We start from the raw sequence: 97,227 nt of genomic DNA on the forward strand, positions 1-97,227 counted from the left end.
GGGTCGGCGGTGAGCAGGCCGATGTCGGTGTAGACGCGCGCGGTGCCGGAATGGTAGTTGCCGGTGCCCAGGTGCGCGTAGCGGCGCAGCTTGCGGCCCTCGCGGCGCACCACCAGCAGCATCTTGGCGTGGGTCTTGTAGCCGACCACGCCGTAGACCACCTGCACGCCCGCCTCCTGCAGCCGGTCGGCCAGGCCGAGGTTGGCCTCCTCGTCGAAGCGCGCGCGCAGTTCCACCACCACGGTGACGTCCTTGCCGTTGCGCGCGGCCTGCACCAGGTGCTCGACGATGGGCGAGTCCTTGCCGGTCCGGTACAGGGTCTGCTTGATGGCCAGCACGTTCGGATCCTCGGCCGCCTGCTTGATCAGCTCCAGTACCGGCACGAAGGAGTCGAACGGATGGTGCAGCAGCATGTCGCCCTGCGCGACCAGGTCGAAGATCGCATCGCCGTGCTTGGGGACGCGCGGCTGGAACGGCGGGAACTTCAGGTCCGGGCGCTGTACCAGGTCGTAGACCTGGATCACGCGGTTGAGGTTGACCGGACCGTCGATGCGGTAGACCGCGTTCTCGGGCAGCTCGAAGTTCTGCAGCAGCGTGCGCACGATCGGCCTGGGGCAGTCGGCGGCGATCTCCAGGCGCATCGCGCGCAGGTAGCCGCGTCCCTGCAGCTCGTCGCGCAGCGCCAGCGCCAGGTTCTCCACCTCTTCCTCGTCGACGATCAGTTCGGAGTTGCGCGTGACCCGGAACTGGTAGGCGCCCTTGACCTCCATGCCGGGAAACAGCTCGTGCACGAACTCCGACAGCACCGACGAGAGGAAGACGAAGTCGTACTCGCCGCCGGAGATGCTCTCGGGCAGCTGGATGATGCGCGGCAACGAGCGCGGTGCACGCACGATCGCGAGGTTGCCGACGCGACCGAAGGCGTCGCGGCCCTTGAGCACGACGACGATGTTGAGCGACTTGTTGAGGATCTTCGGGAACGGATGCGCCGGGTCGAGGCCCAGCGGCGAGAGCACCGGCATGATCTCGTCGCGGAAATAGGCGCGCAGCCAGCGGCTCTGGCGCGCGGTCCACTGCGCGCGGCCCAGCACGCGCACGCCGCTGCCGGTGAGCGCCGGGCGCAGTACCGCGTTCCAGCAGCGGTACTGGGCCTCGACCAGCTCCGCCGCGCGGTCGTGGATGCGCCGGAGCACCGTGACCGGTGCGAGGCCGTCCGGTGGCGTGGGCACCGTGCCGAAGTCCTGTGCGTGGCGGACGGTGGCGGCACGGATCTCGAAGAACTCGTCGAGGTTGGTGCAGGAGATGCACAGGTAGCGCAGGCGCTCGAGCAGAGGTACGGCCTCGTCCAGCGCCTGCGCCAGCACGCGGAAGTTGAAGTCGAGCTGCGACAGTTCGCGATTGAAGTAGAGCGCCGGGTCGCGCAGGGGGTCGTCGCCGGGATCGCCGGCGTGCGTCTCGGGCGGGTGCGCGGCGTCGCGGGCGCCGTCGCCAGGTCTGGCGCGCTGGGTGCGCCTGGCGGGCCGGGGGGCGCCGTCGGTGGGTCGGTTCACGGGAGGGCTCCGGGATTGGCGCCTTCGCGCGGCTGCACGCGATCGGCGTCGAAATGGCAGGAGAAGATGCTGCCGCGTCCCACTTCGCTGGCGATCTCCAGGCGCGCGTGGTGCAGGTTCAGCACGTGCTTGACGATGGCCAGGCCCAGGCCGGTGCCGCCGGACTCGCGCGAGCGGCTGGTCGAGACGCGATAGAAGCGCTCGGTGATCCGCGGCAGGTGCGCGGCGGGAATGCCGTAGCCGCTGTCGCGCACCGACACGGCGGCGCCGCCGCCGTCGCGGTCCAGCCTGATCGCGATGCTGCCGCCGGCCGGCGTGTAGCGCACGGCGTTGCTCACCAGGTTGGAGAAGGCGCTGTGCAGTTCCTTGGTGGAGCCGATGAGGTCGACCCCCGCGGCGTCCTCCACCGTCACCAGGTGGCGGCCCTGGCTCAGCGCCTCGGCCTCGCGCCGAAGGGTGGACAGCATCGAGCCCATCGAGACCGTCTCGCTGTCGATCCCTTCCTGCGCCTCCAGCCGCGACAGCGTCAGCAGGTCTTCCACCAGTTGGGTCATGCGCTGCGACTGGAGCTGCATTTCGGCGAGCATCGGCGCCCACTCCGGATGCTCTTCCGGGTCGAGCATGTCGAGGTAGCCGTGGACCACGGTCAGGGGCGTGCGCAGCTCGTGGGAGACGTTGGCGACGAAATCGCGGCGCACCTGTTCCAGGCGCATCATCTTGGTGACGTCGCGCGCGACCACCAGCCACAGGGATTCGGAATAGGGAATCAGGCGCAGGTTGAGGCGGATGTCGGCGGATGTCGGCGAGGGCGCGTCGAGCAGCGGCTCGGCGTTGCGCCCGGACGCGAGCCAGTGCGAGATCCGCAGCGTGCGCAGCCGCTCGCCCATCGGCTGGCCGATGTCGTGCGGATAGCGCAGCCCGAGCAGTGCGGTCGCGGCCTCGTTGAACCACTGCACGCGCTGGCTGTTGCGTTCGACCACCACCACCGCGTCGGGCAGGGCCGCGGCGACCGCGCGATAGGCGCGCAGCATCGCGATCAGCCGGCGCTTGCGCGCGCGCATGGCCTCCTGGTTCGCACGCAGCTGGCGCTCGAGTTCGTTCCAGACGCCTTCACCGCTGGCGACCGGTTGCCGCTGGCGCGAGGTCAGCCGCGCCAGCACACGGCGCAGCCGCCAGTAATGCCAGGCGACCACCCCCAGCGCCGCCAGCATGAGCGCCGGCCAAACCTGGCCCAGCAGCAGGCCGAACGCCAGCGCAGCCGCCAGCACCAGCGCAAGCTGGCCGAGGGTGCGGGTCCACGCTGCGCGGGCACGGGGGGGCATGGATTGAAAGCCGTGATTGGTGATTGGTGATTCGTGACTGGGAAAAGCGATCGGAATCGCCAGGAAGTTGTCGATTTTGCCGCTTTTTCTATTTCCAATCACCAATCACGAATCACGGTCGTTCCCTCACACCGCAGCCGAGAAGCGGTAGCCGGAGCCGCGCACGGTCTGCACCATGCCGTCCAGGCCCGCTGGCTCGAGCGTCTTGCGCAGGCGGCGGATGTGCACGTCGACGGTGCGCTCCTCGACGTAGACGCTGCCGCCCCAGACGTGGTCGAGCAGTTGCGTGCGGCTGTAGACCCGTTCGGGATGGGTCATGAAAAAGTGCAGCAGCCGGTATTCGGTCGGGCCGATGCTGACGGGCTCGTCGCCGGCGAACACACGGTGGGCGGCGCCGTCGATCCGCAGCCGGCCGACGCTGACGCTGCCGTCCTCGTCGTCCTCGCGCGAACGGCGCATCACCGCGCGGATGCGCGCCAGCAGTTCGCGCGCGGAGAACGGCTTGACCACGTAGTCGTCGACCCCGGCCTCGAGTCCGCCGACGCGGTCGTTCTCCTCGCCGCGAGCGGTGAGCATGATGATCGGCACCTCGCGCGTCAGCGTCTCCTTGCGCCAGCGCCGGGCGAGTTCCAGCCCGCTGGTCCCCGGCAGCATCCAGTCGAGCAGGATCAGGTCGGGCACGCGGTCGGCGATCGCGGTCTGGGCTTCGCGGGCGTCGCCGGCGTGGGCGGGTTCGAAATCGCCCTTGCGCAGGGCGAAGGCCACCATTTCGCGGATCGCGGGTTCGTCGTCGACGATCAGGATGCGTTTCTGCACGGTGGGTCCTGCGGATCCGGCGGGATCGCCGATGCAGGCATTAGACGACAGTTTTGTGACCGAAATATGACCCGCCAGGGCCCGCGGACGCGACTTCAGCGGCGGCGCAGATCCGGATCGCGGATGCCCTGCCGGCGCAGTTCCAGCACCACTGGGGTGATCGCGGCGATGCGCGCATCGATCCGGGCGCGGGCGTAATAGTCCAGGTCGTCGCGCTTCTTCAGCGTGTTGAGCTGGACCAGAGCCTGCTCTTCGCGGCCGCCGAGGAAGGCGGCCTCGGCCCAGGCCTCGCCGGCCCGCACCGGGTCGCCGGCGATCTCGCTGGCGCGGGCGAAGGTACGCTGGAAGGCGGGATCGCCGCTGCTGGCGAACAGCAGCGGGCGCAGCACCTCCTGCGCGCGGCGACCGGCCTCCGGCGTGTTGCGGGCCACCAGTACGTCGGCGTAGCCGAGTGCGACCGAGGGATTGCGCGGCATCCGCTCCAGCAAGGCCTCGAATCGCCGGTCCGCGGCCTCGGCGCGCCCGGCACGCGCATCCGCCTCGGCCAGGCCGACACCCAGCCAGAGGTCGCCCGGATGGCGTTCGAGCAACCCGGCCATGTGGGTCGCCGCTTCCGCGCCGCGGCCGGCGCGCAGGTAGGCCACTGCCAGCCCGTAGCGCTGCGCATCGTCGAGCGGCCCGCTCCTGGCGATGCTGTCGTATTCGCGGATCGCGGCTTCGGGCGTGTTGGCGCTGAGTACCCGCAGGCGCTCGCGCGCCCAGCCGAATTCGCGGCTCTCGCCCGCGTCCAGGCCGCCGCCCAGGTCCAGGGTGGAGGGCAGCAGCGGGTTGTCGGTCAGGCGCAGCCCCTCGGGTACCGCCACCCCGTCGATCGTGACCCGCTGCGTCCGCGTCGCCTCGGGCGTCGATACGGTCCCCACGACGGTGCCGCCCGACAGACGTTCGGCGCGGTCCTTGGCTTCGCTGATGCGGGTGGTGGTGACCGGGTGGGTCCTCAGGTAGTCGGGTAGGCGCTCGCGCGCGCCGCCCTGGTTGGTGCGCGAGACCGCATGCATGCGCTCGAACATGCTGGCCATCGCCTCGGGCTGGTAGCCGCTGCGCGACAGCGTGCGGATGCCGATGCGATCGGCCTCGGATTCGTTGGAGCGCGTGTAGTTGATCTGACGCTGGGCCATCAGGCCCTGGGCGCTGGCCATCGCCGCCATCGCCGCGTCGTCGGAGGAATTGCCGCCGGCCGATTGCGCGATCGCGATCGCGCCCAGCATCGCCAGCAGGATCGGGATGCTGTCGCGCTGGGCGCGCTCCACGCTGCGCAGCACGTGCGCCTGGGTGACGTGGGCGACCTCGTGGCCGAGTACCGCGGCCACCTCGTCCTCCTGCTCGGCCGCCAGCACCAGCCCGGCGTTCATGCCGATGTAGCCGCCCAGGGTGGCGAAGGCGTTGATGCTGCGGTCCTTCATCATGAAGAAGGTGAAGCGTTGCTCCGGGTCGTCGCTGGCCGCGGCCAGGCGGTTGCCGGTGGCCTGCAGCCAGCCGTCGACCAGCGGATCCTCCAGCACGTAGCCGTAATGGCGCAGCTGCGCCAGCAGCATGCGTCCGTACTCGGCCTGTTGCGCCGGCCCGAGCACGGTGCCGGCGGACGAGCCGATGTCGGGCAGGCGGTTGTCCTGCGCCGGCGCGCAGACGCTGGCGACCAGCAGGACCAGCAGGGTGGTCAGCAGCAGGGTGGCGTGGCGGGCGGGGCGCAGGCGCATGGAGGATCTTCCGGAAAGTGGAGCAAGCATGCAGGGCCGTCCCACCGTACGAGTGAATCCGATGTTAATCGGCCGCAGCGTTTCGCCCGTGAGGGTGGAAAAGCTGCAGGGAGGGGGCCACCATTCGACCCCACACCGCAACCCGGGTTCCCCCAGCATGGGACAGGACGCCACGCCGCCTGCCGCGCAACCGCCGATCACGCTCTACACCAGCGCGATCTGCGGCTATTGCGTGGCCGCGAAAACCTTCCTTCGTAGCCGCGGGTTGAGCTGGGACGAGGTCCGCGTCGATCTCGACCCGGCCGAACGCGAAGCGATGGTCGCCCGCAGCCGCCGCAGCACCGTGCCGCAGATCTTCGTCGGCGACGTGCACGTGGGTGGCTACGACGACATGATGGCGTTGCACCGGGCGGGCAAGTTCGACGAACTGCTGCGCTAGGGCGCGGCCACGGTCGCGGGCGCCCGCTCCGCGGTGGCGGGCCGCCTGGCCCGGCGCTGCGTGGCTGGCGGACGGGAATGCGGCGAAGGCCGCAGGGGATTGCACGATGAGCCAGGAAATGAACGACCAGGAAGCCGACCGCGTCCGCGAGTTCACCGAATTCCGCCAGCGCATGAACCAGCGCATCCTGGCCGAGCCCAACCAGGTGGTGCGCCGCTTCTTCGCGCTCGACACCCAGACCTACCAGGCGGGCGCGCTGGACGTGAAGACCAAGGAACTGCTGGGACTGGTCGCCTCCCTGGTGCTGCGCTGCGACGACTGCATCAGCTACCACGTCGCCCAGTGCCGCGAGGCCGGAGTGAGCCGCGAGGAGTTCTTCGAGACCTTCTCCGTCGGCCTGGTGGTCGGCGGCAGCATCGTGATCCCGCATCTGCGCCGCGCGGTGGATTTCCTCGACCGGCTGGAGCAGGGCGGGGCCGAAGCTCCCGACGCGCACGCTGCGGACTAACCGGCCCGGCCGCGCACCCGCCGACTTTGGTCGGATTGGGGCCTGAACGCCGTTTCGGGCATAATTTCAGATTCAACCAATTACGGCGTCGCGCGCCCGCGCGGCGCCATTTCGCATGGAATTCCCCCACATGACCCAGACAATCACGGTCATCCGCGGCGATGGCATCGGCCCGGAGATCATGGACGCCACCCTGTACGTACTCGACGCGATGAACGTGGGGCTTCGGTACGAGGAGGCCGATGCGGGGCTGGTCGCGCTGGAGAAGCACGGCGAGCTGCTGCCGCAGGCGACCATGGATTCGATCCGCCGCAATGCGATCGCGCTCAAGAGCCCGCTGACCACGCCGGTGGGCGAGGGCTTCTCCTCGATCAACGTCGAATTGCGCAAGCGCTTCGACCTGTACGCCAACGTGCGTCCTGCGAAGTCGTTCCCGAACACGAAGTCGCGCTTCCCGTCCGGCGTGGACGTGATCACCGTGCGCGAGAACACCGAGGGGGCCTACATCGGCGAGGGCCAGACGATCACCGAGGACGGCGAAACCGCGACCCTGCTGCAGAAGATCACCCGCAAGGGATCCGAGCGCATCGTCCGCTACGCCTTCGAGCTGGCCCGCAACACCGGCCGCAGGAAGGTCACCGTGGTGCACAAGGCCAACATCCTCAAGACCACTTCTGGCCTGTTCCTGAAGGTGGCGCGCGAGGTCGCGGCGCAATACCCCGAGATCGAATGCAACGAGATGATCGTCGACAACACCTGCATGCAACTGGTGATGCGGCCGGAGCAGTTCGACATCATCGTCACCACCAACCTGTTCGGCGACATCATCTCCGACCTGTGCGCGGGACTGGTCGGCGGCCTGGGCCTGGCGCCCGGCGCCAACATCGGCAAGGACGCGGCGATCTTCGAGGCGGTGCACGGCACCGCGCCGGACATCGCCGGGCAGGGCAAGGCCAATCCGTGCGCACTGCTGCTGGGCGCGGCGCAACTGCTCGACCACATCGGCAAGCCCGACGACGCCACCCGCCTGCGCAAGGCGATCATCGCCACGCTCGAGGCGCAGGACAACCTGACGCCCGACCTCGGCGGCAGCGGCAACACCATGTCGTTCGCGAAGGCGATCGCCAGCCGGGTCTGATTGGCGGACCATCGTGGTCGTCGATGAAGGCGGGATGCCGCGGTTTCCCGTTCCAGGGGCGATGCGGTGGGGTCCCGGCGATCGGGATGCCGGGCATAGCGTCGACCGCCCCGATGCGCTTCGCCAACACGCTGCGTTCGATCCGCACGACGATCCTTCGGCGTGTATTCGCGAGGGTCGGCAGAACGAATCCGTCGGGCGTTCCGCTCGTGTCGTTCCGCCATTCCGGCCGCGGGCATGACGGGTCCCCTCCCGCGGCCCCACAATCGCCGCGTCCCCGTCCCGGCGCCGCCGCATGCCTCCCCGCTCCCGCGCATTCGCGCTGACCCCGCTGTTGCTGTTCCTGGTGATCTTCCTCGGAGCGGGCCTGTATTTCTCGGCGCAGGGCGAGGAGATGGGCTTCTACATGCTGCGCGCGCCGGTCGCGATCCTGCCGGCGGTCGCGCTGGCGATGTGGATCGCGCGGCGACGCCGGATCGCGGCGGTCGACACCCTGCTGCGCGGCATGGGCGATCCCGGCATCGTGCTGATGTGCCTGGTGTTCCTACTGGCCGGCGCGTTCGCGCAGGTGTCGCGCGCCATCGGCGCGGTCGACGCGATCGTGTCGATGGGGCTGGGCTCGCTGCCCGCGGCATTGCTGCTGCCGGGGTTGTTCCTGGTCGCCGGGCTGGTGTCGCTGGCGATCGGGACCTCCATGGGGACGATCGCGGCGGTGGTGCCGATCGCGGTGGGTGTCGGCGATGCCGCGGGTCTGGATCGGGCGCTGGTGGTCGGGGCGGTGGTCGGCGGCGCCATGTTCGGCGACAACCTGTCCGTGATTTCCGATACCACGATCGCCGCCACGCGCACCCAGGGCGCGCAGATGCGCGACAAGTTCCGCGAGAATTTCCGGATCGCGCTGCCCGCAGCGCTCGCCACCCTTGCGCTGCTGGCTTTCGCCGGGAGCGCGGCGCCGGTCGAGGCGGTGGAAGCGGCCTCACCGTGGCTGGCGTTGCCATACCTGCTGGTGCTGATTCTGGCGCTGGCGGGCCTCGACGTGCTGCTGGTGCTGGCACTGGGGCTGGTGCTGGCCGGCGGGTTCGGCCTGGTGCTCGGCGTCGACTACGACCTGGTCGGCTTCGCCGAGGATATCTGGACCGGTTTCGAGGGCATGACCGAGATCCTGCTGCTGTCGCTGCTGGTGGGCGGCCTCGGCGCGCTGATGAAGGCGGCCGGCGGGCTCGACTGGCTGTCGCAGGCGATCGCGCGTTTCGCCCGCGGGCACCGGGGCCGACGCACCGGCGAGTTCAGCATCGCCGCGCTCGCGGCGGCCACCGACGTGTGCACCGCCAACAACACGGTCGCGATCCTGGTCGGCGGCAGCGTCGCGAAGGACATCGCGCAGCGCCACGGCATCAGCCCGCGTCGCGCGGCGAGCGTGCTCGACATCTTCGCGTGCGTGCCGCAGGGCCTGCTGCCCTACGGCGCGCAGGTGCTGCTGGCCGCGTCGCTGGCGACGGTGTCGCCGTTCGCCCTGGTCGGCAGCGTCTGGTACTGCTGGCTGCTGGCGGCGGTGGCGATCGCTTTCATGGCGTGGCCGTCGCGGCGCGCGGTACTACCGGCGGATGGCGATCCCGTCGACCCCGCGACGCCGCGCACGAATTGACGCCGGCTCGTCGTCGAAACGAAGAAGGGCGCCAGCGGCGCCCTTCATTCTGCAGCGTCCCGGCAGACTTCAGTCGCGAGACTGCAGTTTCGCCAGCAGGCGCAGGAACTCGATGTACAGCCACACGAGCGTCACCATCAGCCCGAACGCGCCGTACCACTCCATGTACTTCGGCGCGCCGTGTTCGACTCCGCTCTCGATGAAGTCGAAGTCGAGCACCAGGTTCATCGCCGCGATCACGATCACGAACAGGCTGAAGCCGATGCCGACGATGCCGTTCTCGTGGATCATCGGGATGTCCTTGCCGAACATCCGCAGCACGATCGTGGCGAGGTAGACCAGGGCGATGCCACCGGTCGCCGCGACCACGCCGAGCCTGAAGTTCTCGGTGGCCCGGATCAGGCCGCTGCGATAGGCGAACAGCAGCGCGAACAGCGTGCCGAAGGTCAGCATCACCGCCTGCATCACGATGCCTTCGTAGAAGTGGTTGTACAACGCGGAGATGGCGCCGAGGAAGAAGCCCTCCACCAGCGCGTAGAGCGGCGCGGTGACCGGGGACCATTCCTTCTTGAACGCGGTGATGACGGCCAGCACCAGGCCGCCGATCGCGCCGCCCCAGACGTACACGGAAAAGCCCGGCGCCGGCGTGCCGTCCGGGCCGAGCGCCTGGTTCCAGGCGAACGCCGCGGTCAGCACCGTCAGCAGCAGCAGGAAGCCGGTCTTGTTGACCGTGCCGTTGAGGGTCATGACCTCGCCGTCGCGCGAGACGACCGCGCCGCTGCCGAGGTCGAGGAAGGTGGATTCTTTGAGTACCGGGTTGCCGCTGCGCATGGTTGCCCTGTTCCTTGGAAGTTGGAGCCCGGGTCCAGAATACACCACGGTCCGTGGCGGACCGGCGTGCGCCCTGCGCGCCGACGGGTCGCGTCGCGTTGACACCGGGAGACGCGCTCCGGACAATGTCGGGCCCCGCCGGTCGATCCGGCGCGGGTTCGGAACGACCGCCTGTCACCGGCCGGGGTATAGCGCAGTCTGGTAGCGCGCCTGCTTTGGGAGCAGGATGTCGGGGGTTCGAATCCCTCTACCCCGACCAATCCCTCCGTCCGGGACGGCTATCATGCGCGCAGGCGCCCGTAGCTCAACCGGATAGAGCACCGGCCTTCTAAGCCGGTGGTTGCAGGTTCGAGTCCTGCCGGGCGCGCCACGACGGCACCGGCTGGCGCGGCGGCAGGAGCGAGGACGCTGTCGTCGGATGCGTCGGATAGAAGGAAGTGCCGGCGGTCCAGCGGGGCGTCGGTGGGAGATCGGGGTCGCGCTCCGGTATCCTGTACAGGTTCCAGTGGTGGCTGTAGCTCAGTTGGTTAGAGTCCTGGATTGTGATTCCAGATGTCGGGGGTTCGAGTCCCCTCAGCCACCCCATTTTCCATGCCGGCCGTTTCCTTCCTGGTGGTTGCCGGATCGCGCACATTTGTTACAATGTGCGCCCGTTTTGCGGGCCGTTAGCTCAGTTGGTAGAGCAGTTGACTCTTAATCAATAGGTCCAAGGTTCGAATCCTTGACGGCCCACCAGTCCACGGATCGCCCGGCTTAGGCCGGGCGTTTTCGTTTCCGGGCGCGCGTCGCCGGATTCGAACCTGTGGGTTCGCCTGCTGCGCAGGCCCGGCCACGCGCAGCGCGCGTGGCGTTCGCCCGGGCGCGAACCGGTGGTTCGCAAGCGGCCCGGGCTCACCCTTGACGGCCCACCAGTCCACGGATCGCCCGACTTAGGCCGGGCGTTTTCGTTTCCGGGCTTCCGGCGTTAGCCCCGCTTTCCGGCAGCGGTGCAATTAAGATGTGCTTCGCGCGAAAGTGGCGGAATTGGTAGACGCCCTGGATTTAGGTTCCAGTGCCGCAAGGCGTGGGGGTTCGAGTCCCCCCTTTCGCACCAACCCGCTCGAACAGGTCGGCGACGCGACGAGTTCGAGAGCGTTGGCGAGCCGGGCTCCGCCCGGCGTGGTGCCCAGCCCGGACCCGCACCATCGCTTACCGTGGGCCGGTATGGGCACTGGCCCCGGCTGCAACCGGTGAGTCCTGCCATGCCCAAGGGGCCGATTTGCCCGGAGTCTGCCCCCGCTCTGGCGGCCAACCCCGGATTCGGCCAAAATATCCCGTTCCGCCGGCCGCGCCCGGCCTGCCCAGGCAGGCCCCGGAACGTCGCCGGCCCACCACCCGGATCATGAAGCGGCGGCGATGGCCGCGCGGCAGGAGTTGAGTCAATGCAAGTGTCGGTCGAATCCCTGGGCAGCCTCGAGCGCCGCCTGACGTTCCGCCTGCCGTCGGAACGGCTCGAAACCCAGGTCGGCGGCCGCCTGCGCGAGATCGCGAGGACCGCGCGGATCAAGGGCTTCCGCCCCGGCAAGGTGCCCACCAGGGTGATCGAGCAGCGCTACGGCCAGCAGGTCCGCGCCGAGGTCCTCGACGGCATGCTGCGCGAGGGCTTCGACGAGGCGATCCGCAGCAACGAACTGCGCCTGGCCGGCCAGCCGAAGATCGAGCCGAGCGAGGAGAAGGGCGAGGGCGAGCTGGCCTACGTCGCCACGTTCGAAGTCGTGCCGGACTTCGGCGACATCGACATGTCCAAGCTCAGCGTGGTGCGCCACACCGCGGAGGTCACCGAGGAAGACATCGACCGGATGATCGAGAACCTGCGCCAGCAGCGCCGCAGCTGGAGCGCGGTCACGCGCCCGGCGCAGGCGGGCGACGCGGTGGACGTCGAGACCTGGTCGCAGATCGACGGCGAGCGCGTGCCTGCCGAAGGCGTGGAGCGCGGCGCCACCGTGCTCGGTTCGGGCGGCATGTTCAAGGACATCGAGGACGCACTGGTCGGGATCGAGGCCGGGGGCGAGAAGACGCTCGAGGTCACGTTCCCGGCCGATTGGCGCGTGCCGGCGCTGGCCGGGCGCACCGCCCAGGTGCATGTGAAGGCCGAGCAGGTGTCCGAGCCGCAGCTGCCGGAAGTCGATGCGACGTTCATCCGCAGCTTCGGCGTCAAGAGCGGGCAGATGGACCAGTTCCGGGCCGACATCCGCACCAACCTCGAGCGCGAGCTCAAGGGCGCGCTGATGAACCGCCTCCGCCGCGAAGTGGGCGAACAGCTGGTGGCGGTGTATGCGCACGTCGAGCTGCCGCCGAAGCTGGTCGAGAACGAGGCGCGCGCCCTGCTTGCGCAGCAGGTCGAGCAGGCCCGTCGCAACGGGCGCAATCCCGGCGACGTGCCGGCCGACGCCCACCTGAATTTTCTCGACGCGGCCCGCAAGCGCGTGCTGGTCGGCCTGCTGGTGGGCGAGGTCGCCCGCCGCAACGAGCTGCGCCTCGACCCCAAGCGTCTGAACGAACACCTGCGCCTGATCGCCTCGACCTACGAGGAGCCGCAGCAGGTCATTGACTTGTACCGGAACGATCCCCAGTTGATGTCGGGACTGCAGAACCGGGTGATGGAGGAGCAGGTGATCGACTGGATCGCCGAGCGCGCCCAGCACACGCAGCAGTCGCTGAGCTTCCAGGAAGCGATCCTGCCGTAAGCCGGGCCCCGGCCCGCCTGACGACGCATCCCGACCTGGCGTCTTCCGCGCCGCCATCCGCGTAACATCACAAGTCTCGGCCGGGTGGAAACCCCGCCCCACGCCAACGGGAACGCACCCCATGATCCACACCGAAACCAGGGCCCTGAACCTCGTCCCGATGGTGGTCGAACAGACCAGTCGCGGAGAGCGCGCCTACGACATCTACTCGCGGCTGCTGAAGGAGCGGGTGATCTTCCTGGTCGGCGGCATCGACGACCACGTCGCCAACGTGATCGTGGCGCAGATGCTGTTCCTCGAGGCCGAGAACCCCGAGAAGGACATCAACCTGTACATCAACTCGCCGGGCGGCATCGTCACCGCCGGCATGGCGATCTACGACACCATGCAGTTCATCAAGCCGGACGTGAGCACGATCTGCGTCGGCCAGGCGGCCAGCATGGGCGCGCTGCTGCTCGCCGCGGGCTCGGCCGGCAAGCGCTATGCGCTGCCGAATTCGCGGGTGATGATCCACCAGCCGCTGGGCGGCTTCCAGGGCCAGGCGACCGACATCGACATCCACGCCCGCGAGATCCTGTCGATGAAGCAGCGGCTCAACGAGATCCTGGCCCACCATACCGGCCAGTCGATCGAGACCATCGCCAGCGACACCGAGCGCGACAACTTCAAGAGCGCCGAGGCCGCCCGCGAGTACGGGCTGGTCGACCAGGTCCTGGAGCGGCGCCCGGAAGAGTCGATCCAGCCCGCTTAAGTATTTGATTGAAAAAGCGAATGGCGTTCCGGCTGCGCAGGGCTTGCGCCGCCGAGCGCTGTGCTATTCTCGAACCGTGACCGCAGCAGCAAGACACATCCAGGCATGAGCGAAGACCGTCAGGGCCGTTCCGGCGACAGCAACAAGATCCTCTATTGCTCGTTCTGCGGGAAGAGCCAGCACGAGGTCAGGAAGCTGATCGCGGGTCCGAGCGTGTACATCTGCGACGAATGCGTCGAGCTGTGCAACGACATCATCCGCGAGGAGCTCGAGGAGAAGGCGCAGTCGGCGCGCAGCTCGCTGCCCAAGCCCAAGGAAATCCTCGAGGTGCTCGATCAGTACGTGATCGGGCAGACGCGCGCCAAGCGCACCCTGGCGGTGGCCGTCTACAACCACTACAAGCGCATCGAGAGCCGCAGCAAGAACGACGACGTCGAACTGGCGAAGTCGAACATCCTGCTGGTCGGCCCGACCGGCTCGGGCAAGACCCTGCTGGCCGAGACCCTGGCGCGCCTGCTCAACGTGCCGTTCACGATCGCCGACGCCACCACGCTGACCGAAGCCGGCTACGTGGGCGAGGACGTCGAGAACATCATCCAGAAGCTGCTGCAGAAGTGCGACTACGACGTCGAGAAGGCGCAGCAGGGCATCGTCTACATCGACGAGATCGACAAGATCTCGCGCAAGAGCGAGAACCCCTCGATCACCCGCGACGTCTCGGGCGAGGGCGTGCAGCAGGCGCTGCTCAAGCTGATCGAGGGCACCACCGCCAGCGTGCCGCCGCAGGGCGGGCGCAAGCATCCGCAGCAGGAATTCCTGCAGGTCGAGACCCGCAACATCCTGTTCATCGTCGGCGGCGCGTTCGCCGGGCTGGACAAGATCATCCAGCAGCGCAGCACCGATGCCAGCGGCATCGGCTTCGGCGCCAAGCTCAAGAGTTCCGAGCGCAAGACCGAGACCGGCAAGGTGCTGGCCCAGGTCGAGCCTGAGGACCTGATCAAGTTCGGTCTGATCCCCGAGTTCGTCGGCCGGCTGCCGGTGGTCGCCACGCTCGAGGAACTCGACGAGGCGGCGTTGGTGAAGATCCTCACCGAGCCGCGCAACGCGATCAGCAAGCAGTTCCGCAAGCTGTTCGAGATGGAGGGCGTGGAACTCGAGTTCCGCCCCGACGCGCTGAGCGCGATCGCCAAGAAGGCGATCAAGCGCAAGACCGGGGCGCGCGGCCTGCGCACGATCGTCGAGTCGGTGCTGCTCGACACGATGTACGAACTGCCGTCGCTGGAGAACGTCAGCAAGGTGGTCGTGGACGAATCGGTGATCGAACACAAGTCCGATCCCTACCTGATCTACCAGACCCCGCCGCCCGCGCAGAAGGTAGCCTCGGCCGAGTAGGGCGTGCTGGTATGCGGGGGCGCGACCGCCGCCCGTCCGATGCTTCGTCGCCTGAACGCATTGCCTGGCGCCGGGACACGAGCGCCGGCGCCGCGCGCTGCGCGGTCGGGTGTCCCTCCAGGCCTGCCCACGTGCCGGCCGTTCCATTCCGCATCCCTGCCTGGCGGCTGTCGACCGTCCGGCGGCGGGATGCTGCGTTCGTACCCTTGCGCTTGCATCGTCCGGCGCCGGGCCCCATAACGGAAGCGTCCTGCGCGGACCACTCCGCGCCTCGCCCCACCGCTTTCCATGGAACCCGCAATGACCGATCGACCCCGTAGCGAATCGCTCGAACTGCCCGTGCTGCCGCTGCGCGACGTGGTGGTGTTTCCGCACATGGTGATCCCGCTGTTCGTCGGGCGCGACAAGTCGATCCGCGCGCTCGACATCGCGATGGAAGGCGACAAGCGGATCCTGCTGGTGGCGCAGAAGTCGGCCGAGACCGACGATCCGGAAGCCGAGGACCTCTACCAGATCGGCACGCTCGCGCAGGTGCTGCAGTTGCTGAAGCTTCCCGACGGCACGATCAAGGTGCTGGTCGAGGGCGTTTCGCGCGTGACCGTCTCGCAGGTGCGCGAGGTCGACGGCACGCTGGCGGGCGTCGGCCATGTCGTGGAGCCGGCGGAGGGCCGCGAGCCGCGCGAAGTGGAGGCGATCGCGCGCTCGCTGGTCTCGCTGTTCGAGCAGTACGTCAAGACCAACCGCAAGCTGCCGCCGGAGCTCATGCAGACGCTCTCGGGCATCGACGAGCCCGGGCGCCTGGCCGACATCGTGTCCGCGCACCTTGGCGTCCGCCTGGCCGAGAAGCAGCGCCTGCTGGAGACGATCGATACCGCCGCGAGGCTGGAACTGCTGGTCGGGCTGGTCGACGGCGAGATCGACGTGCAGCAGATGGAGAAGCGCATCCGCGGCCGCGTGAAGTCGCAGATGGAGAAGTCGCAGCGCGAGTACTACCTCAACGAGCAGATGAAGGCGATCCAGAAGGAGCTGGGCGAGATCGACGAGGCGCCCAACGACCTCGAAGAGATCGCGCGCAAGATCGCCGAGGCCGGCATGCCCAAGCCGGTCGAGACCAAGGCCCGGAACGAGTTCAACAAGCTCAAGCAGATGTCGCCGATGTCGGCCGAGGCGGCGGTGGTGCGCAACTACCTCGACTGGCTGCTGGGCGTGCCGTGGAAGAAGCGCAGCAAGGTGCGCAAGGACCTCAGGGAGGCCCAGGACGTGCTCGATGCGGACCATTACGGGCTGGAGAAGGTCAAGGAGCGCATCCTCGAATACCTCGCCGTGCAGACCCGGGTGAAGCGGATGAAGGGTGCGATCCTGTGCCTGGTCGGCCCGCCCGGCGTGGGCAAGACCTCGCTCGGACAGTCGATCGCCAGGGCCACCAACCGCAAGTTCGTGCGCATGAGCCTGGGCGGCGTGCGCGACGAGGCCGAGATCCGAGGCCATCGCCGGACCTATGTCGGCTCGATGCCGGGGCGCATCGTGCAGAACCTCAACAAGACCGGCACCAGGAACCCGCTGTTCATGCTCGACGAGATCGACAAGATGTCGATGGACTTCCGCGGCGATCCGTCCTCGGCGCTGCTCGAGGTGCTGGACCCGGAGCAGAACAACGCCTTCAACGACCACTACCTCGAGGTCGACCTCGACCTGAGCGAGGTGATGTTCGTCGCCACCTCCAACTCGCTCAACATCCCCGGCCCGCTGCTCGACCGCATGGAAGTGATCCGCATCCCCGGCTACACCGAGGAGGAGAAGATCAGCATCGCCACGCGTTACCTGGTGCCCAAGCAGGTGAAGGCGAACGGGCTCAAGGACAACGAGCTGAAGATCGCCGCCGACGTGATCCAGGACATCGTGCGCTACTACACGCGTGAATCGGGGGTGCGCAACCTCGAGCGCGAGATCGCCAAGATCTGCCGCAAGGTGGTCAAGGAGGTCGCGCTGGCCGGCCCGCGCAAGGGCAAGGCCAAGGCGGTCGCGGTGTCGGCGAAGAACCTCGACAAGTATCTGGGGGTGCGCCGCTTCGACTTCGGTCGCGCCGAGCAGGACAACGAGATCGGCATGGTCACGGGCCTGGCCTGGACCGAGGTCGGTGGCGACCTGCTGCAGATCGAATCGACCCTGGTGCCGGGCAAGGGCAACCTGATCCTCACCGGCCAGCTCGGCGACGTGATGAAGGAGTCGGCGTCGGCGGCGCTGTCGGTGGTGCGCGCGCGCACCGAACGCCTCGGCATCGACGTCGACTTCCTGCAGAAGCAGGACGTGCATGTGCACGTGCCCGACGGTGCAACGCCGAAGGACGGACCGAGTGCCGGCATCGCGATGACCACGGCGCTGGTTTCGACCTTGACCAAGGTTCCGGTGCGCGCGGAAGTGGCGATGACCGGCGAGATCACCCTGCGCGGGCGCGTGACCGCGATCGGCGGCCTCAAGGAAAAGCTGCTCGCGGCGCTGCGCGGTGGCGTCACCACGGTGATCATCCCGGAAGAGAACCGCAAGGACCTCGCCGACATCCCCGCCAACGTCACCGAACACCTGAAGATCGTGCCGGTGAAGTGGATCGACGAGGTGCTCGACCTCGCGCTGGAGCGCCCGCTCACCACCGCCGCGGCGAAGGCGCCGACGCCGCGACCCGGGGCTTCCCGAGGGGCGATCGTGCGGCGCAGGAAGGACAAGGCGTCGCCGCGGCCCGACGTCAAGCACTGACCGGTTCACGCCGGGCTCACGAAACGCAATCGTGGGCGGCGGCACCCGGGAATTCGTCGCCACCGCTGTCGTATTCGGCCGCGGCTCCGCGTAAAATGCGACGGATTCGTGCATTCATCCTCAGACCGGGCGGCGTTGCGGGATTCCCCGTGGACAGGCCTGGTCCCCAGCAAGGCGGGCCGCGCGCCCGCACACGGAGAGTCCAACATGCCAGTGAACAAGAGTGAATTGATCGACCAGGTCGCCGACAAGGCGGGTCTGTCCAAGGCCGACGCGGGCCGCGCGCTCGACGCGATGATCGACGCGGTGACCGCGGCGCTCAAGCGCGGCGACGCCGTCAACCTGATCGGCTTCGGTTCGTTCTCGGTCAAGGCGCGCGCGGCCCGTACCGGCCTGAACCCGCGCACCAAGGAGCCGCTGCAGATCCCGGCGTCGAACAACCCGGTGTTCAAGGCTGGCAAGGCACTTAAGGATGCGGTAAACTGAGCGGCTCCTGAGTTCCCTAGCGGGTGCTTAGCTCAGCGGTAGAGCGTCTCCTTTACACGGAGAGGGTCGGGGGTTCGAAACCCTCAGCACCCACCATCAGGGGGGCGCTGGAACCGCGAACAGGTTTCAAGGCGCGGAGCGGTAGTTCAGTTGGTTAGAATGCTGGCCTGTCACGCCGGAGGTCGCGGGTTCGAGTCCCGTCCGCTCCGCCATCGATTACGAAGAACCCCGCAGCGATGCGGGGTTTTTTGTTGGATCGCTGCCTGCGCGGGTCGCTGCGGTTTCGGGCGCGATGTCCGGCACCGACCGGCGTGCCCGGCGCACAGGCGGGGATGCCGGCGGCCGCCGTGCCACGGCCGGCAGCGCGCCCGCCACCGCGTCGCGTCGGACGCCACGCGGCTGCACGGACAGCGGTTCGCCAGCCCGCCACCCGCCCGCCGGGCGAGGCCCGGCCGCACCCCGCGCCGGTTATCTCGCGCCCAGCGGCGGCCGTGCGGTTAAACTGTGCGGCTACGTCCCGAGCCGCCTTCCCCGATGCTGCAGACCCTTCGAGAAAAGATGACCGGCTGGATCGCGATCGTCGTCGTCGCGCTCCTCGCCATCCCGTTCGCCTTCTTCGGCATGGAGCAGTACCTGTTCCAGAGCGGGTCCAACTTTGCCGCGAAGGTGGAGGTGCAGCCATCGTGGTGGCGCTCCGCGCCCGACTGGTGGCTGGTGCGCAAGTTCGCATGGGAGTCCGCGGAAGTGACTCCGGAAGAGTTCCGCGACGCGTTCGAAGCCGAACGCCAGCGGCGCCGGCAACTGGAAGGCGAACGGTTCGACGCGCGCGCCTTCGAATCCCCGGACACCAAGCGCGAGGTGCTCGAGGCGCTGGTCGATCGCAAGGTGCTGCAGCTCGCCGCCAAGCGCGACGGCATGGTCGTCGGCGACACCCGGGTGCGCGAGGCGATCGACGGCATCCAGGCGTTCCAGGTGGACGGCGCGTTCGACCAGCAGCGCTATCTGCTGACGCTGCAGTCGCAGGGCTACACGCCGCAGGGATTCCAGGAAATGGTCCGCGACGACCTGCAGGCGTCGCTGCTCGGCGGCCAGGTCGCGCGCTCGGCGTTCACCACGCAGGGCGAGACCGAACGGATGATGCAACTGCTCGGCGAACGCCGCGACGTGTCGTTCGTGGTGTTGCCCGCGCCGGCACCGGACAGCGGCGCCGTCAGCGCCGGCGAAATCCAGGCCTGGTACGACGCCCATATTGGCGAGTACCGCGCGCCCGAGCGGGTCACGCTCGAATACGTGGAGATCGACGGCAATGCCCTGCCGGCGACGCCGGCGCCCGACGAGGCCGCCCTGCGCCAGCGCTACGAGCAGGAGAAGGCGCGTTTCGTCGAGCCGGAGCAACGGCTGGTTTCGCACATCCTGGTACCGGTCGAGGCGGGTGCGGACGAAGCCGCGCAGAAGGCTGCCGAGGCCAGGGCCCGGGAGATCGCGCAGCAGGCACGCGAACCCGGTGCGGATTTCGCGGCGCTGGCCAGGGCCAACCCCGGCGATCCCGGTTCCGCCGCCAACGGTGGCGACTTGGGGTGGATCCGCCAGGACGGCAGCATGGTCGAACCGTTCGAGAACGCGGTGTTCGCGGCGCAGGCGGACAGCATCAGCGATCCGGTCCGCAGCCCGTTCGGCTGGCACGTGATCCAACTGCGCGAGATCCGGAGCGGGCAGCAGGTGTCGTTCGACGAAGTCCGCGAGACCCTGGCGCAGGAACAGGCACAGGCGGACCGCGAGCGCGCGTTCAACGATCTGGTGGGCAGCTTCGTCGACGAGGTGTACCGCAACCCGACGGAACTGACGGCGGCGGCGAAGCAGGCCAATCTCGAGGTCCGCACTGCCGGCCCGATCGCGCGTGGCGAAGGCGAAGGCGCGATCGCCATGCCGGCGGTTCAGCGCGCCGCGTTCTCCGACAGTCTGGTGCAGGACGGGACGGTGAGCGACCCGATCGAGATCGCGCCGGACCGCAACGTGTTGATCCGCGTGACCCACCACGAGCCCGAACGCGCGCTCACGGTGAACGAGGCGCGCGAGCGGATCGTGGCCGCGATCCGCGCCGATCGTGCCCGCAAGCGGGTGGAGGCCGAAGCCGACGCGCTGGTGGAACAGCTCGCCGGTGGCGAGAGCCTGCAGGCGCTGACGGATGCGCGTTCGCTGCAGCGACAGAACATGCTCGGCGTCCCGCGCGGCGCGCCGGTGCCGGACGCCGCGGCGGCCGAAGCGTATTTCCGCGTACCGGTGCCGACCGAGGGCAAGGTGTCGCCGGGCAAGGCGGTGCTGCCCGACGGCAGCGTGGTGGTGTTCACGGTCGACAAGGTCACGCCGGGCGACGCCAGCGAGGCGGCGGAGGAGGAGCGCGACATGTTCCGGCAGCAGATGGCGGCGCTGGTGGGTCGCGAGGACGCCGATACCCTGCTGCGCGCGCTGCGCCGGCAGATGAAGGTCACCGTGGTGGAATCGAACCTGTAGTTCCGCCGGGGTTCCGGAAAGGAAAAAAAAAGCCCGGCGATCGCCGGGCTTTCTCTATGCGCGTGGCGCTCAGTCGATGGCTTACTCGCCCTCGTCCAGCCCGGTCATGCCGAGGATGTTGTAGCCGCCGTCGACGTAGGTGATCTCGCCGGTGATGCCGGAGGCGAGGTCCGAACACAGGAACGCCGCCGCATTGCCGACGTCCTCGATCGTCACCGTGCGGCGGATCGGCGAATTGGCCTCCACGTGTCCGAGGATCTTGCGGAAACCGCCGATCCCCGCCGCGGCCAGGGTCTTGATCGGCCCGGCCGAGATCGCGTTGACGCGGATGCCCTCCGGTCCGAGGTTGAGCGCGAGGTAGCGCACGCTGGCCTCGAGCGCGGCCTTGGCCACGCCCATGACGTTGTAGCTCTGCAACGCGCGTTCGGCGCCGAGGTAGCTCAGGGTCAGGATCGCCCCTTGGCGGCCCTGCATCAGCGGGCGCGCGCCCTTGGCCAGGGCCGACAGCGAATACGCCGAGATGTCGTGGGCCATCGCGAAGTTCTCGCGGGTCAGGCCATCGAGGAAGCCGCCGGCGATCGCCTCGCGCGGCGCGTAGGCGATGGCGTGCACGAGGATGTCGAAGCCGTCCGGCCAGTGCCCGGCGAGCGAGTCGAACAGCGCGGCGATCTGCGCGTCGTCGGTGACGTCCAGCGGATACGACGGCCCGCCACCGAGCCTGGCGGCGACGTCCTCCACGCGCGACTGCAGTTTTTCGTTCTGGTAGCTGAAGGCGAGCTCGGCGCCCTCGCGATGCATGGCCTCGGCGATGCCGTTGGCGATCGAGCGCTGGCTGGCGATGCCGGTGATGAATGCGCGCTTGCCTTGCAGGAAACCCATGGATGACTCGCGGTGTGGACCGGCCGCTATTCTGCCACGGCGGTCGCGGCGGCCCCCACGGCGGCGTCGATCGCCAGCACCGTGCCAGGGCGCAGCACGCTGCGGGCATCCAGTCCGTTGCGCGCGAGCAGCTCGCCCGGCGTGATGCCGTAACGGCCGGCGATGCGCCAGGCCGAATCGCCGCGGACGACGGTATGCGTGCGTGCCGGCGGTGGATCGACGTGGGCCGAGGCATCGGCCATGGCGTCGGGAAATTCTCCCGGGGCCGCGGCGCCGGGCGCGGGTGAAGCGATGGCCCGGGCGGAGGACGGACCGGCGGCGACCAGAGCCGTCGAGGACGCCGAGGGCAGCAGCACGCGCGGCTTGCCGCCGCCGCGCACGACCCTGCCGTCGCCGAACACCGGGTTCAGGCGACGCAGCTGCGCGACGTCGGCGCCGTGCTGGTCGGCGAGCGTGTCCAGGGTGGCGATGTGCGTGGGAACCTCGGCTGCGGTCAGCACCGGCACCGGGCGGTCCAGCGACGCCAGCCAGGCGTCGCGATCCTCGGCTTCCTCCAGGATGCACGACAGCGCGTGCAGCTTGCGCACATAGGCGTGCGTGATCGCGGGCATCGGCAACGTCGACGGGTCCGCATCGGCGGGACGCTGGCCGGCGCGCCGGAGCGCCCCCAGCAGCCGGTACTCGCCGGCGTTGTAGGCCATCACCGCCAGCCGCCAGTCGCCGGCGAACATGCCGTGCAGGGTCTTGAGGTAGCGCACCGCGGCGTCGGTGGAATCGATCGGCGACAGGCGCCCGTCGTAGCCCGGGCGCACGGCCACCTTGTGATTGCGCGCGGTCAGGGCGATGAACTGCCACAGACCGGCCGGACCCTGCGGTGAACGCGCACCGGGCTTGTAACCGCTCTCGACGAACGGGATCAACGCGAACTCGGTCGGCAGTTGGGCCTCGCGCAGGCGGTCGACCACGTAGCCGAACAACGGCAGCACGTCGCTGCGCGGGGAGGCCAGCTGGCCGGGTGCCTGGGCGAAATGCTGGCGCCAGCGGCTGCTCGCCCCGGGTTCACACACCGGGTCGGCGAGCCCCGCGCGGAAATCGCGGTAGATATCGAGGCCGCTGCGGGTGGTCGCGGCCAGAGCCGGCGGTGGTGCGGCGGCAGGCCCGGGCGGCGGCCCGTCCGCATCGACGAGAGTGCCCGCCACGGTCCCGGAAGCGGGGGGAGGGGCGGTGTCCGTCGTGGCGGGGGGGGCGTGGGTCGGGGCATCGTCGTCGGCCCGGGCCGGGCCGGCCAGCGCGCACAGCAGCGCCAGCCCGCCGGCGATCGCGCGCGCGCTCATGCGCGGAAGCCGTCCTTCCAGCGCCGCAGTTCGGCGAAGGCTTCGATCCGGTCGCCCGCGGCGGCGGGCAGGCGCGCGGCCACGGCCGCGCGCACCGCGGACGCGTCGATCCGCAGGAACGGGTTGCAGTCGCGCTCCTCGCCGAGGGTCGTGGGCAGGGTGGGGAGTCCTTGGTCGCGCATCGTGGTGGCCTGTGCATGGCGGCGCCGCAGCGTCGCGTTGTCGGGGTCGACCACGCGCGCGAAGGCGGCGTTGGCCAGCGTGTACTCATGCCCGCAGCAGACACGGGTCGCATCGGGCAGGGCGGCCAGCCGGTCGAGGGAGCCGAGCATGTCGCGGGGCGTACCTTCGAACAGGCGACCACAGCCGAGGCTGAACAGGGTATCGCCGCAGAACAAGAGGTCGTGCCCATGGAATGCGATGTGGCTCACGGTATGGCCCGGAACGGACAGCACCCGGAAGCGCCACGGGCCGGCCTCGACCAGATCGCCGTCCCCGACGCGATGGATCGGGGCCGGGAGCCGCGGGTCCGCCGGGCCGTAGACCGGGACCCCGGGCCACCTGTCGCGCAGAGCGCCGATCCCGCCGACATGGTCGTCGTGATGATGGGTCAGCAGGATCGCCAGCGGCGCGGCCGCCCCCTCGGCGGCGGCCAGTACCGGCGCGGCTTCACCGGGATCGACCGCCAGCCAACGGCCCTCGGCATCGGCCAGTCGCCAGATGTAGTTGTCCGTCAGCGCGGGTAGGGCGCTCAGTCGCATCTTCAGGGGCGTGCCCGGGCTGCCTATAGAATGGCGACCATGCCCCCCTCGCACCCGGCCCGTCAAACGGGCCCCGTCCTCCACGACTGGTTCCTGTCCGATGCCGGGCGGGCGGTGCTGGCGAGCGAGGAGGAAACGGTGGCGCACGCCCTGTCCGACCGCCCCGGCCTGCCGTGGCTGTGGTGCGGACCGGCGTCGCGCGCCGTCCCCGACGGCGGCGGACGAGGCGTGTCCCTGCAGCCCGACGGGAGCGGCCGATGGAGCGGCCCGATCGCCTGCGGCCTGCCGTTGCCGTTGCCGAGCGAGTCGTTCGGCGTGGTCGTGCTGCAGCACGTGGCGCGGCCTTCCGGCGAATACGGCCCGGCCCTGCTCCAGGAAGCCGAGCGCCTGCTGGTGCACGGCGGGCACCTGTGGTTGTTCGTGCTCAACCCGCTGGCGCCGTACCGCTGGCGATGGCGGGGCACCGGGGTCATCGCTTCGGAACCGTTGTCCTGGCGCCGGCGGCTGCGCAGCGCCGGCCTGGTGCCGGACGCGGTGTCGCAGGGACTGGGGCCGGTCTGGTCGGTGCAGGCGTCGGTGGGGTTGCAGCAGGGCGCCGGGCTGCGCGCGGCCTACCTGCTGCGCGCCGAGAAGCGGACGATGCCGCTGACCCCGGTGCGGCAGCGACGCGTGATGCAACTGCCCCAGGGCGCCTCGGCGGCATGAGCGGGGTCGGCATCCACACCGATGGCGCCTGCCTCGGCAACCCAGGTCCAGGCGGCTGGGCCGCCCTGCTGCGCTACGGCGAGCAGGAGCGCACCCTGGTCGGCGGCGAGCCGCTGACCACCAACAACCGCATGGAACTGATGGCGGCGATCGTCGCGCTCGAGACGCTGTCGCGCCCTTGCGAAGTGGTACTGCACACCGATTCGCAGTACGTGCGGCAGGGCATCACCGAATGGATGCCGAACTGGGTGCGGCGCAACTGGAAGACCGCCGGCGGCGACCCTGTGAAGAACCGCGACCTCTGGGAACGCCTCTACGCCGCCAGCCGGCGCCACGAGATCGACTGGCGCTGGGTGAAGGGGCATTCCGGCGATCCGGACAACGAGCGCGTCGACGTGCTGGCGCGCGACGAGGCGATCCGCCAGCGGGCCGGAGCGGTGGCTTGATCCGCCGTCAACCTTTGCCGGTGGCGGAGCGGCGCGGCGATCGGGCCGGACCAGGGTCCGCGCACTGAGCTCACGTTCCGAGCTTCGACTCCCGAATCCCGAATCCCGAATCCCGAATCCCGAATCCCGAATCCCCGCCCCTATGCGCCACATCATCCTCGACACCGAAACCACCGGCCTGGAATGGAAGAAGGGCAACCGCGTGGTCGAGATCGGCTGCGTGGAGCTGGTCGAACGCCGCCCTACCGGCCGCACCTTCCACAAGTACCTCAATCCCGAGCGCGAGTTCGAGCCGGGTGCGCAGGAGGTCACCGGCCTGACGCTGGAATTCCTCGCCGACAAGCCGAAATTCGCCGAGATCGCCGACGAGTTCCTCGCCTTCGTCGACGGCGCGGAGGTGGTGGCCCACAACGCCGCGTTCGACATGGGCTTCCTCGAACACGAGCTGTCGCGGCTGGGCGGCGGCTACGGCCGGCTGTGCGACCGGGTCACCGTGCAGGACTCGCTGGCGCTGGCGCGGCAGCGCTATCCGGGCCAGCGCAACTCGCTGGACGCGCTGTGCCGGCGGCTCGGCGTCGACAACTCGCACCGCCAGCTGCACGGCGCATTGCTCGACGCGCAACTGCTGGCCGAGGCCTGGCTGGCGCTCACCGCCGGCCAGGGCGAGATCGGCTTCGCCAGCAGCGAACCCTCGTCTTCGCCGCGCGCGGGCCAGGCGGCCGTCGCGCTTGCCGTGAGCGGGCCCCGTCCGTCGATCGTGGTGCCGGACGAAGACCTCGCCCTGCACCAGGCGAGGGTGGAGGCGATCCGGAAGAAGGCGGGCCGTTGCGTCTGGGACGCCCCTGAACCGGCGATGGCGCAAGCCGCGACCGGCTGAGAAGACGCGCCGCGGTCAGTGGCTGCGGACCAGCACCACGGTGACGTTGTCCGAGCCGCCGCCGTCGAGCGCGGCCGCGACCAGTCCGTCCACGCACTCCTGCGCGCTGCACTCGCCGTGCGCGAGCACGCGGGAAATACCGCTGTCGTCGACTTCCTCGGTCAGCCCGTCGCTGCACAGCAGCAGTTGCGATCCGGGAGACAGTTCGCCCGACAGGGTTTCCACGTTCAGCGACTGCGGCTCGGTGACGCCCAGCGCCTGGGTGACCACGTTGCGGTGCGGGTGGCTGCGCGCCTGGTCGACGCTGATCGCGCCCTGGGCGATCAGTTCCTGCACGTAGCTGTGGTCGTGCGAGAGCTGGGCGAGCTTGCCGTCGCGCCACAGGTACGCGCGGCTGTCGCCGACCCAGGCCACCTCGAAACGGTTGCCGACCACGCGCGCGGCGACCACCGTGGTGCCCATCGGCAGCGCGTCGTTGCGCTGGCGCGAGGCACGGATGATCTCCTCGTCGGCGATCCGGATCGCCTGCTGCAGCGGCGTGCCCTGCCGTGTTTCGCGCACGATCGTCTCGCGCGCGAGCGCGCTGGCGACCTCGCCGTATTCGTGTCCGCCCATGCCGTCCGCCACCAGCCACAGCCCCAGTTCGCTGTCGCCGTAGTAGGTGTCCTCGTTCAGCTCGCGGCGCAGTCCGACGTGGGTGAGATGTCCGAATTCGATCATGCGTGACCCGTCGGCGGGCGGACTGATGGCTCTTGCGCTGGATAACGCGGAAACAGCGGTCGGCAGGTCAGGCGTTTCCACATCGGCGCAGGCGTGGGTCCGCGGGCGGCAGGGAGTTGACTGGAACGCTAGCAAAGGCGCGATGAACAACGGCGGATGCGTGTGGCCGGCAGGCTGTGGGCACTACGGCACCAGGGTGAGCGCATGGGCCGAGGTTCCGGGCAGGAACGGCGTCGGCCGGCCATGGACCCAGTCGTCGTGGCCGGCCCCCCAGAACGGCGACAGCGGGTGGCCGCTCTGGCCGCCGGGCATGTGCAGGATGCCGTCGGCCTCGCGGCCGGGCGACACCACCACGCGTTCGGAGGCGCCGAATGCCGGTCCCTGCACGCGCGGCATCATCGCGTCGCCGGGCAGCGGTTCGGCCGGCATGCACAGCAGGCGCCTGCCGAGCGGGACCGCCCTGGCCAGCGGATGGCAGATCGCGGCAGTGTTGCGTTCGCCCCAACTCCGCTCGTGCAGGGGACCTTGCGCTGCGAGCTCGTCGCGGACCTCCTGCGCCGCATCCTCGAACAGTGCCTGCCAGGTCTCGAAGCGGCGTGGCAGCAGGTGTTCGGGGCGCTGTTGCACCAGGGGCCAGGCGACGCCCTCGAACTGCGGCAGGTCCGGCGTGGCGAAATCCTCGCCCGTCGCCGCGCGGGCCGGCGCCACGAGCCCATCGAGCAGGCGCGCATGCACCGCCTGCCGCCAGGCGCGCACGATGCGGTAGCTGGCCGAGTCGATGCTGGCGTGGCCCTGCCAGTCGGCTGCGGCGTCGGCAAGCTCGCGCAGGGCGGGCGATGCGGCCTCGCCGCCGAGCGAGCGCAGCACGCCGTGCCAGCGCGTCATCAGGATCGCGCGATCGTCGAGCTGGATCGCGAGCAGATCGGCTTCGGTGAAGCGGTCCTTCGCCAGCAGCGCGTCGCGGATCTGTTGTTGGCGCGCGCCGAGGGCATAGCCGCCGTCGCCGATCCGGGCGAGGTCGCCGCCGGAGACGACCCGCGCATTGGCGGTCCAGAGGCGGTCGACCGCGGGCGACCGGACCGCTGGAGAGCCGCTCGTGGCGATCCACCAGGGGCGGCAGGCCGGATCGTCCGGCGAGGAAGACGCGTGTTGGGCCGGATCCATGAAGGGTGGGGTTCGAGCGACGGTATCGACCGACTGGGGACCGTCCGGCCTGCAGGCCGGCGCGCGTGCCGGCAGCGGGCCCAGCCATCGCCACGCGATGTCGCCCTTCGAGTCGCCGAGCACCAGGTTCTGGGTCGGGATCGCGGTCCGGTCGGCGATCGCCAGCGCGGCGTCGAGGTCGCCGACGCGCGCGAAATCCATCAGGCCGAGGTTCACCGAACCCGGCAGGTGCGCGGTCCAGCGCAGCGACAGTACCTGGCCGTCGGGCAGGTCGTGCAGGACCGGTCCCCAGTACGACTCCCTGACGTCGAAGGCCACAGGATCGCCGCCGGCGACCTCGATCCTCTCCGGATGGATCTCGAGCGGCGTGCAAGTCGTGTCCGCCGGAATCGACGACGGATCCCCCTCGCATGGTGTCTCCAGCGCCCAGTCGAGGTAATCGCCGTAGCTGTTGGTGTAGCCCCAGGCGACGTGGCCATTGCTGCCGACCACCACCGCCGGCAGGCCCGGGAGGGTGACGCCCTGCACGTCCACGCGGCCGCCCGGGGCGCGGACGTCCGGCCAGCGCAGCCGCGCGCGGAACCAGAGGTTGGGCGCGCGCAGGCCAAGGTGCATGTCGTCGGCGACGATCGCGCGGCCGTCGGCGGTCAGCGCGCCGGAGACGGCGAAATTGTTGCTGCCCGGAAAGTACCCGGTCGCCGCAGGCGAGCCGCCGGTGCCTGCCTCGTACGTTGCGGGAAAGACGGGAGCCGTCCGCTGGGAGGTGGACAACGTGCGGGCCAGCGCGGGGCCGGGTCCGCCCGGTTCCGGCGCATCGAGCTTGCGCAGGTCCAGCTGTTCCGCGGACGGCAGCACCGCGTCGCCGAACGCCTCTCCCGTCAGCGGCGCGTCCCAGCTGCTGCCCGGATGCGTCAGCAGTGCGAACAGCGGCTGCGGCAGGTGCGGCCGCAGTTTCCACAGCGCGAGTTCGCGCGCATTGGCCGCATCCTGCAGGTCGAAGTACATCGCGTAGCCGGCCAGCGCGGTGTCGGTGGCGAGCCAGGGCTGCGGTTGCCGGCGCAGCAGCAGGTAGGGCCAGGGCCGCACGCGCAGTGCGGCGAGGCCGGCGTTGACGCCGTCGGCATAGGCCTGCAGCAGCGGAAGCTTGTCGCCGGCGACCGCATCGAGGGCGGCGTTCACGCGTGCGCGCATGCGATGCGCGCGGTGGCGCCGGTCGACGTCCAGCGCGACCGGACCGAACAGCGCGGACAACTCGCCGGCGGCGGTGCGTCGCAACAGGTCCATCTCGAAGTAGCGTTCCTGCGCATGCACGTACCCGAGCGCGCGCACCGCATCGATTTCGCTCGCCGCGTCGATGGTGACCACACCGAGCGCATCGCGCGCGACCGCCACGGGCGCCACGAGGCCCGCGAGCGGGCGCTCGCCGTCGAGCGCCGGCAGGCTGCCACGCAACAACCACCAGGCCGAGGCGACGATGAGCAGGACGATCACGGAAAGGGCGAGCAGCAGGCGCTTGAGCCACAGGACCATGCCGCTATCGCCTCGTGCCGAATCCGGAGCCCGTACTCTAGCCGATCCCGCGACGCGGACCCGTGGAAGGGGTGCGGCCGACGCCGCATTTTCAGGCTGGTGTCTAATGCAGCGCTGGCGAGGCGGGAGCTGCATGCGTTTGAACATCCGTGTTGTCGTGCTGGTCGCTGCGGCGGCGGTCCTGGGCTGGACGTTCTGGCGGAATGCAGGATGGCTGCAGCTCAGTGCCGGCCTGGCGATCTTCCTGTTCGGCATGCAATGCCTGGAAGAGGGCCTGCGTCAGCTGGCGGGCGGCAAGCTCGAGCAGTTGCTGGCGAGGAGCACCGGAACGCCGGCGCGCGGGCTGTTGTTCGGCATGGGCGGGACCTTCGTGCTGCAGTCGAGCACGCTGGTCTCGCTGCTGACCATCGCCTTCATCAGCTCCGGCCTGATCCAGCTCACCGGCGGCATCGCGATCATTCTCGGCGCGAACCTGGGCTCGACCAGCGGCATCTGGCTGCTGGCGCTCGCCGGCCAGGACATCAGCCTGTCGCCGCTGGCGCTGCCGCTGCTGGTGTTCGGTGTGCTGGCCGGGTTCACCGGAACCCGGGGCAAGGCCGCCGGACGCGTGGTGCTGGGGGTGGCCTTCGTGTTCCTGGGCATCGACCAGATCAAGGACGGGTTCGAGGCCGTCGGCGGCGGAATCGACCTGACCGCCGTCGGAAGCGATGGCGTCGCCGGCACGTTGCTGTTCGTTCTGGTCGGTCTGGTCGCGACCGTCGTGCTGCAGTCGAGCCACGCCACGCTGATGCTCACGCTCGCGGCGCTCGCCAGCGGCCAGCTCGGACTCGAGCAGGGGTTGGCCATCGCCATCGGCTCCAACGTCGGCAGCAGCGTGAGCACCGCGATCGTCGGCGCGCTGGGCGGCAACCGCAGCGGCCAGCGCCTGGCGCTCGCACACGTCCTGTTCAATGCGACCACCGCACTCACGGCGCTGCTCCTGCTGCTGCCGTTGACCTGGCTGGTGCGGCTGTTCTCCGGTGCGATCGGGTTCGGCGACAACGCGCTGCTGCAACTGGCCCTGTTCCACACGCTGTTCAACGCCATCGGGGTCGCCCTGTTCTGGTCATGGCAGGATCGGCTGGCCAGGCGCCTCGCGCGCTGGTTGCCCGATCGCCTGCAGGACGGCGGCGTGGCCGTGCCCGACGTCGCGGCCACGCCGGCCCCGGGGGACGGTCGCGCCCTGCACCTGAGCGCGCAGGCGCTGGAGTCGGCCGACGCGGCGGCGGCCGCGGTCTCGCGGGAACTGCGTCATCTGGGCAGGCTCGGCCTGGAGGTGATCTGCGAGGCGCTGTACCTGCCGCGCGGCCAGCTGGTCGCGAAGGTGCCCGATGAAGAGCTGGTTCGTGCCCGCCCCGCAGCGCACCACGTCGAAGCCGACACGCTCTACCGCTCGCGGATCAAGGGCGTCTACGGCGACCTGCTGGACTTCATGGGGCGATTCGACATGCCTCTGGACGAGGACCATCAGCGTTTCTGGACGCAGAGCCAGATGGCGGCCCTGCAGATGGTGAAGGCGGTGAAGGATGCCGGCGACCTCCAGCTCAACCTGCGGCGCAGGCTCGACGCGGAAGACTCGCCGCTGCGCGAGGCCTATGTCGAGCTGCGCCGCCACCTGCTGTCGCAGTTGCGCGCGTTCCACCGGCTCGGCGTGGCGGAGGTCGAGGGCGAGACGCTGCATGCGGCGCTGGCCGTGTTGGCGAGCGAGGCCGATGGGTTCGGCGAGGCGATGCGCGGTCGTCTGTTCGCGATGGTGCGCGCACATCAGGTCGACGGGCTGCAGGCCGGCTCGCTGATGAACGACCTGGGCTACGCCGATCGCATCGTGCGCGGCGCACGCGCGGTGATGGCGGCCCGGGACGAACCGGCCTCGCTTCGCGAACTGCGCAGGCTGGCCGCCGAGGCGCCGGTGGGCTGAGCGCCCCGGCGTCGCACGGCCTGGGCCGCATGAGAATGGGAAATGCAGTTGTTCTCATCCGACCCGGATGCGTCGCGGATCGGTATGCTCACCGACTCCCCGCAAGGAACGCCGCGATGAAAGGCCACCCCGAAGTCGTCGACTACCTCAAGTTCCTGCTGCGCGGCGAACTGGCCGCGCGCGACCAGTATTTCCTGCATTCCCGGCGCTACGAGGACCTGGGTCTGCATGCCCTGCATGCGCGCATCCACCACGAGATGGAAGAGGAGACGCAACACGCCGATGCGCTGCTGCGGCGGATCCTGTTCCTCGAGGGCGAGCCGGACATGCGCCCGGACGCGTTCGAACCGGGCAGCACGGTCGAGGAAATGCTGCGCAAGGACCTCGACCTCGAATACAAGGTGCGCGAGAACCTCGCCAACGGCATCGCGCTGTGCGAGCGCCACGGCGACTACGTCAGCCGCCAGATCTTGGTGGCGCAGTTGGCCGATACCGAGGAAGACCACACCTACTGGCTGGAGAAGCAGCTGCGCCTGATCACGATGGTGGGGCTGGAAAACTACCAGCAGTCGCGCATGGGCGAGGACGCCTCGCAGGACTGACGGCGACCGCCGGGGCGGCGCCGGGACCCGACCCAGTCCCCCGATGGACAGGCAATGCGGGTGTGTCAACCCGGTGGCCTGCGACGTCTACTCCGCGCGCTCGAGGCGATAGACGGCGGTCGACAGGGACGAGACGCCTTCGGCCTGGAACGACGGTTCGTAGTCGAGGAGGTCGCGGCGCTCGAGCAGTTCGACCTGCCATCGCTGGCCCAGGCGCGCATGCACTTCGGCCTCACCGACCGCGAACGGCGGTCCGGACTTTTCCGCCTGCGGATATTCCAGCGTGACCAGCAACCCCCTGCAGTGCGCCGGCAGGCGAGCCCACGTGGTGCTGGCGTAGGTGGCGCGCAGGTCGGGCGGCAGGGCGATCAGCGCGGCGCGATCGTAGACCCCCGCGCAGTCGGCGAGCAGTTCCTCCGGAATCGCGAACGCGTCGCCGACGACGAGCTCCCAGGGCCCGGCGACGTGATGGGTGCCGGCCGGGCTGGCATGGGTGCGCGGCGAGAGGCCGCGCTCGTCGAAGAACTGCGTGATCGCCAGTTCGGACAGTTCGATGCCGAGCACGCGATGCCCCTGATCGGCGAGCCAGACCATGTCCAGGGACTTGCCGCACAAGGGCACGAACACGCGGCTGCCTTCGCGAAGGCCGAGCGACTGCCAGTGTTGCGTCAACAGCGGCAACGGCGCATCGCGATGGAACCCGATCTTGTTCGTCTGCCAGCGATCGTGCCAGAAGTCCGCGTCCATCAGCTGTCACTCCTCATGAAGCGTCGCCCTTGTGCCGCGCCGCCACGGCGCTCGAGCTGCGCTCGTGGCCATCATTCGGCCGCGCCGCCCGTGCAGTGGCCAGCGATGTGGTCGGCAGCGCCGCCGCGCGCCGGACATCGAGCGGCCGCAGTGGCTACTCGACATGCAGTGCGTCCACTTTCTGCCACCCCCGCGGCAACAATCCCCCCCGGCTCGCACGCGCCCCGACGTAATCGCCCAGGTCCTTGAACGACAGGCTCATCGCGCGCGCGCCGGACTTCACCAGCAGTGTGCCCCCCGGCGGCACCACCGCCACCGCCACCACCCGTTCGGTGCCGCGCCTGGCCTTGGGTATCTCGATGATCTTGTTGCCCTTGCCGCGGTCGAGTTCCGGCAGTTCCGACACCGGGAACGCCAGCAGGTGGCCGGCGCTGGTGACCGCGACGATGCGGTCGGTCTCGACGCCGCCCACAGCCGCGGGCTGCAGCACCTTCGCGCCCTCGGACAGCGACAGCATCGCCTTGCCGGCCTTGTTGCGCCCGGTGAGGTTCTCGAAGCGGGTGACGAAGCCGTAGCCGTGCGAGGACGCGAGCACGTAGCGGTCGTCGTTGCTGCCGCTGGCCATGGCCGCGAACGAGGCTCCGGGGGCGGGCGAGAAACGGCCCGTCAGCGGCTCGCCATTGCCGCGCGCCGAGGGCAGCGAATGCGCGAGCGTGGAGTAGCTGCGGCCGTTGCTGTCCAGGAACGCGACCTGCTGCGTGGTGCGTCCCTTGACCGTGGCCAGCAGGCCGTCGCCCTCGCGGTAGGACAGCGAGGACGCATCGATGTCGTGGCCTTTCGCTGCGCGCACCCAGCCCTTGCCGCTGAGCACGATGGTGACCGGTTCGCTGGCGACCAGCTCGGTCTCGCCCAGCGCCTGCGCGGCCTCGCGCGCGACCAGCGGCGAGCGGCGCGGATCGCCGAACTTCCTGGCGTCCGCGAGCAGTTCGTCCCGGATCAGCTTCTTCAGCTTGGCCTTGCTGCCGAGGGTGGCGATCAGCCGGTCGCGCTCCGCGTCCAGCTCGTCCTGCTCGCCGCGGATCTTCATTTCCTCCAGGCGCGCGAGCTGCTTGAGCCGGGTGTCGAGGATGTAGTCGGCCTGTTCCTCCGACAGTGCGAACCGCGCGATCAGCGCCGCCCTGGGTTCGTCCTCGGTGCGGATGATGCGGATCACCTCGTCGAGGTTGAGGAACGCGACCAGCAGGCCTTCGAGCAGGTGCAGGCGGCGCTCGACGCGTTCGAGCCGGTGCTTGAGCCGTCGGGTGACGGTGTCGGCGCGGAACGCCAGCCACTCGCCCAGCAGCATCCTCAGGTTCTTCACCTGCGGGCGGCCGTCGAGCCCGATCACGTTGAGGTTGACCCGGTAGCTGCGCTCCAGGTCGGTGGTCACGAACAGATGGCCCATCAGCTGTTCGACGTCGACGCGGCTCGATCGCGGGATCAGCGCGATCCGAACCGGGTTGGCGTGGTCGGATTCGTCGCGGATGTCCTCCAGCCACGGCAGCTTCTTGGCGCGCATCTGCGCGGCGATCTGCTCGATGACCTTCGACGGCGAGACCTGGTAGGGCAGGGCGGTGACGATGATGTTCGTGCCCTCCTTCAGGAACGTGGCGCGGGCGCGCACGCTGCCGGCGCCGGTCTCGTAGATCGCGCGCAGGTCGGCGGCGGGGGTGATGATCTCGGCCGTGGTCGGGTAGTCGGGGCCGCGCACGTGCTCGCACAGGTCGGCGACGCTGGCGTCGGGATCGTCGAGCAGGCGCACGCAGGCGCTCACCACCTCGCCCAGGTTGTGCGGCGGCACGTCGGTGGCCATGCCGACCGCGATGCCGGTGGTGCCGTTGAGCAGCAGGTGCGGCAGCCGTGCCGGCAGCCAGCTGGGCTCGTCCAGGGTGCCGTCGAAATTGGCCGTCCAGTCGACCGTGCCCTGGCCGAGCTCGCCGAGCAGCACTTCCGCGATCGGCGTCAGCCGGGATTCGGTGTAGCGCATCGCTGCGAACGATTTCGGATCGTCGGTCGAGCCGAAGTTGCCCTGACCGTCGATCAGCGGGTAGCGGTACGAGAACGGCTGCGCCATCAGCACCATCGCCTCGTAGCAGGCGCTGTCGCCGTGCGGATGGAACTTGCCGATGACGTCGCCGACGGTGCGCGCGGACTTCTTCGGCTTGGCGGCCGCGTTCAGTCCCAGCTCGCTCATCGCGTAGATGATCCGGCGCTGCACCGGCTTGAGGCCGTCGCCGAGGAAGGGCAGCGCGCGGTCGAGCACCACGTACATCGAGTAGTCGAGGTAGGCGCGCTCGGCGTATTCGCGCAGCGGGATCTGCTCGAAGCCGTGGAAGACGGGACGGACGGTTTCGGTCATCGGGTGCGCTGCGGGGAACGGGAGGGGAATTCTACGTCGCGGCAGTCTCCGGCTTGCGGTCTCGTCGGCTGAGACGGACGGCACCGAGGATCGATCGCTCCAGTCCCTGGCACGCGCTCCATGTACGTTCCGCTGCCCGCGCGCCGCACCGAGGCGCCGCACTACGCCTATCCCGGCCACCTGCGGCCGCAGATCGCGGCGCTGCCGCGTGCGCCCGGCGTGTACGTCTTCCACGGCGCGGACGAAGGCGTGCCGTTGTATATCGGCAAGAGCGTGAACATCCGCCAGCGGGTGCTGGACCATCTGCGCACGCCGGAGGAGGCGCGGCTGCTGCGCCAGACCCGGCGGATCGATGCCGTCCGCACGGCCGGCGACCTGGCGCGCAGTTGCTCGAGGCGCAGCAGATCAAGCTGCGCCAGCCTGTCCACAACAAGCGGCTGCGGCGCAGGCGCCCACTGTGCTCGCTCCGCCTGCTGCGGGGACGGGTGAAGGTGATGCATTCGCACGAGATGCCGTTCGCTTCGGCCGAAGGGCTCCACGGCCTGTTCTCCAGCCGCGCGGCGGCCCTGCAGGCGCTGCGCACGATCGCCGACGACAACCGGCTGTGCTACGGGCTGGTCGGACTCGAGCGGCTGGCGGCCGGACGCCCCTGCTTCCGGGCAGCGCTCGACCGCTGCGCAGGCGCCTGTTGCGGACGCGAGGCGCTCGCCGAGCACGCATTGCGGCTGGAAGCGGCCCTGCAGGCGCTGCGGGTGGCGCCATGGCCCTACGCCGGGGCGATCGGGCTGGTCGAGGCAGGCGCCGACATGACCCAGATCCACGTGGTCCGCGACTGGCACTACCTCGGCAGCGCCACGGGACGCGCGGCGGCCCGCCGGCTGGCGGTGCCCGTGGAAGGATTCGACCACGATGGCTACCGGATCCTGATGGAACCGGTCGCGTCGGGGCGACACCGTATCATTCTGTTCTGAGACGCAGACGCAGACGCAGGGCCGGTGCGCCGGTACCGCTGCACGCCGTGGCAAACACCCGGGCGGGCTGGAAAAGGGACCCCTGCGTCGTGCGGCGGCTGGTGGGTTGGGGGTGGCCGCGCGCCCAGAACAGAAAGAAAGTGTTAACGCTAACCCGTTTCACCGGGGAGGCAGCGGGTTGTTGCGCACCGCAGCAAGGCTTTTTTTGGTCACCTGTGTAGAGTTCGCGCTACGCACCACGCCGAATCAGGCGCGCCGGGCGGGTCTCGACGCCCCGCGCTCGCGCAGAAGACAGCAGGTTTTGTGGTAGCGCTAACTTTTTGGGGATTTCCGGATGGGCCTGTTCGTTGGACTGGATGTGGGCACCCAGAGCGTCAAGCTGGTGGCCTACGATCCCGAGTCGCGCCAGATCATGGCGTCGGCGGGGCAGCCGCTCGATCTCGCCGCGGGCGACGACGGGAGCCGCGAGCAGCGGGCCGACTGGTGGGTCGATGCGGTCCGCGCCTGCTTCGACCGGATCGATCCGGCGCTGCGCGCGCGGGTGGTCGCGATCGGCGTGTCCGGCCAGCAACATGGCTTCGTGCCGCTGGACCGCAGCGGCAGCGTGCTGGCGCCGGCCAAGCTGTGGTGCGACACCAGCACCAGCGTCGAATGCGACGAGATCATGGACGCGGCCGGCGGCGCGCAACGTTGCATCGAACTCGCGGGCAACCCGATCCTGGCCGGCTATACCGCCTCCAAGCTGCCGTGGACGCGCAAGCACCGCTCGCAGGCCTATGCGCGCCTGGCCACGATCCTGCTGCCGCACGACTACATCAACTACTGGCTGACCGGCGAGCTGTGGATGGAGCACGGCGACGCGTCCGGCACCGGCTGGCTCGACGTGCGTCGGCGTGCCTGGTCCCCCGAGCTGCTGACTGCGACCGATCCCGACCGCGACCTCGGCGCCTGCCTGCCGCCGCTGGTGGACGCCGGCACCCTGGTGTCGATCAAGCCTGCGCTGGCCGACGAACTCGGCCTGCCGCACGGCGTGCAGGTGGCGGCAGGCGGCGGCGACAACATGATGGCCGCGATCGGCACCGGCAACGTGGTGCCGGGCGTGCTGAGCATGAGTCTGGGCACCTCGGGCACGCTGTTCACCTATGCCGACCGCCCGGTGGTCGATGACACCGGGCGTTGGGCCGCGTTCTGCGATTCCACCGGCGGCTGGCTGCCGCTGATCTGCACCATGAACTGCACCGTCGCCACCGAGGCGGTCGGCAGGCTGTGCGGGTTCTCGACGAAGGAGGGCGACGCGCTGCTGGCCGGTACCCGCCCCGGCGCGGAAGGCCTGCTGATGCTGCCGTTCCTCAACGGCGAGCGCACTCCGGACCTGCCCCACGGCCGCGGCAACCTGTTCGGCATGACCGGCACCAATCTCACCCCGGCCAACCTCTATCGCGCGGCGATGGAGGGGGCGATGTACAGCCTGAAGAACGGCTACGACGCGCTCGTCGACGGCGGCCTACGGTTCGAGGCGATCCGCCTGACCGGCGGCGGCAGCCAGAGCGCGGTGTGGCGGCAGATGGCCGCCGACATGTTCGGCCTGTCGGTCGACGTGCCGGAGCAGGCCGAGGGCGCGGCGTTCGGCGCCGCGCTGCAGGCGCTGTGGGCCGTGCAGCGTGCCGAGGGCGGCTGCGATGGCGATCTCAATGCGCTGGCCGCCGCCCACGTGCGGCTGGACCCGCGGCTGGCGGCGCATCCGCATGCAGAGGCCACCGGCGCCTACGATGCGCAGTACCAGCGATTCCTTTCCCACCTCGACGCGATCCGGCCGCTCTACGCGGATTGAACGCGCCTTTCCTCCACGACTCCACGGACACACCGCAATGAGCAAGGCATTCATCGGCGCGAAGGAATACTTCCCCGGCATCGGCGCCATTCCCTTCGAAGGCCCAGGTTCGGACAATCCCCTGGCGTACAAGGTCTACGACGCCGGCAAGAAGATCGGCGGCAAGACCATGCGCGAGCACCTGCGCTTCGCGGTCTGCTACTGGCACACCTTCACCAATGCGGGCGCCGACCCGTTCGGCCCGGGCACGCGCCGCTTCCCCTGGGACGGCGGCGACGCGCTCGCTGCCGCCGAGGCCAAGGTGGATGCGGCGTTCGAGTTCATCACCAAGCTCGACGTGCCCTACTACTGCTTCCACGACGTCGACCTGTCTCCGGACGCCGAGGACATCGGCCAGTACGAGAAGAACCTCAAGCACATGGTCGCGCTCGCCAAGGAGCGCCAGCAGGCCACCGGCGTCAAGCTGCTGTGGGGCACGGCGAACCTGTTCTCGCATCCGCGCTACATGAATGGCGCGTCGACCAACCCGGATTTCAACGTCGTCGCGCGCGCCGCGGTGCAGGTCAAGGCGGTGCTCGACGCGGTGGTGGAGCTGGGCGGCGAGCACTACGTATTCTGGGGCGGCCGCGAAGGCTACGCCTCGCTGCACAACACCGACATGAAGCGCGAACTGGCGCACTTCGCCCGCTTCCTCGGCGCCTCGCGCGACTACGCGCGCAGCATCGGCTTCCAAGGCAAGTTCTTCATCGAGCCCAAGCCGATGGAGCCGATGAAGCACCAGTACGACTTCGATTCGGCCACGGTCGCCGGCTTCCTCAAGGAGCACGGCCTGGACAAGGACTTCATGCTCAACATCGAGGCCAACCACGCCACGCTGTCGGGCCACACCTTCGAGCACGACCTGCAGGTGGCGGCCGACCATGGCCTGCTCGGCAGCATCGACGCCAACCGCGGCAACGCGCAGAACGGCTGGGACACCGACCAGTTCCCGACCGACCTGTACGACACCGTCGGCGCGATGATGGTGGTGCTGCGCCAGGGCGGCCTCGTCGGCGGCCTGAACTTCGACGCCAAGCCGCGCCGCGAGTCCACCGACATGGAGGACCTGTTCATCGCCCATATCGGCGGCATGGACGCGTTCGCGCGTGGTCTGGAAGTGGCGCACGCGCTGCTCGAGGATTCTCCGTGGGAGCAGTGGCGCAAGCAGCGCTACGCCAGCTTCGACGCCGGCGACGGCAAGGCGTTCGCCGATGGCAGGCTCGGCCTGGCCGATCTTGCGGCGCTGGCCGCGAAGGCCGGCGAACCGCAGCAGATCAGCGGCAAGCAGGAGCGCTACGAGAACCTGCTCAACCAGTACCTGCTGCGCTGAGCGGCGGTGGCGTGCCGGTCGCCGTGGAGGGATTCCCGCGCCTTCGGCCCGACACGCCGCGCCGGGCTCTCCCGGGCGCCCCGCGCGCCGGGAGGTCAGCGGGCCGGAGGCGCTACGGAATCGCGCTTGACCAGCTGATGGGGAATCACGTGGTCGACCAGCATGCGGGTACTGCGATCCTTGCGGCGGATGCTGCGCAACAGGATGTCGATCGCCGAGTCGGCCATCGCCGCGATCGGCTGGCGGATGGTGGTCAGTTCCGGCCACACGGTGGTGGCGGCCGAGGTGTCGTCGAAGCCGACCACCGACAGATCCCGCGGCACTTCCAGGTGGCGGCGGTGGGCGACCGACACCACGGCCGCGGCCATGTCGTCGTTGCTGGCGAAGATCGCCGTCGGCGGGGCCGGGTGGGCGAGCAGCTTTTCGGCGGCCTCGAGCCCGGAGCGGTAGGTGAAGTAGCCCGATTCGACCAGGGTTTCGTCGAGCGGAAGGCCGGCTTCGGCCAGCGCCGCCTGGAATCCCTCGAAGCGGCGCACGCTCGCGGTCTGGTTCGGATGCCCCTTGATGTAGCCGATGCGCTGGTGTCCGGCGGCGACCAGGTGGGCGGTGATCTCCTTGCTGGCGCGGAAATCGTCGATGCGCACGCAGGAGATGTCGTGGTTGAAGCGGCCCGACGCGATCGCCACGACCGGCACCTCGGCATCGATGAATTCGGCGATCACGCCCTTCGACTCGCACAGCGGCGGCGGCAGGATCACGCCGGCCACGCGCTTGGCCAGCGTGCGCGCCGCCTGGCGCTGCGCGTTGGCGCCGAGCGTGTCCCAGGTGTCGATGACGAGCTGGGCCGCGGTACGGGTGGAGCCGCGCAACGCGCCGACCAGCAGTTCGCGCAGGTAGGCGCTGCTGGGATTGGTATAGATCAGTGCGACCCGGGTGTCCTGCGCGGTCGCCAGCGCGCTGGCCGCGAGGTTGGGGGTGTAGCCCAGCTCGCGCACCGCGCGCATCACCCGGTCGCGCGTGGTGTCGCGGACCTTGCCGTGGCCGTTGACCACGCGCGAGACCGTCATCGGCGACACCTTGGCCAGGGCCGCGACTTCGTCGAGCGTGACCGCCATTCCCTTGCGGCGCGCGGCTTTCCTCGGCTTCTGCAATCTCGCTTCCCCTTGCCGCGCCGCGGCCGTCGGTGGTTCGGGCCGGCATGCGGCACGGTGCGCTGCGCGGACCCGGGTCCACCGCTACACGACCAGACATGAGGGCTTTCTAGGATGTTACACACAACCGCCAACCGTCGACATCCGTCCGATCCCCCCGCTTGGCGCCGGCGCGCGGGCTGGGGGCGGGCTGCGCTCGCCTGCTGGCTGGTGCTGGCGGCTTGCCTGCAGACGGTCCACGCCGAGGACGGCTACGACCTCTGGCTGCGCTATGCCCCGGTGGAAGCGGAGGTCGCCGCCGACTATCGCGCGCGGTTGGCGCAGGTGGTGGCGCCGGCCACGAACCCGACCCAACGGTCCGCGCGCGACGAACTGGTGCGTGGCCTCGGCGACCTGCTGGGCAGCGCGCCGGCCCAGGCGGACGCCCCCGGTGGCGCGGGCGCGCTGCTTGTCGGCACGCCGGCGTCGCTGCCGGCCATCCGCCGGCTCCGGCTCGAACTCGATTCTCTGGGCGAGGAGGGTTACCTGATCCGCAGCGTGGACGTCGGCGGCAACGCCGCCACCGTGGTCGCGGCCAACAGCGACACCGGTGCGCTCTACGGCGCGTTCCACCTGCTGCGGCTGGTGCAGGCCCGGCAGCCGATCGACGCGCTCGACCTGCGCGAAGCGCCCAAGGTCAGGCTGCGCGTGCTCAACCACTGGGACGACCTCGACCGCTATGTCGAACGCGGCTATTCCGGCCAGTCGATCTGGGACTGGCACAGGCTGCCCGACTGGCTCGATCCGCGCTACACCGATTACGCCCGCGCCAACGCCTCGATCGGCATCAACGGCACGGTACTCAACAACGTCAACGCCAATGCGCAGATCCTGACCGCCCCCTACATCGAGAAGGTCGCCGCGCTCGCGGGCGTGATGCGTCCCTACGGGATCCGCGTGTACGTGAGCGCGCGCTTCAGCGCGCCGATGGAGATCGGCGGCCTGGACACCGCCGATCCGCTCGACCCGGCCGTGCGCCGCTGGTGGCAGGCCAAGGCCGACGAGATCTACGCCAGGGTGCCGGACTTCGGCGGTTTCCTGGTCAAGGCCAATTCCGAGGGCCAGCCCGGCCCGCAGGATTTCGGCCGCACCCATGCCGACGGCGCCAACATGCTGGCCGAGGTGCTGGCGCCGTACGGGGGCATCGTGATGTGGCGCGCGTTCGTGTACTCGGACGAGGAGCCCGACGACCGCCACAAGCAGGCCTATACCGAATTCGTGCCGCACGACGGCGAGTTCCGCGACAACGTGCTGGTGCAGGTCAAGAACGGCGCGATCGACTTCCAGCCGCGCGAACCGTTCCACCCGCTGTTCGGCGCGATGCCGAAGACGCCGCTGATGATGGAGTTCCAGATCACCAAGGAGTACCTGGGCTTCGCCACCCACCTGGTGTACCTGGGCCCGATGTACGAGGAGGTGCTGCGCGCCGACACGCACGCCAGGGGGGCGGGCTCGACGGTGGCGAAGGTGGTGGACGGTTCGCTCGAGGGCCATGCACTCAGCGGCATCGCCGGCGTCGCAAACATCGGCACGGACCGCAACTGGAGCGGCTCGCACTTCGACCAGGCCAACTGGTATGTCTTCGGCCGGATGGCGTGGGACCCGTACCTCGATGCACGTGCGATCGCGGACGAATGGGCGCGCATGACCTTCACCGCCGATCCGGCATTCGTCGAGCCCGTGGTGGAGATGATGATGACCTCGCACCAGGCGGCGGTGGATTACATGACACCGCTGGGCCTGCACCACCTGATGGGGCGCGGCCACCATTACGGCCCGGCGCCGTGGGTGGAGGGCGGTCCGCGTGCGGACTGGACCTCGGTGTACTTCCACCGCGCGACGAAGGAGGGGATCGGCTTCGACCGCACCACCTCGGGCAGCGACGCGGTCTCGCAGTACGCGCCGCCGGTGGCCGAGGTGTTCAACGATCCCGCGCGCGTGCCCGAGGACTTCCTGCTGTGGTTCCACCACCGCAAGTGGAACGATCGCACCGCGTCAGGACGCGCGGTGTGGGACGAACTGGTGCATCGCTACTCGCGCGGCGTCGGCCAGGTGGCGCGGATGCGCGACACCTGGAGTGGGCTCGACGAATACGTGGATCCCGAACGCCACCACCAGGTCGATCGCTTCCTGGCGATCCAGCAGAAAGAGGCAAAGTGGTGGCGCGACGCCAGCATCGCCTACTTCCAGACCTTCTCCGGCCTGCCGCTGCCCGAGGGCGAAGCCCCGCCGCCGCAATCGCTGGAGTACTACAAGTCGCTCGAATTCCCGAACGCGCCGGGGAACACGCAGTGAGTCGCAGCGCGTCCCGCGCCGGTGCGGCGCGCGTGCTGCTCGCGGGGATCGCGCTGTCGTGCGCGGCGCTCGCCGCGCCTGCCGCCGCCACGGACGCCGTCGGCGGCGAACCTCCGCCGCTGCTCCACCCGATGTTCGACGACCACGCCGTGCTCCAGCGCGACTCGCCCGTGCGCGTGTACGGCGTGGCGCCCGCGGGCGAGACGGTGCGGGTGGAATTCGCCGGGCGGCGCGCGCGCGCGCGCGCGGGTGGCGACGGCCGCTGGGAAGCCGAGCTGCCGGCCCTCGCGGCCGGTGGACCGCACACGCTGCTGGTGACGGCCGGCAACCGTACCCAGCGCGTGTCCGACGTGCTGGTCGGCGACGTGTGGCTGTGCTCGGGCCAGTCGAACATGGAGCTGCAGGTCTGGCGCGCACTCGACGCGCGCGCCGAGATCGCGGGCGCCGGCAACGATCGCATCCGCATGTTCACCGTGCCGCAGGTGTCGGACGTGGTGCCGAAGGCGCACTTTTCCGAAGCGGTGGAATGGCAGCCGGTGAACAGCGAGACGGTACGCGAGTTCTCCGCCGCCTGCTACTTCTTCGCGCGCGAGCTGCAGAAGCAGGTCGACGTGCCGATGGGCCTGATCGACGCGTCCTGGGGCGGGTCGCGGATCCAGGCCTGGACCAGCGGCGAGGCGCTGCGGACGCTCGGCGACTACGACGCGGAACTCGACGTGCTGGGTCGCTATGCCGACGACGCCGTTGCCGCGGTGGGCGACTGGGGCGCACTCTGGCAGGACTGGTGGTCGGCGCGCGAAGGCGTCGACGCCGACGACCGGCCCTGGGCCACCGGCGATGTCGCCGGGCCATGGCGCGACGCGCCTGCGCAACTGGGCGCCTGGGAGCGCTGGGGCGTACGGGAGCTGGCCGAGTTCAACGGCATGGTCTGGTACCGCACGACGGTCGAACTCGATGCCGCGCAGGCCGCGCAGGGCGCGACCCTGGTGCTGGGGCCGGCGGACGAGATCGACATGACGTGGGTCAACGGCCGCGGCGTGGGCAGCACCTACGGCGCCGGCTCGGGCCGCGAGTACGCGCTGCCCGCCGGCCTGCTGCGCGCGGGCGAGAACACGATCGTGGTCAACGTGCTCGACACCTACCGCGACGGCGGCCTGGCCGGCCCGGCGTCGGCGCACGCGCTGCGCCTGGCCGACGGCAGCCAGGTGCCGCTCGACGGCGGCTGGCGCTATCGGGTGGTGCCGCCGGAACTGGGCACGCCGCCGCGCGCGCCATGGCAGAGCGCAGCCGGCCTGTCGACGCTGTACAACGGCATGATCGCGCCGATCGGCCGCTACGGCCTGCGCGGCGCGCTGTGGTACCAGGGCGAGTCGAACACGTTCGAGCACGACCGCTACGCGGATCTGTTGCGCGCGCTGCGCAGCGACTGGCGCGACCGGTTCGGCGACGGCCTGCCGCTGCTGGTGGTGCAACTGGCGAACTACGGCGCAGCGCCCACCGCGCCCGCGGACAGCGACTGGGCGTCCCTGCGCGAAGCGCAGCGCGCGGTCGCGGCGGAGGATCCGCGCACCGGGCTCGCGGTCGCCATCGACATCGGCGACCGCTACGACATCCATCCCACCAACAAGCAGGAACTGGGGCGCCGGCTGGCGCGCGTCGCGCGGCACGTGGTCTACGGAGAGCCGCTGCCGCCGTCCGGACCGGTCGCCGCCGCGGCCTCGCGCAACGGCCACGCGGTGGTGGTGCGGTTCGACGACGTCAGCGACGGGGTGGTGGCCTACGGCGCCGACGGTCCGATCGGCTTCGAGCTGTGCGGCGCCGATGCCGGCAGTTGCCGCTATGCGCAGGCGGAACTGTCGAACGATCGCGTCGCGTTGCGTGCGCCCGGCGCAGGCGTTGCCACGCGCGTGCGCTACTGCTGGGCCGACAGCCCCGTCTGCACCCTGTTCGACGGCACCGGCCTGCCGGCCGGGCCGTTCGAACTTCCCGTGACTCCATGATCGAAGACGACCACGCCCGATGAGCACCACTGCTTCTACCGAAACCACGACCCACGGTTCGCGCAACGATCGCGAGATCGTCGACGCGAAAGTCATCGTCACCTGCCCGGGGCGCAACTTCGTCACCCTCAAGATCACCACCCGGTCGGGCGTGTACGGACTGGGCGATGCAACCCTCAACGGGCGCGAGCTGGCCGTGGCCTCGTATCTGCAGGAGCACGTGGTGCCGAACCTGATCGGCCGCGATGCGGGGCGGATCGAGGACACCTGGCAGTTCCTCTACCGCGGCGCGTACTGGCGGCGCGGACCGGTGACGATGAGCGCGATCGCGGCGGTCGACGTCGCACTGTGGGACATCCTCGGCAAGATGGCGGGGATGCCGGTGTACCAACTGCTCGGCGGCCGCTCGCGCGAGGGCGCGCTGGTGTACGGCCACGCCAACGGCCGCGACATCGCCGAGGCCTCGGACGCGGTCGGCAAGTTCATCGAGCAGGGATTCCTGGCGGTGCGCGCACAGTGCGGGGTGCCGGGCATCAAGAAGGCCTACGGCATTTCCAACGCCAAGGGCTACGAGCCGGCCGAAAGCGAGCTGCCGCTGGAGACGACCTGGAATACGCCGCGCTACCTGGATGTGGTGCCGAAGCTGTTCGAACAGCTGCGCGCCGACCACGGCCCGGACGTGGAACTGCTGCACGACGTGCACCACCGCCTCACCCCGATCGAGGCTGCGCGCCTGGCGAAGTCGATCGAGCCCTACCGGCTGTTCTGGCTGGAAGACGCGACCCCGGCCGAGAACCAGAAATCGTTCGAACTGATCCGCCACCACTCGGTCACCGCGCTGGCCGTGGGTGAGGTGTTCAACTCGATCTGGGACTGCAAGCACCTGATCGAGAATCAGCTGATCGACTACATCCGCACCACCATCGTCCACGGCGGCGGCATCACCCACCTGCGCCGGCTGGCCGATTTCGCCGCGCTGCACCAGGTGCGCACCGGCTTCCACGGCGCCACCGACCTGTCGCCGGTGACGATGGGCGCTGCGCTGCACTTCGACACCTGGGTGCCGAACTTCGGCATCCAGGAATACATGTTCCACACCGACGAGACCGATGAGGTGTTCCCGCACGACTACGTGCTGCGCGACGGGCGCCTGCATGTGGGCGACACGCCGGGCATCGGTGTGGACATCGACGAGGCGCTGGCGGCGAAGTATCCGTACGCGCCGAAACAACTGCCGATAGCGCGCCTGGAAGACGGCGCGATGTGGGACTGGTGAGACAACCGAGGGGAATGCAGATGATCGACCGCACCACGCGCCACCGCCGCCGCACGACCTCCATGCGCCTGATCGCCGCCGGCGTGGCCACGCTGCTGCTGGCCGCGTGCCAGCGCGAATCCGCCGCACCCGATGCGTCGTCCGCCGCAGCCGCCGACGCCGCCCCGGCCGCCACGACGGTGTACTTCGACTGGTTCGAGTACACCGGGCGCGACGCCGCCTTCGAGACGCCGGTGCCGGAGGGCAGCTTCCGCAACCCGGTGCTGGCCGGCTTCCATTCGGACCCGAGCGTGACCGCCGCCAACGGCAGGTTCTACCTCGTGGCTTCGACCTTCGCCTTCTTCCCCGGCATCCCGGTGTTCGAAAGCGAGGATCTGGTGCATTGGACCCAGGTGGGCAACGCCATCCACCGCCCCGGGCAACTGGACTTCGACGGGCTGGGCATGTCGCGTGGCGTGTTCGCACCGGCGATCGAGTTCCACGACGGCACCTTCTACGTCGTTAACACCTCGGTCGACGCCGGCGGGAATTTCATCGTCACCGCGACCGATCCTGCCGGTCCCTGGTCCGATCCGGTGTGGCTGCCGGGCATCGGCGGCATCGATCCCTCGCTGTTCTTCGACGACGACGGCAAGGTCTACATCCTCAACAACGACGAACCCGAGGTGCCGGTGCGCTACGACGGGCATCGCGCGATCTGGCTGCAGGAAATCGACATCGCGACGAAGAAGCCCTTCGGCCCGCGCAAGGTGCTGATCGACGGCGGCGTCAAGCCCGAGGACAACCCGATCTGGATCGAAGGCCCGCACATCTACAAGGTCGACGGCTGGTACTACCTCAACAACGCCGAGGGCGGCACCGGGCCGCAGCATTCGCAGGTGATCCTGCGCAGCCGCGAAGTGTGGGGGCCGTACACGCCCTACGAACACAACCCGATCCTCACCCAGCGCGACCTCGACCCCAATCGCCCGCTGCCGGTGACCAACGCCGGCCACGCCGACCTGGTGCAGGGCCCCGATGGCAGCTGGTGGGCGACCTTCCTGGCCAGCCGCAACTACGGCGTCGACCACTACAACACCGGGCGCGAAGCGTTTCTGCTGCCGGTCACCTGGAAGGACGGCTGGCCGGTGATCCTGCCGCGGGGCGAGGAGATCCCGTACGTGCTCCCCGGCCCGTCTTTCATGAAGAAGCCCGCCGACCAGGCGCCGATGACCGGCAACTTCACCTGGCGCGACGAGTTCGACACGGTGGAGCTGGGCAAGGGCTGGATGACGCCGCGCGTGCCAAAGACGCAGTGGTACGACGGTACATCGCGTCCGGGCTGGCTGGCGATCCACCCGCTGCGCGAACGGCTGGACACGAAGGTCAATCCATCCTTCTACGCGCGCCGCCAGCAGCACCAGGTGTTCGAGGCGAGCACCGCGATGGAAGTGCCGGGCGCGGGCATCGCCGCGGGCCTGGCCGCGTTCCAGGGCGACACGCACTGGTATTTTCTCGGCGTGCGGCGCGGCGAAGGCGACGCGATCGAGGTGTTCCTGGAGAAGAAGGCAGGCGAGGGCGAGGTCGAGGTGGTCGCCAGCACATCGGCCGCCGCGGCCGAAGCCACGCCGCTGGTGTTGCACGTCGAGGGCAATGAAGGCCGTTACGGCTTCGGGTTCGACGCCGGCGACGGCGTGGAGTGGCTGACGCAGGATGCCGACGGCACGATCCTGAGTACCGATGTGGCCGGCGGATTCGTCGGCGCCACCATCGGACCGTACGCGCGCGACGAACGCGCGCTCTGACACGCAACGGGAGGAACGGGAACATGCACGCATTCGATCGACAGGCCGCGGCCGTGGCCGCGCCGCATCCGCGCAGGCGCACGCGTTCGCGCACCCTCGTGCATGCCTGCTCGCTGGTGCTGCTGGCGGCGCTGTCCGCCGGTGCGTTCGCAGCCGACGGCGACCGCCCCTGGCTCGACACCTCGCAGCCGTTCGAGGCCCGTGCCGCGGCGCTGGTCTCGCAGATGACGCTGGACGAAAAGGCCGCGCAGATGCAGAACGACTCGCCGGCGATCGAGCGGCTCGGACTGCCGGCGTACGACTGGTGGAACGAGGCCCTGCACGGCGTCGCGCGCGCGGGCGGGGCGACCGTCTTCCCGCAGGCGATCGGCATGGCGGCGACCTTCGACGTGCCGCTGATGGACCGGATCTCGAAGACCATCAGCGACGAGGCCCGCGCCAAGCACCACGAGTTCCTGCGCAACGGCCAGCACGGGCGCTACCAGGGACTCACCTTCTGGTCGCCGAACATCAACATCTTCCGCGACCCGCGCTGGGGCCGCGGCCAGGAAACCTACGGCGAGGATCCGTTCCTCACCTCGCGCATGGGCGTGTCGTTCGTGCGCGGCCTGCAGGGCGTCGCCCCGGATGGCAGTCCGCTGCCCGAATCGCAGGGCGGCAAGTACCGCAAGCTCGATGCCACCGCCAAGCACTTCGCCGTGCACAGCGGGCCCGAGGCCGACCGCCACACCTTCGACGTGCATCCCTCGCGCCGCGACCTGTGGGAAACCTACCTGCCCGCGTTCGAGGCGCTGGTGACCGAGGGCCAGGTGCAGGCGGTGATGGGCGCGTACAACCGCGTCTACGGCGAGTCGGCCAGCGGCAGCCCGTTCCTCACCCAGGACATCCTGCGTGGCCGGTGGGGATTCAAGGGCTACGTGTTGTCCGACTGCTGGGCGATCGTGGACATCTGGAAGAACCACAAGATCGTCGCCACGCCGGAGGAAGCCGCCGCACTCGCGGTGAAGAACGGCACCGAACTCAACTGCGGCGAAACCTATGCGAAGCACCTGCCGGTCGCGGTGCGCAAGGGGCTGATCAGCGAGGCCGAACTCGACGACGCGCTCACGCGGCTGATGACCACGCGCATGGCGCTGGGCATGTTCGATCCGCCGGCGCAGGTGCCATGGGCGCAGACGCCTTACTCGGTCAACCAGGCGCCGGCGCACGATGCGCTGGCGCGCGAGGTGGCGCAGGAATCGATCGTGCTGCTGAAGAACGACGGCGTGCTGCCGCTGTCGAAGGACATCAAACGCCTGGCGGTGGTCGGCCCGACGGCCGACGACACCATGGCACTGCTGGGCAACTACTACGGCACTCCGGCCGACCCGGTGACGATCCTGCGCGGCATCCGCGAAGCCTTACCCGATACCGAGGTGATCTACGCCCGCGGCGCCGACCTGGTGGAAGGACGCGAGGACCCGGCCGCTACGCCGCTGATCGAGCCGCAGTACCTGCGGCCCGAGGCCGGCGCGACCGAGCGCGGCCTGCGCGGCGAGTACTTCACCAGCAAGGATCTCTCCGGAGAACCGGTGCTGGTGCGCGTGGACACGCAGATCGGCTTCCGCTGGGACCGTGGCTCGCCGACCGACAACCTGATGGCGCGCGGCGAGGCGGGCCCGGACAACGCGATGCCGAACGAGAACTTCAGCATCCGCTGGAGCGGGCAGTTGCTGCCGCCGGTGAGCGGTCGCTACCGGATCGAGGCCGGCGCCAATGACGGCTTCCGCCTGTACATCGACGGCAGGCGCGTGCTCGACCACTGGGAGGACGCCGAACGCCTGCGCGCGGACAGCGTCGAACTCGACCTCGAGGGCGGCCGCGCCTATGACATCCGGCTGGAGTACTACGAGGCCGAGCGCGACGCCAGCGTGCGCCTGGCCTGGGATCTTCCCGGCGGCAAGCCGACCTTCGACGAAGCGCTCGAGGCCGCGCGCGGCGCCGATGCGGTGGTGTTCGTCGGTGGCCTGACCGGCGACGTGGAAGGCGAGGAGATGAAGGTCGATTTCCCGGGCTTCGCCGGCGGCGACCGTACCGACATCCGGCTGCCCGCCACGCAGCAGAAGCTGCTCGAGGCGCTGCATGCCACCGGCAAGCCGGTTGTGATGGTGATGACCACCGGCTCGGCGGTCGGCATCGACTGGGCCAAGGCCAACCTGCCCGCGATCCTGGTCGCCTGGTATCCGGGCCAGCGCGGCGGAAACGCGGTGGCCGACGTGCTGTTCGGCGAAGTCAGTCCCGCCGGCCGCCTGCCGGTCACGTTCTACAGCGTCGACGAGCGGCTGCCCGCGTTCGACGACTACGACATGGCCGGCCGCACCTACCGCTACTTCCGCGGCGAGCCGCTGTATCCGTTCGGTCATGGCCTGTCGTACACGACGTTCGACTACACCGGCCTGCGGCTCGATCGCGATCGCGCCGGCGTGGACGACGCGATCACCGCGACCGTCACGGTGCGCAACAGCGGCCAGCGCGCCAGCGACGAGGTGGTGCAGCTGTACCTGCGGCCGCTGTCGCCGGTGCGCGAGCGCGCGGTGCGCGAGTTGCGCGGGTTCCAGCGCGTGCACCTGGCGCCGGGCGAGTCGCGCGAGCTCAGCTTCACGTTCACGCCCGCGCGCGACCTGCGGCACTACGACGAGGACGCCGGCGCATACGCGGTAGACCCTGGGCGCTATGCCGCCGAGGTGGGCGCTTCGAGCGGGGACCTGCGCATCGGCAGCCAGTTCGAGGTGGAGGTGCGTTGAGCAACGGCCTGGACAAGCGGCGCGAGACGCGCGCAGCCACCGGGCTGCCGCGCCTGGCCGACGCCACGCTGGCCGCGTTGCCGGCGCAGGTGCAGCGCCCGGCCTACGATCGCGCCGCGACCACCATCGGCATCGTGCACTTCGGACCGGGCGCATTCCATCGCGCCCACCAGGCGGCGTACCTCGACGATCTGCTAGCCGACGAACCGGGCTGGGCGATCTGCGCGGTCTCGCTGCACAGCGCCGGGGTGCGCGATGCGTTGCAGCCGCAGGACGGGCTGTACACGCTGGCGTTGCTGGACGGGCCGCCACGCCTGCGCGTGGTCGGCGCGATCCGCGAGCTGCGGTACGCGCCGCAGCAGCGCGACGCGGTGATGGCGCGGCTGGCGGATCCGGCGGTGCGCCTGGTGACGCTCACGATCACCGAGAAGGGCTACTGCCTGTCGCCCGACGGGGTCGACGCCGCGCATCCTGACATCGCGCACGACCTCGCCACTCCCGACGCCCCGACGAGCGCGATCGGCTGGCTGGTCGCCGGCCTGCGCCAGCGCCGCGCCGCGGGGGTAGCGCCGTACACGATGCTCAGCTGCGACAACCTCGCCGACAACGGGCTGCGCCTGCGCCGTGCAGTGCTCGACTTCGCCCGCCGGCTCGATCCCGCGCTGGCCGACTGGATCGGCGCCGGGGCCTCTTTCCCGCGCTCGATGGTCGACAGCATCACGCCCGCCAGCGACGACGCGCTGCGCGCGCGCGTGGCCGACGCGCTGGGCGTCGACGACGCCTGGCCAGTGCAACGCGAGCCGTACGCGCAGTGGGTGGTGGAGGACGACTTCCGCGCCGGGCGCCCCGCGTTCGAGCGCGCCGGCGTGGTGATGAGCGACGACATCGCCGGCTTCGACCGCGCCAAGCTGCGCCTGCTCAACGCGCCGCACTCCGCGCTGGCCTACCTCGGCAGCCTGATGGGACTGGGCACCGTGGCCGAGGCGATGGGCGACGCGTCGCTGGCCGGCTTCGTCGAGCGGCTGATGCGCGAGGACATCGCGCCGACGCTGGCGCTGCCGGAAGGCTTCGAGCCGGACGCGTACATCACCGCGATCCTCGAACGTTTCCGCAATCCCGCAATCGCACACCGGCTGTCGCAGATCGCCTGGGACGGCTCGCAGAAGCTGCCGGTGCGCCTGCTCGGCACGATCGCCGATGCCCTCGCGGCCGACCGAAGCATCGAGCGCCTGTCCCTGGCAGTGGCCGGTTGGCTGCGATTCGTGGTGCGCCAGACGCGCGCGGGCGAGGCGATCGTCGATCCGATGGCGGACGCGCTGACATCCACCGGCCGCGACGCGACCGGCGATGCCCAACGCGACATCACCGCCTTCCTCGCGCTGGACGCGGTGTTCGCGCCCCTGTCATCGGATCCGCGCTTCGTCGCCGCGATGGAACGTGCCTACGCCGCGCTCGGAGAGGGCGACCGCGCGGCGGTGGCGTCAGCGCTCACCGCCGCATCGGGGGCTCAGTCTTGAAACCCCAGGCCGGTCACCTTCAGCGGCACGCGCGCGAGGAACTTGTGCGAGGTCATGTACAGGGTGCGGCCGTCGTCGCCGAAGGCGCAGTTGGCGATCGCGCTGCCGGTCTCGATCCGGCCCAGGCGCTTGCCGTCGGCGTCCATCACCAGCACGCCGCCGGGACCGGTGGCGAAGACCAGGCCGTCGGTCGACACCGCGAGGCCATCGGGCAGACCGTGCACGCCGTCGCCCATCAGGTCGGTGGCGTCGGCGAACACGCGGCTGCCGGTGACGTTGCCGGTGGCGTCGAGCGTGTAGGCCATCCAGATCGGGCGCTGGTCGTCGGAGTTGGCGACGTACAGGGTGTTGCCGTCGGGCGAGAACGCCAGGCCGTTGGGCCGGGTCAGCGAGTCGTCCACGAGGTGCACGGCGCCGTCGGCGTCGACTCTGTAGATGCCGTTGACCGGCTGTTCCTTGAGCGGCGAATCGTCGCCGTCCTTGAACCCGTACGGGGGATCGGTGAAGAACACGCTGCCGTCGCCGCGCGCGACCACGTCGTTCGGGCTGCTGAAGCGCTTGCCGTCGAAGCGCTCGGCGAGTGTGGTGCGGCTCTTGTCGGCGGGATCCAGGCGCGCCACGAGCCGGTTGCCCGAGTCGGCCAGCAACACCGTGCCGGCGGATTCGGTGTACAGGCCATTGGCGCCGGCCTCGCGCACGGCCTCGATCGGCGGGCCTGCATAGCCAGACGGATCGAGGAAAACGCTCGGACCGTCCGCCTCGGACCAGCGGAACATGCGGTTTTCCGGCGGATCGTTGAACAGCAGGTAGCCGGCCTTCACCCAGGTGGGGCCTTCGGACCAGGTGAACTCGTCGCCGGTGAGCTTCTGGATGCGCGCGGCCGCGTCGACGACCTCGGCGAAGGCGGGATCGTACGTGGTCAGCTGGCCGACGGTCTCGAACTTGGTCATCGGCGTGGTCTCCGTGTCGGCGGTGTCGGTCGTTGCATCGGCCGCAGGCGCGGCGTCGGCGGCGGTGTCGTCGGCGGTGGGCGTGCAGGCGACGAAGGAGGCCACGAGCGCGGCACTGAGCAGGGTGGGAAGCAGTCGCATCGGCGGGTCCTGTATGGAAGTGGGGGCGTGCCGGCGCTGCGCGAGTCGCAGGCCACACGCCGGGCCGCGCGTCGTCGCGCGGCGCGAACCGCCGCATGCTGCGCCGCGACCCGCTGCGCGATCATAGCCGCAAGCCCGCTGCACGCGGTTGGCCGATGCGGTTGCAGGCGCAACTGCCGCGCTGCAGGACGGGCGCAGTCGCGCCTGTGCGTATCGCCTCACCCATTCCACGCGACGCCGGGCGCGTCGCATGTCTGCGCCGGCCCGGCGCATCGGCCAATCTTCTTTCCGGAACTCCCGACATGCACACGCTCCTGACCCGCCACGCCATCGCCGAAGGCCCGCGCTGGGCACTCGATGGCCGCTACCTGCCCGCCGATTTCAGCCTCTCGCAGTGGCTCGGCCTGCCCGCAGCGGACGCCCGCGACTCGCTCGCCCGCCTGCCACGCGAAGGCGAGGCCGATGCGCCGCTGCTGGCGCCAGTGGAGGACGCGCAGGAAGTGTGGGCCAGCGGCGTGACCTATCTCAGCAGCCGCATGGCGCGCGAGGCCGAGTCGCAGAGCCGCGACGTGTATCAGAAGGTCTACGATGCCGAGCGTCCGGAGCTGTTCTTCAAGGCCACCGGCTGGCGCGTCGCAGGCCACGGCGCGCCGATCCGCGTGCGCGCCGACAGCGAATGGGATGTGCCCGAACCCGAACTGGTGCTGGTGCTCACGTCGGCGGGCGAGATCGTCGGCTACAGCACCGGCAACGACGTGTCCTCGCGCAGCATCGAGGGCGAGAACCCGCTGTACCTGCCCCAGGCCAAGGTCTACGATGGCGGCTGCGCGATCGGCCCGGGCATTCGCCTGTGCGATGCGGCGCAGATGCGCGACCTCGCCGTGTCGCTTGAGATCCGGCGCGACGGCACGCCGGCCTTCGCCGGCACCACCCGTACCTCGCAGATCAAGCGCAGCCTGGAGGAACTCGCCGGCTGGCTCCTGCGCGAACTGCGCCAACCCCGTGGCGCCTTCCTCTTCACCGGCACCGGCATCGTGCCCGGCGAGGATTTCACCCTGCGTTCCGGCGATGTCGTGCGCATCGACATCGACGGACTGATCCTGGAGAACCCCGTCCAATGACCACCCCCACGCTGCAACCGATCCTGCTCGACGGCGCCTGGCGCCAGGCCGACGCCCCGACCGACCGCTTCCACGCCTTCAATCCTTCCACGCGCGCGACGATCGACGAACACGCGTACCCCGTGTCCGGCTGGGCCGATCTCGATGCGTTGCTCGACGCCGGCCACGCCGCGGCCACGGCGATGTCGCAGCTGCCCGGCGAGACGCTCGCCGGCTTCCTCGAAGGCTATGCCGATGCGATCGAGGCGCGCGCCGACGCGCTGGTGGAGGCCGCGCACCGCGAGACCGGGCTGCCGGCCGAACCGCGCCTGCGCAACGTCGAACTGCCGCGCACCACCGGCCAGTTGCGACAGGCCGCGCGCGCTGCGCGCGACGGCGGCTGGCGCCGCGCCACCATCGATACGGCCACGGGCATCCGCTCCATCCACGCGCCGCTCGGCGGGCCGGTGGTGGTGTTCGGGCCGAACAATTTCCCATATGCGTTCAACGGCATCGCCGGTGGAGACTTCGCCGCCGCGATCGCGGCCGGCAACCCGGTGATCGCCAAGGCCCATCCCGCGCATCCGCGCACCTCGGTGCTGCTGGCCGAGGCGGCGCTGGAAGCCGCGCAGGCCGCCGGCCTGCCGCCGGGCGCGGTGCAGATGTTCTTCCGCACCGGCGGCGAGCTGGGCCTGCGCCTGGTGTCCGATCCGCGCGTGGGCGCGGTGGCGTTCACCGGCGGTCGTCCCGGCGGGATGAAGCTCAAGGCCGCGGCCGACGCGGTGGGCAAGCCGATCTACCTGGAGATGTCGAGCGTCAACCCGGTGTTCGTGCTGCCCGGTGCGCTGCGCGAGCGTGGCGAAGCGCTGGCGGCCGAGCTGCACGGCTCCTGCGCGATGGGTGCGGGCCAGTTCTGCACCAAGCCGGGTGTGACCGTGCTGCAGGCCGGTGACGAGGCCGAGCGCTTCGTCGAACAGCTGCAACGCCTCACCGCCGAGGCGAAGCCGGGCGTGCTGCTCTCGCCGCATGCGCCGCGCGACATCGCCTCCACCGTGGCTGCGCTGCAGTCGGCCGGCGCCGAGCTGCTCGCCGGCGGTGCGATCGCCGAGGACGCGCAGGGCTTCGCGTTCCAGCCGACCGTGCTGCGGGTGTCGGGCGAACGCTTCCTCGCCGATCCCGAAGCGCTGCAATCCGAGGCCTTCGGCCACGTCAACCTGGTGGTGATGGCCGATTCGGCCGGGCAGGTGCTGGAAGTCGCGAAGGCGATGGAGGGCAACCTCACCGGAACGATCTACAGCGATACCGGCGGCAGCGACGACGCCGCCTACGACGCACTCGCGCCGATCCTGCGCACGCGCGTGGGTCGCTTGCTCAACGACAAGATGCCGACCGGCGTGGCGGTAAGCGCGGCGATGAACCACGGCGGCCCGTTCCCGGCCACCGGCCACCCGGGCTTCACCGCGGTGGGCGTTCCCGCCTCGCTGATCCGTTTCTCGGCGCTGCACAGCTACGACAACGTACGCCCGCATCGCCTGCCGCTCGCGCTGCAGGATCGCAACCCGACCGGCACGCTGATGCGGCTGGTCGACGGCGAGTGGACCACGCGTGACGTGTAGCGTCCCCGGCGCAGGCGGGATGCGTCGCGGACCGCGACCTGCGTCTCCCCCGCTCTCGCGTGCGGGGGAGGGCCGGGGCGGGGCCACGGTATGTCGCGTGCGCTTGCACCCCCTCGCCGAAGCCCGCGCTTCGCACGAGTGGCGTGCGGCAACGATCGTCCATGATGGCTGTCCGGGCGCTGCGCGACGCGAACCGCGAATGGTGACCGCGTTCCTGCCGGTGGCACTCGGAGATTGCCGGCACGCTGCGCACGAGGCGGCAAGGAGCGCGCCATGACGTCTTCCGTTTTCGATCTCGATACCCTGCTCGGCGACGGCGCGTCGATCGCGCAGTCGCGCACCAGCGGCGAAGGACCGTCCGGCAGCCTGCCGATCGATGCCGACACGCTGCGCGATTCGCCCAGCGGACACCTGTTCGGCATGACCCAGAACGCCGGCATGGGTTGGCGCGCGTCGGAAGTGGCGCGCGATCCGTACCTGATCGTCAGCACCCAGGGCGGACTGCGCGCGGAGGATGGCCGGCCGGTCGCGCTCGGCCTGCACACCGGACACTGGGAAATCGATCGCATGGTGCGCGCCGCGGCCGAGGCCTTCGCCGCGCACGAGGGGCTGCCGTTCTCGGTGATGTGTTCCGATCCCTGCGACGGCCGCACGCAGGGCACTACCGGCATGTTCGACAGCCTGCCCTACCGCAACGACGCGGCGGTGGTGATGCGGCGGCTGATCCGCTCGCTCCCCACGCGCCGCGGCGTGCTGGGCGTGGCCACCTGCGACAAGGGCCTGCCGGCGACGATGCTGGCGCTGGCCGGTTGCGCGGACCTGCCTGGCGTGGTCGTGCCCGGTGGCGTCACCCTGCCTGCGCGCGGCGCCGAGGACACCGCGATGGTGCAGACCATCGGCGCGCGCTTCTCGCACGGCCTGATCGACCTGGAGCACGCCGCGGCGATGGGCTGCCGCGCCTGCGGTTCGGTCGGCGGCGGCTGCCAGTTCCTCGGCACCGCGGCCACCTCGCAGGTGATCGCCGAAGCGCTCGGCATCGCGCTGCCGCACAGCGCGCTGGCGCCTTCGGGCGAACCGGTGTGGCTCGACATCGCGCGGCGCTCCGCGCTGGCGCTGGTGCAGCTGGCGGGGCAGGGCACGCCGCTGTCGGCGATCCTCACGCGGCAGGCGGTGGAGAACGCGCTGGTGGTGCACGCCGCGTTCGGTGGCTCGACCAACCTGCTGCTGCACGTGCCGGCGATCGCGCACGCGGCTGGTGTGGAACGCCCGACCGTGGACGACTGGATCCGTGCCAACCGCGCCACGCCGCGGCTGGTCGACGCGCTGCCCAACGGCCCGCGCCACCATCCGACCGTGCAGGTGTTCACGGCCGGCGGCGTGCCGGAGGTGATGCTGCACCTGCGCGCGATGGGCCTGCTGCACCTCGATGTGCTGACGGTCACCGGGCGATCGCTCGGCGACAACCTCGACTGGTGGGAACGCAGCGATGCCCGGCGGATCGCGCGCGAGCGCTTGCGCGAACTCGACGGCGTGGATCCCGCACACGTGATCATGGGGCCGGACGCCGCGCGCGCGGCGGGCATGTCCAGCGCGCTGGTGTTCCCGCGCGGCAATCTCGCGCCGGACGGTTCGGTGATCAAGGCCACCGCGATCGATCCCTCCGTGGTCGACGACGACGGCGTCTACCGCCATACCGGCCGCGCACGCGTGTTCGCCAGCGAACGCGACGCGATCCGTGCGATCAAGTCCAGGGGCGAGGACGCGGTGCGCGCCGGCGACATCGTCGTGCTCGCCGGCTGCGGCCCGGCGGGCACCGGCATGGAGGAGACCTATCAGCTCACCTCCGCGCTCAAGCACCTGCCGTGGGGCAAGCATGTGGCGGTGATCACCGATGCACGCTTCTCGGGCGTGTCGACGGGTGCCTGTATCGGGCACGTTGGCCCAGAGGCGTTGGCCGGGGGACCGATCGGGAAGCTGCGCGACGGCGACATGATCCGCATCGAAATCGACCGCACGCGCCTGGAAGGCCGCCTGGATTTCATCGGCCCCGATACCGCTGCGCCGCTCGCCCCGGCCGCGGCAGCGGCGCTGCTCGCCGCGCGCGAACTGCATCCGGCGATCGCCGCGCATCCGCGCCTGCCCGCCGATACCCGACTGTGGGCTGCGTTGCAGGACGCGAGTGGCGGCACCTGGGGCGGCTGCGTGTACGACGTGGGCGCCATCATCGAAGCATTGCGCGCCGGACGCGAGGTGCTGGCGAAGGAACGCGGCGGCGCTGCATGCGACGGGGACTCATGAATGACGAGATTTCTCGCTTCGCTCGAAATGACAACCACATGTTGTCGTCACGAACAACTCAGGGTCAGTTCCCGGCGGTTTCCACGATGTCATCCCGAACGATGTGAGGGAGTGCTCCCCGCAGCGTCCACGCTGTCATTACGAACGAAGTGAGGGATCTGCTTTGCCCCTGAGCCCAGCGAGTCGCCCACCGCTCCAGATGATGGCAACCACCCAGGATCCACCCAGTCGCCGGGGAGGGCGCACCGCATGACCATGTTCCTGATCATCGCCGCGGCGATCGCGCTGCAGATCTTCCTGACCGCGCGCAAGCTCAGCCCGTTCCTGTCGCTGCTGATCGTCGCGATCCCGATGGGCCTGCTGCTGGGCATGTCGCCGCAGAACCTGCTCAAGACCATCGACGCCGGCGTCGGCAGCACGCTCGCGGGGCTGGCGCTGGTGATCGTGCTCGGCGCGATCCTCGGCAAGGTGCTGGAGGAGAGCGGCGCAGCGGAGAAGATCGCCACCACGCTCATCGCGCGCTTCGGCGAGAAGAACATCCAGTGGGCGCTGCTGCTCACCGGCTTCCTGGTCGGCATCCCGCTGTACTTCAACGCCGGCTTCATCATCCTGGTGCCGCTGATCTTCTCGCTGGCGCGCAAGACCGGGCTGCCGATCCTGTACCTCGCCATCCCCACCGTCGCCTCGCTCAGCACCACCCACTGCTTCCTGCCGCCGCACCCGGGGCCGGTGGTGCTGGTGAACGCGTTCGGCGCCGACATGGGGCTGACCCTGATCTACGGCATCGCGATGGCGATCCCGGCGGTGATCGTCGCCGGACCCATCCTCGGCAGGCGCCTGCAGGTGATCAATCCGCCGATGCTGGACCTGTTCACGTCCAGCACGCAGCACAAGGAATTGCCGGGCGCGTGGAGCTCGTTCCTGATCGCGCTCTCGCCGGTGATCCTGATCAGCGTGTCGGTGCTGGCCGACGCGCTGCTGCCCGAGGGCCTCGCGCGCACGGGGCTGCTGTTCCTCGGCAATCCCACCGTCGCCCTGCTGCTGGCGACGCTGGTCGCGTTCTGGTGGCTCGGCCATCGCCGTGGCGTCGGCCTGGAGACGCAGACGAAGTGGCTCAATGCCGCCATCGCCAGCATCGCCGTGATCCTGCTGATCATCACCGCCGGCGGCGTGTTCAAACAGGTGCTGGTCGACAGCGGCGTCGGCGCGCAGATCGCTGCGCTGAGCGAAAGCTGGCAGATGCCGCCGCTGATCTTCGCCTGGCTGGCCACGGCCATCCTGCGGGTGATGATCGGCTCGGCCACGGTCGCGGTGATCACCGCCGCCGGCGTCGTCGGCCCGTTGATCGCCACCACTGGCGCCTCGCCCGAACTGATGGTGTTGGCGGTCGGCGCAGGCAGCGTGTTCGGCTCGCACGTCAACGATTCGGCGTTCTGGATGTTCAAGGAATTCTTCAATCTTTCGATGAAGCAGACCTTCGCCTCGTGGACGGTGATGGAGACGACGATCTCGATCGTCGGACTGGCGGGGGTGCTGCTGCTGGAGATGATCCTTTGATGCTGTAGTTGCGTTGGATTCGGATCCGCGATGCCGCGGGCTGTTGGCAATGGCTGGCAAGCATGATGCCCATCCCAGTGGGTGCCAAACTCGCCGGCCGCCCCACGAGCCGGTTGCAACCATTCTTGTTTGACAATCGTTCTCATTAGCATTCAGAATCGGCGCCCTCGATTCAGGGGAGCCGCATGTCCACCACGTCCTTGCCCGCGCGCCAGGCGCGCCGTCCGTCTGCCGTCCGCCAGCTCGCGGCCGCGATCACCCTGGCCATGCCCGCGATGGCATCCGCCCAGGATATGGCCGCGCCCGCCTCCGATCCGGTGGCGCTCGACCAGATCGTCGTCGTCGGCGCGATGACCGACGAGGTGCTCGACCGCGAGGACATCGAGCTCACCCAAGCCGGCGACCTGGCCGACCTGTTCCGCGCCATCCCGTCGGTGCAGGTAGGCGGTGGCGTCGGGCTGGCGCAGAAGATCTACGTGCGCGGGCTGGAGGATTCGCTGCTCAACGTCACCGTCGATGGCGCGCCGCAACGCGGCACCCTGTTCCACCACGTGGGCCGGGTCTCGATCGAGCCGGAACTGCTGGAAACGGTCGACGTGCAGGCCGGCCCGGGCGAGGCGACCTCGGGCTTCGGCGCGATCGGCGGCGCGATCCGCTTCCGCACCCGCAACCCGGTCGACCTGCTGCAGCCCGGCCGCGATGCCGGTGCGCTGCTCAAGGCCGGCTGGTTCAGCAATGCCGGCCACAAGGCCAGCGCCACCGCGTTCGGGCGGCTGTCGGGCGATATCGGCATCCTCGCCTCGTTCGTGCGAGTGGACCGCGACGATTACGAGGACGGTGACGGCACCACCCTGCGTGGCACCGGCGCCGACCAGCGCCTGGGCTTCGTCAAGATCGGCGGCGAGTTCGGCGACGGCCACCGTATCGCCGCCAGCTACGAGGTGCGCCGCGAGGAAGGCGACTTCGGCGCGCGCCCCAATTGGCCGGTGCTAGAAGGCGAGCCGCTGTTCCCGGTGGAGGGCGAACGTCGCACCGCGGTGCTGAACTATGGCGTTGCCGTCAGCGACGCCTTCGAACTCGAGGCGACGGGCTACCGCACCGAATCCAGCATCGTGCAGGACCGCTTTGACCGCTGGGGCCGCTATGGTGCCGACATCGAAACGTACGGCTTCGACCTGCGCGGCCGCTGGCGCGCCGGCGCCCATCGCATCACCGCCGGCGTGGAGCGCCGCGACGACAGCGTGTCCAGCCAGTACCTCGCCGACGCCGCCACCTGGCAACCCTGGGCCTGGGATCCGGCGATCGGCCGGTTCGAGGAGCAGGGCCGCCTGCTCGGCGTCTACGTGCAGGACCAGTGGCAGGTGAGCGAACCACTGCTGCTGAGCTTCGGCGCGCGCTACGACGACTACGACCTCGATCTCACCACCTACGGCGGCGGCACCGGCAGCGATGGCCTGAGCCTCAACGCCGGTGGCAGCTATCGCCTGACGCCGGAGCTCACCCTCAACGCAGGGTATGCCGAGGCCTTCCGCGGCAAGGAGATCGGCGATGCGTTCACGCTCGAGCAGCGACCGGGTCGCCTCACACTGTCGCCGACGCTCCGGCCGGAACAGGTGGACAACACCGAAATCGGCCTGGCCTGGGCGCGCGACGGCGTCAGCGCCTCCGCCGTGGTCTATCGCATGACCATCGACGACGTGGTGCTCGACCAGCTCTACAACGGCCCGCCGCCGCAGGGCGGGGTGTACTACGAAAACGTCGGCACGTTCCGCTCGGAGGGCGTGGAACTGCGCGCAGGCATCATTCGCGGCGCGTTCTCGGCCAATGCCTACTACAACCGCTACGACTCGCGCCTCGACGACCGCCGGATCGAGGGCTACGAACACATCGCGCTCGGCAACTCCATGGGCGACAACTGGAACCTGATGCTGGGCTATCGCCCGGACGACCGCTTCGGCCTGCAACTGGGCGTGACCCACGTGCAGGCGCTGGAGGACGTCGAGGTGCTGTTCCGCGACGTCGAGCTCGGGTACCTGCCCGACACGCAGTTCGTCGACAAGCCCGGCTACACCGTGGTCGACCTGTTCGCGCGCTGGCAGCCGCTGGCGACCGACCGCTTCGAACTGTTCGCCGGCGTCTACAACCTGTTCGACCGCGCCTACCGCGCCCACGCCAGCGTCGCCGACTACACCGCGATCCCCGACTACGAACTCGTCGCCGGGCTCAACGAGCCCGGGCGCAATGTCCGGCTTGGCGCGACCCTGCGGTTCTGAGCCGCGCGTGGTCGCACGGGCACCCGGTGGCTGGCGCGTGCGCACGCGCCTGGCGTTGCTGGCCTGGCATCGCTGGTTCGGGCTGGGTGCGTCGCTGTGGTTGCTGCTGCTCGCGCTGACCGGCAGCGCCATCACCTTCTACGACGAGCTCGACACCTGGCTCAACCCGGACCTGCGCACGACCGGTGAGGTCGTCGCCACGCCGGACGCGACGGCACCGCGGGCACTGGCGATCGCGCGCGCGCAGGAGGCGGTGCCGGGTTTCGAGCCGTGGATCGTCGAACTCCCGCACGCTCCGGGCCGCACGCTGTGGATGCTGGGCCACCAGGAACGCGGCGGCGTCGAGCGCGACCTGCAGCTGTTCTCGCATCCGGCCGACGGTCGCGTGCTGGGCTGGCGCGAGCAGGGCCGGCTCGCGCTCGATCGCCGTCACGCGATGGACGTGCTGTACGGCCTGCACGTCGACCTGATGCTCGGCCCGGTGGCGACCTGGCTGTTCGGCCTGGTGTCGCTGCTGTGGTTGCTCGACCACCTGGCGGCGGCATGGCTGTCGCTGCCCAGGCTGGCCGCATGGCGCGACGCGTTCCGCTTGGCCGGACCTGCCGGCAGCGGCCGGCGTCGCCACGACCGGCACCGTGCGCCCGGCATGTGGCTGCTGGTGCTGACCTTCGTGATGTCGCTCACCGGCGTGACCCTGGCCTGGCCCGAGGCAAGCCGCGACGCGGTGGGCATGCTGTCTCCGGTGTCCGAACGGCTGGACTGGACCATGCCGCCTGCGACCGACACACCGCGTACGATCGACATCGACCAGGCCATTGCCCGAGTGCACGCGCAGCAGCCCGACGCACGCATCCACAGCGTGCGCATCCTGCCGCGCGTGGGCGCGTACGCGGTGCGCACCTTCGACCCGCGCGACGTCGACCAGCAGGGCCGCCTGTGGACCTACGTGGCGATGGACGACGGCCGCCTCCTCGGCCAGCGCCACGATCTCGGCGAAAGCGCCGGCGATGCCTTCTTCGTCTGGCAGTACGCCCTGCACTCGGGCCAGGCCTTCGGCCTGCCGGGCAGGGTTGCGGTGTTCGTGTCGGGCGTCGGTACGGCCCTGGTGTGCGTGACCGGGGTGTGGTTGTGGTGGCGTCGGCGGCGAGCTGGGCGGGGCCAGACCGCCGCGGAGCCAGTGCGGCCGTAGGGCAGGGCAATCGCAGGTGGCGGAGTGGGCGCGCGATCTTCGTGCTTGCCCGGCAATGTCGACTGGTTCCGCCGAAATATGCCGCCCAAGAACTCAAGTATGCGCCGGTCGGCCGCGAGAACGCGCCTATGGATCACGCTAGGTAATCCCCCCACAGATTAGCTGACGCCAGAAGTGGAATTTTCTCGTAGTCTTTCCCGAGGAGGTTCCATGAAGAAGTCCCGTCTCACCGCTCCGACACGCGCTCCACGATCCACGCCACGATCGCATCGAACCGCTCCAGATCGAGCGCGTGCCCGCGGTCCACGCGGAGCTCGGTGATGAAGTCGCCGGCGACCCTGGCCACGATCTGGTCGGCATCCCGCGAGTACTTGTCCTGGGTGCCCGACACGCCCATCGTCGGCCGGGGTCCGATGGCCGACAGCACGTCGTGCGTGTCGATCTGGCGTGCCAGCCCCGGCACGGCCTCGAACAGGGTGATCCCGGTACCCTCCCGGCGGCGCGTCTCGAAGCTGCACACGGCGCCGCTGATGCAGGCGAACCTGCAGCGTGCATCCAGCGCCGCGTAGTAGAGCGCGGTGTAGCCTCCGTAGGAGTGTCCCGCCGCCCACGCGTCGCTCGTCGATCCCGGTGGCCTGGAGCAACACGCCCAGGGCCCGCTGGGCGTCGTCCAGGCATTTGCGCATCAGCAGGTCGCCATCGAGTAGGCGGTAGCTCATGGCGTTGTAGTGCTGGAGCCAGTCGTAATGGTCCGGCTCCACGCCCTGCACCGCGCCGCGCCGATCCTCGAACGTGATGGCGTCGGGCGCCAGCACCGCGACGCCTCGACGGGCGAATGCCGGCCCGAACGCCTGGAACGCGTCGCCACGTCGCCGGCGACCTCGCTCTTGCCGAAGTGGAACTCGCCGTTGTGCTGGTGGAAGACCACCACGCCGCCGCGCGTGTCGCGCCCCCCTCGGCGTGAACAGGAACGCCGGGATGCGGTCGCCTTCGAGGCCGCGGTATTCGATCCGTTGCCGGTCGTACCCGTCCGCTTCGTGAACGTCGCCGCGCTGGAACTCCACCGGAACCGGGTCCGCAAGTCCGAGGCGCGCCCGGAGCATCGTGGGAAGGTCGCTCATCACCTGGTAGCCCGCCATCGGGAGGTCACGTGCGCCGCCGCGGGGAGACCCGACAATTCATTCAAGCCCCATCCGTCCACCAGCTCGTTCAAAGATCTCGCCGCGGTGGAACCGGGCCCCAGGCAGCGACGGCCAAGCATTCGTTCGAGCCGATGCCACTTCGTGGCGCTGCTCGATACCGGCGGCAGCGCTCGATCAATCCGGTCTGGCCTTTCGAAAGCCTGCGAAGTGGCTGCATGCCCGCTAGCGCAGCAGCGCCTCCGCTGTCCACAGCATCGGCGCCTGACCGTGTTCGTCGCCGGTCAGGCGGGGTCGCTGGAAGTAGTAGTCTTCCTCGTCGCCCGCGTAGTCCGGACCTCGGGGGTGCGAGCCGGGTCGATAGGCCCACATGCTGACGTCGCGCAGTTCGCCCGCGGGCGTGAGTCGCGCAACGAGCGCCAGCCAGGCGATGCGGGCGACCGGGCCGTAGGCGTCCGGGTCGAGCCAGCCATTGCGGACGCCGGTGACCAGCGCATAGGCGAACATCGCGCTGCCGGACGTTTCCGGCCAGTTGCGCGGGTCGTCCGAATCGATGACCTGGCGCCACAGTCCGGTACCGTCGCCCACTGTGATCTGGTGCGCGCGCAGGCCCTGCATCATGCGCCCGTAGCCGGCGTGGATGGCCGCATGCCGAGGATGGCCGGCGGGCAGTTCGCGCAGCAGTTCCGTCATTCCGGCCGCGACCCAGCCGTTGCCCCGGGCCCAGCGGTGGCGGAAGTCGGGATGGTGGACGAACAGGCCGTCGTCCTGCTGCAACGCATCGAGATAGTCGACCATGGTGTCGGCGGCCAGGTCGAGATGGGCGCGGTCGCCCGAGACGCGCCAGGCCTGCACCTGCAACGCGGTGACCATGTACATGTCGTCGATCGCGTAGCGGGCATGCGCGTCGATCCGCATGCGCTGGTGGTCGGCGATGCGCAGGCCGTCGCGACGGGCGCCCGGGTCGTTGGCGAGCCGGGCGATCGCGAGCGGGACGATGCCGAACACGTTCTCGTCCACATGCCCGGGGCCGGCGAGCAATGCCTCGTAGTCGTCGCGGTGGTCGGCGTAGCGGACGACGAGCGCCTGGAACCGGGCGCGGTCGTCCAGGGTCGCGGCGAGCACGAGCGCGCCGTACCAGGTACAGGCGATCTTGTAGTGACGCGGCTCCTCCGGCACGCGGGCCAGGAATCCGTCGACGATGCGCCGTCCGACTTCGTCCGGCGAGGCCGCGTACGGCCAGTCGCCGAGCCAGTCATCACCGCTGCGCGCGGCTGGCGGGTCGATTCCCTGCACCTCGGCTGCCCGGTGCGGCACGACGGCACAGGCGCCGAGCACGCACGCGAGCAACCCGCTGGCCAGCATGCGCGCCGGACTCATGCGACGTGCCGCCTGCCGGAGCCCGGATCGATCCAGATCACGTTGGCCGCGACCAGGCCTGCACCGACTCGATCAAGGCCATGCGCGTGAGCGACGGAAGTGGCAAGGGGAGGGCCTTGCAGGGAGGGTCAACGGCCGCCCGGCACCGCGAGCACCGCCTCCAGCGCCGGCTTCGGCTGGCCCTGGCGGTCGAACAGCAGGGTGTAGTTGGTGCGGTCCGGGATCGGGTAGCCGTTCTTCCACGACATGCCGTCCTCCACGCCCCACACGGCGACCCGGTGCAGCTTGTCGCGGCGGCCATGGAAGATGCGGAATAGCTCGGCGTAGCGATCGGCGAGCTGGCGCTGCACCTCGTCGGGCAGGCCGTCGCGATAGGGGTCGAGGAAGGCCTTGAACTCGGACAGCTGGAACTGCGGGTGCATCATGCCCTTGCCGATGATCTGGCCTTCCTTCGTCAGTGGGAGCACGTCGACGTCGAGTTCGGTGACCATCACCTTGACCCCGAGCGCGGCGTAGGCGTCGATCGCGGCCTCGATGTGGGCGGTGGATGGATAGTTGAGGCCCCAGTGGCCCTGGATGCCGATGCCGTCGATGCGGATTCCCGCGGCCTGCAGCATCCTCACCATGCGCACGATGCCGTCGCGCTTCTCCGGGCGCCAGGCGTTGAAGTCGTTGTAGTAGAGGGCCGCGTCGGGAGCGGCCTCGCTGGCGAAACGGAACGCGTCGCGCACCAGCGCGTCGCCGTCGCCGCCGTAGGCGCGGGTCCACTGCGTGTCGCGATACTTGCCGTCTTCACCCATCACTTCGTTGACCACGTCCCAGGCCTGGACCTTGCCCGCGTAGCGGCCGGCCACCACGTGGATGTACTCGCGCATGCGCTCGCGCATCGTGGCCGGATCGGCCGGCGCGCCGTCGTCGCCCTGGAAGAACCAGGCCGGCGTCTGGTTGTGCCAGACCAGTGTGTGGCCCACCAGGAACATTTCTTGTTTGCGGCCGAACTCGACGAAGGCGTCGGCGCCGGAAAAATCCCACTTGCCTGGCTCGGGATGCAGCACCTCGGCCTTCATCACGTTCTCGGCGGTGATGGAGTTGAAATGCAGGGGCACCAGCGCCTGCGCGCGCGCGTCGCGGCCCGAGACGATCTCGTCGTTGACCGCGGTGCCGATCAGGAAGGCGTCGGTGTAGGCGTCCTTGAGCGTCGCGGTCGGAGCGCTGGCGAAGGCACTGCCACAGGCGAACGCGAGGGCGACGACCAGGGCGGTGCGGTGGCGGGTCATGACGGGACTCCTCGATGTTCGTCGTCCGGCAGCCGCTGCGCGACCGCCGATGGCTCGATCCTGGGATGAAGGCATGCTGGCCGGGCAGGGGCCCGGAGCGCGCGATCGCATGCGTAAGGCGGCCACTCCTGGCACTCGGCGCGCGGTCGCGGCTGAAGCCGCTCCTACGGAGGCCGAAGAGGTTCTGCCGCGGCTCACAGGCGGTAGGCTTCCCTGGGCAGGCGATAGGCGAGGTCGATGGCGACCTCCGCGGCCTCGTCCTCGTCGATGCGGTGTTCGGCGACGAGCTTGGCCAGCACCGCGCAATCGATGCGGCGGGCCACGTCGTGGCGCGCGGGAATCGAGAGGAAGGCGCGGGTGTCGTCGTTGAAGCCGATGGTGTTGTAGAAGCCGGCGCTGGCGAGGGTCTGTTCGCGAAAGCGCCACATGCCCTCGGGCGCGTCGTGGAACCACCACGCGGGGCCGAGGAACAGGCACGGCCAGTGGCCGGCGAGCGGCGCGAGTTCGCGCGCGTAGGCGCTCTCGTCGAGCGTGAACAGGATCAGCCGGAACGCAGGCTCGTTGCCGAAGCGGTCGAGCAGCGGCTTGAGCGCGTGGACGTAGTCGGTGCGCATCGGGATGTCGGCACCCTTGTCGCGGCCGTAACGCTCGAACAGGGCGCGGTTGTGGTTGCGGAAGCAGCCGGGGTGGATCTGCATCACAAGGCCGTCGTCGAGGCTCATCGCCGCCATCTCGGTCAGCATCTGGCCGCGGAACGCCTCCGCATCCTGCGGCGTGAACTTGCCGGTGACGATCCGGGCGAACAGCGCACGCGCCTGCGCGGGCGGCAGGTCGGCGGTGGTACAACTCGGGTGGCCATGGTCGGTGGAGGTGGCGCCCATCGCGGCGAAGAACGCGCGGCGCTGGCGGTGCGCGCGCAGGTAGCCGTCCCAGTCGTAGACGTTCTCGCCGGTGATCTCGCCGAAGCGCTCCAAGGCCGACGGGAATTGTTCGTGCTCCGGATCGATCACCGGGTCCGGACGGTATGCGGTGAGGACCCGGCCGCGCCAGCCGCTGTCGCGGATCGCCCGGTGGTGGACGAGCGGATCGAGCGGCGACTCGGTGGTGGCGATGACCTCGATGTCGAAGCGTTCGAACAGCGCGCGCGGACGGTACGCGTCGGTCTGCAGCGCGTCGGTGATGGTGTCGTAGTAGTGGTCGGCGCTGTCGGCGCCCAGGCGCGTCCGCAGCCCGAACACCTCGTGGAAGACATGGTCGAGCCACATCGACGAAGGAGTCCCGCGGAACAGGTGCACGTTGCGCGCGAACAGGCGCCAGGCCTCGCGCGGATCGACCTCTGCACGCGAACCGTCCGCGCGCGGGATGCCCAAGGCATCGAGTCCGATGCCCTGGCTGTAGAGCATGCGGAAGATGTAGTGGTCCGGCACCAGCAGCAGCTCGGTGGCATTGGCGAACGGCGCGTCCCCCGCCCACCACGATGGATCGGTGTGGCCGTGCGGGCTGACGATCGGCAGCCCGCCCACCTGCGCATGCAGCCGACGCGCGATCTCGCGCTGCGTCGGATCGGACGGGAACAGGCGGTCGTCGTGCAGGACCAGGGGTTTGGCGGCGGGGTTCATGGGGTGGGACGGGTTCCGTGCTCGGTGGGGTGGATCGGGCGTACATCCTGACGCGCGGGGCAGGGGCGGGTGATGGACGGCATCAGCGTGTCTTGCTCCCGATCGGCCCCATCGTTCCGCGCGGGCGCGGATCGGTGACGACCTCGATTCGCTGGAACACGAGTCCCGGGTCCACGGGCCAGAGTCTGAGGGTGGAGGCACCTGCGGGCACCGCGTGGCGCGAACTGGCGATATGGGAATAATCGATCACCGTACGTTCCCACGCCTGGAAATCACGGTCGCCTGGGGTCGGATCCAGCCTCATCGTGACCACCTGAGGGGCTTCGTCGCCGATCGACACCGCGTAGCGCAGGCCACCGCGGTTGCGGATGTCCAGGGTCGGTGCCAGCACCACGCGCACTTCGACCTCGCCACCGGCATCGAGCACCAGCGGATACTCCAGCCGCGCGCCCTCGCCGCCGGACTCCAGGGCCGTGCCGACCGCCGGCCAGACGGTCATGCCCGACCGCGTGCGCCCGAGGTTGGGGATCTCCTGCCACTGCCCACCCGGCGGCGGCACGGCCCGGGCGTGCTGCGCCGCCTCGATCGCGACCACGCCGTCGCCCTCCACGAAGCCGCGCGCGCCACGATGCGCCGGCGGCTTGCGCACCGGCACCTGCACGTAGACCTCGGTGCGATCGCTGCCGCGGATGGCCACGACCGCCTCGTGTTCGCCTTCCGGCAGCTTCGACCAGTCGACCGACAGCGACAGCGGCTGCGCGTCGTCGACTTCGCCCTGCGCCGGCGCGACCTTCAGCCAGGGCTGCGACGACTTCGCGGTGAATTCAACGGGCTCGCGCCCGCCGTTGAAGACCACCACCGCGCGCGAGGGCGCGCCGACCGGATCGAGCAACGGCAGCCGCGGCGCGGTGGCCGGCTGCGGCCAGCGCCGCGCGTCGCCCTCGATCGCCACGCCGGTCACGCCGCGCGTGGGCACGTCCACGCGCGCCAGCGCCGGCAGGATGTTGCGCTCGGGCTGCTGCCAGTGGGTGTAGCCGATGCGCACCTGCGACATCATGTGGATCCACTTGCCGCCGGCGATCTCGCGTTCGTACACGCGCTGCAGCTGTGCATCGCGCTCGAACAGCCGCTTCGCCTCGTCGGCCCAGCGGTTCGCCGATGCGCGGCCCTGCGCCGCGTACAGCCGGTTGCGCGCAACCGCCACGTACAGCCGGTTGAGATTGGCGCTGGCCAACGCCGGATACTCGACCAGTTGCACGAACGCATCGCGGTGGCTGGCGGGCAGGCGCTTCGCAAGCGCAAGGGTGCGCGCTTCGAGCGCGTCCCAGTCGCCGATCACGCGATCGGCTTCACCATCGTGCAGCAGGCTCCACGTATCCGCATCGAGCAGCTCCGGCTTGCGCCGCGCGTTGTACTGCGTGTACCGGGTGACGATCTCGCCGATCTCGCGCGCATGTGCGGCTCCGAACTGCTCGGCCGCCCATGCCGCCGGGTAACCGGAGATCCATGCCAGGTCGGCAGCGTCCGGATCCCAGGCCTGGTCGAGGAAGGCGCTGATCGGCAGTTCCATCGGCTTGATGTCGCCGACGTTGACGATCCACAGCCGATCCACGCCGTGCGCCCACGCGAGGCGCATCTGCTCCCAGGCGCGCTCGACCTGGGTGGTGTTGAGCCACTTGTAGTTGCGCGGGCCGCCGACGTAGTCGAAGTGGTAGTAGACGCCGTAGCCGCCGGGTCGCTGCGAGCCGGGATCGGGCAGGCGGCGGATATTGCCCCAGTTGTCGTCGGCGAACAGCAGGGTCACGTCGTCGGGCACGCGCATGCCCTGGTCGAAGTAGTCCTGCACTTCCTTGTACAGCGCCCACACCTGCGGTGTCTCCTCGGCGGGCTTTCCGGTGACTTCGGCGATGATCCGGCGCTGGTCGGCGACGATGCGCTCAAGCAGGGCGGTGGCGGTGCCTTCGGTCATCGCCTCGTCGCCATCGCCACGCATGCCCAGCGTGACCACGGCCTCGCGACCCTGCAGGCGCTCGATGCCGCCGCGCCAGAACTGCTGCAGCGTCTCCGCGTTGCGGGTGTAGTCCCACGGTCCCTTGCCGTAGCGCGACCATTCGTCGTGCGCGCGCATCATCGGCTCGTGATGGCTGGTGGCGATCACCACGCCGTACGCGTCGGCCAGCTCGGCGTTGCGCGGATCGTCGTCGTAGAACGCGCGCGGCTGCCACATCGCCGGCCACAGGTAATTGGCCTTGTGCCGCAGGATCAGCTGGTACACGCGCTCGTAGAAGCGGTGGTTGGTGCCGCCGAAGGTTTCGCGGCTCCATCCGCCGAGCGCGGGTTCCTCGTCGTTGATGAAGATGCCGCGGTACTTCACCTTCGGCGCATCGACGAGACGGCCAGGTGCGACATGCAGCGTGGCGCGCCTCGGCGGCGGCACGTCCGCCCACCAGGTCCAGGGCGAAACGCCGATGCGGCGCGAGAGTTCGTACAGCCCGAACGCGGTGCCGCGGCGGTCGGCACCGACCACCAGCAGCGCGCGCTCGATGCCGGGCTCGGGCGCGTCGACCACCTGCAGCAGGTGGCCTTCCCAGACGCCGGCCACGCCAGCGGTATCGATGCCGCGCTCGCGCACGATGCGGTCGATGCGCGCGCTGCGGCCGAGGGTGCCGGCGATGATCGCGGTGCGCGTTGCGCCCGCGGGTGCGGTGCCGCCGGACACTGCCGCCAGATCCCCGCGCAGCGCGTCGGCGGCGCGGTGCACGGCGGTGAAGTCGGCCTCATCGACCAGGACCGGGACCGGCGTGCCGCGCTCGATCAGAGCCAGCGCACCCCGGCCCGGCGCTTCGCACACGGCTGCGGGCGCGCGGCAGTCAGGCGCGGCCAGCGTGGCGCCGGGGGCGGCAGCGAGCAGTGGGACCAGCGCAGCGATCAGGAGGAAGGATGGGACTCTCATGCAGCAGTTGTCCTCATGGAAGTCGCGAAGCGACAGCGACTGCGACGGTTTGCCGTGGACACGGGCCGATGGCCTCAGCTTCAGGTTCGCGCCCGGGCCGGCACGTTGAGCTGCGCCGGCTCGAGCCGCGGCGCGAGCACGTGGATGAGCAGCAGCGCGGCCAGGTAGGCGAAGCCGGCCATCAGGAACATCGCCGCGTAGCTGCCGGTGTGCTGGCGCAGCCAGCCGGCGCCGAGGTTCATGAAGAAGCCGCCCATCGCCCCGGCGAAGCCGCCGATGCCGACCACCGAGGCGACCGCGGCCCGCGGGAACATGTCGGAGGTCAGGGTGAACAGGTTGGCCGAGAAGCCCTGGTGCGCGGCCGCGGCCAGGCCGATCAGCCAGACCGCGACCCACTGGCCTTCGACGTGCGGCGCGAACACCACCGGAAGGATGCACAGCGCGCAGATCAGCATCGCGGTCTTTCGTGCGCCGTTCGCGCTCCAGCCGCGCTTCATCAGGAACGAACTGAACCAGCCGCCGCCCACCGAGCCCACATCCGCCAGCAGGAAGACGGTGACCATCGGCAATCCGATCGTGCGCAGGTCCACGCCGAAGCGGTCGGCCATGAACATCGGGAACCAGAACAGGTAGAACCACCAGACCGAGTCGCTGAGGAACTTGCCACCGGTGAACGCCCAGGTCTGGCGGAAGCGGAGCAGCCGGAACCAGGAGACCTTCCCCGGCGGATCGGGCGGATCGCTCTCGATCAGCGCGAGTTCGCCCGCCGACACCTTCGGATGCTCTGCGGGACGACGATAGACGGGCAGCCAGAACGCCAGCCACACCAGTCCCGCCAGTCCCGTGACCACGAATGCGGTGCGCCAGCCCCAGGTCAGCGCCAGCCACGGCACCACCAGGGGAGCGACGATCGCGCCGATGTTGGATCCGGCGTTGAAGACACCGGTGGCAAAGGCGCGCTCGCGTTTGGGAAACCACTCGGCGACGGTCTTCACCGCGGCCGGAAAGTTGCCCGACTCGCCGAGTCCGAGCGCGAAGCGCGCGATGCTGAAACCGACCACCGACCTGGCCAACGCGTGTGCGGCCGCTGCCAGCGACCACACGGTGAGATACACGCTGTATCCCACGCGGGTGCCGACGCGGTCGATGAACCAGCCGGCGAACAGGAAGCCGATGGCATAGGCGAGCGTGAACGATGCGCTGATCACGCCGTAGTGCTGCTCGCTCCATCCGAACTCGGCGACGAGCGTCGGCGCGAGAACGCCGAGCACGGCCCGGTCGACGTAATTGATCGTGGTGGCGAAGAAGAGCAGGGCGCAGATCACCCACCGGTAGCTGCTGATCCTGGCGCCCGTCGGGACGTGGGAAGCGACGACGTTGCTCATGCCGGGCGTCTCCATGCGGCCGCCGCAGCGAGGGCGCCCGTCGGACCAGTGCGCACTGCTGACATATCGCTCTCCCCATGCGATTTCGTGATAGCGCTATCAGTAACACATTCGACGGCACGCGGGCCACAGGCGTGGATAAAGCACGCGCACGCGGTGCGTTCTGCGACAACGCTGTCGTCATGCAGTACGTCCCAGCGGGGGTCGGCGCGTCGAACGACGATGCTGCGACGCAGCGTGTAGTCGCCAACTTGATAGCGCTACCATCGCGCCGCCACTCCCAAGGGCGTGTCGTGCAAGCGTCCCTCCGGGGGCACGAGGCACACTAGTCCACCGGTGTCACGGCGACGTCGATGCGCCGGCCACCACGAAGCGGGAGGGGAGTTCCGTGCAAGTCCGAATCGCAAGAACCGCGTTGTCACACGCCCTGGGCCTGGCGCTCGTCGGCTTCGCCACAGCGGCCGTCGCGCAGGATCCAGCAGCCGCGCAGGACGCGCCGCAACCCACGCCCGTCGCCCCCGCGGCGCAGCAGGACGCCACCGATCTCGATGGCGTCGTCGTCACCGGCTACCGCCAGAGCCTGCAGTACTCCACCGCCGCCAAGCGTGAGTCGACCGGTTTCACCGATTCCATCTTTTCCGAGGACATCGGCAAGTTCCCCGACACCAACATCGCGGAGTCGCTGGCGCGCATCCCGGGTATCCAGATCGACCGCGACGTCAACGGCGAAGGCCTCAACGTCGGTATCCGCGGTCTTCCCCAGAGCTTCACCAAGACGCTCATCAACGGCGGCGAAGCGGCGACCGCGTCGATCGGCCTGAACCGCGGCAACCAGAACCGCGAAGTCGACCTCAACCTGTTTCCCACCGAGTTCTTCAACAAGCTCACCGTGTACAAGTCGCCGCAGGCGAGCCTGCCCGAGGGCGGTATCTCCGGCGTGGTGGACATGCGCAGCATGCGGCCGTTCGACATCCCCGGCCGGCACTTCACCTACTCCGGCCAGTTCGACTACAACACCATCGGCGAGAAGTTCAATCCGCGCGGCTCCGCGCTGTACAGCTGGACCAACGACGAAGGCACGTTCGGCGCGCTGGTCGGCGCATCGGTGGTGCGCAGCCGGATCGCCGTGCGCGGCTGGGAGTCGGTGGGCTGGATGAATCCGGGCCTCAACTACCAGCAGTGTGGACTCGCGCCACCGGCGGGTGTCGACCCGCTGACCAACCGCCCCGCTGAGTGCAACCCGGGCGGTGGCGGCAGTCTGCAGATGCCCAACACCGTGCCCGACAACGCCTCGACCATCGGAGCGGGTATGACACCGGGAGACATCATTGATGCCCAGTGGCTGATGGAGCAGAACCCGGGGCTGACGATCGGCCAGATCACTGAGGCGCTGTTCCCGCGCCTGGCGCGTCCCGTGGACATGTCCGGCGATCGCGAGCGCGACGCCGTGGTCGGTTCGCTGGAGTGGCGACCGAACGACCGGATGCACTTCTACGTGGATGCGCTGTACTCGCGCGCCAAGTACGAGAACGATCGCATCGACGTGAACCTGGTCGGACGCACCTTCGGCCCGAGCGGCTTCCTGCCCACCAACATGCAGCTCGACGCGAACAACGTGGTCACCAGCGCCACCCTGGTGAACGCGCAGTTCATCCTGGAAGCGCGGCCATATCGCGACGAGGTGCAGTACTGGAACATCAACCCCGGCGCCACGTTCTGGTTCGGCGAAGACGACGCGGTGAAGCTGGATGTCCAGGCCAACTGGAGCCGGAGCTGGTTCTTCCGCGAATCCCCGACGATCATGCCGGCTTCGCCCATCACGACGGTCGAGTACACCAACAACGGTACGCCGTCGTTCAGTGCGGGTGGCCTCGATCTGAACGATCCCAACGCTGGATGGGTCTGGACGGGCGGACGGGTCAACCTCAACAACGAAAAGCGCGTCACCGAGGCCGGCCGTCTGCGCGCGGACCTGCAGTTCGGCGACGACGACCGCAACATCAAGGTTGGCGTGTCGCAGGACCGCTCGCGTCGCACCATCGTCGGCTTCGACAACAGCGCGGCCTGGCAGACGAACGTGTTCAACACCGTCACGCCCGGCGAACTGCCGAACTTCCTGCGGCCGGGCCCGTACGGGTTCATCACCGTCGATTTCGATGCCTTCATGGCCGCGACCGACTACGCCCGATTCTTCGACGAGGCACCCGAGTCGGGGACCTCGCAGTCGGTGGGCGCGGCGTCGGGCGGCTTCGACGAGAAGAGCACGGCGGCCTACGTCGAACTCAACGGCGAGACCGAGGTGTGGAACCGCAACCTGCGCTTCAACGCCGGCGTGCGCTACGTCGACACCGACCAGGACATCACCGGGCCCGTGACCCTTGGCGCCGTGCGCCAATGGCAAACACTGAGCAGCGCGTACGACGAATGGCTGCCGTCGTTCAGCGCCGCCTGGGACGTGGCCGACAACTGGGTGGTGCGCCTGTCCAGCTCGCGCACGATGACGCGGCCCAACCCGCGGTCGATGCTGCCGGCGACGACGTTCTCGGATCCGTCCGCGGAAATCGCCGACCAGGGTAATCCGGACCTGTCGCCCTACCTGTCGACCAACTTCGACCTCGGCCTGGAGTGGTACACGGGCGAAGAAGGCCTGGTGGCGTTGACCCTGTTCAACAAGCGCGTGTCCGGCTACACCTACCAGGGCGTCAATGTGCGGCCCTTCCGCACTCTGGGCATCCCGCTCGACGCGCTGACCGCGAACCAGCTCGCGGCGCTCAATGCCAACGGCGGACTGGATGCCCCGATCAACGTGCGCCAGCAGGTCAATGCCGACGCTACGCTCGACATCCAGGGCTGGGAGCTGATCTGGGTGCAGCCCCTGAGCTTCGTGTTCGAAGGGCTGGGCGTGATGGCCAACTACACCGACATCGACCTCGAGCCCACCGGCCAGGAAGCGAACCAGCTTGCGGGCAACCTGTTCGGGATCGCGCCCGTGATGTGGAATGCCACCGCCTACTGGGAGAACGACATCGCGTCCGTGCGCCTGTCCTACAACTGGGCCGAGGGTACCGCGCAGCGCGCACGCGGCAACAACGAAGGCGGCCTCAACTACGGGCAGTACTTCGGCGAAGACCGCGGCCAGTTCGACCTGTCGGCCAGCTACACGCTGGCGGGGATGCCCTCCAGGCCGCAGATCACGTTCAACGTCCTCAACATCACCAACGAGGAGACGCGGAATTATCTCTCGTTCCCGAACGTACCGGGCGAGATCTACCAGCCGGGGCGCACCTTCCTGATCGGCTTCCGCGGCACGTTCTGATCCCGCCATGCTTTACTCCCCACGACCCTCCCGGTACCCCGACGTACCGGGCGGGTCGTGATTTTTTTCGCGGGAGCGGTCCGGCAGGCCGGTGAACATGCGATCCTTCGAAACGCGGCCGCCGGAAGGCGGCCGTATTGCAGGGGAGGCCGGCGCATGCGCAACGCACCGGTTTCAAACGTTACGAACGCGCAAGCCACACGGATACCTTCTATCGCCATGAGCATCGCCCAGAGCACCCGCGCGGAAAAGCTTTCCGTCACCGAGAAAGTCGGCTACAGCCTGGGGGACCTGGCGGCCAACCTCATCTTCCAGACGTTGATGACGTTCCTGGCCTTCTTCTACACCGACATCTACCGGATTCCGGCGGCGACTGCGGCGACGATCATCTTCGTGGTCGGCCTGCTCGGCGCATTCGTGTTCACCCCCCTGGTGGCGGTGATGGCGGATCGCACCAACACCCGCTGGGGCAAGTTCCGGCCATGGATCCTGTGGACCGCCGTGCCCTTCGGCGTGCTCGCGCTGCTGGCCTTCAGCACACCCGACCTGGGTCCGCAGGGCAAGGTGTTCTACGCGGCCGCGACGTACACGCTGCTGGTACTGGTGTACGCCGCCAACAACCTGCCGTACTCGGCACTGAGCGGCGTGCTGACCGGCAGCATGTCCGACCGCAACAGCCTGTCGGCCTACCGCTTCGTCGCGGTGATGATCGCGCAACTGGTGGTGCAGGCGCTGCTGCTGCCACTGGTGCTGATCCTCGGCGACGGCGACCGCGTCCAGGGATTCCACAACACCATGCTGCTGTTCGCGGTGGTAGGTACGATCTTCCTGTTCATCACCTTCTTCACCACCCGCGAGCGGGTGCTGGCGCCGGCCGGCCAGAAGACGAACCTGCGCCAGGACATCGCCGACCTCGCCGGCAACCGGCCGTGGCTGATAATGCTGTTCCTGACCATTCTGGTCTTCATCACCCTGGCGCTGAAAGGCGGCACCTACGTCTACTACTTCGAGTACTACCTCAGCGAGCCGGCGTTGGCCGAATTCCTCGACGGCATCGGTTTCAACGGATTCATCGCCGGACTCAATACCATGCTCACCGGCATGGGCCTGACCGCGTTCCACTGGCCCGAGGACGCACCGACGTCGGCCTTCAGCCTGTTCAATGCCAGCGGCATCATTTTCATGATCGTGGGCATCGGCTTCTCGAAGCCTCTCGCGGACCGTTTCGGCAAGCGCGACGTCTTCGGCGTGTTCCTGTTCGTCTCGACCCTGTTCCTGCTCGCGTTCTACTTCTTCCCGCCGGACGCGATCGGGCTGGTGTTCCTGTCGCAGATCCTGCACGGCTTCTTCTACGGCATCACCATCCCCCTGTTGTGGGCGATGGTGGCCGATGTGGCCGACTATTCCGAGTGGAAGAACAACCGCCGCGCCACCGCGATCATCTTCTCCGCCATCCTGTGCGGGCTGAAGGTGGGGCTGGCGGTCGGCGGCGCGCTGGTCGCCGCGATCCTGGCCCGCTACGACTACGTGGCGGGCGCCGAGCTGCAATCGCCGGAGACCATCGACGGCATCCGCTTCTCGATGAGCGTGTACTGCTCGCTGCCGTTCCTGATCGGCGTGGCGCTGATGCTCTTCTACAGGATCGACAAGTCGATGGAATCCCGCATCGAGAGCGAGCTTGCGGAGCGCCGCGCAGCCCAGACGACCTGACCCCGGATACGGATCGACCATGGCAGACCAGGAATATCCCGACGGAGCGCTCGACGCGCTCGCGGAGAAGGCGCTTTCGCGCCCGCTCGTCACCCACATCTATACCGCCGACCCGTCGGCGCACGTGTTCGAGGGGCGGCTCTACATCTACCCCTCGCACGACATCGATGCCGGCATCCCGTTCAACGACGACGGCGCGCACTTCGCCATGGAGGACTACCACGTCCTGCGCATGGACTCGCCGCAAAGCGAGGCGGTGGATTGCGGCGTCGCCCTGCACGTGAAGGACGTGCCCTGGGCGCAGCGCCAGATGTGGGCGCCCGACGCCGCGGTGAAGGACGGTCGTTACTATCTGTACTTCCCGGCGAAGTCGGCCGACGGGCTGTTCCGCATCGGGGTGGCGGTGGGCGACCGTCCGGAGGGGCCTTTCCAGGCGGAGCCGGAGCCGATCGCGGGCAGCTACTCGATCGACCCGGCGGTGTTCGCGGACGACGACGGCGCGCACTACATGTATTTCGGCGGCATCTGGGGCGGGCAGCTGCAGAAGTACCGCGACAACGCGTACGCGCCCGGCAACGAGGAACCCGGCGACGCCGAGCCCGCGCTGGGCCCGCGCGTGGCGCGGCTTTCGGCGGACATGAAGCAGTTCGCCGAAGCGCCGCGCGAGGTGCAGATCGTGGACGAGGCCGGCACCCCACTCAATGCCGGGGACCATGAGCGCCGCTATTTCGAGGGGCCGTGGCTGCACAAGCACCAGGGCCGCTACTACCTGTCGTATTCGACCGGCAACACACACCTGTTGTGCTACGCCACAGCGGACAATCCCTACGGGCCCTTCACCTACCAGGGCGTGATCCTCACTCCCGTGGTCGGCTGGACCACGCACCATTCGATCGTCGAATTCGGTGGCCGCTGGTGGTTGTACTACCACGACTCGATCCTGTCGGGCGGCGTCACCCACCTGCGTTCGGCCAAGGTCGCCGAGCTGCACGTCGATCCCGACGGACGCATTCGGACGCTGGATCCCTATGGGGGATGAGGTCGCGACCGCGGCCGCCATCGGTCCGACCTCGCCGATGCCACCGGGGCCGCTGTTGACGATCGCGGCCGGCGACCTGTCGGTCGACATCGCGCCCCAGGCCGGTGGCCGCATCGCCCAGATCCGCTGCGATGGCATCGAGCAGCTGCTCGGCCATGGCGAGCACGACGCCACGACCGCCATCGGCTGGGGCTGCTACCCGATGGTGCCGTGGTGCGGACGCATCCGCCATGGCCAGTTCGCGTTCCGGGGTCGGCGCCACCTGCTTCCCGCGAACCTGGGCGGACACGCCATCCACGGCGTCGGCTTCCTCATGCCCTGGGATGTCGTCGAGCATTCCGCGACCCATGGTTCGCTCGAGCTGCCGATGCCGACCGACGGGCGCTGGCCGTTCGGCGGGATTGCCGGCCAGCGCATCGGCATCGAGGGGCGGGCACTGGTGCTGGTGCTGTCGGTGACCGCGGTCGAACAGGCGATGCCGGCCTCGATCGGCTGGCACCCCTGGTTCCGCAAGCCCGAGCGGCTCGAGTTCCATCCGCAGGCCATGTACCCGCGCGATGCCGAGGGGATCGCCGTACGCCCCGCCGGCCAGGTGCGTCCCGGGCCGTGGGACGACTGCTTCGTCAACGATCGCGAGGTGGTGCTGCATCGACAGGGCCAGCGCCTGCGCATCGCGTCGGAATGCCGCGACTGGGTGGTCTACGACGGATCCGCACATGCGACCTGCGTCGAACCGCAGACCGCGCCACCGGATGCGTTCAACCTGCCACCCGAACTGGTCCTTCACCCGGGCGAGACGCTCAGCGCGCGCTGTACGCTGCGCTGGGACTGAGCCGCGGGGGCGGACGCGTCGCGCAGTACCGCGGCAGGGGGGCGGGAAGGGTCGTAAGCAAGCTCGTCCTGCGGCAGGATCCCGTGTCCTCGATCGCGGTGTCGTGCCTCGCGGGCCGGGCGCGATGCGTGCCAGCCGGGAACCCGGTCATCATCCTGAATCCCGTGGTCGCGGTCCGCGCGACATCGGGCGCGCACACTCCGCGTCTTCCCCCGGCGCGAGGTCTCCATGTCGGCCTGCCACCTGTACGTGCTCCCGCTGGTCCACGAGGACATCGCCAAGGTCGGCATCTCCGTCGATCCTCTGGCGCGCGTGCGTGCATTCGCCGCACGCTATTACGAGTGCTTCGACCTGGCGGGAAGCGTGGTCATCGGTTTCGACCGGGTCGCCGAAGCGCGTCGGCGCGAGACTCAGTTGCATCGGCAGTTGCGGGCATGGAACGCGCCGCCACCGCTGGTGGACGCATTACGGGCCGGTGGCGTCACGGAGTGGTACCGGGGCTGCGCGTCGATCCTGCGCGCGGAGGCCGAACGCGACGCCGGACGCGGCCATGTCGTCTGGATGCCCGCCCTGGCGTGGTGGAAGCGGCGGCTGCTGGCGGAACAGCCGCTGCTGTTCGAATGGGCCGAGCATTGCCTGCGCGACCTGCCCGAAGACGCTCCGGTTCCGTCGGCCGCCTGGTCGCGGATCGTGGACGTGTTGGACGCCTGGCCGGCGCTCGGCCTGGCCGTGGAGGATGCGTTGCCGCCGCACATGGCGCGGCGTTATCTGACCTACCGGTCCGGTTGGCGTTGCGGCCTGGGTGACTAGGCCGCCAGGCCGTCCCCCGCCATGCCGAATCAAGTTGATACGCCGGGCTCAGGCCGACATTTCAGCAGGCATCGCGCCCACCCTGTCAACCGGTCGCGCAAAGAAAAACCCCGCTTGCAGCGGGGCTTTGTGCAGTTCCGGGCCGTGCGGGACGGTCTGGATCTGTGGTCTGGTGCCCAGGAGAGGACTCGAACCTCCACGGTTTTACCCGCTAGTACCTGAAACTAGTGCGTCTACCAATTCCGCCACCTGGGCGGTGGGGCGCGTATGTTGCGGCGCGTCGATGCCAAAGTCAACGTGTCGCCTGCACCGGGCCGATACGCCACGCGTGTACCATGCCGCCGATGGCGAACACACCAAGCAAGCGCGGCGCTGGCCGCGGCACGGGACGGGGCGGCAAGTCCAGCTCCGGCAAGGGTCCCCAGGCTGGGCAACGCGGTGGCGGCAGGCGGGGTGCAGCCGCATCGCCGGGCTGGATGCCCGACCCCGCTGTCGCGGCGAAGCCGGGTGGGCACACGAAATCCGGCGCTCGTGCGACGCCGGGCGGCGGATTCGAGGATCCGCACGCGCGCCGCGAGGCGGAACGCTACGAGCGGCCGATCGCCAGCCGCGAGGCCATCCTGCAGCTGATCGCCGCCGCCGACGGGCCGCTGACGGCGCAGATGCTCGCCGAGCGCCTCGACCTCGCCGAGCCCGATCGCGCCGACGCACTCGGCAAGCGCCTCGGCGCGATGGTGCGCGATGGCCAGCTGCTGCAGAACCGGCGCGGCGGCTACGTGCCGGCCGCACAGCTCGACCTGATCCCGGGCACCGTGATCGCCAATCCGGACGGCTTCGGCTTCCTGCGTCCGGACAGCGGCGTCGGCGACGACCTGTTCCTGCCGCCGTCGGAAATGCGCAAGGTGATGCACGGCGACCGGGCGATGGCCAGCGTCACCGGGCTCGACCGGCGCGGGCGCCGCGAGGGCGCGATCGTCGAGGTGCTCGAGCGCCGGCTCAATCGACTGATCGGCCGCTTCACCATCGACTCCGGGATCAGCTACGTGGTGCCCGACGACCGTCGCATCCAGCGCAACGTACAGGTCCCGACCGACGCGCGCCTCGGGGCGGTGCACGGCCAGCTGGTGGTCTGCGAGATCACCACCCCGGCCGACGAGCGGCGTCCGCCGATCGGCAAGGTGCTGGCGGTGCTGGGCGATGCGCTGACGCCGTCGCTGGTGGTCGAAGCCGCGATCCACGGCCACGAGCTGCCGCACGAATTCCCGCCGCAGGTGCTGGCCGAGGCTTCGGCCGTACCGCTGCAGGTCGATGCCGCGACCGCGGCGGGTCGCGTCGACCTGCGCGCGCTGCCGCTGGTCACGATCGACGGCGAGGACGCCAAGGACTTCGACGACGCGGTGTACTGCGAGCCGAACCGCGACGGCTTCCGGCTGATCGTCGCGATCGCCGACGTGTCGAGCTACGTGCGTCCCGGCACGCCGCTCGACGACGAGGCGCAGCTGCGCGCGACCAGCGTGTACTTCCCCGGCTTCGTCGTGCCGATGCTGCCCGAGACCCTGTCCAACGGCATCTGCTCGCTGAATCCGAAGGTCGACCGGCTGTGCTTCGCCTGCGACATGCAGGTCGACCGCGAGGGCGAGGTGGTCGAGTCGAAGTTCTACGAGGCGGTGATGAACTCGCACGCGCGCCTGACCTACACCCAGGTGTGGAAGTCGGTCGGCGAGGGCGATGCCGAGGCGCAGGCGCAGGTCGGCGCGCTGATGCCGCAGGTCGAACGACTGCATCAGCTGTACCAGGTGCTGGCCAGGGCGCGCGCCAGGCGCGGCGCGATCGAATTCGAATCCTCGGAAGTGCGCTTCGTGCTCGACAACCGCGGCGAGGTCACCCAGGCCGGGATGCTGGTCCGCAACGACGCGCACAAGCTGATCGAGGAATGCATGATCGCGGCCAACGTCGAGGCGGCGAAGTTCCTGCTCTCAGCGGAAATCCCGGCACCGTACCGCATCCATGACAAGCCGCCGGAATCCAAGTACGCCGACCTGCTCGAGTTCCTGAAGGAGTTCGCGCTGCGGATGCCGCCGTGGGCGCGGCTGCAGCCGAAGGATTTCGCGGCCCTGCTGAAGAAGGTGCGCGATCGTCCCGAGGCCACTCTGCTCGAATCGGTGATCCTGCGCAGCCAGAGCCAGGCGGTGTATTCGCCCGCGAACATCGGCCACTTCGGCCTGGCGCTGCAGGCTTACGCGCACTTCACCTCGCCGATCCGCCGTTACCCGGACCTGCTGGTGCACCGCGCGATCAAGCACGCGCTGGCGCGCCGCAGACTCGAGGATTTCCATACGCCACGCGAGATGGCGACGCTGGCGCTGCAGTGTTCCGAGCGCGAGCGCCGCGCGGACGAGGCCGAGCGCGAGGTCGACGAGCGCTACCGCGCGGCGTGGATGGAACAGCACGTGGGCGGCGAGTTCGACGGCACGATCAGCGGCGTGACCAGCTTCGGGCTGTTCGTGGAGCTGGACCAGTCCAAGGTCAACGGCCTGGTCCACGTCACCCAGTTGCCGAACGACTTCTACCACTTCGATCCGCTGCGCAAGACCCTGACCGGCGAGCGCACGGCGCGCGAGTTCCGCCTCGGCGACCGCGTGCGCATCGTGGTGCTCAAGGCGAGCCTGGAGGAACGCAAGATCGACTTCCGCCTGGCCGGGGAGCGCAACACGAATCCGCAGCCGCCGCGCGGACAGCCGGCGAAGCGCAGGAAGCAGAAGTATTGAGAGCCGTGATTCGTGATGGGTGATTCGAAAGAGCCGATCCGGATCGACGAACTGCTCCTTCCAATCACGAATCACCAATCACGTCCCGATGAGCAAGCAGAACCAGTGGATCGTCGGCATCAACGCGGTCGCGTCGGCGGTCGAGCACGATGCCGAGCATGTGCGCGAGGTGCTGGTCGAGGCCGGGGCGAAGAACCCGCGGCTGGGCGAGATCGAGCAGGCGGCGCGCCGGCGCGACATCGATGTGCGCCGCGTCGCGCAGCAGGCGCTCGACGGCGTCGCCGGCGGCACCCGCCACCAGGGCGTGGCCGCGCGCTACGCCGCCGCCAGGACCTGGGACGAACACGACCTGCCCGACCTGGTTGAGCAGGCGCAGGGGAGGGCGCTGCTGCTGGTGCTCGACGGCGTGCAGGATCCGCATAACCTCGGCGCCTGCCTGCGCAGCGCTGCCGCGGCCGGCGTAACCGCCGTGGTAATCCCGAAGGACAAGGCGGTGCAGGTCAACGCCACCGTCCGCAAGACCTCGGCCGGCGCCGCCGACAGCATCGCCGTGGTGCGCGTGACCAACCTCTCGCGCACGCTGTCGGAGCTGCAGAAGCTGGGCGTATGGATCTACGGCCTGGTGGGTGGTTCCGGCGCGTCGCTGTATGCGCTCGACCTGAAGGGCAATGTCGCACTGGTGCTCGGCGGCGAAGCGGATGGACTGCGCCGGCTCACGCGCGAACATTGCGACCAACTGGTCTCGATCCCGATGCCGGGCGCGGAAACTTCCCCCGGCGTAGAGAGTCTCAACGTCTCGGTGGCGGCTGGCGTCACGTTGTTCGAGGCGGTGCGCCAGCGCGCGGGTTGAGTTCGCGTCCGGAGGCGGTCGATGTTTGCTTCGTTGCAATGGCAGGACTGGCTGGGTTTCGCCGGCGCGTGCCTCATGCTGCTCGCGCTGTTCCTGCATTCGTTCGCGCCGCGCGCAGGCGCTGGGCGCTGGCGCGCCGTGCTGGGGTTGCTGGGCGCCGCCATGCTGGTCCCGTCGGCGTGGCTCGCGTTCCGCGCGCCGTTGTTCTTCCTGCTGGTGAGCTGGATCCTCGTCTGCGGATACCGGTTCGTGCACTCCCCCTCCCGGGACGATGGCGTCGGCTGAGGGCTGGCGCTCGCGCTGCGCGCACTGGCGGCAAGCGGCCGACTCCGGTGTCCCCTGCAGACGTGCACCTGCGCAGCATGCAGCCACACGGGTGGGGCGAAGCGGGTCATCCGACGGTCACCTGCCCCGCAGTCGCCGTGGCACGATGCGCTCGTGCCGGGACGACCCGACACCTTTCCTCCGGTCCGCGGAGACGACCCCGCGAATATCGGAGTCCACGCCAGTGCCCTGGATCATCCTGCTGCTCGCCGGCCTGTTCGAGATCGCCTGGGCGATCGGCCTCAAGTACACCGAAGGCTTCACCCGGCCGTGGCCCACGTTCGGCACGGCAGCAGCGATGCTCGTGAGCCTGTGGCTGCTGGGCATGGCGATGAAATCTCTGCCGGTCGGCACCGCCTAAGCCGTGTGGGTGGGCATGGGGGCGGTCGGGACCGCGATCCTCGGCATCGTCCTGCTCGGCGAGCCCACCAATGCCGGGCGCCTGGTCAGCCTGGGCTGATCGTCGCCGGCGTGATCGACCTCAAGCTGGCGACGCCGGGATGGCGACCGGCGCATCGGCCGCGCCGAAGCGCGGCGCGCATGTCGCCGCGCTACCGGACACGACGCGCGGAGTTCAGTCTTCGCCCTGCCGCCGGTCGCGCTTGCCCTGGTTGACCCGGTCCCGGGTGCTGATGCTGCCCTGTATCGCAGGGATTCGCGCTTCCGCCGCGTGCAGGCGCTTGGCCCGTCGTGCAGCGCCCTCGGACTGGTAGCCCGGCGTGCCCGCGATCGGGTCGCTGCTCGCGGGGACCTCCCAGGGTTTGGGTTCATGGTCGCGCGCCTGCTTGGCCTCGAGCAGCGCACGGGTCTGGGCGAGGGCCTGCTCCGGGGTGATGCGACCGACACGCCGCGACTTGCGGGCCAACTTCTTACCTGCGGACTTCGTCTTTGCCTTGGAGGCGCCCGCGCCGGTTCCGCTGGCGCGTTGCGTGGCCGATGCATCCGTGGTCTCGCGGTCGGCCGGCTGCCTGCGCGCGGTGGAGCCCGAGGCCGTCTTTCGGGATGTCGCCTTCTTCGCGCTCTTGGCGCCGGCAGCCGCCGGCTTGCGCTTGGCCGTCGCCTTCCGTGCGGTCGCCTTCTCCTTCGCAGGCGCTTTCCTGGCAGGCGTGGCCGTCGACTTGCGGCGCGGCGTCGCGGCGGCTTTCTCCTCGCGTTCGACCTCGCGCAGCCGGCCTTCGAAGCGCTTGAGGATGTCGGCCATCAGTTCGGACTTGTCCTTGCTGCGCCGGTTGGCTTCGCCGCTGGCGCCGCGCTTGCTGCCGCTGCGCGCGCGCGAGGCCAGCTTGTGCTTCTGTACGAGGTCGCGTGCGCGGTCGCGCGCGGTGCGCGCCCGCTTGATCCGGGAAGCCAGCCCCTTTCCGTCGAGCTGTCGCAGTCCGTTGATCCGGCTGTCGTCGTAGAGCGCCATCTCCTTCTGGTTGAGCAGCAGGCTCGCCTTCGCGCGGGTGATCGGCATTGCAGCGTCTCCTGGGTGCGTACGACGGACAGTGGAACACAGCACATGTGCAGCCCGGGTCGAGAGCGACACGCGACCATGGACCGCTTCGTGCCCGCGGCGACGAAGCGCGGTGGGAGGCATATCCGGATCGACGCCGCATCGATGCGGTCGATGTTCTGCAGCGTCGGAACGCATGGCAGGCCGCCTCGGGCGGTCGATGCGACCGCAGGGAGACGGTTCCTGCCCGTGGGAGGGGCGGTGCCGCTAGCCGGCCTGCGGCGCCGGCCAGGCGTTGACGATGGTGCAGAACAGCTTCGCGGTCTGCTCGGCGTCGTACAGCGCCGAGTGCGCGTCCTCGCTGCTCCAGGGGAAACCGGCGGCCTGCACCGCGCGCGCGAGGACCGTCTGCCCGTACGCCACCCCGGCCAGGGTGACGGTGTCGAACACGCTGAACGGGTGGAACGGATTGCGCTTGTGCCCGCAGCGCGCGACGGCCGCGTTGAGGAAGTTCAGGTCGAAGTGGGCGTTGTGCCCGACCAGGATCGCACGCTGGCAACCGTGCTTCTTGACCGCCGCGCGCACCGTGGCGAAGACGTGGTCCAGCGCCTCGCGCTCGGGCTTGGCGAAACGGAATGGATGGTCGATGTCGATCCCGGTGATCTCCAGCGACTGCGGGTCGATGTCGGTCCCAGGGGCGGGGACGACGTGCGCGCTGGCCGGGGTGCCGAGCACCAGGGCGCCGGCCTCGTCCACATCCACCGGCACGGCCGCGATCTCGAGCAATGCATGCCGGTTCCAGTCGAACCCCCCGGTCTCGACGTCCACCACCACCGGCAGGTAGCCGCGGAAGCGCTTGGTAAGCAGGCTGGGGACGGCTGACTGCTGCGCGGCTTGTTCCATGCGTGAAGCCTAGCAGAGCGCCTGCAGCGTCGTGGCGATGGACGCGCGCGACACCGGGTCGCGCGAGTGCCCATTGGATCGCCGGCCACCGCGTCACCGGGACCGGGGCCTCGGCAGCGGGTACCGTCACCCGGCGCGTGGCGCCACGAGCGGCGATGCGCGCCGGCGCCGCCGCTCAGTCCCTGCGGATGCCCAGCAGCGTGCCCTCGTCGCGCATGCGCGCGAGCATCGCGCCGCCCTCGGCGAGCAGCGCGTCCGGGTCGGTGCCGGCCTCGTGCGCGAGCGCCTGCAGGCACGCGCGGCCGGTGCGCGTGCCGTCGGCCAGCAGCTCCAGCAACCGGAAGGCCAGCGGCGACAGCTGCGCGAAGCGCACCTCGCCGGTGTCGTCACGACGTACCAGAAGAAGGGTCGGCGCCTCCGGTTCCACCCCGGGCAGGTTCCCGGGGCCGATCCTGTGCACCGGCCAGCGATAGGCCAGCGCCCATGCGAGCGGCGAGACCACCGGCACCCCGTCGAGCAGCGCCTGCACCGGGTCGGGCGCCGGGTCGCCTCCGGGCTGCGGGTCGAGCCGCGGTTGCGCGTCGGAGATCTGCAGCGCCAGTTCGACCCACTCGTAGTGCGCCAGCTCCGGGAGCCAGGGCGGCAGCGCAGGATCGTCCTCTGCGCGCGCCTCGAGCCAGCGCACGAACTCGCGCCCGATCTCGGTGAAAAGAGGCGTATGGCTGCGGTGCAGCGCGAAGAACCCGCGCACCAGCGCCTGCCAGGCGGCATCGTCCAGGATCCTGCGGATCACCGGGAAATTGCCGGCGAGCAGGCCCTGCAGGTTGTTGTAGAGCAGCTCGCGATAGATCCCCAGTCGCCGCGTCTCGATGCCCCCGGGGGGCGGCACGGCCGCGGGATCACGCAGGTGCCGAGACAGCGCGAACTGCTGCGCGCGCAGTGTGGCGGGCGCCTCAGCCATGCGCGGGTACGGCGGCCGGGGCCTGCGCGACGCGTTGCAGGTCGCGGATGGCGTCGAGTTCGCCGAGCAGCTCCTCGAACGGCGGGAAGTTGAAATCGCGCTCCAGCAGCGTCGGCCGGATTCCGTGCACGCGGTAGGCCTCGGCCAGCAGGCACCAGACGTCGGGGATGACGGCGGCGCCGTGGGTATCGACCTTCAGGTCTTCGGCCTCGTCGTAGTGGCCGGCGACGTGGTAGCAGGCGATCCGCGCGGACGGCATCCGGCGCAGGAACGCGACCGGATCGTAGCGGTGGTTGATAGCGTTGACGTGGATGTTGTTGACGTCGAGCAGCAGGTCGCAATCCGCGCGTTCGAGCACCGCCTCGACGAAGGTCGCTTCGTCCAGCGGCGGCTGCGTGCCCACCGGGAGCGCCGCGTAGTAGCTCACGTTCTCCACCGCGATCCGGCGGCCGAGGATGTCCTGCACGCGGCGGATGCGCGCTGCCACGTGCTCGACCGCCTCCTCGGTGAACGGCAGCGGCAGCAGGTCGTAGAGGTGGCCATCGTCGCTGCACCAGCTCAGGTGCTCGCTGTAGAGGGGAACGCGGTGGCGGTCGAGGAAACGCCCGACACGGGCAAGGAAGGTCTCGTCCAGCGGCGCGACGCTGCCGAGCGACAGCGACAGGCCGTGGCAGGTGATCGGACGGCGCTCGGCAAGCGCCTCGAACGCGGCGCCCAGCCTGCCGCCGACGCCGATCCAGTTTTCCGGCGCGCACTCGAGGAAATCGAACGCGGCCTCGTCGGCCGCCTGCAGCGCGGACAGCAGTCCGCGCCGCAGGCCCAGGCCCGCGCTCGCGTTCGGCAGGGAAAGGGCCGGACGCATGCGGTCGCGGCGGATCAGCGCATCACGCTGCGCCGCCGCACTTGCCTTCCCCGCACTTGCCTTCCATGTCGGCCTTGCTGGCGGTCTTGTGCGCCTCGTGCTCGGCCGCGTCGACGAATCCGTCGGCATTGGCATCCATTGCAGCGAACTTCTCGGCCTTGCCGGGATGCGCCGCATCGAATTCCGCACGCGAGATCCTGCCGTCCTTGTCGGTGTCGATCTTGTCGACGCCGCATTTTCCTTCGCCGCACTTGCCTTCGGCTTTCCTGGCCTTGTCGCCGCCGCACTGCCCTTCCTTGGCCTTGTCTTCTGCGGCGGCAGCGGTGGCGTCCTGCGCGCCGAGCAGATAGCCCTGGGCGAGCGGCGTGATCGCGAAGGCCGAACCGGACAGGAGCAGGCCGCCGGCGAGGGCGGTGCCGATGGCGACGGCGACGGGTTTCTTGCTGGACTGGGTCATGGTGGATTCCTCAGGGTGGGTGGGCTGACCGCGGTTGGAGACGTTCACGGGGCGGACGTGCGGGCCGGAAGCGCGACGCGGACCGATCAGGCGGCATCCCTTCCACGCGTGCGCTGGACGGCGATCTTCAGGTCGGGTTGCGGCAGACCGGGAGCGATGATGCGGCCCCGGCGACAGTCGCCTCCAGACCCCCCCACGGTCCGTCCGGCCACAGTGTGGCCGTGGCGACATTAAGCGCAGGTTGAGGTCCGGTGCGGGGGCGAGACGCGCGGAGGAATCCCGTGGATTCAGCGGGAATTTAGGCAGCGGGCATGCTGCTCTGCAGCATCAGGTTGCGACGCTGGTGCCGTCGCGCTTCTCGCGCGGCGGCAGTGCATCGTCGCCGTGCACGAGGAACCAGATGTTCTCGGCGATGTTGGTGGCGTGGTCGCCCACCCGCTCGAGGTTCTTGGCCATGAACAGCAGGTGCGTACACGGGGTGATCGCGCGTGCGTCCTCCATCATGTACGTGAGCAGTTCGCGGAACAGGCCCGTGTACAGCGTATCGACCTGGGCGTCTTGGGCGCGCACGCGCTGCGCGGCATCGGCGTCGCTGGCGGCGAACGCGGCCAGCACGTCGCGGATCTGGCGGACGGCGAGCTGGCCGAGCGCGTTGAGGCCGCGGGTGTGCGGCAGCGGCGGTGCGGCGATGAGCGCGATCGAGCGCTTGGCGACGTTGGCGGCGTAGTCGCCGATCCGCTCGATGTCCGAGGCGATGCGCAGCGCGGCGAGGATCTCGCGCAGGTCGCGCGCCATCGGGCCGCGCAGGGCCAGTTTCATCACGTCCTGGCTGATCTCGTGCTCGAGCGCGTCGATCTCCTCGTCGTTGGCGACGATCCGCGCCGCCGCCTTGTCGTCGCGACGCTCGAGCACGTCCAGCGCAGCCTCCAGCTGCGAAGCCGCCATCTCGCCCATGCGCATGATCTCGCCGATCAGGCGCTGGCGTTCTTCGTCGTAGCTCTTGACGATATGGTCGTGCGGTTGGGTGGTCATGGGTAAGGGCCGTGATTGGTGATTCGTGATTGGGAAAAGCAGTGGTGGATTGCGGGCTGGCGCTCGTTGTATCGAATCACCAATCACGAATCACAAATGACGGACGGTTCGGCTCAGCCGAACCGTCCAGTAATATAGTCCTCGGTCTGCTGCTTCGAGGGCTTGGAGAAGATGGTCTCGGTGGTGTCGTGTTCGATCAGGTCACCGAGGTACATGAAGGCGGTGAAGTCGGACACGCGCGCCGCCTGCTGCATATTGTGGGTGACGATGACGATGGTGTAGTCGAGCTTGAGTTCCTCGATCAGTTGCTCGATGCGGCTGGTGGAGATGGGATCCAGCGCCGAGGTGGGCTCGTCGAGCAGCAGCACGTCCGGCCGCAGCGCCACCGCGCGCGCGATGCACAGGCGTTGTTGCTGGCCGCCGGACAGCCCGAGCGCGCTCTGGCCCAGCTTGTCCTTGACCTCGTCCCACAGCGCACCCTGGCGCAGCGCCTGCTCGACCCGCTCGTCCATCTGTTTCCTGGAGAGGTTCTCGTGGTGGCGGATCGCGTAGGCGACGTTCTCGTAGATCGTCATCGGAAACGGCACGGGCTTCTGGAACACCATGCCGACCTTGCTGCGCAAGCGGTTCATCGGGTATTTCGGTCCCAGGATGTTCTCGCCGTCCAGCAGCACTTCGCCGCTGGCTTCCTGCTTCGGATAGAGGGCATAGATCCGGTTGAACACCCGCAGCAGCGTCGACTTGCCGCAACCGGAGGGACCGATCAGCGCGGTCACGCGCTTCTCGGGGATTTCCAGCTCGATGTCCTTCAGCGCATGGAACTTGTCGTAGTGGAACTGCAGCTTCCGCGCCGCGATCTTGACCGGCGCGGGCGGCAGCGCGCCGCGTTCGACCGTGGCGGTGTTGATGCGCTGCGTGCGGGCGGCGGGAGCGGCGTCGTTCATCACGGGATCCATCGAGAGGTTAGTCATGGGCGATCTTGTGGCGCAGGACGATGAAGCGTGCCAGCAGGCTGACCAGCAGCACGAACATGGTGAGCGTGAACGCGCCGGCCCAGGCCAGCGAATGCCAGTTCTCGTACGGGCTCATAGCGTACTGGAAGATCACCACCGGCACGTTGGCCATCGGCGAGAGGATGTTCGTGGTCCAGTACTGGTTGTTGAGCGCGGTGAACAGCAGCGGCGCGGTTTCGCCGCTGATGCGTGCCAATGCCAGCAGGATGCCGGTGACGATGCCGGGAAGCGACGATCGATACAGCACCTGTACGATCACCTTCCACTGTGGCACGCCGAGCGAGAGCGCGGCCTCGCGCATCTGCGTGGGTATGAGCTGCAGCATCTCGTCGGTGGTGCGCACCACCACGGGCAGCACGATGAAGGCCAGCGCGATGCCGCCGGCGAGCGCGGAGAAGTGACCCATCTGCGCGACGACCATGGTGTAGACGAACAGGCCCAGCACGATCGATGGCGCCGACAACAGGATGTCGTTGACGAACCGCACGGTCTCGCCGATCCAGCTGTTGCGGGAGTACTCGGCCAGGAAGGTGCCGGCGAGCACGCCGACGGGCGCACCGATGGCGATGCCGAGCAGGCTCATGACCATGCTGCCGAAGAACGCGTTGAGCATGCCGCCGCCTTCCGCGCCCGGCGGGGGCGTCATCTGCGTGAACAGCGCGAGGTTCATCGCGCCGATGCCCTTGGTCAGGGTGGTCCACATGATCCACACCAGCCAGAACAGGCCGAACACCGCGGCGGCCACCGCCAGCAGTTGCACGACGATGTTCTTGGCACTGCGACGACGGTACAGGGAAGCGCTCATCAGTTGCCCTCCCGCTTCTTCAGCTGGCGCAGCATCAGCCGCGCGATGGTGAGCACCACGAACGTCACCATGAACAGCACGAAGCCGAGCGCGATCAGCGACGACAGATACATCGGCGAATCCGCCTCGGCGAACTCGTTGGCGATGGTCGCGGCGATCGAGTTGCCGGGTTCGAGCAGGGAGACCGTCAGGCGATGGGCATTGCCGAGCACGAAGGTCACCGCCATGGTCTCGCCCAGCGCCCGGCCGAGGCCGAGGAAGATGCCGCCGATCACCGCCGAACGCGTATAGGGCAGCACCACGTCCCAGACGACCTCGGTCTTGGTGGCGCCCAGTGCGTATGCGGATTCCTTGAGCTGCCCCGGCACGGTCAGGAACACTTCGCGCATCACCGAGGAGATGAAGGGGATGACCATGATCGCCAGTACCAGGCCGGCGGTGCCCATGCCCAAGCCGAGCGGCGGGCCGGAAAACATCGCGCCGATGCCCGGGATCTCGCCGAGGTTGTCGTTGACCCAGGGATAGACGTGCTCGGCCAGGAACGGCACCAGCACGAACAGGCCCCACATGCCGTAGATGATCGAGGGAATGCCGGCGAGCAGCTCGATCGCGGCACCAACGGGCGTGCGCAACCACTTCGGCGCGATCTCGGTGAGGAACATTGCGATGCCGAAGCTGATCGGCACCGCGATCAACATCGCGATCAAAGCCGTGATCAGCGTGCCGTAGATCGGCACCAGCGCGCCGAAATCCTGTTGCACCGGATCCCATGCGTCGCGCCAGAAGAATTCCAGGCCGAACCTGGCGAAAGCGTCCCGGCCGCCCCACAGCATCGACAGCGCCGCCGAGATCAGCGACACCAGCACGAGCAGGCCGGCGCCGGAAACCAGCCAGCGGAACGCCCGATCGGCGCGCTGGTCGGAGGCGTCGCGACTTGTATCCGCGGTGGCGGGGAGGGTGGTGGCGTTCATCGTTTCAGGGAGCCGGCTGCGAAGAGGAGGCGTTCAGCGGGGAAGCGTCCGGACCCCGCGCGCGCCTGCGCGTGCGGGGCGTCCCGGACGGAGCGTCAGAACTTGAACTCGGCCGCCCAGTAGGCCTCGACCTGCTGGACGAGATCGGCGGGCAGCGGGACGAAGTGCAATGCGTCGGCCTGCGGCTGTCCGTTCTCCAGTGCCCAGGTGAAGAAGTCGATGGCGTCCTTCGAGCGCTTCGCGTCCTTCGGCTGCTTGTACATCAGGATGAAGTTGGTCGCGGCGACCGGCCAGGCATCGGCGCCGGGGGCCTCGGTGATGATCAGGCTGAAGTCCTTGGTGTTGGCCCAGTCGGCGCTCGCCGCCGCGGCCTGGAAGCTCTCGGCGCTGGGCCGCACCCAGTTGCCCGCCGCATTCTGCATCGACGTGTAGGCCATGCCGTTCTGCGTGGCATACGCGAGCTCGACGTAGCCGATGGCGCCCTTGATCTGCTTCACGTAGGCGGCGACGCCCTCGTTGCCCTTGCCGCCGACGCCGGTCGGCCAGCTCACGGAGGTGCCTTCACCCACCGCGGACTGCCACTGCGGGCTCACCTTGGACAGGTAGTTGACCCAGTTGAACGTGGTGCCCGAACCGTCGGAGCGGTGCACGACCGTGATCTTCTCGTCCGGCAGGCTCACGCCCGGGTTCACGGCGACGATCGCCGGATCGTTCCAGCGGGTCACCTTGCCGAGGTAGATGTCGGCGGTCAGCGGGCCGGTCAGGCGCAGCTCGCCGGGTTCCATGCCGTCGATGTTGACCACGGGGACCACGCCGCCGATGGCAGACGGAAACTGGCCGAGGCCGGCCTCCGCCAGCTCCTCGCTGGTGAGCGGCTTGTCGCTCGAACCGAAATCGACGGTGCCGGCCTTGATCTGTGCGATGCCGCCGCCGGAACCGATCGACTGGTAGTTGATGCGGGCGCCGGTGGCCTTGTTGTAGTCGTCGGACCACTTCGACAGCAGCGGGTAGATGAAGGTCGCGCCCGCGCCGGTGATCTCCACGCCGATCCGGTCCTGACCGGTGGCGGGGGTCGTGGCGGGGGGATTGGCTGCATCGGTGGCGGGGACGACCGGGGTACCCGCGTCGGGCTTGCAGCCGCCGAGGAATACGACAACGGCCAGGGAGAGGGCGGAAAAGCGCGCCGGCGTGCTGTTCATGAATTCTCCAGACGATGTGTGTCGGCGATGCGCGACAGGGGTCGCACTATGAAATGATGTTTTTGTTACAGCCGTATGACGCCGTGGCCGCCGCGTCGTCGAGGCTCGCCGGAAAAAGGACCCAAGGCGCTCCGGGAAAAAAGAACGGGCCCGTAGGCCCGTCAAGGGAGGAGAGTGGGTCCAGCGTGGCCGCGCCTGCCGTGGTCCGGCAGGTTCAGAACGCCATGTTCTTGGTCCAATAGGCCTCGATCTGCTGGACCACGCTGTCGGGCAGCGGCACGTAATGCAGCTCGGTGGCCTGGGCGTCGCCATTGGCGTAGGCCCAGCGGAAGAACTCCTTCGCGTTGCGCGAGCGCTCCGCGTTCTTCGGCTTCTTGTACATCAGGATGAAGTTGGTGGCGGCGATCGGCCAGGCGTTCTCGCCCGGCGCGTCGGTCATGACCAGGTCGAAATCCTGCGCCTTGCTCCAGTCGGCGCTGGCGGCCGCGGCAGCGAAGGTCTCGTCGTTGGGCAGCACGAAGTTGCCGGCGGCGTTCTTGAGGCGCGAGTAGGCGATGTCGTTCTGCAGGGCGTAGGCGAGCTCGACGTAACCGATGCCGCCGCGGATCTGCTTGACGTAGGCGGCGACGCCTTCGTTGCCCTTGCCGCCGACGCCGACCGGCCACTTGACCGCGGTGCCTTCACCGACCGCGGACTTCCACTCCGGGCTGACCTTGGACAGGTAGTTGGTGAAGTTGAACGTGGTGCCGGAACCGTCCGAGCGGTGCACCACGGTGATCTTCATGGCCGGCAGCGGGATGCCGCCATTGAGCGCGGCGATCCGCGGGTCGTTCCACATCGTGACCTTGCCGAGGAAGATGTCGGCCAGAAGCGGCCCGTCGAGCTTCATCGCGCCCGCCTTCAATCCCGGGAGGTGGACCGCCGGCACCACGCCGCCGATCGCGGAGGGAAACTGGCCGAGCCCTGCGGCAGCGAGTTCCTTGGGCGGCAGCGGCTTGTCGGACGAACCGAAGTCGACGGTACCGGCCTTGATCTGGGCGATGCCGCCGCCGGAGCCGATCGACTGGTAGTTGATCCGGTTGCCGGTGGCCTTGTTGTAGTCGTCCGACCACTTCGAGAGCAGCGGGTAGATGAAGGTGGCGCCGGCGCCGGTGATCTCGGCGGCGTGGGTGAGGCCAGCGAAAGTCATGCACAGGACGGCGGCTGCAATGCGCACCCGGGTGGCGGCGCGACGGGTCTTGGTGAGGGTGGCGTACATGGGTTCCTTGGAAAGTTTGCGGGCGAGGCCCGCCCCGATGGGCATTCCACGTCGATGCGATGACGCCACGGTTGCGCTGGCGTGACGTTACGATGACAGCGGTCGCTCGCGGCGCCGGCGCCCGGCGTGTCCGCCGGCGGTTCGGCAATGACGCCCGCTGTCATCCGGCGGTCACGAAACCGCCCCATTCTCTGCACGGCCGGAGCGGGGGCTGGTGCCTCCGCCACGCCCACCGGACGACGCGTTGGCCAGCCGCTCGGGCGAGCCTCCGATCGCGTCCCCTTTCAGCATCCATACCATCGGGAATCTCCACATGCGTCACACGATCCTCGCAGCCGCGCTCGCCGCCGTGCTCGGCACCACCAGCCTGTCCGCCACCGCGCAGACCCCGCGTGATCAGGAAATCGCCGAACTCAAGGCCCAGCTCGCGGCCTTGCAGGAGAAGGTCGCCGAACTGGAAGTGCGCACCGACGCGCAGTCGGACATCAATGTCGGCACCCAGGAAAGCCTCGACAAGATCGCGACCTCGAGCCCGGTGGTCGATACCAAGGGCGGCATCAAGGTGACCTCCGCCGACAAGAAGTTCGAGGCCTCGCTCGGCGGCCGCATCCATTTCGACGCCTACGCCTTCGATCGCGACCAGGCCAGCACCACCGGCACCACCGAGTTCCGCCGGGCGCGCCTGACCCTGCAGGGCAAGGCGTACGGATGGGACTACAAGGTCGAGCAGGACTTCGCCGCGGGCAGCAACCTCGACGGCCTGCGCGACGCCTACATCGCCAAGTCCGCGCTGGGCGGCAAGTTCACCATCGGCCATTTCAAGCCCTACCGCGCGATGGAAGAGCTGACCAGTTCCAACGAGATCCTGATGATGGAGCGTCCCTTCGCGACCGCTACCGGACTGTTCAACGGCCGCCAGTTCCAGCAGGGTGTGGGCTACCTGCGCGCAGGCGGCAACTACACCGCCGGCTTCAGCGCCTTCAACCTGCGTGGCGCCAGCGGCTCGCGCAATGAGGGCACCGGTTACGCCGGTCGCGTGACCTTCGCCCCGATCAACACTGCCGACAGCACGCTGCACTTCGGCGCATGGGCCAGCCACGAGAACGCCAACCAGGGCTCTGCCGACCTGTCCGCCGCAGCCAACTATGCGGGTCGTCGCGGACCGTCGCAGACCATCGCCACCGTGACCGGCGCCAGCCGCAACCAGATCGACGCCTATGCGCTGGAAGCGGCCGGCTCGTTCGGCCCGATGTTCTTCCAGGGTGAATACGCGAATGCGTCGTTCGGCCAGCCCATCGGCCCCGACCAGGACGTGACCACGTGGTACCTGCAGGGCAGTTGGCACCTCAATGGCGGCCACAAGCCTTACAAGGCCGGCACCGGCGTGTTCGGTTCCGCGCCGGTGGCGGACAAGGGGCTGTGGGAGCTGACTGCGCGCTACGACTCGATCGAGAACAAGGACATCGCCGATCTCGACGTGACCAGCTGGCTGTTGGGTGTGAACTACTACGTCAATCCCAGCCTGCGCTTCATGTTCAACTACACCAAGGGCGACAACGGCTTCACCGGCGACGAAACCGGGCAGTACGCGCTGCGCACGCAATTCGCCTGGTAGGACGCGGTCGCCGATCGGCATCGGCATCGGCGAGTGGCGGGGCGTGCCGGCGGCACGCCCCGCTGCGTTTGGGCCGGCCCGCGATGGTGCGAGGGCGCCAGGCGGCTCGCTGCCGCGCCCGCGGCCGACGATCGCTCCGCACCCGCGCCTACCAGCCGTCGTCTTGTCCTGAAGCGACACAGGTCGCGAATCACGCAGTGCGGACAGTCGGGCTTGCGCGCCTTGCACACGTAGCGGCCGTGCAGGATGAGCCGGCCCGCGATGCTGCCCGGGCGCCCGGGAGCCGGCTGCCGCGCCTGCGGCCGACGATCCCTTCCGCACCCGCGCCTATCCAGCCGTCGTCTTGTCCTTGAAGCGACACAGGTCGCGAATCACGCAGTGCGGACAGTCGGGCTTGCGCGCCTTGCACACGTAGCGGCCGTGCAGGATGAGCC

70 protein-coding genes, 8 tRNA genes and 3 pseudogenes (1 of these 81 running past the window's edge) are annotated in these 97,227 nt (G+C 69.4%); 47 read left to right on the plus strand and 34 right to left on the minus strand.

The genetic code is table 11. The features are described from left to right. The 4 genes from ppk1 to JMO03_RS20545 all read right to left on the minus strand — a co-directional run. Positions 1-1,424, minus strand: partial view of a polyphosphate kinase 1 gene (gene ppk1 / locus JMO03_RS20530; protein ID WP_202845697.1) — the 5' portion only. Its footprint begins 625 nt before the window's first position; the window shows 1,424 of its 2,049 coding nt (coding positions 1-1,424); it begins with the start codon at positions 1,422-1,424; its stop codon lies off the left edge, out of view. Positions 1,425-1,546: 122 nt separating this feature from the next. Next, positions 1,547-2,872 (minus strand): phosphate regulon sensor histidine kinase PhoR, encoded by a 1,326-nt coding sequence (phoR, locus tag JMO03_RS20535; protein ID WP_202845631.1) that lies wholly within the window; start codon positions 2,870-2,872, stop codon positions 1,547-1,549. A 126-nt stretch (positions 2,873-2,998) separates the two neighbouring features. Then, positions 2,999-3,688 (minus strand): phosphate regulon transcriptional regulator PhoB, encoded by a 690-nt coding sequence (phoB, locus tag JMO03_RS20540; RefSeq protein ID WP_202845632.1) that lies wholly within the window; start codon positions 3,686-3,688, stop codon positions 2,999-3,001. Positions 3,689-3,783: 95 nt separating this feature from the next. Next, the gene (locus JMO03_RS20545; protein WP_238346360.1) at positions 3,784-5,442 is read right to left on the minus strand and encodes a M48 family metalloprotease; all 1,659 of its coding nucleotides are present in this window, start codon (positions 5,440-5,442) and stop codon (positions 3,784-3,786) included. A gap of 157 nt (positions 5,443-5,599) precedes the next feature. On the opposite strand from JMO03_RS20545, the gene grxC reads away from it, so the two are divergent. The 4 genes from grxC (at position 5,600) to JMO03_RS20565 (ending at position 9,172) form a co-directional block, all read left to right on the plus strand. Then, on the plus strand, positions 5,600-5,881 hold the full coding sequence (gene grxC, locus JMO03_RS20550; RefSeq protein ID WP_202845634.1) for a glutaredoxin 3: 282 nt from the start codon (positions 5,600-5,602) through the stop codon (positions 5,879-5,881). 106 nt (positions 5,882-5,987) lie between these two features. Continuing rightward, complete coding sequence (locus JMO03_RS20555; protein WP_238346361.1) at positions 5,988-6,389, plus strand: carboxymuconolactone decarboxylase family protein; 402 nt, start codon at positions 5,988-5,990, stop codon at positions 6,387-6,389. A 130-nt stretch (positions 6,390-6,519) separates the two neighbouring features. After that, positions 6,520-7,527, plus strand: coding sequence for an isocitrate dehydrogenase (locus tag JMO03_RS20560; RefSeq protein ID WP_202845635.1), 1,008 nt, complete (start codon positions 6,520-6,522; stop codon positions 7,525-7,527). Between the two features lie 295 nt (positions 7,528-7,822). Further along, a complete protein-coding gene (locus JMO03_RS20565) occupies positions 7,823-9,172 on the plus strand; it encodes a Na+/H+ antiporter NhaC family protein (protein ID WP_202845636.1) in 1,350 nt (449 codons plus the stop codon). Between the two features lie 69 nt (positions 9,173-9,241). On the opposite strand, the gene JMO03_RS20570 is transcribed toward JMO03_RS20565, so the two are convergent. Beyond that, positions 9,242-10,003 carry a Bax inhibitor-1/YccA family protein gene (locus JMO03_RS20570; RefSeq protein WP_202845637.1) on the minus strand — a complete coding sequence of 254 codons (762 nt, stop codon included), beginning with the start codon at positions 10,001-10,003 and terminating at the stop codon, positions 9,242-9,244. A gap of 182 nt (positions 10,004-10,185) precedes the next feature. On the opposite strand from JMO03_RS20570, the gene JMO03_RS20575 reads away from it, so the two are divergent. The 13 genes from JMO03_RS20575 (at position 10,186) to JMO03_RS20635 (ending at position 20,620) form a co-directional block, all read left to right on the plus strand. Further along, positions 10,186-10,262 (plus strand) — tRNA-Pro (locus JMO03_RS20575). A gap of 34 nt (positions 10,263-10,296) precedes the next feature. Next, positions 10,297-10,373: transfer RNA gene (locus tag JMO03_RS20580), tRNA-Arg, on the plus strand. 138 nt (positions 10,374-10,511) lie between these two features. After that, positions 10,512-10,588, plus strand: a tRNA-His gene (locus JMO03_RS20585). Between the two features lie 74 nt (positions 10,589-10,662). Then, a tRNA-Lys gene (locus JMO03_RS20590) sits at positions 10,663-10,738 on the plus strand. A gap of 273 nt (positions 10,739-11,011) precedes the next feature. Beyond that, positions 11,012-11,096: transfer RNA gene (locus tag JMO03_RS20595), tRNA-Leu, on the plus strand. A 328-nt stretch (positions 11,097-11,424) separates the two neighbouring features. Next, positions 11,425-12,729, plus strand: coding sequence for a trigger factor (tig, locus tag JMO03_RS20600; protein WP_202845638.1), 1,305 nt, complete (start codon positions 11,425-11,427; stop codon positions 12,727-12,729). A 121-nt stretch (positions 12,730-12,850) separates the two neighbouring features. Next, positions 12,851-13,480, plus strand: coding sequence for an ATP-dependent Clp endopeptidase proteolytic subunit ClpP (gene clpP / locus JMO03_RS20605; RefSeq protein WP_238346362.1), 630 nt, complete (start codon positions 12,851-12,853; stop codon positions 13,478-13,480). 105 nt (positions 13,481-13,585) lie between these two features. Continuing rightward, complete coding sequence (gene clpX, locus JMO03_RS20610; RefSeq protein WP_202845639.1) at positions 13,586-14,872, plus strand: ATP-dependent Clp protease ATP-binding subunit ClpX; 1,287 nt, start codon at positions 13,586-13,588, stop codon at positions 14,870-14,872. Between the two features lie 300 nt (positions 14,873-15,172). Continuing rightward, entirely contained in the window at positions 15,173-17,623 is a 2,451-nt protein-coding gene (gene lon / locus JMO03_RS20615; protein ID WP_202845640.1) for an endopeptidase La, read from the plus strand. A 213-nt stretch (positions 17,624-17,836) separates the two neighbouring features. Further along, on the plus strand, positions 17,837-18,109 hold the full coding sequence (locus JMO03_RS20620) for an HU family DNA-binding protein (RefSeq protein ID WP_202845700.1): 273 nt from the start codon (positions 17,837-17,839) through the stop codon (positions 18,107-18,109). Between the two features lie 21 nt (positions 18,110-18,130). Further along, positions 18,131-18,205: transfer RNA gene (locus JMO03_RS20625), tRNA-Val, on the plus strand. A 39-nt stretch (positions 18,206-18,244) separates the two neighbouring features. Beyond that, positions 18,245-18,321 (plus strand) — tRNA-Asp (locus JMO03_RS20630). Between the two features lie 322 nt (positions 18,322-18,643). After that, a complete protein-coding gene (locus tag JMO03_RS20635; protein WP_202845641.1) occupies positions 18,644-20,620 on the plus strand; it encodes a SurA N-terminal domain-containing protein in 1,977 nt (658 codons plus the stop codon). Positions 20,621-20,701: 81 nt separating this feature from the next. Here the strand turns inward: JMO03_RS20635 and JMO03_RS20640 are convergent, their stop codons facing one another. From JMO03_RS20640 to gloB, 3 genes are read right to left on the minus strand one after another with little or no spacing between them, the layout of a single operon-like run. Beyond that, the gene (locus JMO03_RS20640; RefSeq protein ID WP_202845642.1) at positions 20,702-21,499 is read right to left on the minus strand and encodes an enoyl-ACP reductase FabI; all 798 of its coding nucleotides are present in this window, start codon (positions 21,497-21,499) and stop codon (positions 20,702-20,704) included. Between the two features lie 26 nt (positions 21,500-21,525). Continuing rightward, the gene (locus tag JMO03_RS20645; RefSeq protein ID WP_202845643.1) at positions 21,526-22,833 is read right to left on the minus strand and encodes a lytic transglycosylase domain-containing protein; all 1,308 of its coding nucleotides are present in this window, start codon (positions 22,831-22,833) and stop codon (positions 21,526-21,528) included. After that, complete coding sequence (gene gloB, locus JMO03_RS20650; protein ID WP_202845644.1) at positions 22,830-23,594, minus strand: hydroxyacylglutathione hydrolase; 765 nt, start codon at positions 23,592-23,594, stop codon at positions 22,830-22,832. Before gloB ends, JMO03_RS20645 begins: the two co-directional genes overlap by 4 nt. A gap of 39 nt (positions 23,595-23,633) precedes the next feature. Here gloB and JMO03_RS20655 point away from each other — a divergent pair, with 39 nt between their 5' ends. The 3 genes from JMO03_RS20655 to dnaQ all read left to right on the plus strand — a co-directional run bounded on the left by JMO03_RS20655 (position 23,634) and on the right by dnaQ (position 25,622). Continuing rightward, complete coding sequence (locus JMO03_RS20655; protein WP_202845645.1) at positions 23,634-24,299, plus strand: class I SAM-dependent methyltransferase; 666 nt, start codon at positions 23,634-23,636, stop codon at positions 24,297-24,299. Beyond that, positions 24,296-24,745 carry a ribonuclease HI gene (gene rnhA / locus JMO03_RS20660; RefSeq protein ID WP_202845646.1) on the plus strand — a complete coding sequence of 150 codons (450 nt, stop codon included), beginning with the start codon at positions 24,296-24,298 and terminating at the stop codon, positions 24,743-24,745. The genes JMO03_RS20655 and rnhA overlap by 4 nt, the downstream gene beginning before the upstream one ends. Positions 24,746-24,887: 142 nt before the next feature. Beyond that, the gene (gene dnaQ / locus JMO03_RS20665) at positions 24,888-25,622 is read left to right on the plus strand and encodes a DNA polymerase III subunit epsilon (RefSeq protein WP_202845647.1); all 735 of its coding nucleotides are present in this window, start codon (positions 24,888-24,890) and stop codon (positions 25,620-25,622) included. A 15-nt stretch (positions 25,623-25,637) separates the two neighbouring features. On the opposite strand, the gene JMO03_RS20670 is transcribed toward dnaQ, so the two are convergent. Then, positions 25,638-26,342 (minus strand): PP2C family protein-serine/threonine phosphatase, encoded by a 705-nt coding sequence (locus JMO03_RS20670; RefSeq protein ID WP_202845648.1) that lies wholly within the window; start codon positions 26,340-26,342, stop codon positions 25,638-25,640. Between the two features lie 183 nt (positions 26,343-26,525). Further along, positions 26,526-29,036 carry a penicillin acylase family protein gene (locus tag JMO03_RS20675; protein ID WP_202845649.1) on the minus strand — a complete coding sequence of 837 codons (2,511 nt, stop codon included), beginning with the start codon at positions 29,034-29,036 and terminating at the stop codon, positions 26,526-26,528. A 133-nt stretch (positions 29,037-29,169) separates the two neighbouring features. On the opposite strand from JMO03_RS20675, the gene JMO03_RS20680 reads away from it, so the two are divergent. Continuing rightward, the gene (locus tag JMO03_RS20680; protein WP_202845650.1) at positions 29,170-30,993 is read left to right on the plus strand and encodes a Na/Pi cotransporter family protein; all 1,824 of its coding nucleotides are present in this window, start codon (positions 29,170-29,172) and stop codon (positions 30,991-30,993) included. Positions 30,994-31,109: 116 nt separating this feature from the next. Further along, entirely contained in the window at positions 31,110-31,595 is a 486-nt protein-coding gene (bfr, locus tag JMO03_RS20685) for a bacterioferritin (RefSeq protein WP_202845651.1), read from the plus strand. A gap of 87 nt (positions 31,596-31,682) precedes the next feature. On the opposite strand, the gene JMO03_RS20690 is transcribed toward bfr, so the two are convergent. Beyond that, entirely contained in the window at positions 31,683-32,342 is a 660-nt protein-coding gene (locus JMO03_RS20690; protein WP_202845652.1) for a thiopurine S-methyltransferase, read from the minus strand. A 154-nt stretch (positions 32,343-32,496) separates the two neighbouring features. Next, a complete protein-coding gene (parC, locus tag JMO03_RS20695; protein WP_202845653.1) occupies positions 32,497-34,740 on the minus strand; it encodes a DNA topoisomerase IV subunit A in 2,244 nt (747 codons plus the stop codon). A 219-nt stretch (positions 34,741-34,959) separates the two neighbouring features. Here parC and cho point away from each other — a divergent pair. From cho to xylA, 3 genes and pseudogenes are all read left to right on the plus strand, one after another. Then, a pseudogene (gene cho / locus JMO03_RS21570) lies at positions 34,960-35,711 on the plus strand (excinuclease Cho). A gap of 334 nt (positions 35,712-36,045) precedes the next feature. Beyond that, a complete protein-coding gene (xylB, locus tag JMO03_RS20705) occupies positions 36,046-37,542 on the plus strand; it encodes a xylulokinase (RefSeq protein ID WP_202845654.1) in 1,497 nt (498 codons plus the stop codon). A 37-nt stretch (positions 37,543-37,579) separates the two neighbouring features. Continuing rightward, on the plus strand, positions 37,580-38,911 hold the full coding sequence (xylA, locus tag JMO03_RS20710) for a xylose isomerase (RefSeq protein ID WP_202845655.1): 1,332 nt from the start codon (positions 37,580-37,582) through the stop codon (positions 38,909-38,911). Between the two features lie 95 nt (positions 38,912-39,006). On the opposite strand, the gene JMO03_RS20715 is transcribed toward xylA, so the two are convergent. Next, complete coding sequence (locus JMO03_RS20715) at positions 39,007-40,062, minus strand: LacI family DNA-binding transcriptional regulator (RefSeq protein ID WP_238346366.1); 1,056 nt, start codon at positions 40,060-40,062, stop codon at positions 39,007-39,009. 114 nt (positions 40,063-40,176) lie between these two features. Between JMO03_RS20715 and JMO03_RS20720 the strand changes: the two genes are divergently transcribed. The 6 genes from JMO03_RS20720 (at position 40,177) to JMO03_RS20745 (ending at position 51,756) form a co-directional block, all read left to right on the plus strand. Then, a complete protein-coding gene (locus JMO03_RS20720) occupies positions 40,177-42,396 on the plus strand; it encodes an alpha-glucuronidase family glycosyl hydrolase (RefSeq protein WP_202845656.1) in 2,220 nt (739 codons plus the stop codon). Next, positions 42,393-44,396, plus strand: coding sequence for a sialate O-acetylesterase (locus JMO03_RS20725; protein ID WP_202845704.1), 2,004 nt, complete (start codon positions 42,393-42,395; stop codon positions 44,394-44,396). The genes JMO03_RS20720 and JMO03_RS20725 overlap by 4 nt, the downstream gene beginning before the upstream one ends. A gap of 19 nt (positions 44,397-44,415) precedes the next feature. Next, entirely contained in the window at positions 44,416-45,672 is a 1,257-nt protein-coding gene (gene manD / locus JMO03_RS20730; protein ID WP_202845657.1) for a D-mannonate dehydratase ManD, read from the plus strand. 62 nt (positions 45,673-45,734) lie between these two features. After that, complete coding sequence (locus tag JMO03_RS20735; protein ID WP_202845702.1) at positions 45,735-47,456, plus strand: glycoside hydrolase family 43 protein; 1,722 nt, start codon at positions 45,735-45,737, stop codon at positions 47,454-47,456. A 23-nt stretch (positions 47,457-47,479) separates the two neighbouring features. Next, positions 47,480-50,239, plus strand: coding sequence for a glycoside hydrolase family 3 protein (locus JMO03_RS20740; RefSeq protein ID WP_202845658.1), 2,760 nt, complete (start codon positions 47,480-47,482; stop codon positions 50,237-50,239). After that, positions 50,236-51,756, plus strand: a complete 1,521-nt coding sequence (locus tag JMO03_RS20745; protein ID WP_238346368.1) for a mannitol dehydrogenase family protein — start codon at positions 50,236-50,238, stop codon at positions 51,754-51,756. Before JMO03_RS20740 ends, JMO03_RS20745 begins: the two co-directional genes overlap by 4 nt. On the opposite strand, the gene JMO03_RS20750 is transcribed toward JMO03_RS20745, so the two are convergent. Next, positions 51,747-52,847, minus strand: a complete 1,101-nt coding sequence (locus tag JMO03_RS20750; RefSeq protein WP_202845659.1) for an SMP-30/gluconolactonase/LRE family protein — start codon at positions 52,845-52,847, stop codon at positions 51,747-51,749. The two genes, JMO03_RS20745 and JMO03_RS20750, sit on opposite strands and share 10 nt — an antisense overlap. A 302-nt stretch (positions 52,848-53,149) precedes the next feature. On the opposite strand from JMO03_RS20750, the gene JMO03_RS20755 reads away from it, so the two are divergent. From JMO03_RS20755 to JMO03_RS20780, 6 genes are all read left to right on the plus strand, one after another. Continuing rightward, positions 53,150-53,968: a fumarylacetoacetate hydrolase family protein gene (locus tag JMO03_RS20755; protein ID WP_202845660.1), complete on the plus strand. Its 819-nt coding sequence runs from the start codon at positions 53,150-53,152 to the stop codon at positions 53,966-53,968. Continuing rightward, positions 53,965-55,563, plus strand: a complete 1,599-nt coding sequence (locus JMO03_RS20760) for an aldehyde dehydrogenase (NADP(+)) (RefSeq protein ID WP_202845661.1) — start codon at positions 53,965-53,967, stop codon at positions 55,561-55,563. Before JMO03_RS20755 ends, JMO03_RS20760 begins: the two co-directional genes overlap by 4 nt. A gap of 273 nt (positions 55,564-55,836) precedes the next feature. Next, the gene (locus JMO03_RS20765) at positions 55,837-57,861 is read left to right on the plus strand and encodes a YjhG/YagF family D-xylonate dehydratase (protein ID WP_202845662.1); all 2,025 of its coding nucleotides are present in this window, start codon (positions 55,837-55,839) and stop codon (positions 57,859-57,861) included. A gap of 249 nt (positions 57,862-58,110) precedes the next feature. Further along, positions 58,111-59,418 (plus strand): GntT/GntP/DsdX family permease, encoded by a 1,308-nt coding sequence (locus JMO03_RS20770; RefSeq protein WP_202845663.1) that lies wholly within the window; start codon positions 58,111-58,113, stop codon positions 59,416-59,418. 185 nt (positions 59,419-59,603) lie between these two features. Then, the gene (locus tag JMO03_RS20775) at positions 59,604-61,691 is read left to right on the plus strand and encodes a TonB-dependent receptor (protein WP_202845664.1); all 2,088 of its coding nucleotides are present in this window, start codon (positions 59,604-59,606) and stop codon (positions 61,689-61,691) included. A gap of 7 nt (positions 61,692-61,698) precedes the next feature. Next, a complete protein-coding gene (locus JMO03_RS20780) occupies positions 61,699-62,880 on the plus strand; it encodes a PepSY-associated TM helix domain-containing protein (RefSeq protein ID WP_337926460.1) in 1,182 nt (393 codons plus the stop codon). 226 nt (positions 62,881-63,106) lie between these two features. On the opposite strand, the gene JMO03_RS20785 is transcribed toward JMO03_RS20780, so the two are convergent. The 6 genes from JMO03_RS20785 to JMO03_RS20810 all read right to left on the minus strand — a co-directional run bounded on the left by JMO03_RS20785 (position 63,107) and on the right by JMO03_RS20810 (position 72,633). Next, positions 63,107-63,400, minus strand: coding sequence for a hypothetical protein (locus tag JMO03_RS20785; RefSeq protein WP_202845666.1), 294 nt, complete (start codon positions 63,398-63,400; stop codon positions 63,107-63,109). 844 nt (positions 63,401-64,244) lie between these two features. Next, the gene (locus JMO03_RS20790) at positions 64,245-65,399 is read right to left on the minus strand and encodes a glycoside hydrolase family 88 protein (protein ID WP_202845667.1); all 1,155 of its coding nucleotides are present in this window, start codon (positions 65,397-65,399) and stop codon (positions 64,245-64,247) included. Positions 65,400-65,527: 128 nt separating this feature from the next. Then, entirely contained in the window at positions 65,528-66,676 is a 1,149-nt protein-coding gene (locus JMO03_RS20795) for an endo-1,4-beta-xylanase (protein WP_202845668.1), read from the minus strand. A gap of 194 nt (positions 66,677-66,870) precedes the next feature. After that, positions 66,871-68,295 (minus strand): glucuronate isomerase, encoded by a 1,425-nt coding sequence (uxaC, locus tag JMO03_RS20800; RefSeq protein WP_202845669.1) that lies wholly within the window; start codon positions 68,293-68,295, stop codon positions 66,871-66,873. Between the two features lie 82 nt (positions 68,296-68,377). Beyond that, on the minus strand, positions 68,378-71,248 hold the full coding sequence (locus JMO03_RS20805; protein WP_202845670.1) for a glycosyl hydrolase 115 family protein: 2,871 nt from the start codon (positions 71,246-71,248) through the stop codon (positions 68,378-68,380). 80 nt (positions 71,249-71,328) lie between these two features. Next, positions 71,329-72,633: an MFS transporter gene (locus JMO03_RS20810; protein ID WP_202845671.1), complete on the minus strand. Its 1,305-nt coding sequence runs from the start codon at positions 72,631-72,633 to the stop codon at positions 71,329-71,331. A gap of 388 nt (positions 72,634-73,021) precedes the next feature. Between JMO03_RS20810 and JMO03_RS20815 the strand changes: the two genes are divergently transcribed. The 5 genes from JMO03_RS20815 (at position 73,022) to JMO03_RS20835 (ending at position 80,340) form a co-directional block, all read left to right on the plus strand. Beyond that, positions 73,022-75,949 (plus strand): TonB-dependent receptor, encoded by a 2,928-nt coding sequence (locus JMO03_RS20815; protein WP_202845672.1) that lies wholly within the window; start codon positions 73,022-73,024, stop codon positions 75,947-75,949. A 219-nt stretch (positions 75,950-76,168) separates the two neighbouring features. Continuing rightward, positions 76,169-77,659 carry an MFS transporter gene (locus tag JMO03_RS20820; protein WP_202845673.1) on the plus strand — a complete coding sequence of 497 codons (1,491 nt, stop codon included), beginning with the start codon at positions 76,169-76,171 and terminating at the stop codon, positions 77,657-77,659. Positions 77,660-77,678: 19 nt separating this feature from the next. Then, positions 77,679-78,698, plus strand: a complete 1,020-nt coding sequence (locus JMO03_RS20825; RefSeq protein ID WP_202845674.1) for a glycoside hydrolase family 43 protein — start codon at positions 77,679-77,681, stop codon at positions 78,696-78,698. A gap of 37 nt (positions 78,699-78,735) precedes the next feature. Further along, positions 78,736-79,530, plus strand: coding sequence for an aldose epimerase family protein (locus JMO03_RS20830; protein WP_238346371.1), 795 nt, complete (start codon positions 78,736-78,738; stop codon positions 79,528-79,530). 228 nt (positions 79,531-79,758) lie between these two features. Continuing rightward, the gene (locus JMO03_RS20835; protein WP_202845676.1) at positions 79,759-80,340 is read left to right on the plus strand and encodes a GIY-YIG nuclease family protein; all 582 of its coding nucleotides are present in this window, start codon (positions 79,759-79,761) and stop codon (positions 80,338-80,340) included. 170 nt (positions 80,341-80,510) lie between these two features. On the opposite strand, the gene JMO03_RS20840 is transcribed toward JMO03_RS20835, so the two are convergent. Then, positions 80,511-80,595, minus strand: a tRNA-Leu gene (locus tag JMO03_RS20840). A gap of 89 nt (positions 80,596-80,684) precedes the next feature. Between JMO03_RS20840 and rnr the strand changes: the two genes are divergently transcribed. The 4 genes and pseudogenes from rnr to sugE form a co-directional block, all read left to right on the plus strand. Further along, positions 80,685-83,108, plus strand: coding sequence for a ribonuclease R (gene rnr / locus JMO03_RS20845; RefSeq protein WP_202845677.1), 2,424 nt, complete (start codon positions 80,685-80,687; stop codon positions 83,106-83,108). 88 nt (positions 83,109-83,196) lie between these two features. Then, positions 83,197-83,958 (plus strand): 23S rRNA (guanosine(2251)-2'-O)-methyltransferase RlmB, encoded by a 762-nt coding sequence (gene rlmB / locus JMO03_RS20850; protein WP_202845678.1) that lies wholly within the window; start codon positions 83,197-83,199, stop codon positions 83,956-83,958. 21 nt (positions 83,959-83,979) lie between these two features. Continuing rightward, entirely contained in the window at positions 83,980-84,243 is a 264-nt protein-coding gene (locus tag JMO03_RS20855; protein ID WP_202845679.1) for a CBU_0592 family membrane protein, read from the plus strand. Between the two features lie 223 nt (positions 84,244-84,466). Next, positions 84,467-84,780: pseudogene (sugE, locus tag JMO03_RS20860) on the plus strand (quaternary ammonium compound efflux SMR transporter SugE); the annotation flags it as partial. A 76-nt stretch (positions 84,781-84,856) separates the two neighbouring features. On the opposite strand, the gene JMO03_RS20865 reads toward sugE, so the two are convergent. The 11 genes from JMO03_RS20865 to pstS (JMO03_RS20915) form a co-directional block, all read right to left on the minus strand. Next, the gene (locus tag JMO03_RS20865) at positions 84,857-85,738 is read right to left on the minus strand and encodes a hypothetical protein (RefSeq protein WP_202845680.1); all 882 of its coding nucleotides are present in this window, start codon (positions 85,736-85,738) and stop codon (positions 84,857-84,859) included. Positions 85,739-85,984: 246 nt separating this feature from the next. Then, positions 85,985-86,620: a ribonuclease T gene (gene rnt / locus JMO03_RS20870; protein ID WP_202845681.1), complete on the minus strand. Its 636-nt coding sequence runs from the start codon at positions 86,618-86,620 to the stop codon at positions 85,985-85,987. Between the two features lie 175 nt (positions 86,621-86,795). Beyond that, positions 86,796-87,581, minus strand: coding sequence for an HvfC family RiPP maturation protein (locus tag JMO03_RS20875; RefSeq protein WP_202845682.1), 786 nt, complete (start codon positions 87,579-87,581; stop codon positions 86,796-86,798). Beyond that, on the minus strand, positions 87,574-88,443 hold the full coding sequence (locus tag JMO03_RS20880; RefSeq protein WP_238346372.1) for an HvfB family MNIO-type RiPP peptide maturase: 870 nt from the start codon (positions 88,441-88,443) through the stop codon (positions 87,574-87,576). The genes JMO03_RS20875 and JMO03_RS20880 overlap by 8 nt, the downstream gene beginning before the upstream one ends. A 22-nt stretch (positions 88,444-88,465) precedes the next feature. After that, complete coding sequence (locus tag JMO03_RS20885) at positions 88,466-88,900, minus strand: HvfA family oxazolone/thioamide-modified RiPP metallophore (RefSeq protein ID WP_202845684.1); 435 nt, start codon at positions 88,898-88,900, stop codon at positions 88,466-88,468. A gap of 327 nt (positions 88,901-89,227) precedes the next feature. Then, complete coding sequence (phoU, locus tag JMO03_RS20890) at positions 89,228-89,932, minus strand: phosphate signaling complex protein PhoU (RefSeq protein ID WP_202845685.1); 705 nt, start codon at positions 89,930-89,932, stop codon at positions 89,228-89,230. 113 nt (positions 89,933-90,045) lie between these two features. Further along, a complete protein-coding gene (pstB, locus tag JMO03_RS20895; RefSeq protein ID WP_202845686.1) occupies positions 90,046-90,903 on the minus strand; it encodes a phosphate ABC transporter ATP-binding protein PstB in 858 nt (285 codons plus the stop codon). After that, on the minus strand, positions 90,896-91,750 hold the full coding sequence (gene pstA, locus JMO03_RS20900) for a phosphate ABC transporter permease PstA (protein ID WP_202845687.1): 855 nt from the start codon (positions 91,748-91,750) through the stop codon (positions 90,896-90,898). Before pstA ends, pstB begins: the two co-directional genes overlap by 8 nt. Continuing rightward, positions 91,750-92,721: a phosphate ABC transporter permease subunit PstC gene (gene pstC, locus JMO03_RS20905; protein ID WP_202845688.1), complete on the minus strand. Its 972-nt coding sequence runs from the start codon at positions 92,719-92,721 to the stop codon at positions 91,750-91,752. The genes pstA and pstC overlap by 1 nt, the downstream gene beginning before the upstream one ends. 95 nt (positions 92,722-92,816) lie before the next feature. After that, complete coding sequence (pstS, locus tag JMO03_RS20910; RefSeq protein WP_202845689.1) at positions 92,817-93,920, minus strand: phosphate ABC transporter substrate-binding protein PstS; 1,104 nt, start codon at positions 93,918-93,920, stop codon at positions 92,817-92,819. A gap of 214 nt (positions 93,921-94,134) precedes the next feature. After that, on the minus strand, positions 94,135-95,223 hold the full coding sequence (pstS, locus tag JMO03_RS20915; RefSeq protein ID WP_337926461.1) for a phosphate ABC transporter substrate-binding protein PstS: 1,089 nt from the start codon (positions 95,221-95,223) through the stop codon (positions 94,135-94,137). Positions 95,224-95,491: 268 nt separating this feature from the next. On the opposite strand from pstS (JMO03_RS20915), the gene JMO03_RS20920 reads away from it, so the two are divergent. Then, positions 95,492-96,793 carry an OprO/OprP family phosphate-selective porin gene (locus JMO03_RS20920; RefSeq protein WP_202845691.1) on the plus strand — a complete coding sequence of 434 codons (1,302 nt, stop codon included), beginning with the start codon at positions 95,492-95,494 and terminating at the stop codon, positions 96,791-96,793. On the opposite strand, the gene JMO03_RS21700 is transcribed toward JMO03_RS20920, so the two are convergent. Both JMO03_RS21700 and JMO03_RS20930 read right to left on the minus strand, forming a co-directional pair. After that, on the minus strand, positions 96,718-97,023 hold the full coding sequence (locus tag JMO03_RS21700; RefSeq protein WP_425491874.1) for a hypothetical protein: 306 nt from the start codon (positions 97,021-97,023) through the stop codon (positions 96,718-96,720). The two genes, JMO03_RS20920 and JMO03_RS21700, sit on opposite strands and share 76 nt — an antisense overlap. Positions 97,024-97,120: 97 nt before the next feature. Further along, positions 97,121-97,227 (minus strand): annotated as a pseudogene (locus tag JMO03_RS20930) (endonuclease III); the annotation flags it as partial.

Origin of the sequence: Luteimonas saliphila (assembly GCF_016774335.1) — a bacterium.
Classification (GTDB): domain Bacteria; phylum Pseudomonadota; class Gammaproteobacteria; order Xanthomonadales; family Xanthomonadaceae; genus Luteimonas; species Luteimonas saliphila.

Excerpts from the sequence above, each read along its gene's own strand:
- JMO03_RS20885 (WP_202845684.1), bottom strand. The coding sequence starts at position 88,900 with ATGACCCAGTCCAGCAAGAAACCCGTCGCCGTCGCCATCGGCACCGCC.
- JMO03_RS20810 (WP_202845671.1), bottom strand. The coding sequence starts at position 72,633 with ATGAGCAACGTCGTCGCTTCCCACGTCCCGACGGGCGCCAGGATCAGC.
- phoR (WP_202845631.1), bottom strand. The coding sequence starts at position 2,872 with ATGCCCCCCCGTGCCCGCGCAGCGTGGACCCGCACCCTCGGCCAGCTT.
- xylB (WP_202845654.1), top strand. The coding sequence starts at position 36,046 with ATGGGCCTGTTCGTTGGACTGGATGTGGGCACCCAGAGCGTCAAGCTG.
- rnr (WP_202845677.1), top strand. The coding sequence starts at position 80,685 with ATGGCGAACACACCAAGCAAGCGCGGCGCTGGCCGCGGCACGGGACGG.
- JMO03_RS20825 (WP_202845674.1), top strand. The coding sequence starts at position 77,679 with ATGGCAGACCAGGAATATCCCGACGGAGCGCTCGACGCGCTCGCGGAG.
- JMO03_RS20855 (WP_202845679.1), top strand. The coding sequence starts at position 83,980 with ATGTTTGCTTCGTTGCAATGGCAGGACTGGCTGGGTTTCGCCGGCGCG.
- JMO03_RS20690 (WP_202845652.1), bottom strand. The coding sequence starts at position 32,342 with ATGGACGCGGACTTCTGGCACGATCGCTGGCAGACGAACAAGATCGGG.
- pstB (WP_202845686.1), bottom strand. The coding sequence starts at position 90,903 with ATGACTAACCTCTCGATGGATCCCGTGATGAACGACGCCGCTCCCGCC.
- JMO03_RS20565 (WP_202845636.1), top strand. The coding sequence starts at position 7,823 with ATGCCTCCCCGCTCCCGCGCATTCGCGCTGACCCCGCTGTTGCTGTTC.
- JMO03_RS20560 (WP_202845635.1), top strand. The coding sequence starts at position 6,520 with ATGACCCAGACAATCACGGTCATCCGCGGCGATGGCATCGGCCCGGAG.
- pstS (WP_202845689.1), bottom strand. The coding sequence starts at position 93,920 with ATGAACAGCACGCCGGCGCGCTTTTCCGCCCTCTCCCTGGCCGTTGTC.
- JMO03_RS20545 (WP_238346360.1), bottom strand. The coding sequence starts at position 5,442 with ATGCGCCTGCGCCCCGCCCGCCACGCCACCCTGCTGCTGACCACCCTG.
- JMO03_RS20805 (WP_202845670.1), bottom strand. The coding sequence starts at position 71,248 with ATGAGAGTCCCATCCTTCCTCCTGATCGCTGCGCTGGTCCCACTGCTC.
- JMO03_RS20920 (WP_202845691.1), top strand. The coding sequence starts at position 95,492 with ATGCGTCACACGATCCTCGCAGCCGCGCTCGCCGCCGTGCTCGGCACC.
- parC (WP_202845653.1), bottom strand. The coding sequence starts at position 34,740 with ATGACCGAAACCGTCCGTCCCGTCTTCCACGGCTTCGAGCAGATCCCG.
- JMO03_RS20795 (WP_202845668.1), bottom strand. The coding sequence starts at position 66,676 with ATGACCCGCCACCGCACCGCCCTGGTCGTCGCCCTCGCGTTCGCCTGT.
- rnt (WP_202845681.1), bottom strand. The coding sequence starts at position 86,620 with ATGGAACAAGCCGCGCAGCAGTCAGCCGTCCCCAGCCTGCTTACCAAG.
- bfr (WP_202845651.1), top strand. The coding sequence starts at position 31,110 with ATGAAAGGCCACCCCGAAGTCGTCGACTACCTCAAGTTCCTGCTGCGC.
- JMO03_RS20680 (WP_202845650.1), top strand. The coding sequence starts at position 29,170 with ATGCGTTTGAACATCCGTGTTGTCGTGCTGGTCGCTGCGGCGGCGGTC.
- grxC (WP_202845634.1), top strand. The coding sequence starts at position 5,600 with ATGGGACAGGACGCCACGCCGCCTGCCGCGCAACCGCCGATCACGCTC.
- gloB (WP_202845644.1), bottom strand. The coding sequence starts at position 23,594 with ATGCGACTGAGCGCCCTACCCGCGCTGACGGACAACTACATCTGGCGA.
- JMO03_RS20875 (WP_202845682.1), bottom strand. The coding sequence starts at position 87,581 with ATGGCTGAGGCGCCCGCCACACTGCGCGCGCAGCAGTTCGCGCTGTCT.
- xylA (WP_202845655.1), top strand. The coding sequence starts at position 37,580 with ATGAGCAAGGCATTCATCGGCGCGAAGGAATACTTCCCCGGCATCGGC.
- JMO03_RS20790 (WP_202845667.1), bottom strand. The coding sequence starts at position 65,399 with ATGAGTCCGGCGCGCATGCTGGCCAGCGGGTTGCTCGCGTGCGTGCTC.
- JMO03_RS20635 (WP_202845641.1), top strand. The coding sequence starts at position 18,644 with ATGCTGCAGACCCTTCGAGAAAAGATGACCGGCTGGATCGCGATCGTC.
- pstC (WP_202845688.1), bottom strand. The coding sequence starts at position 92,721 with ATGAACGCCACCACCCTCCCCGCCACCGCGGATACAAGTCGCGACGCC.
- JMO03_RS20645 (WP_202845643.1), bottom strand. The coding sequence starts at position 22,833 with ATGAGCGCGCGCGCGATCGCCGGCGGGCTGGCGCTGCTGTGCGCGCTG.
- JMO03_RS20555 (WP_238346361.1), top strand. The coding sequence starts at position 5,988 with ATGAGCCAGGAAATGAACGACCAGGAAGCCGACCGCGTCCGCGAGTTC.
- uxaC (WP_202845669.1), bottom strand. The coding sequence starts at position 68,295 with ATGAACCCCGCCGCCAAACCCCTGGTCCTGCACGACGACCGCCTGTTC.
- lon (WP_202845640.1), top strand. The coding sequence starts at position 15,173 with ATGACCGATCGACCCCGTAGCGAATCGCTCGAACTGCCCGTGCTGCCG.
- JMO03_RS20865 (WP_202845680.1), bottom strand. The coding sequence starts at position 85,738 with ATGCCGATCACCCGCGCGAAGGCGAGCCTGCTGCTCAACCAGAAGGAG.
- JMO03_RS20775 (WP_202845664.1), top strand. The coding sequence starts at position 59,604 with ATGTCCACCACGTCCTTGCCCGCGCGCCAGGCGCGCCGTCCGTCTGCC.
- dnaQ (WP_202845647.1), top strand. The coding sequence starts at position 24,888 with ATGCGCCACATCATCCTCGACACCGAAACCACCGGCCTGGAATGGAAG.
- pstS (WP_337926461.1), bottom strand. The coding sequence starts at position 95,223 with ATGCCCATCGGGGCGGGCCTCGCCCGCAAACTTTCCAAGGAACCCATG.
- JMO03_RS20655 (WP_202845645.1), top strand. The coding sequence starts at position 23,634 with ATGCCCCCCTCGCACCCGGCCCGTCAAACGGGCCCCGTCCTCCACGAC.
- manD (WP_202845657.1), top strand. The coding sequence starts at position 44,416 with ATGAGCACCACTGCTTCTACCGAAACCACGACCCACGGTTCGCGCAAC.
- clpP (WP_238346362.1), top strand. The coding sequence starts at position 12,851 with ATGATCCACACCGAAACCAGGGCCCTGAACCTCGTCCCGATGGTGGTC.
- rnhA (WP_202845646.1), top strand. The coding sequence starts at position 24,296 with ATGAGCGGGGTCGGCATCCACACCGATGGCGCCTGCCTCGGCAACCCA.
- JMO03_RS20720 (WP_202845656.1), top strand. The coding sequence starts at position 40,177 with ATGTTACACACAACCGCCAACCGTCGACATCCGTCCGATCCCCCCGCT.
- phoU (WP_202845685.1), bottom strand. The coding sequence starts at position 89,932 with ATGACCACCCAACCGCACGACCATATCGTCAAGAGCTACGACGAAGAA.
- pstA (WP_202845687.1), bottom strand. The coding sequence starts at position 91,750 with ATGAGCGCTTCCCTGTACCGTCGTCGCAGTGCCAAGAACATCGTCGTG.
- JMO03_RS20570 (WP_202845637.1), bottom strand. The coding sequence starts at position 10,003 with ATGCGCAGCGGCAACCCGGTACTCAAAGAATCCACCTTCCTCGACCTC.
- JMO03_RS20670 (WP_202845648.1), bottom strand. The coding sequence starts at position 26,342 with ATGATCGAATTCGGACATCTCACCCACGTCGGACTGCGCCGCGAGCTG.
- rlmB (WP_202845678.1), top strand. The coding sequence starts at position 83,197 with ATGAGCAAGCAGAACCAGTGGATCGTCGGCATCAACGCGGTCGCGTCG.
- JMO03_RS20755 (WP_202845660.1), top strand. The coding sequence starts at position 53,150 with ATGCACACGCTCCTGACCCGCCACGCCATCGCCGAAGGCCCGCGCTGG.
- JMO03_RS20740 (WP_202845658.1), top strand. The coding sequence starts at position 47,480 with ATGCACGCATTCGATCGACAGGCCGCGGCCGTGGCCGCGCCGCATCCG.
- tig (WP_202845638.1), top strand. The coding sequence starts at position 11,425 with ATGCAAGTGTCGGTCGAATCCCTGGGCAGCCTCGAGCGCCGCCTGACG.
- JMO03_RS20880 (WP_238346372.1), bottom strand. The coding sequence starts at position 88,443 with ATGCGTCCGGCCCTTTCCCTGCCGAACGCGAGCGCGGGCCTGGGCCTG.
- JMO03_RS20835 (WP_202845676.1), top strand. The coding sequence starts at position 79,759 with ATGTCGGCCTGCCACCTGTACGTGCTCCCGCTGGTCCACGAGGACATC.
- clpX (WP_202845639.1), top strand. The coding sequence starts at position 13,586 with ATGAGCGAAGACCGTCAGGGCCGTTCCGGCGACAGCAACAAGATCCTC.
- JMO03_RS20770 (WP_202845663.1), top strand. The coding sequence starts at position 58,111 with ATGACCATGTTCCTGATCATCGCCGCGGCGATCGCGCTGCAGATCTTC.
- JMO03_RS20735 (WP_202845702.1), top strand. The coding sequence starts at position 45,735 with ATGCGCCTGATCGCCGCCGGCGTGGCCACGCTGCTGCTGGCCGCGTGC.
- JMO03_RS20765 (WP_202845662.1), top strand. The coding sequence starts at position 55,837 with ATGACGTCTTCCGTTTTCGATCTCGATACCCTGCTCGGCGACGGCGCG.
- JMO03_RS20830 (WP_238346371.1), top strand. The coding sequence starts at position 78,736 with ATGCCACCGGGGCCGCTGTTGACGATCGCGGCCGGCGACCTGTCGGTC.
- JMO03_RS20675 (WP_202845649.1), bottom strand. The coding sequence starts at position 29,036 with ATGGTCCTGTGGCTCAAGCGCCTGCTGCTCGCCCTTTCCGTGATCGTC.
- JMO03_RS20760 (WP_202845661.1), top strand. The coding sequence starts at position 53,965 with ATGACCACCCCCACGCTGCAACCGATCCTGCTCGACGGCGCCTGGCGC.
- JMO03_RS20750 (WP_202845659.1), bottom strand. The coding sequence starts at position 52,847 with ATGCGACTGCTTCCCACCCTGCTCAGTGCCGCGCTCGTGGCCTCCTTC.
- JMO03_RS20640 (WP_202845642.1), bottom strand. The coding sequence starts at position 21,499 with ATGGGTTTCCTGCAAGGCAAGCGCGCATTCATCACCGGCATCGCCAGC.
- JMO03_RS20820 (WP_202845673.1), top strand. The coding sequence starts at position 76,169 with ATGAGCATCGCCCAGAGCACCCGCGCGGAAAAGCTTTCCGTCACCGAG.